The organism is Pseudomonas neuropathica (assembly GCF_051174785.1).
Taxonomy (GTDB): domain Bacteria; phylum Pseudomonadota; class Gammaproteobacteria; order Pseudomonadales; family Pseudomonadaceae; genus Aquipseudomonas; species Aquipseudomonas neuropathica_A.
This window is the reverse complement of sequence record NZ_CP195111.1, coordinates 5,908,814-6,024,156: the sequence shown is the minus strand read 5'-3', so window position 1 is coordinate 6,024,156 and position 115,343 is coordinate 5,908,814. Positions and strand designations below refer to the sequence as shown.

The following is a 115,343-nucleotide window of genomic DNA, read 5'->3' as shown; positions in this document are numbered from 1 at the left end:
GTCAACATGCCCGCCGCAATCACCGCCACCACGGCCGCAATCAACAACGCGCTGATAATCGCCATGCCCTGTTGCTTCGCCCCCTCAGGCGAGCGGCTGTTCATGGCCGGCCTTACAACTGCCAGGAACCGATATCGGCATTCACGCCGTCGCCGTCCGGCTGACCGTCGGCACCGAGGGAAAAGATGTCGATCTCGCCATTGGCGCCGGGGTTGAGGTACTGATAAGGACGCCCCCACGGATCGTTCGGCAAACGCTCCAGGTACGAGCGCCAATTGCTGTTCTTCGCATCCGCCGGCCGCTCCACCAACACCTTCAGGCCCTGGTTCATGCTCGGGTAAGTGCCGTGATCGAGGCGATACAACTTCAACGCCTGCATCAACCCACCAATATCCTGCTTCGCCGCCGTCGCCCGCGCCTGATCCGGCCGGTCGAGCACCTTGGGCACCACCATCGCCGCCAAAATCCCCAGAATCACCACGACCACCATGATCTCGATCAGGGTAAAACCCTGCTGACCACGCGGCGTGCGCATCGGTTGCTGAAGCGATTTGAAAGGTGCGATATCCATCTCGACATACCCTGGCTTGATTCGATTCGACGCGCAGTGTTGCAAGAAGATATGTCAGTGATGTTGAAAATCCTCGGGTGTTTTCGTCGTCAAGCCGTCAAGGACGCGGGTTAGCGTCGAGGGCTGGGTTTGGGTTTTGGGCGGTTTATGCGTGCGCGTTCGCGGGAAGACGGTTTCACGTTGATTGAGGTGCTGGTGGCGCTGGCGATTATTGCCGTGGCGATGTCGGCGGCTGTGCGCGTGGCCGGGTTGATGACGCAGAGTAGCGGGGTTTTAAGGGATCGGTCGGTGGCGATGATTGCGGCGCAGAGTCGGATGGCGGAGTTGCGGTTGGAAGGGAGGTTGCCGATGGGGATGAAGGCGCAGGAATGTGATCAGGGGCGGCTATTGCTGCGCTGTGAACAGGTGATCAGCGCAGCCGAAAATGGACGGTTGCTCAAGATTGGTATTCAGGTATTCGACCGCAACCAGGACGCTCCACCGTTGGCCAGGCTTGAGACTTTAATGTCCCGAACCGAAAGCCCCTCACCCTAGCCCTCCCGAAACGTCGGACCGCCCAGAGGTAGAGGGGACCGATTCGGGGATATTCGAGAGCTACACCGACTTGAACGTCTTTCATTGAATCCAAAATGGCCAAGCTCACAAAGCCAAATCGAAGATCCTTCACCAAAACCATAATCGCCAAGGCCTTTCACCAAACCCATAATCACCAAGGTCTTCCAGGTCGACGTACCCCGCAAGACACCTCGGTCGGCCCCCTCTCCCTCCGGGAGAGGGCTGGGGTGAGGGCCGCTTCTAATCACACAGCATCCAGAATCACCAAAGCCATAATCCCCAAGGTCTTTCACCAAAGCCATAATCACCAAGGTCTTCCAGGTCGACGTACCCCGCAAGACACCTCGGTCGGCCCCCTCTCCCTCCGGGAGAGGGCTGGGGTGAGGGCCGCTTCTAATCACACAGCATCCAGAATCACCAAAGCCATAATCCCCAAGGTCTTTCACCAAAGCCATAATCACCAAGGTCTTCCAGGTCGACGTACCCCGCAAGACACCTCGGTCGGCCCCCTCTCCCTCCGGGAGAGGGCTGGGGTGAGGGCCGCTTCTACTCGCAACCCCCAGAATCACCAAAGCCATAATCCCCAAGGCCCTTCACGAAAACCATAATCACCAAAATCTTCCAGGTCGACGTACCCCACAAGACACCTCGGTCGGCCCCCTCTCCGTCCGGGAGAGGGCTGGGGTGAGGGCCGCTTCTAATCGCAAGTCCCAAACCCGGCAACAGATTCGCCACGTTCTGCGCAATGGCCTGAACCAAAGCAACCAATCAATCAGCCCCATCCAAATCAACCAGCCCCACCACCGGAACCTGCCAAGCAGGCTTTTTCCCACTCTGGCCATCAAACACCCGGCGCGCCTCGCGAAAATCATCGACGTGCTCCACAACCCACGTCCAAATCGGCGACATACGAACCAACAACTCCATCCCCAACGCCGTCAGCTCATACTCGACATGGGGCGGCACTTGATCCAACTCCCGCCGTATCAGCAGACCATCGCGTTCCAGCGCACGCAGCGTCTTGGTCAACATGCGCTGAGTCACGCCGGTCATTTGCCTTTTGATCTCGGCATGACGCATCGTGCCGTACACACCCAGGGCGTGCAGGATGCCCAGTGACCAGCGGCTACCGGCGTGAGCCAGGACTTCCCGCCGCACGCCATCATCGTCTCGTCTTAGCGTCTGGCAGATCGCTTCTGCCTGGCTAAGGGCTTCCTCATCGGTCATGTGTCCCCCTGGTATCACGCGTGTGCCTTCTTCTGAGCGCTGCGCAATCGTGCCAGCATCGCCAAATCATACAGACGACGGATCTCAGGAGACATCATGACCCAAGCGACCCACCCTTCCCCACAATCCATTCTCGTACTCGGCGCCGGCGAACTCGGCCTGCCGGTGCTGCGCAATCTTGCGCGGGTAGCCAAGCGCTCGCCCGGCAGCACCATCAGCGTCCTGCTCAGGAATTCGACCATCAACACACAAGCCCCCGAGAAAAAGCGGGAAATCGATGAACTGCGCAGCCTGGGTATCCAGATGGTCGCTGCAGACCTGGTCAACGATTCCATCGATCAACTGGCCGAAGTGTTCGCAGCATTCGACACCGTCATAGGCTGCGCAGGCATGGTCGCGGGCCGGGAAACGCCGATGAAACTGGCGACAGCGGCGCTCAGGTCCGGCGTGAAGCGCTATTTCCCTTGGCAGTTTGGCGTCGATTTCGAAGTGATTGGCCGGGGCAGCCCGCAGGACTTGTTCGATGCGCAACTCGACGTGCGCGAGTTGCTCCGCGCCCAGGATAAAACCGAATGGGTGATCATCTCGACCGGCATGTTCACCAGTTTTCTGTTCGAGCCGGTCTTTGAGGTCGTCGATTTTGAGAACGACACCGTCAACGCCTTGGGCAGCCTGGACACCAGCGTGACGCTCACGACACCCGAGGACATCGGCAAGCTGACAGCGGACATCGTTTTCTTCGAACCGCGCTTTCGCAATGAGATCGTGTACCTGTCTGGCGACACGGTGACGTATGGGCAGGTGGCGAGCCTGCTTGAACGTGTGCTGGGGCGTCCGTTCAAGCGTAACGTCTGGACGGTTCCGTACCTGATGCAGGAACTGGAAAAAGACCCCACTCACCACATCAAAAAATACCGCGCCGTATTTGCTCAAGGCAGAGGCGTGTCGTGGCCGAAAGCGGGGACTTTCAACGAACAGCAGTCGATTCAGGTAACCACGGCTGAACAGTGGGCTCGGGACAACCTGGCAGTCGATTGACGCAAAGAAAGCCCCCCAATCGCAGGTCCTGATACGCGTACATCATCTCAACAGTTATCGCGGCTAAAGAGCCTGCGCACTCCCACCTTGGAACACGCTCAAAGGTGGGAGCGAGCCTGCTCGCGAAAGCGCCAGAATGAACACCCGATTAATCACCAAGTGATCCCGCCCCCCGCATCACTCCGGCAACTGCAAATTATCCAGCGCCCGATTCACCGCCAACTCCCCGAGCATGATCAACTGCGCAATCCCCGCCAGCGCCTGGCGCTGCGATGCCGGCAACAGGCTGGAGACGTTCTGGGCGATGGTTTTGGCCGAAGCGAGTGTTGCACTGGCATCGACCAGCAGTTCTTCGGTTTTGTTGTCCGCCGTCACGGCGTACATCCCACGGTTTTTACGTGGCGGCGGCGTGGAACCGGGTGGACAGAGGTAATGGTCGAGCGCGCGGTCGGCGGCTTCGTGGAGTTTTTTGGAGTCGATGGATTCGTAGGGAGACGTGCAGTTGGATTCGGGCGGGTTGGGTGTTGGTTTGATCATGGTAAAGCTCCTTGATGACTGGAGCCGCCACCGTTCGCGGTCAAACAAACAGGGTGGCAGCTGTACGCGGGTTGACCGACCGGACATCAAGGAATCCGGCACACCCGAAGGTGTCCCACGCACAGCCACCGCGACAGGATTTCAGACAATGCCTGAACACGTGCAGAACGCTGGCGCGCCTTGATATTGGGCGGACGGTCAAATCCGATCACTGATTCGTCAGCGACCGGACCACAATAGAACCCGCCCCCAAGGCGCACAAGCCGGCGGATTCTGGCGTAGCTGTAGGCAAAGGCGCAAGGATATGTAGCCTGGGAGAGTGTTTGGAGATGTCTTTTTAAACGTTGGTGTTTATCGAGACCTTACTGCGGCACCTCCCCCACTTAAACAAATCTGCCCCATGACCGGCAATTTTTCCCGCGCACAAAACGTAAACCCAGTCGGGGCGTAAAGGCATTGCGAGCGACTCGACAGAAGCCACTCACCAACAGTCAATCAAAGGACTGTAAGAAATGTTGAGCGCAACTTTTGCCTCAGGCATTCTGAGCGACGCAAATGTACATGAACGGTAGATTTTTGGCGGAACTGTTAAATGAAACTAAAAATATTAGCCATCAGCCTTTTATGTTGCGTCAGTTTATTTTCAAGCGCAGCAGACGTTCCTATCAAGAAGGGAATGCCATTTTCGAAAGCCCGAAAAGCTTTGATCAAAAATGGCTGGAAGCCGAATCCGTCCTACTCAGGTGAGTTCGGGGTTGAAAACGCCATCCAAAGAAAAGGCTTCAATGAAATCGAGTCTTGCACGGAAGGCGTCCGTTTCTGCAGCTTTAACTACATCAAGAACGGAGCTTGTTTAGGTGTAGGAACTGTCGGCGAAGAAGTCAAAGACATGAAAGTTTATTCCTGGAACTTCAAATGCCCTGAAAAGGATTGAAACCAGAAATCGACAACAAAGTGATAACGAAGGGGACTGATTCATTCTATGGAAATAAATCAGTCCCGTTTTTTTTGCTAGGCGTGATCGACAAGATCAAGGCCGGTGACATTCCGGGCGCGATGCCTAAAGCAGTAACAAGGTGGGCGGCGCTTCCCGAAGGTCCAGGCAGAAGAATCACTATCCTCCGCAACCTTACGCCGAGTATCCGGAGTTTTATCGACCTACAAATCTGCGGAGAAACTGTCCAATGAAGGCTTCAACCCTCGTACCTTTCGCAGTTTATTGCATTGGTATCAGCGCAGCGTTTACAAGTGGTAAGCGTCTGCTAATCACACCTTGCGACCTGGGGCTTTTAGCTGGCGCTACTCCTTGGATAAAAATCGTTCGGTGATCATCGCCACCGCCTTCGGCGGGGACGTTAGGGCCGTGTTTAATTAAATGGAGCGCTTTCCCACGCCTCATATTCGTGATCCAGTACAGATTGCCAGGTTGGTGGAGTCAGCCTAGAGATATCAATTTTTCTGGTTTCTATGGGATCGGCAACGCAATGGCGGTCCTTCGCGGCCGCGCGCCGATGGCGCACATTGCCCAGCTGTTTGTGATGGTGGCTGATCAGGAGCGGCATACGCTGAACGAAGTGCGTGGCTGGACTAGATCTCTGGCACCTGTCTGAACGGCTGTCACGTTGCGTCTGAAGACCTGCGTTCAAGTGAAGCTTCAATCCCACCACTGCTTTGACTGGGGTGGGTGAATCCAGCATCCAGGGCTATTGCAGTCGAAGAACTGTACGCTTACATTCTTTACATATTTTTGAATCGTTCGGTAAGCATTATGGCAATAATCTTGTTCGTTGTTATAGACGGATACAGCAATACTGTTGATGCTCGTCCCTTCCAGACTTTGCAAAATATGCAGGTCTTGCTCCCCCATTGCCCAGCCATAAATTGTCAGATTTATCCTTGGCATTCTCAATACTTCCCGGTACACCTTAGAAAGATAGCCGCTGTTGTTAATTGACCGAACCTTTTGATGATGGTTTCCCTCGCTGACAAATAGTGGTACGGACTCTTCCAGGCGCCAAATGTCTAGAATTTCCTGTAGGAGGGCCCTGCCGCCAGGGTTGATTTTATACTCCTGTCCGGCGAGGTCTCGATGCAATATAAGGTTTCCATGCGGATAGAACACTAGCGTGTTACTTTTCTCACCCAAGGATTGGCGATACTGTCTCCAGTTTTCCGCAAACAGACCATAGTGAAAGCAATCTTTAAATTTATGGGTGGACCACATATCAGACCCATACATCATCGCCCAATAAACTAGCAAGTCGTAGTTTAAAGAAAGAACAGTTTTGAATTCTTTAATGAAAGTATTCATGTACGGCAGATGTATGCCGACTTGCTCGTACGTAGGATGAATGTCACGCACTGCCTTAATCAACGACTCACGAACGCTCACATACGCGTCGTACGTGCGCGTATCCTGTATTGAAAGTGCTTTATTGACCTGTGCGGCCTGCCAGACCAGCCGAAGTACCAATTCGAAATCATCAGTTTGAAAGTAGTCGAATACAGTCTGTACGTCTTCATCTAAAAGAAAATTCTGACGAGCATGGTTGAAAAGGTTTCTGTACCCGAAATTTCCAGAAATTGCCATACTGGCGCCGTTACCTAGCAGTAACGAACCTCGACGATACTTGCTAGCAATTTCCTGCCATTGATGAATTTTGTAAGTCACTGACGATTACCTTCCTTGAGTGTGCGCTGAATAGCATACATCTCCGCAAAGGCACTACGCCATCATTATGCGTTTGGCCACAGGGCCCCTGCTGTGGTTGCTTGGGAGGGTGTTGGATCAATACGTCTACTGATCACCTGCCCGATTGCAGAGGAGCTCTCACCATCGGCAAAAAGCCTTTGCGCGGAAGGAGGCCAGGGCCATGTTCGTTGTTGGCTACGCATTGTACGATTGATTGTCGAGGTCTTTGATTAGGCCCTACCCAAGGCAGTTGGCCGCGAAACGAGCTGAGACTGTTGCAGCACTGTCATCCGCGTCTGATCGTCGAGGGAGGTCATCAGTGGGACTATTTTTGGGAAGGCGAGGAACGGTAAGGGGCCTGGCATTACAAAATGAATCGCGTTCGCCGCGCTTTTTGATTTAGACAGGGAGTAGAAAATGAAGCGCTACGGACTAGTAATCGGAAATGCAGCGTACGCAAGCGACCCTCTGGATAACACACTGAACGATGCACACGCAGTGCACGATGCCCTACTGGCTCGAGGCTTTGATGCGTTGTTGGTGTGCGATGCGACTGGGGAGCAAATGACCGACGCGGTCAAAGCTCTGAAAGAAAAGCTGGAGCCTGGAGATCTGTTTTTCTTCTTCTTTGCTGGCCATGCCTTTGAATATCTTGGGTATGGTTATCTTCTGCCCGTAGATATTCCCGAGTTTTCAGCGGGCGCCATAAGAATGTTCGCATACCCTGTTGAGGAGTTGCTCAGAGATACTCAGGAGTTGGATTTAACTAGGGTGATAGTGCTCGACGCATGCAGGATCGCATTCAACGACGATGATCATTCCGTTCAAGCCACCATCGAGTCTATCCATGAGGATCGTGCGAGAGTTGAAAAAAGCCAGCGTAATTTATTGCTAGCATATTCGACTAGTTACGGTGAAACAGCGTCTGATGGCCATAAAAACAACAGCCCGTTCGTAGAAACGTTTGCCCCCCTTTTGCTTGATCATCGCCTGAGTATTGAAGGGTTGTTCAAAGAGGTTGGTTGTCAAGTGATACGGAATACGAAAAATAGGCAGCGGCCTTGGTTTTACTCAAGTTTGGAGTCCGAACTGAAGTTATCTGATCTCCCATCATATCAACAGAGGCAGAGCTACTTCGCTCTCACGAAAGATAGCCTCAATGCACTTGCAGCATCGACTGATAAAAAACATCTGTTGTTGGTGGCTGACAGTTCAAGATTTTTTATCTTGGGCAGCCATGGGCCAGAAAAAACTTTTAATTGTAAGGAAGGGGTAGCTGTCGCCTGTGTTAGCAATAATGGATTAACTTATTTTCTTAACAAGAAAGGGCATTTGATTGTGCCGCACTTGAGTGGTCAAATTGATCTTGAGGCTATCGATCCAATTGGTATGGTCGTGAGTTTTGACGGAGAATTTCTGCTCGTCTATGGTCATCAGAGCTACGTTGTATTTCGTGTTGGGCCTGACGCGTGTAAGTGTATTTACGAAGCGCACGTCCCAAGTCAGTACTTCTACTGCGCTGCGTTTGTCGATGAGTCAGAAGTTTGGATTGGCGGTGAGGGCCGAGATATACACACAATTAAGCTGGACTGCTCTGAACCAGATTGCACAATCAGGACTCTGCCTTTTTGGGTGCAAGTGTATGCAATTACGCCGCTCGATGATCAGCGCGTGGTACTCGCCGGAACCGAGGGCCTTATCCATATGTTCCATAGAGGGGCGGGAGTAGCTGGTATGGTGATGAGTCTTGGTGCGAGCGTTCGTTTGCCTTCATCTAGACGTAGCAGCCTTATTAACTTAACTGACGACTTGTTAATAAATGACTTTCTGTTCTCGCCTAAAAGCATAGATTCTGACGATCTACACAGCCTACGCGAACACCTTCAGTCTAACATTCTGCTCTATGCTGTTTGCTCCGCTACCTTGCCCTTGTTGGCCATAGGCAGCTCTGAAGGTATTGTTACAATTATCGATATACGGAACTGGGATGCTTATCAACAGCTTGACGCTAGTGGTGGCAGAGAAACAGAGCTGACGGGTCTTGCCTTTACCGCCGACAACACTCTGGTGGTCGCTACTAAAGATCGGCACGTGCTGTTCTATGCGCCTGTAAATGAGGACTATTCTACCTCATTAGCTTATGTTGATTCGCTAGAATAAAGTGCAAAGCCTAACTGGTAACCTAAATACTTCTGGTCTGCTTTGCTGGTCGATTTCGCCGGGAGGGTTGTCGGGCAGTGCAGTTTAAGCAACTGGTGCGGGGGCAAGACTGTCCCTCACGCTCCCCCCAGCCCCAGCTGGTATCATTCGGCGAAGCCGGTTCGTACCTATGGCGAGCTGATACGGCAGCGCGCAGTGCTTATCCCGCGAATACCTGGCCAGTGGAACTTCCTCTGGTTCAGCCGACGAGCAGCCAGCCAGACCCCGAAGCCGTCATGCACCAGAACTTTCATGCGAGTGGCGCGACAGTTGGCGAAAAGATAGGCACAGTGCGACTTCGCCGCACCGAACACCGCGATCACTCTGACCAAAGCAGTCTCGGTACCTGCTCGCATGTCCATCGGCTCGGTGGCGAGCCAGATGGAGTCGATGCGGATCATCGCAGTAGATCTCGAAGAAAGGTCGCGCAGGCCGCAGCACTTTCCGTTGGCCAATTCACTTTGACGGTGCCACGCGGGTGCTGGATGAAAGCAGGTTGCAGCGCCGTATTTTGCTGCGTGTGTAACCGAATCCATTTGTGGACGAGGTTTGCGTTGAGTCCATGGCTGAGCGCGATGCTGGCAATCGAAGCGCCTGGCTGGGCACACTCTTGAATGACCTCGGCTTTGAAGGACTTGGAATAGGAACGGCGTGTTGGCTGCATGAAATACCCACTTAAGAGGCTAGAACTGGTGCCCACTTAAATTTAAGTGCACACCATGTCTTGGCTTTGCAGGGTTGGGTAGGTGACTTGGCCGGACGGGTACTACGAGTGGCTCACAGGCGTCACACGAAAAGCACGGGCCAGCAGGCATCGTCGTCGGTGAGCGTTTAGTGGCGGCCAGGGCCAAGCTAGTCAAACAAGGCTGGAAGCCGACGCGGATGCATACCACCGACGGCTATGAATACAGTGGGGTGGAGAAGGAGCTGGCTACGCGCAAGTTCTTCGAACTGGATACCGCTCGTTTGATAGCTCGCGCTGCATCTTGTACTACGCGAAGACAGAAACTTGCCTACGCGTCGATACCATTGGCGAGCAATTCAATGACATGACGGTGACGCGATGGACCCACGAATGTCCCGAGGCGCCCCAATAACCACCCGAAGACGACGCGGTAATAATCAACTGCTCCCACAAGTTTCAGCGTCGTACACAACATCTGCAATCAGCATAAAACCCTGTGGGAGCGAGCCTGCTCGCGAAGGCGCCAGAATGAACACCCGATCAATCACCAGGTGATCCCGACACCCGCATCACTCCGGCAATTGCAAATTATCCAACGCCCGATTCACCGCCAACTCCCCGAGCATGATCAACTGCGCAATCCCCGCCAGCGCATGGCGCTGCGATGCCGGCAATAGACTGGCAACGTTCTGCGCGAGGGTTTTGGCCGAAGCGAGTGTTTCACTGGCATCGACCAGCAGTTCTTCGGTTTTGTTGTCCGCCGTCACGGCGTACATCCCACGGTTTTTACGTGGGGGCGGCGTGGAACCGGGTGGACAGAGGTAATGGTCGAGCGCGCGGTCGGCGGCTTCGTGGAGTTTTTTTGAATCGATGGATTCGTAGGGGGAAACCGAGGCGGTTTCGGGCGGGTTGGGTGTTGGTTTGATCATGGTGAAGCTCCAAATTTATACCTGGTGGAACCACCAACACCTGTCGCTAAACAAGTAAGGGTGGCAGCTGTACGCGGGTTAGCGAACCGAGAGGTATAAGACCCGGCAGACCCGAAGGTCTCCCACGCACAGCCACCATATCGTCGTCGCAAACGTCTGCGACAAACTGGAGCGTCGTTGTACTTATACCTGGTCAGGTCGCTAAACCCGGTCGCTGGGTTGCCAGCGACACGTAGACGATAAAGACCAGGTACAAAGCGCACAAGCCGGCGGATTCTGGCGTAGCTGTAGGCAAAGGCGCAAGGGTGTGTAGCCTGAGAGAGTGTTTGGAGATGTCTTTTTAAACATTGGTGTTTATCGAGGACTCGTTGCGTCACTTCCCACAAAGTAGATCTGTCCCCTAATCCTTTTTTTTTCCAACGAATTGCTCGACAAGGATCCAATAAACGTTGTCCTCATTTCACGCCCTCCCGCCGCCAATTGCTGCATCCCACAGAGGTCTACACTTCACAACCCAAAGCTGCAGTTGGCGAGGGGCAATTCCGCGACCAGGCACAGTAGTGCGCCACAACCGCGATCAACTACCACCCAGGGTAAATAGATCAAAGGTTGGGGTAATTAGCCTCCTCTTCTGATTGGATTGCGTGCCAATCTGCCCACAGCTTTGCTTCTGCATCAAATAGCTCACGAGAGACCTTGCGCGGCCTGAACTCGACAATGTCTTGTGTATCAGTTGCAAATATGTAGCGGCTGGCGCCACTGATGATCGTCATCCGAATAAATGCTGCGTCGGAGAGGCTTAAGACAGTTCCTCGTTGTGGGGGGCGCTGGCCAACACAAGCGAATAGTAGATGCTTGGGACTAAGAGGAAGGAAGAGCCTCGTTCCTTGTACCCCCCAGCCGCCTTCGAGGCTCAGCCCCCCACTTGCTGATACTCCCAGCCTTGTGAATGGATTATCAGTGGTTGGCCACGTGACTCCAGGTGGGGCATGCAGGATGGTCCATCGATGAGATGGCATACGATGGATTGTGTTTTTGAGTATGTGTTCGAGCTGCCAAATCCAAAACTTCCGCCCGTTCAGTACCAATGCTTGGATACCTTCTGAGCCATCCTCATTTTTTACGCGATGGAGCTTTAGGGGCAATTTGCTAAACGGGTCCACAGTTGGCGCGGGTTCAAGTTTGATACCAGATGCCAACGCTGCTTCAACTTTGGCAAGCGACCCCTCCATCGACTCAGACAAAAGAGCCTCAAGTGTTTCGTTCTGGCGCCTCATAAAGCTCTGCATACCTGTAGGCTTCCTGATCGATTGTGCTACGGCGAAGCGGAACAAATTGCTCCAATCCTCAACGCTCAACTTTGTCTCATTAACTACCTTTGCTATCGACACCGACGCAGGCTGCTCAAAATCACGATCAAGCCATTGCTCAATCTCATCGCTGTCTTTGGAACCCGAGAAATAGGTATAAAGGTGCTGGTGTTTAGCGATACTTTTGGGGGAATGAGGTTTCCAATGTTCGCATTTCTCATGCGGCACTAGGAGTCTGTAAGTGAGGATTTTTCCATTGGTCGTCCACTGCCTAAGGTAGGCCTGAGGTACATAGTGGTTATCTTTTTTGATGCCTTCCATCGTGGAGTTTCATCCTCATTTATATGTCTTGGGATACCCCTACCCAAGGTTTTTGAGATATCCGTCCTAATGAACCACGCTGAAGTGATCAAGACCTCAGAGAAGTGACAGAGCATAGCCGTAGGCGCCAACTAGGGACAACGAAGGGATAGGTGCTCTGGTCACTAGGCTCAAAGTGCCGCATACGAAGAGCATTGACGATGAGCGTCAGCTATCGGCCAACAGCAGACACCTATGCATGTGCCCAGCATGCCGACTTCATGATCCCCCGCAGCCGGATGAGCCTCAAATGGGCTGAGGCTAAAACCCCAAATTACATCTATCTGTAAACGATGGTCCTGCCACGTACTTACTCGCCGAAGGCATTGAGCGTGACGAAGTTCAGCTATCACCAACCCCGGATCCAATGAGGGAAATCAAATCAATCATGGAAGAATACGAGTTGCTGAAACCGCCAGTCGGCGGCTTCGAAAGGGTTCACATTCAATGAAGATGCGGACACCCTCCAGTCCTGTCCACTCAAGCTCTCCTCGAAGTGAGCCTTCATTACGTAAGACTTAAGCTAACCGACGAATCTTCGTACCAGTTGATCTGGCAGCTGACAATGCCTCTTCACAATCTGAAGCCGGACATAATAGGACATGCTGGAAATGCCGGTTCCAGCATCAGAACGTAAAGTCGTGCACGGGTAACCCCAACGCGAAGGATTTTCCGGCTGCGGTCGTATGGTGGTGCATCACCCCGCCAGACCAAGGAGGAGCGAAAGTCTCTGGCGCCTTGCCTGATACTTTCTCGAACCAAGATCACCGCATCAAACTGCTTGCCCTTTGATTTGTGGATAGTCATGACATGTATGCCTCCAGTATCGTTCCCGTCAGCAAGCAATTGATCCTGCACCAGTGCGTTATCCAGACCCTGACGGGCTTTGGTGTAGGCACCAGTCGTCATCCACATCTCAGACAAGTTCGCACTGATTCGTTTGCCACGATTGAAAGCGATCAAATAGTCGAGGGCCCCCGCGATCTGTATGAACTCAGCAACGCCGGTCCGGTAGAGCAGTGTTTTGATCAGTATCCAATCCCTGCCGGGGTCACCGGTAAGTACAAGGTCAGCAGCACCATTGACTATTGCTTCAGCGCTCTTCGCGAGATTCGTCTTTGGGGGCTGACCTGCGGCAATTTTGGCACTCCACAACAAGTAGGTTGCTGCTTGCTTGAGCGCCGTAGCACTTCCATCCGCACGCCTGATTGAAGCAAGTAATTCGAGGCATGTTGCAATATCAGCTGCACGCCGCTCAGGAAGCTTGGGCTCGAGAAGGAACGCTGCCAATCTGGCGGAAAGCAGAACTGCGGCTTCGTCGAACAACACTTTATGGGGAATAGGTTTGCCCCCACCGTTCAACGCAGCTGAAATTTTGGCGACGCCGCTGCCGGTTGTTGCGAGGATGACCAAATTTTCCAATTTCAGACCATCAGCTTTAGCGCCATTGAAAAATCGTCCGAGCGCCACACGTATCCACTGAAGTGGTTCCTTTTTTGGATCGTATAGCATGCGGCCAACACCGGCGTATGGGACTTTTCGCGGCGTCTTCGCCAAGATGTCATTGCCGAACGCAGCGATGTCTGTGCCAGGACTGCGGTTATTGTCTGAGCCAAGATCTACAAAAACGGGAGCTAAAGCCTCTTTGATATTCTCGATTCGCTCCGGACCTACTCCTTCCAAGTGGTCAAAAATCTGCTGATCAAGATCAGCTAGGCAAATTATTTGGCAAAGGTCGGCTAGTTTCTCAATGCAGCCCCAAGCGGCATTCCCGGTGTCTTGAGCTTCATCAACAATGATCACAGGGTGAGTGTCTGCCACCAGCTCACGGAGCAACTGACACCGCTCGAGCAGTTCACTTGATTTCGGGGCAAACCAGTCAAAACAGATTCGCCCATCTTCCGCGAACAGCCGCTCCCGCTCAGTTTGCCACGCGAGCCACTCGGCCGTTCCCTGCTCTCCCTTCTTCGGCGCTTTCACACCACCGGACAAGGCCTTTTCATCTTGAGGCAGCAGTATTTTGAGCTTGCCCTTTGGTGAGCCAAGCAGGTAGCCGTGGCTTTTGAGCAATGTCCAGCAAAAAGAATGAAAGGTCTGAAGACTGAGCTGCGAACGTACTGTCTTATCAACCAGTAGACTCGACGCCTCAGCAACCCGAGCCACGGCTGCGCGAGAGAAACTGAGGAAGAGTATTGATTGCCCCGACTGCAACCCAGCAGCAATAATTTTCGTGGCTTTCTGGAGGGCGATGGTGGTTTTCCCGCTGCCTGGCCCTCCGACGATCAGGAGGTGGCCATTTTCGTCCAGAATCGCCTGGCGCCGCTCGCAGATGATCATACGGCGCCGACCAGATCATCCTCTTCCTCAGCCGCTCCATCACCAGGCCGTGCGGCAGAAGCAGGTTTTGGAAAGTCGTTATAAACACGCGTCAGGAAGTCTGTGATGCCCGGAGGTAGCTCATGCAGCGCACAAAGGTCCAGCAACCGTGCTGCATATCCATTACCCTTATTGCTCTTGAGCGCCTTGAGCATGTTGTCCTTAACTCCCTTGTCGTCAGGGCGCCCGGCAGGAATGCCAATATTCCCTTGATCACCAGAATCACGGAGCGCAGATAGGAATGTCCATTGGTGGTCAACCGGTGTCTGAGTTACCAGGAGCTGCTCGATGTTTGGATATGGAATCTCGTTCGGGAAGTCGAAGGCCTCAACAAACTTCTGATTTTCCTCGGCCTTGCGTGGCTTGTAGTCATAGAAAGCATACGTGCGTAGTCCAAGTGCTTTGAAGAAAGCACCGAAATTAGGTAACGAACCGTCGCCCTCGACCGGGAAAATTGTGATGCCTGCCAGGTCCAAAGCGAACAGATCCGGGTTGGCCTGCTCCATCTTCTCAGCGACTGCGGTCAGTGCACTGTGCTCAGTGATCCCCTCCGCAACAATCACTCCAGGCCCAAGCATCGCTTCAGCCAAACCACGGCGCGCATGGCGTTTGTACATCTTGCCTTTCAGCGTCGTGCCAGATGCTACTGTTGTCGACTCCACCGTCGCCTGGACATTACGCCGTAGGATGATGATCTGTGAGGGGTCGAATCGTTCGATTACATACGGCGAGTGCGAGGTAACAAAACACTGAGTCGTCTCCTCCAAGAGGTACTTCGCAATTCTGCGCTGCGTATGTGGAGGTAGTGCTATCTCAGGCTCCTCCATTGCGAAAATCACGTTATCCTTCTTCACCTCAGCGATGAAAGACAACAGGGCGAGCACAAGCGTGTTCAGTGTACCCGTCCCAACATGCTGGAATGGGACTGGCTTTTGATCCGCTGTGATGGAAATAAAGAACGACATCGTCTTGCGTAGGTGTTCTCTCGTCAGCTGCGATACGAATAGCTGAGTTGTCTTACCAGCTCCGCCTACGGAAATGTACTGGGCTAGTCTCTCTTCAATCGAGTCCAGTACTGGTCGAAGGTCAGCGGCATCCGAATCAATCGGGGGATCCAACTCCCGAAGCCGCTTTATGGACTTTTCCCATAGGCCCGTGCGTACGCCTTGCAACCGGAGAATTAGGTCAAGCAGAGAACCTCGCTCAAGACTGAGCGCGCGCGAGCCTGTGCGCAAGGTCCGGAGATAGAGGAAACCAAACAGCCGCTTTACTGTTTTCTTTACACGCTGAAGCTCGCCATCATCGAGACTGGGACTGTATGAAAAGAACGTGTCCGCCTCGAACTCATCCTCCTCCGAGTTGTAGAAGGCTTGGGTTTCAATTCGCAGGCACCGAATAACATCGGGAGGAGCGGCTGCATCTACCTCGCCAGCCTCCAGCAGGCGTTGCTCTTTGACATGCCACAGCTCCGTGTGAGCGGCGCAGATGCGCTCAACCTCGCCACTGAGATCTATCAGCATGACTTCGATCTTGATTTTTACGGGAGTGGCCCCGTTATCATCCAGGTACAGGGCGTTGTAAAAATCGAATTCTTGAACCGGGGGAAAGCGGGAAAGCCTGTCGGGACTTAGAACCAGATCCAAGGCCTCACAAATCGTACTCTTCCCGACGTTATTGCCCCCTACCAACAGGGTGTGCCCTTCAAAAGTGAGGTCAGCCGACTTCACACCACGAAAATTCTCAATCTTTAGATTGATAACGCGCATTTTCGCAAATCCCTGTGCTGGATGGACGCTTCAGCTTGGCTCATTCAGCCGATGCTGACTAGCCACAACTGTGGAAAAAAATGGTCATCATGAGATACGGGGCAATTCATACTGAAAGGCTCCCGAAGCAAGCTTCGATGGGGGAGCAAAGTGCCGTCCGTCGCGAACTAACGCTAATCCCCGCTAATCCCCGACAAAATCAGGGCTTCACCAACCTCGGCAACACCACCCCCTCCCCCAACCTCTCCACCCCCAACCTTACCCTCTCCCCACCCTGCTCAATCACCACCCCATCCCCCTCCACCGCCACCAACTTCACCCCAGGCCCAACCTTCTCCCCCTGCAAAAAACTCCTCGGCGGCCCATCGTTCAGACTCAGTATCGCCACCGCCCCCCGACTCCCCGCCATCACCCCGCTCACCTTGATGTCCATCGGTGCCGTTTGATTGGAAAACCACTGCAACGCCGGGCTATCACTGCGCGCCGCCAGCAACTGCGGGGCCGCTGCCGGGGTGTGTGATTCGGCTGAGGTCAGCAGCAGTGACGACCATGTCGCCACGCCGACCAGCGCGGCGAGCAGTGCGAGGGCCTGAACCATTTGGGGTGGGGAAAAGCGTGCAGTGAAGGTCATGGGTTGAATCTCCTTTTTTTCCCTGCTGTCAGCCTACGCGGCAATTCTCTCCGTTTTATTTCACACGCCTTACATGTTGGCCGTGCACGATGGCGCAGGACGCAAAGGAGCGCGCGCGATGAACAGGCAACAGGGTTTTACGCTGATCGAGTTGATGGTGGTGCTGGTGATCATCGGCATCGCCAGTGCGGCGATCAGCCTGAGTATCAAGCCCGATCCGTTGCAGTTGCTGCGCAAGGATGCCGAGCGTGTGGCGCAGTTGCTGCAGGTGGCGCAGGCGGAGGCGCGCGCGGATGGTCGGCCGATTGTGTGGGTGAGTGATGCCAAGGGGTTTCGGTTTAGTCGGCGCAGTGACAGTGGCAAGGGGTTTGATCATTTCGCGCAGGATCCGCAGTTGCAGCCGCGTGCCTGGCAAAGTCCGAAGATGGAGGTGCGGGTGGAGCCGAAACAGAGGGTTGTGCTGAACGCTGAGTGGATCAATCCGCCGCTGCAATTGACGTTGTCGGATGGGTTGAATCGCTTGAGTGTGCTGCGTGATGGCAGTGGAAGGATCAGCCTGCAATGAAGCGCCAGCAAGGGTTTACGTTGATTGAGGTGATGGTCGCGATTTTGTTGATGGCGGTGGTGAGTTTGATTGCCTGGCGGGGGCTGGACAGTGTGACGCGGGCGGACAGTCATTTGCAGGCGAGCAGTGAGCAGAGTGACGGTTTGTTGCGGGCGCTGAATCAGTTGCAGCGGGATGTGGAGATGCGGGCGGGGATTGAGTTGACCGAGCCGAAGAAGGTTGGCGTGGATGATGAGCCGCCGAGCGCCCCGCCCGCTCTGACTGTGCGCAGTAGCGACAGTAAGGGTTTTCGGCTGGACATTATTCGTACGGCGGCGGATCAGCCAGGGGCTTTGCAGCGGGTGCGGTGGTGGGTCAAGGGCGACACGTTGTATCGGGCGGTGGCTGAGGCGCGGAGTCGGTATCCGTTGCCGGCGCCAACGGCTGGGGTGGCAGTGTTGAACGAAGTCAGCGATGCGCAAGTACGCGTTTGGGAAATCGATAAAGGCTGGCGGCAACTGAGTGGTAATCGGCAGGAGGATCCGGCCGGGCTGGAAATCAGCCTGACCCGTCAGACGCCACAAGGCCCGGAAAAATACCGACAAGTGATCGGGCCACTGAACTGAATGGATAGGCTAATTCTCTCGTGCTGCCTCTCTGAGTCGTAGCAGATCGAGAATGGTGACAGCGCCGTATCGAACAGCTAACAGGCCTTCGGCTTCCCAGATTTTCAGCTGGCGGTTGACGCTCTGACGAGAAACACCCAATTGTTGGGCGATATGTTCCTGGTTGACCTTCAGGCATGGCGCGTCTTCGATACCTGAAGGTTTGATCAAGGAAAGGAGTCGGTTGGCCAACCTGACAGGCAGAGGATTGCGGATCGTGTTCCCCGCCCAATCGAGCGCCATTCGATATCTGCCACAGACCAGACGCGTAATGGCGAGCAGAACATCGGGTCGGCGTTCAATGATTTGCCAGAATGCGCTGGCAGGCAGCACTGCAATACGCGCTGGCGAGACGGCTGCAACGTCGTACTTTCTCGGTAAGCCATCCAGAAGTGGTACTTCTCCGAACCAGTCTCCCGCGACCAATTGCGTAAGAAAGAGTTGGTGTCCACTCGCGCCCAGGCTATCGACGCGCAAGGTGCCTTGAATCATACGAAACATGCCCATTGGTTTAGAGCCTTGAGGGAACAGTTCCTCTGACTTTACCAATGTCCTGATCCGCGAGGCCTCAAGCAAAATCGCGTCCACTTCTGGGGGCAGGGAAAAGGATGGGGCTATCACTTCAGCAGACAATTCGGACATTGCCAAAACCCGACAATCTTGGTTTGAGGGCTCGGATAGTATCAGACGCCTCTGGCCTGTAGACGACAGGCCTGTCTGGATCAGGAACGCAGAATGTACGTAGGTCACTTCGCCATCGGCCTGGCAATCAAGGCCCGCTATCCCAAGATCCCCGCGATACCGATCATGATGGGCGTCGGTTTTCTGGATCTGCTCGATGGGATTTTCATCATGCTTGGGTTCAATACCGTCACGGCAAATTTAAACAGCGGGCCGTACTTGTTCTTTGATCTGACCTTTATTGATTGGGATCACTCATTGCTGGCTGCGGTGTTCTGGTCAGCGATTTGGGGCCTGCTGTTCATCAAGCATCGACCGGTAGCCGTTGTGGCAGCGTTGGCGGCCTTCTCTCACTTCATCGCTGATTGGCCGATGCACAACAGCGATTTGGCACTGTATCCCCACTCGGTCGAGCATTACGGTTATGGCCTTTGGAGCAAGCTGGGGACTGTTTCCTGGATACTCGAAGGTGTTTTCTCAGCGGTGCTGGCGGCTTATGCATGGTGGCTCAGTGCGCGACGTGGTGTGAATTTGATTTGGCCTTGTGTGGTGCTGGGGGTTTTGTTCTTGCAGCTATCGCCGATCGCTTCGCCCATGAAGTTTGTTGCCACTCTTGAGGAGCCTCTGGCGCATATGCTTCACGGGGTTCTGGTCTCGTTGGGCTTTTTGATTCCAGGGCTGCTGATGTCGTGGCTTTTGGATAGAAGTGAGCGTACGGCGTCTCGTCTTGCATGACTCAACCGGCTGCTATCTGGACGGCTTGGCTGGACGCCGTAACAAGTTGACGGGCCTTTAGTACAGGAATGGAAATGTACTCGGTCATCCTGCAAAAAGAGCCAAGATCAAAAGATCGCAGCCTTCGGCAGCTCCTACATTGGGATTGGGTGAGGTCAGTTGGGGATTGGTTGGCTGTGAGGTCGTCATCGCGAGCAGGCTCACTCCTACAATTGGATTGGGGGTGGTCAGTTGGGGATTGGTTGGCTGGTAGGCCGTCTTCGCGAGCAGGCTCGCTCCCACCGTTTTAATGTGCGTACAACCCAAGCGGCAAAGCCGCCCCACTCAACAGGATGAGCGTTAGCTCGGCTGCAGCTCTTGATCTTGATCCACGGGCGACGTCGGAAGGCTGAGTGGAGGGATTCATCCGGGGGTGGGAGCGCAGCGACCGTTTGGCGCAGCCAAATGCATCGAGAGGAGGTGCAGCGAAGCAAACCGTAGGCGATGCGCCCGGATGGATCCCGGAGCGAAGGAACCCCGAGCCTCAGCGAGCGGGCCGTACGTAGGAGCAAGCGTTTTTTTGCTTACTTTTTTTAGGCGTTTGTAAAAAAAGTGAGTCGCCGTAAGGGCGAAACCCTAAGCAGCCGTTACCGCAGCAACGGATATGTACCCAGTCAAACTCACTAACTCAAAACGACGACGCCGCCGGGTAGTTCGGTGCATTTGACGCCATAGGCATCCCGAATCAGCAGTGCAACGCCAGCAAGTTGGTCGAGGCTGAATCGGGCCTGGACGCGGCGTTGGCCGAGCTCACGGTTGAGCAGCAGCAACATGCCGGGGCGGTAGCGGTTGATTTCGTCGATCATCTGGCTCAGCGTAGCGCCGTTAAACACCAGCACTTGTTGGCGCCAGTTCATCACGGCGGCCGTGTCGACACTCTGCACACTGCCAACCTGCCGCGCGTCATAGGTCACCTGCTGCCCCGGTTCAAGCCGCAAACTACGCCCCTCAACATCCACTTCAACCGCACCATCAAGACAAGTCACACACACCTGCTGATCGGTATTACGCAAATTGAACCGCGCCTGACTCGCACGCAACCACCCTCCCCCAGCCTGCATCGCCAACGGCAACCGCGCGGTCTGCACTTCAACCTCACCACTGACCAGCTCAAACCCCTGCACACCCTCAGACACTGCACGCTGATTGATCCGCGTCTGCGTGTTCAACTCCAGGCTCACACCCTGCGCCGGTTCAAAGCGACGCTGCTGGCCAACCTCAGTGATGTAGTCAGCGCCCAACCCTTCAAAACCACCAGGAATCGTCCCGCGCACCAGCAAAAACGCCGCCGACGCAGCAATCGCCCCACCGAGAAAAGCACGTCGACCAAACCCGCGCGGCGCCTGCATTTGCTCCACGGCCGGTTGCAGTTTCTGCCACAACCGCTTGGCCTCTTCGAACGCGCGGGCATGCTCGGCACTCTGCGCGCACCATTCGCGCAGGGCGCGGGCGTCGGCCACGGTGGCGCGGCCGGAGGTCAGCAAGACCAGCCAGTCGCGGGCTTCGCTGTGCAGATGGTCGGCCGCCGATGGCTCGGCAGGTGTCAGTCGAAAGATGTTCAAACGCGCAGATTCTCAACGAATTGATCGGGCACTATTCAGAAGACGGTTTTCCGGCCCCGCGACCGAACCGCTGAAACACTTTTCTTTCCAGTTTCGCGGCGCAGAAGCCCAACGCAGCTTTGATTTCCTTCTCGACCATGCGCGTGGAAATGCCGAAGCGCTGGGAAATTTCCAGGTGCGGCGCCTCTTCCAGACGCGCCGCGATGAAGATCTTCCGGCGCCGTGCGGGCAGCTCGTACAACGCACTGAGCAGTGACTGGATTTCCTTCTGCCCGCCCACTACTCGCGCCGGGTCGAGGGCTTCGTCGCCGATTTGCAGCAGCTCTTCGACTTCCTCGCCAGTGAGCAGGCGCGCATCGGCCTGGCGGCGGTCGGCGGCGATGTTCAGGGCCATGCGATAGAGGTAGGCATTCGGCCGCAGGACGTTCGGCGGCGTCTCCATGCGGTCGACCCGCAGGTAAGTTTCGTGCAGCACGTCGTTGGCCAGATCTTCCGAACCGAGGCGCCTGCGCAGGCGCACCCGAAAGTCCTCGTAGGACGTCAGGAACAGTTGGACCATCGAACCTTGTCCGGTGTCTTTCATCCCCCGGAAACTCCTTCCCATTTGGTGCATTCCATGCGTTTTCCTGACGACTCCGGTAACAACAGCAACGTGACCGGCTGACGCAAGGCGCTGGGCGTCGGCCGGTCGATTTTGAGGTTGCGAAAACTTTCCACCAGCGCGTTGTCGCGCCGTACATCACCGGTCGAAGTGACCAACCGGTTGTGCTGCACTAAGCCGTCGCGGCCAACCCAGACCTGCAACACCGCGCGATAACTGCCCGGCCGGGTCAGCGGCGAGCGGCACAGGTTGCGCTCGATCGCCGCTTGCACCGCTGTGGCGTAACTGCGGTTGACGGCGACGCTTTCCGGCGTCTGTTTTTGCGGCGGCGTCGGCACGTCTTCGACCTGCGCCACTTGCAATGTAAATGCATCGTCGCGGGCATACCGCGCCATCAACCCACTGCCGCCAAGCAATCGACGCAAGGCATCGGCGGCGGTGTATTCACCGTCCACCGCCAGCGAACGTCGACCGCGACTCAACTGACTGTCGACCAGCACCGCAACGCCGGTGGCGTGGCTGTACTGATCCAGCGCGTGCGCCAGATCCTGTGCCGGAATGTGCAGCGTCATGCGCAAGTCCGCCGGCACCGCGTCGGCCATGGCATGGCCCGCCGCACAGCCAAGCAGCCACCCCAGACACATCCGGCGCACAAGCCTCGTTGAACGCTGAAAACCGTCCGTGGAATTGCCTCGCTGCACGGCTGACGAATCCTTGCAAATCGTCATCCTGAGGGCTGTTTATGAATCTGGTGTGACGGGCGGTGCAAAAAAACCATCACGGGAATTGCGCACGGCTTGCACTAGACTCAAGCCATAGCGCGGCCCCCTTTCGGCCGGCCAGGAGGCGAGCATGAACACACTGTGGCGATTGAGCCTTGGCGGGCTGTTGTTGATGGCGCTGTCGAGCGCTTATGCCGAGCAACCATTGGGCTGTGTCGAGGTGACGGTCGGCGGTTACAAGGCACCGAATTACGACTGTTTGAGCCAGCAGATGGGCAACAATCCCGAAGGCGCTGCGGCGGCGGAGAAGAATCAGGAAGCGCTGAATGTGCCGGTGAACAAGCGGCCGCCGAATCAGGTTGGCCTCGCGACCCCGGCCGCAACCAGCACGCGGATGGGCAATACCTTTGGCACCTCGGTGAAACCGCAACGGCCGGCGAATTAAGGCAACGTCAAAATCAAAAGATCGCAGCCTTCGGCAGCTCCTACATGGGATTTCGATTGTTTCCCTGTAGGAGCTGCCGAAGGCTGCGATCTTTTGATCTTCAATCGCTAGGCGTTTGGCGGAAGCTCACCGCGAGGCGGTTCCAACTGTTGATGGTGGTCACGGCCATGGTCAGGTCAACCAGCTCTCCTTCGTCGAATTGCTCGCGCGCCTGCTCATAAACGTCATCAGGCACCCGGCTCTCCGCCAACAACGTCACCGCCTCGGCCCAGGCCAGCGCCGCACGCTCACGCGGGTTGAAGAAATTGCTGTCGCGCCACACCGCAATCGCATACAACCGCCGATCACTCTCCCCGGCCCGGCGCGCGTCCACCGAGTGCATGTCGGTGCAGAACGCGCAGCCGTTGAGTTGTGAGGCGCGGATCCGGATCAGTTGCAGTATCGGCTGTTCGATACTGAGGTTGGCGGTCAGCGCCTCCATGGCAATCATCGCTTTCATCGCTTTGGGCGAAGCGTTGTAGTAATCCAGGCGCGGGGACATGGGCAGGTCTCGGTAGACGGAGTGATGAGTTCACCGTATCCGCCGACAGCCATGCATTACAGCCCCAATTCCACGAAAAGTCGCCACACCACTCCCATCAGCCCCCTGCGCAGATCCCCTGTGGGAGCGAGCCTGCTCGCGAAGGCGTCAGGTCAGTCAGCCCATTTTTGAATGACACACCGCATTCGCGAGCAGGCTCGCTCCCACAAGAGAATGGGGCCAATTTCGGGTTTTTCGGGTAGGCAACTATTGCCCATCCCGCAACAGCGGTAATCTGGCGGGCACGCCAAACAGCCTCGGGAGCCTCGTCGGTATGGAACTTCACGTCGTGATCAACGGCCGCAAGGATCTCGCCGGTCAGTTGTATCAGCAGTTGCGCGGGGCCATTGAGTCCGGGCGCCTGTCCGCTGGCACGCAACTGCCGCCCAGCCGTCTGCTCGCCGAGCAACTGGGCATCTCGCGCAAGACTATTTCCGACACCTACGCACAACTGACCTACGAAAACTTCCTCACCGGGGTCATCGGCAAAGGCACTTACGTCAACGCACGCCCGGCGCAAATCCAGCGCAAGCAAAGCCACAGCGAACTGGCCAGTGCCGAAGTGATCGAGAGTTGGCGCGTTCTGCCGGTATTCTTGCGTCACCCGACACTGGAAGGCTCGCTGCGCTACGACTTCATCGGTGGCGCGACCAGCAAGGGCCAGTTCCCGCAGGATGACTGGCGCCGCTGCGTCGCCCATGCGATGCGCCAGATGAGTCAGTCCAAGGGTTTCTACAGCGTCGCCGAAGGCCTGCCGGCGCTGCGCAATGCGATTGCCCGGCACATCGCGTTTTCCCGCGGGATCAACTGTCAGGATGAAGACATCGTCGTGTGCAACGGCGCGCAGCAGGCGCTGGACCTGATCACCCGCGTGCTGATCCGCCCTGGCAGTCTGGTGGCGATGGAAGATCCCGGTTATCCGCCGGCGCGTCTGCTGTTCGGCACCCATGGCGCCGAGGTGGTCGGGATCCCGGTGGACGCCGAGGGCATTCAGGTCGAGCACATTCCCGATGGCACGCGCCTCATCTATGTCACGCCGTCACACCAGTTCCCACTGGGCATGTCGATGAGTCAGACGCGCCGTGAAGCCTTGCTGGCTCGCGCCCATGAGCTGGGCGCGATCATCATCGAGGACGACTATGACAGCGAATTCCGCTACGAAGGCCGGCCCACCGATTCGCTGTTCAGTCTCGACCAGCGCGGCATCGTCGCCTACGTCGGCACCTTCTCGAAAACCCTGCTGCCGGAGTTGCGCCTGGGTTATGCGATCCTGCCGCCGGCGATTCTCGAAGCAGTGATCCGCGCCAAACAACTCACCGATCTGCACGCCTCGACCCTGCCGCAATGGGCACTGGCCAAGTTCATCGCCGAGGGTTGTCTGCTCAAGCATATCCGCCGCTGTCATGCGATTTATGCGCAGCGCCGTGAGCGGATTCTGGCGCGCATGGCGGATGATTTGTCGCCATGGCTGGAGGCGGTACCGGCCAGCGCCGGGTTCCATATGGCAGTGTTCTGCAAGGTGCCCATCGACCTGCCGCTGGTGATCGAATTGGCGAAAAAAGTTGAAGTCGGGCTGTACTCGATCAATGGTTTTTATCATCAGCAAACGGCGAAGAACGGCCTGTACTTCGGCTTCGGCGCCATCGAAACGCTGGACATCGATATCGCTCTGGATCGCCTGCGTGACATCCTCGAACAGCTGACATGAGCCTTTGGTATAACGCATTTACTGCCGATTGGTTATTGGTGATTCACGACGGCAGGCCTATCCTGCACAGGCGTTATCCCTCAATGAGCAGGATTCGTCCGGCCTGATTCAGGAGTGTGAGCAATGTCCAACGAAGTGATCAATACGGTCCAGGTGCAGGCTGCCGCCGGCCGCTCGGATGAACTGGGCAGGCAACTGCAGAAGATCGTCGAAACCCTGCGCGAAACGCCGGGCTGCGATTCCTACATGGTCGACCGCTGCCCCGAGGACAGCCACCGCTGGACGGTCAGTGCCCGCTGGCAGTCGGAAGCGGCGATGCAGGCGCATTTCAACCGGCCCGAGGCGCAGGGGTTTATTGACCTGATCGATAGTCGATTGGCCAATAGCGTTGATTTCAATAGCTTCCCTATCGTCTGATCTGGCCCCTTCGCGAGCAAGCTCGCTCCCACAGGGTTATTGGTTGTTCACAAAATAGGTGAGCAACAGCAAAACCTGTGGGAGCGAGTTTGCTCGCGAAGGCGTAATACGCCACACCGATAACCTTTCTGACACGCCGGCAATTGGTCACCTGATCTTCCCGAATATTGGCCGTTTGAATGCACCGCCCTGCGGACTACTGTGATCAGCAACACCCCGAACATCACAGGTAACCCGCCATGAAAGCCCAGCCCTTCTTCGCCGCCGCCCTTGCCCTGAGCCTTTGCACCTCGGCCGCGTTCGCCCACGACCCCTCGGAAAAAGTCACCGTCCTCCAAGACCAGATGCTGAAAAACGCCCCCGGCAAAAAAGCCATGATGATCGAGGTGGATTACAAACCCGGCCAGTCCTCCATCGCCCATAAACACGATGGCACGGCGATGGCTTATGTGCTGGAAGGCGAAGTGATTTCCCAGGTGAAGGGCGAACAGGCAATCACCTACAAGAAGGGCCAGTTCTGGTACGAACCGGCCGGCTCCGAGCATCTGGTGTCGAAAAATGCCAGCCAGACCAAGCCTGCCAAGTTGCTGGTATTCATGGTGCTGGCCCCGGATGAACAAGTGCTGATCCCGCTGAAAAACTGATGGCTGTTTAATTAGCCATAAATAAAAAGGCTCAAATCGTTGATTTGGGCCTTTTTATTGCCCGCGGCAATTAACCGCGCCGGGTTACAGCAAATGAACCTAATCAACTGCTGTTAGCTCAGAAAATTGTCAGGTTGACGGGTTTAGTCTGAATTAACGGTCGTCATCCGCGACTTTTAAAACTTTTCGACTGATGTTGTTTCACGGGAGAAACACCATGAAACTTGCGTTCACCAGTGCACTGGCGATATCGGTTTTAGCTCTGTCAGCCTGTTCGGTACCCACCGCGCCTCAAGCAGTGTCCTCACTGGACACCCTGCTCCCCCATCCCACCGGCCGCAGCAGCGCCACGCAAGTGAAAAGCGGTCCCGGCGTGTCGCTCGGCGTAATCTACAGCCCAAGCACCCAGACCAACCGCGAATACCTGCGCGACTATCAGGCCAACGCCGGCACCGGTTTTGGCCAGAGCCTGCTGGTGCAGCCGATCCATGACGCTTACGTCGCCAGCTCGAAACCGGACATGGCGGTGGAATGGGTTAACGCCTCGCTGCAACGCCAGTTCGGCTCAGTGACGGTGTATCCGGACATGCAGAGCCTGCGAGCAGCTAAACCGGATGTGGTGGCGATCGTCGATACCCATAGCCAGTTGATCACCTCGCGCAGTTCCGACATCAAGGCCGACGTCAGTGCCGATTTCTACGATGCGCGGTTGAACTACATCGGTACCGCGAAAGGTTCGGATGCGCGGGAATTGACGCCGGTGTGGGCGGACTTCAAGCGGTCGGAAGAGATAGTGGCGGATATCAACCAGCAGCAGGATGTGCAAGTTCGGGCGCTGCAGAAGTTTGACCAGTCGCTCAACAATTTGGTCGCAAGGCCTGCGGATAAAGTGTCGATGCTGGATAGTAAACAAGGTCAGAAGTTGTATTGAATGTAAGGGCCCTTTCGCGAGCAGGCTCGCTCCCACATTTGGAATGCGTTCCCCCTGTGGGAGCGAGCTTGCTCGCGAAGGGGCCGCAACAGGCACCACAAAAACCCTCAGACATAAAAAAGCCCCGGCATCTCACGACACCGAGGCTTTTTCATTCAGCCACTACTTACGCCAGTTCAAGCTCGGCATTCGCAGCAACAGCAGGCACTACCGCTTGCCCACTCAACGCCAGATCCAGCAGTTCACGGTTGGCCACTGCATACATGGCGTAGTCCGTGCCGCTTGCCGCGCGGATTTCCACCAGCATGGCGCGCCAGCGCGAGATCATGCTTTCGTGCTGTTCCATCCACAGCGCCAGACGTGCTTCCACGTCCAGGGTGCCGTCGCCCTGTTGCAGGACGGAGATGGTGATCGCACGTTGCTGCCAGTCGACGTCATCACGGAATGCTTCACGGGCCAGAGCCTGCCAGTTGTTTTCAACCGGCAGCGCGCTGATCTGTTGCAGGTACCAGGTGATGTCCAGCGCACTGCCCACGGCGAAGTAAGCTTTCGCCACTTCGGCCGGGTTCTGGCCAGTCACGTCGGAAGCTTCGATGATCGGCAGCAAGGTGTACAGGTGCGAGGTGCCCGCAACCATACGCGCCAGCAATTCCGGCACACCGGCTTCGACGTAAGCCTGATAACGCGCCTGCCAGTTTTCACGGATTTCGCCGCTCAGCAGTTCGTCGAGTTTCAGGCCCAGCTCTTTCAGGTGCGGACCGAAGTGCGCGACGTCACGGGCAGCGTTCTGCTCGTTGCGGCGGGCACGCAGGAACCAGCGCGTAGCGCGACGGCCCAGACGCATCAGCTCGTCCATCAGCTCCAGTTGCACATCAGCGGAGACCTGATAGTCCAGCGCTTCGATCTGACGGAACCAGTGCGGGAGGTGGAAGATGTCGCGCACGATCACATAAGCGCCCGCCACGTTCGCCGGGCTCATGCCGGTCGACTCTTTGAGTCGTTGAACGAAGGTGATGCCCATGTGGTTGACCAGGTCGTTGGCGATCTGGGTGCTGACGATTTCGCGCTTCAGACGGTGACGACGCATGGCTTCGGAGAACTTGCTGACCAGGGTCGGCGGGAACGCCGTTTCCATGTCGCGGGTCAGGTAATCGTCGTCCGGAACCAGCGAGCCCAACAGCTGCTCTTTGAGGTCGATCTTGCTGTAGGAGATCAGCACCGAGAGCTCAGGACGGGTCAGACCGTGGCCTTCAGCAATACGCTCGGCCAGTTGCTCTTCGGTCGGCAGGAACTCGATGGCACGGTCCAGCTTGCCACGGCCTTCCAGATCGCCCATCAGACGCTTGTACTCAGCGATGCGCGCATAGGCACGGCGCGCCGCCAGGGACAGGGCCTGAGTCTGCTTGTAGTTGTTGCCCAGCACCAGATTACCGACTTCGTCGGTCATGCTCGCCAGCAACTGGTTGCGTTGCTTGTCGGTCATGTCACCGGCCTGAACCACTTCGTTCAGCAGGATCTTGATGTTCACTTCGTGGTCGGAGCAGTCCACGCCACCGGCGTTGTCGATGAAGTCGGTGTTGGAACCGCCGCCATTCAGACCGAACTCCACACGACCCAGTTGGGTCATGCCGAGGTTACCGCCCTCGCCCACGACTTTGCAGCGCAGTTCGTTACCGTTCACGCGCAGTGCATCGTTGGCCTTGTCGCCGACATCGGCGTGGCTTTCGGTGCTGGCCTTGACGTAAGTGCCGATACCGCCGTTCCACAGCAGATCCACCGGCGCCTTGAGCAAGGCGTTCAGCAGTTCGGTCGGGGTCAGCTTGTCAGCCTTGATGTCGAAGCGTTCCTGCATCTGCGGGGAGATCGCGATGCTCTTCGCGCTACGCGAGAAGATACCGCCACCTTCGGACATGATGCTGGTGTCGTAGTCGGTCCAGGCCGAACGCGGCAGGTCGAACATGCGCTGACGCTCGACGAAGCTGGTCGCCGGGTTCGGGTTCGGGTCGATGAAGATATGCATGTGGTTGAACGCGGCAACCAGTTGCAGCTTGTCGGACATCAACAGACCGTTACCGAACACGTCACCGGCCATGTCGCCGACGCCCACTACAGTGATGCTGTCTTCCTGAACATTGATGCCGCGCTCGCGGAAGTGACGTTGTACGCCAACCCACGCGCCTTTGGCGGTGATGCCCATTTTCTTGTGGTCGTAACCGGCCGAGCCACCGGACGCAAACGCGTCACCCAGCCAGAAGCCGTAGTCGATGGCGATGCCGTTGGCGATGTCGGAGAAGGTTGCAGTGCCCTTGTCCGCAGCCACTACCAGGTACGGGTCGTCATCGTCGTGGCGAACCACGTTCAATGGCGGTACCAGCGCGCCGTCTTTCAGGTTGTCGGTGATGTCCAACAGGCCCGAGATGAAGATGCGGTAGCAGGCGATGCCTTCGGCCGCGATCTCGTCACGGCTGCCGCCCAGTGGCAGGCGACGCGGCAGGAAGCCGCCCTTCGCACCCACTGGCACGATGACCGAGTTCTTCACTTGCTGGGCTTTTACCAGGCCGAGGACTTCGGTACGGAAGTCTTCTTCACGGTCGGACCAGCGCAGACCACCACGGGCGACGTTACCGAAGCGCAGGTGTACACCTTCAACGCGTGGCGAGTAAACGAAGATTTCGAACTTCGGCACTGGCTTCGGCAGTTCAGGGATCGCGTGCGGGTTGAACTTGAAGCTGAAGTACGACTTGTTCTGGCCGTTAGCGTCAGTCTGGTAGAAGTTGGTCCGCAGGGTCGCTTTGATCAGGTCGAGGTAACGACGCAGGATGCGGTCTTCGTTGAGCACCTGGACGTCGTCCAGTGCGGTCAGAATCGCTTGTTCCAGACGCAGTTGCTTGTCTTCCAGATCGTCGTCGCTGAGTTTGCGCGCCAGATAGAAGCGGGTCTTGAACAACCGGGTCAGCTCGCGAGCGATGTCGGTGTGGTTGTTCAGGGTGCTGGCGATGTAGCCCAGATCGAAGCCCAGACGAATCTGCTTCAGGTAACGCGCGTAAGCACGCAGCAGCGCGACGTCGCGCCATGGCAGGCCGGCGGTCAGCACCAGACGGTTGAACGCATCGTTCTCGGCGTCGCCACGAACGATGTGGACGAAGGCGTCCTGCAGGGTGTCGTTGAGTTGCTGGATGTCGAGGTCCAGGCCTTCAGCGGCGGTGAACGCGAAGTCATGAATCCAGAACTCGCGGCCATTGGTGTGACGCAGGCGGTACGGGAATTCACCCAATACGCGCAGGCCGAGGTTTTCCAGAATCGGCAGGACGTCGGACAGCGCCAGCGGGGTGTCAGCGTGATACAGCTTGCAATGCAGCTCGCGTTGGCCGGAGACCTGACCGAGCGGCTGATAGAAGCTCATTACCAGCGGATTTTTTTCGTTGAGGCTCAGCAAATGCTGCATGTCGACCACGGCCGAATGTGCAGCGAAACGCTCGCGGTAACCGGCCGGGAAGCCTTTCGGGAAGTCGGCCAACACGTTGGTGCCGTGGGCTTCGCCGAAGCTTTCGACGGTCAGTGCGGCGTAGTCGTCCTGCCAGCTGCGGCAAGCTTGAACGACTTCTTTTTCCAGCAGCACCGGATCGATGTCGAGACGGTTTTTCGGGTCGACACGCAGAATCAACTGCACGCGCGCCAGCACGGACTCGGAGAAGAATGTCCAGAATTCGCAATCGGAGGCCTTCAGGCGCTCCATCAGCACTTGCTGGATTTTCTGACGAACTTCGGTGGAATAGATGTCGCGCGGCACGTAGGCCAGGCAGTAGCAGAAACGACCGTACGGGTCTTTGCGCAGGAACACGCGGATCTTGTTGCGTTCCTGGATCTGCACGATCGACATCACAGTGGTGAACAGTTCGTCGACCGGGGTCTGGAACAGGTCATCACGCGGCAGTACTTCAAGCACCTGTGCCAGTTCCTTGCCCAGGTGAGCCTTGGACTGGAAGCCGGAGCGGGTTTCGATTTCTTCGACCTTGCGGCGGATGAACGGGATGACCCGCACGCTCTCGCCATACACCGAGGAGGTGTACAAGCCCATGAAACGGTGTTCCTTGATGACTTTGCCGTCGGCGTCGATTTCACGGATCGACACGTAGTCCGGGTAGGCCGGACGGTGTACACGGCTCGGGTGCGCAGCCTTGGCGAACGACAGCAGAGTCGGTTCGCGCAGGTAGGCCACAGCGTAGTCTTCGATGCGCAGGTCTTCGTAGGTCAGGCCGGTGCGCAGCAGTTTGGTCAGGCCGAGGAAGGAGTTCTGGTCGTACTCGATGTGGCCGCCATCGGCCTGATCGGTGACCACGAACTCTTCGTAGCCGAGGAAGGTGAAGTGGTTGCCCACCAGCCATTCCAGGAAGCTTTTGACTTCGTTCTTCTCGTCGGCATCGACGGCGAACGCGCTGTTGTCGAGTTTGGTGAGGATTTCCTGCACCTTGGCTTTCATCGGCTCGAAATCGGCGACCGCAACGCGGACTTCACCGAGAACCTGTTCCAGCTCTTTGCTCAGCACATTCAGTTCGGCCGCGTTGGCGCAACGGTCGATTTCCAGGTACATCAGCGATTCGTGCAGCACGCCTTCGCCGGTGCTGCCCTTCGGCAGGATTTCCAGCAACTCGCCCTTGCTGCCACGACGTACGCTGAGCACGGTGGTTTGCAGGGTGTGGATGCTGTAGCCGCGACGGTTCAGCTCGGTGCGGACCGAGTCGACCAGGAATGGCAGGTCATGGTGCAGGACTTCGACCGCGGTGTGGGTCGACTGCCAGCCATGACGCTCGTAATCAGGGTTGTAGACGCGCACTTGCGGTTGCGCGTGATCGAAGCGCTCAAGCAGGCGCCACGCAGAAAGAGTACAGCCAGCGAGGTCGGAGAGGCGACGTTGAGTCAGCTCGTCCAGGGAAATGATGCCGAAGAATTGTTCAGCGAACAGCGCCACTTGTGGCAGTGCCTGTTCACTGATGTGCTGCGCCAGTGCCGCTTGCAGTTGGTGCTGGAAGTCGGCTTTGCTGGCTGCGGTGAAGAACGCCATCTGTGGTACTCCGCTTAAGCTTGTTATTGATGGAAAGCGTCGCGTGCAACACCCCTTTCGGGGCTTGTGTCGCCCTGTTCCTGATTCTCGGGCAGAGGAAACAGGGGGACAGGTGGGTGAAGCTGGACGGGACACTCAGGTCACATTCACCTTCCATTGAATGAGCATCTGCAAAAGCGACTGCCGGTGCTGCCAACAATGCCTTTACGGGTGCTCATCCGTTGCGCAGCTTAAAGGGTGCGACAATGTGTCTGCTTGCGGTGCTGCGACATATTCGGTCATTGGCACGTAAACCGAGGGTTTGGCACCGGTAAACACTAGCAGTCGTGGCGGAAAATGCCGGGTTACATGCCCGTATTTACGGGACATCCGTACCAGGTGGAGACCTTTTGCCTCTACATATCCAGAAACGAAAACGCCCAAGGCCGCTCTATCGACCTTGAGCGTGGCATCGGGTTCAGCGCGAGCGGTTGACGCGGATCAGTCAGGCAACTCTTCGTAAGCCTTGAATTTGCTCACGGTGGCGCAGTCGTAACACATCATTTGCAGGGTCATCTTGTCCATGCTGGCGTCGATGTTGCTCGAGTCGCACTCGCGGCAGAAGAGCTGCAAGTGGCCGACCAGATCGCTGCCGAACGTTGCGCCGGAAAAGAATTGGGGCACCAGTTCATCGCGCCAGTACATACCCGGTGATTTGGAAAAACCGGCACCGCTGTCCTTGAGCACGACGTCATACAACAGCCGGTGCAAAGCCGATTGCGCTACCCGAGAGTCGCGGTAGGAGTTCTTGCGCCAGTTGCGCGTCAGGGCATCTTGCGCCGTGCCGAGCATGTTGCGCGGGATTGTATTGGAGGCGTGGTTGCGCCCCTTCGAATTGCCCGTGGCATAGAAGTGGGCGGCGCTTTTTACAGCCAAACGGGCGAAGTAGTAGAGCTGACTCACAGAGAAGTCCTGCAACAATTGCCCTACCACCGCTTCAGCGCGGGCTTCGGCGGTAAAGGCAAAACTCACTTCATTGGCCAGCACATGGATGTATTGAATCGACTCTTGTCGTGCGAGGGTAAAGATCAGTGCGTAGAGTTCGCTCTTCCACGCTGGCTGAACACTCCCGGACAAGTCCTGGTAGAGCATCAGATACAGACTGTCACGCGGGCTGCGCAATGCGCCGTCCAGCGCCACATTGGTCAGCCAGCGCACGGCTGAATAATCGGCAATGCTGCACCCATCAGTCCGATTAAAGGCCTTTATGTCAGAGTCGGTCGCAACCACCAACACGCCAGCCTCGTAAAGACTCTTCAGGATTTCCTCACTGGCTTCATCGGTGGGAGCCAGGCATTCGCTTCTGGAGGGTGCTTTCAGTGGTGCAATCGACTCCAAAGGGCTGCCATTGCCGTCTTCGAGCAAGGCCAATAACGCCAGTTTCTGCACGAACCCCAACGCGGCGTAAGGCACAGCAGGACACGGTGCGCCGTGGCGAATCTGCAGTTCGGCGCGATCACGCTGAGCCTGGGCTGCCAATTGTTGTTGGTGAGCCTTGAAACATTCCTTGCACGTACAAGGTGAGCGCCGTCCATAGAGACTGGCTGCAATATATCGATGCTCACACCGCACGCATTTAAACGGATCACGCAAGGAAATCGGCGTGCCTCTGGCGTGACGGCGAACCCACATCGGCAAATCGCAATACGGGCAAGTGAGATCCGGGCTGACAATCGGCGGCAGTACCTTGAGCAAACTGCGAACAGTCGCCGGAATCTGAAACTCGGTCATGAGTACGGCGGTTTTTTCTCCATCCAGATAACGTTGATAAATCAGCTCGATCTGTTCGTCGGACAAGTGCGCTATTTCTTCGGCGCGTTCGAAATACTGATGCATGTAAAAAGATCCTTTTTTCAGTTTTACATACGCACTCCTTTGCGTTCGAGCGGCGAAAATAATCGTATCCGCGTAGCGAAAACAAGCGTGCAAACAGAATTTCTCCGTGAAATTGCGTCACGATAAAAAATCCTACAACTGCGTCAGATATTTCATCGCAGACAATTAGAAAACAACGCAGGAATTTTCCTACCGCAGTTCTCCTATTGAAAAAACAAAAAACCAGCAAGCATCACTTACCAAAGCTCACAACCCGACAAGAATTGTCTCACACAATTAAAAGACCAGGCCCTACAGAATATTTCTGCCAGCAGCGCTAATAATATTAGACCGAACCACGGAACAGGTTCTTTATCAGGGAAAGGAGTCAGCACATGAGACAACTGGAACTTCCGACAACTGTATTTTATGGCGACGGCACATGGGAAATAATCAATCTGAACCCAGGCTCCATTCGCGGTGACATTCTAAATAACTATCCGCTTGGCAATCCAATGCATGGTTTTACACTGGCCATTGAAAGCGATTATCTCGCGCAAAAACAAAACCTTGAGCACAACTTGCAAATAGAGCTCAATCTGGCAGACAGCCGACAGCCGCCATTGATTGATGCAACCCCGCAAGCATGGCTCGACAGAGCAACCAACACCGTCAACGAGTTACTCTTTCAGAAGAATACGGCACTGCAACAAAAGCTGAGAGACGTGCAGACCTCTCGACAGCATGCAAAGTTGCAAGCGACTTATGATGCGATGCTGTTGAATGAGCAAATTTCCAGCCTTCAATCAAGACAAGCACAACTGTATGCCGAGATAGCCCGTCGACAGGCCGAGGCGCATGCGCAACAACAGGCTGCCGAAGCGGCGCGACGTGCTGAAGAAGCTCAGAGACTCGCGGCAGAACAAGTTCATTTGACCGCTCTGGCGGAAGCCAAACGTCTGGAGGACGAAAGAAACCGGATAGCGGCCGAAGCAGAAGCCAAACGCATTGATGAGTACAAACGCGCGGTGGCTTTCGTCGCCGACGCGAACAAATACATCCTTGAGAAATATGGCGCCAATCTGCACCAGGTAGTCATGGACCTGCAAAAGGATATTTCAGGGAAGAAGATCAGAAGCTATGCGGAGGCGATGCAGACTTTTGAGGCAGTGCGGACCAATCCCAATGCGCGGCTCAGTCCGCAGGATACGCGCGCGGTTGTGGACGCGCTCAATGCGCTGGATAAAGCGACCTATATGGACAGTGTCAACAAGCTTGCCAAGGGGTTTGGCGTGACCGGAAAAATCGTTCAGGCCCACTCCGTTGTCACGAAAGCGGCTATCGGTTTTCAAGATGGGGACTGGAAGCCTTTGATGCTGGAGCTTGAAAGCATCGCTGCCGGCATAGGGGCAGGTGCACTTGTGGCGACTGTTGTCGCGTTTCTCCCTGTGGCTACTGCCACCAGCGCACCTGTCATCGTAGCTGCTGGCTTGGTGATTGCAGTGGCAGCATTTTTACTGGACTCCACTAACGTGGAAAAAATCAACGCGATTATCCTCGAACAAATTGAAACCGCGTTACCCAGGTAACGAAAAAAGTTGTATCAAGGTTGGGTCGTCCACACCGACCCAATCTTGGCTATCTAACTTATTACAGCCGCGGCGGGCCAGAAATCCTTTATGACTGGAAAAGCATTCAACCCAACTTCATTCCTGTCGGCATTCGGGATTTTTTGCATTCCAATTTTCCTCATAAGTCTCTTACTGCCCGCGCACCCTCAAAACACACTGGACATTACCATCAATGCATTCATAGATAACCAGCTATTTGGCATGATCGGGTTCTGGTCATCTCTTTTCCCCTTCAGTTCAAAGGCAGCCGCAAATTACGTCGCCATATTCGGGCCATTGTTAGCCATCCGCTCAACCTATCAAGCCTTCACAACAGAGTTCGACCCCACACAATTTGACAAAGTGACACTCAAGCGATACCTGGCCATTCTCATTGGAGGCACACTTCTTTTCATACTTTATGTATGGGGTTTTTATCTGACTTCAAAAGACTTGGCAACAGCGACGGGAAAATACGGAGGACTCTTCGGGCTCAATGCAGTTTTCTTCTCTATTTTTTATTCAGCCATGTCGTTTTTTCTATACTTCTTGGTTCCGTTCATGCTGCATCGCTGCTTTTTCTATATTCCCTACCGTTTTATAAAAAAATGGTGGAGCAAAAAACAGAAATCCCGCAGCCAGGGCAGCAAAGTATTCGTTCAGCTGGCAAAATCAATTATTTGGCGCATCCGTCGCGCCCGTCCAACCAGGAATCCCCCCATGCAAATGACCACCGCCCTACTGATCGTCAACCCGTGCGATGACGAAGAAGACAACATGGCCATGCTCTGCTGCCACAGCGACAAGGGCGACATGTTTTTGATGAGTCGCTATCCGGACGAGGACGAGCTGGAGATCACGCTGGATGGCGAGCCTTCGACGCTCGACGGTGTGAAAGTCACATTGACTTCGAATCTGCTGAAGATCGAGATTGCGGCGGCGGATGCTGATGCATTGAACGGGGATGATGTGCTGGAGATCAGCTTTAACCCGGATATGGTGGATATGGATGAGGTGGTCGAGACTTTGAAGAGCATCCTTGATGGGACGGGTACCTTCATTAACAAAGTTTGATCGCGCCTGGGCTGGTCCCTTCGCGAGCAGGCTCGCTCCCACATTGACGGATGTACGCCGCTCAAAATGTGGGAGCGAGCCTGCTCGCGAAGAGGCCCGAAAGAACACTACCCTTCCCCGCAGCTACAAAAATCCAACAAATCCCCCAGTCATTTCCCGCACTTTGCGCAAAATGCCGTTAGTCGCCACCCCCCGCGATGGATTAAAGTAACGCCCCCAGCCCCGGCGTTATCCGAACGCCTGTGGCCACCCCTTTCCAGGAACAGTCACCGATGGAACATCGTGAAGCGCTGCTGGCGCTGCGAACCTTTCTTTCAACGCAGATTCTCGGCCAGGAAAAACTCATCGAGCGTTTGCTCATCGCCCTGCTCGCCGACGGCCACATGCTGGTCGAGGGCGCTCCGGGTCTGGCCAAGACCAAAGCGATCAAAGAGCTCGCCGAGGGCATCGAAGCCCAGTTCCATCGCATTCAGTTCACCCCTGACCTGCTGCCGGCCGACATCACTGGCACCGAGATCTATCGCCCGGAAACCGGCAGTTTCGTGTTCCAGCAAGGGCCGATCTTCCACAACCTGGTGCTGGCGGACGAAATCAACCGCGCCCCGGCCAAGGTGCAATCGGCGCTGCTCGAAGCCATGGCCGAACGTCAGGTCAGTGTCGGTCGCAGCACTTATGAACTGTCGCCGCTGTTTCTGGTGATGGCCACGCAAAACCCGATCGAGCAGGAAGGCACTTACCCGCTGCCGGAAGCGCAGCTCGACCGTTTCCTGATGCACGTGAAAATCGGTTTCCCGGACGCCGCCGTCGAACGCCGCATCCTCCAGCAGGCCCGCGGCGAAGCGTTGAACGGCGAAACCAAGCCCGAACGCCGCGTCAGCCAGCAGGCAATCTTCGCCGCGCGCAAGGAAATCCTCGGGCTGTACATGGCCGACGCCGTGGAGGAATACCTGGTGCAACTGGTCATGGCCACGCGCAACCCGGCCAAGTTCGATCCGGAAATGGCCGAGTGGATCGCCTACGGCGCCAGCCCGCGCGGTTCGATTGCCCTCGACCGCTGCGCCCGTGCTCACGCCTGGCTGGCCGGTCGCGACTTCGTTAGCCCGGAAGACATTCAGGCGGTGCTGTTCGATGTGTTGCGTCACCGCATCATTTTGTCGTTTGAAGCCGAAGCCGCCGGCATCGATCAGGATCGGGTGGTGCAGCGGATTCTCGACGTCGTAGCCGTCGCTTGACCCCCATGAACGCCTCTTTGCCGTCCGAACCGGGCATCCGCGTCAGCCTCGCCGAGCTGATCGAGATGCGTCACCGCGTGCGCGAGGTGCAGCTGTTTTCCACGCCGAGTCAGCGCAGCCCGCTGATCGGCCTGCATCACTCGAAATTCCGTGGCCGTGGCGTCGACTTCGATCAGGTGCGGGTCTATCAGGCCGGCGACGACGTGCGCACCATCGACTGGCGCGTGACCGCACGCACGCAAGAGCCGCACACCAAGCTGTTCCATGAAGAACGCGAACGGCCGATTTTCATCATGGTCGAGCAAAGTACGCGGCTGTTTTTCGGTTCCGGGCTGATGTTCAAATCGGTGCTGGCAGCGCAAGCGGCGGCGTTGATCGGTTGGGCCGCGCTCGGCCATAACGACCGCGTTGGCGGATTGGTGTTCGGCGACAACGAGCACTACGAAATCAAGCCGCGGCGCAGCAAACAGAGCCTGCTGCAATTGCTCAATCGTCTGGTCAAGGTCAATCAATCTCTGCACAGCGAACGTGAACCGGATCGCGATGCGTTCGGCGTGGCCCTGCGCCGTGCTCGCGAAGTGTTGCGCCCGGGCAGCTTGGCCATCGTGATCTGCGACGAACGTGCACTGTCCGACAGCGCCGAACAACAGCTCAGCCTCTTATCGCGTCATTGCGACCTGTTGATGTTGCCGATTTCCGATCCACTGGATCACGCCCTGCCCGCTGCCGGCCTGCTCAGGTTCGCGCAACGCGGTGCGCAACTGGAGCTCGACACCTTGAATTTCGAGCTGCGCCAGACCTATCGCGCCCAGGCCGAAGCACGCATCGCTCGCTGGGAATTGCTCGCGCAAAAGCTGCGGGTATTGCTGATGCCGCTGAGCACGCAAAGTGAAATGGTCGAGCAGATGCGCGAATTCCTCAATCCGCAGCGCCCGGGAAAAGGTCGATGAACGGCCTCGACCAACTGCAACCGCTGATCTCGCCGCCACCGATTGCCTTCTGGCCGCCGGCGCCGGGCTGGTGGCTGCTGCTTCTGTTATTGCCGTTGCTGGGTTTCGCCGTGTGGCGCCTGCGCCGCTTCATTCCGATGAAGAAACGCCCGATCGTGCGTGCCGAACAGCCGCTTGACCCGGTGCGCATCGCCGCCCTCGCCGAACTCGCACAAATGCCCAAACCCTACGACGGGGCCCCAGCCGGGGCCTGGCTGCAGCAACTCAACGGTCTGCTAAAACGCCTGTGCCGCAATCACTATCCCTACAGCCAGAGCCACACCCTCAACGGGCGTAAATGGCTGGCGTTCCTCGACAACCGCTGCCCGGCGGCGGGCCTGACGCGCTGGATGGTGCTGGTCGAAGGCGCCTACAAGCCGGAGTGCAAACTCGATGACAAAGCCATCGCCGGCCTGACCCAGGCTGTCGACACGTGGATTCGCAAACATGTTTGAGTTCGCCTGGCCATGGATCTTCGTGCTGCTGCCGCTGCCGTGGTTGATGCGTCTGGTGCTGCCAGTCGCCGACAGTGGCGAGCCCGCCCTGAAAGTCAGCTTCCTCGCCGATCTGGAAGGCCTCGCCCGCCGTCGCGCCCGCGCCAACCTGCCGGCGTGGCGTCAACAGGCGCCGTTCATGCTGTTGTGGCTGTTGCTGCTCACCGCCGCCGCGCGCCCGCAATGGCTCGGCGAACCTCTGCCGATTGCCGCCAGTGGGCGTGACCTGCTGGTGGCGGTGGACGTGTCCGGCTCGATGGACTTCCCCGATATGCAGTGGCAGGACGAAGAAGTCAGTCGCCTGACGCTGGTGCAACATCTGCTCGGTGATTTCCTCGAAAGTCGCGATGGCGACCGTGTCGGCCTGATCCTCTTCGGCAGCCAGGCTTATCTGCAAGCGCCGCTGACCTTTGACCGCCACACCGTGCGCGTCTGGCTCGACGAAGCGCGCATCGGCATCGCCGGCAAGAACACCGCCATCGGCGACGCCATCGGTCTGGCGCTGAAACGCCTGCGCATGCGTCCGGCGCAGAGCCGCGTGCTGATTCTGGTCACTGACGGTGCCAACAACGGCGGCGAAATCGACCCGCTGACGGCAGCAAAACTCGCTGCGAGCGAAGGCGTAAAAATCTATCCGATCGGGATTGGCGCCAATCCCGAAGACAGTGGTTCAACCGGCCTGCTCGGCGTCAATCCGAGTCTGGACCTCGACGAACCGGCGCTCAAAGCCATCGCTGAGGTCACCGGCGGTCAGTATTTCCGTGCCCATGATGGCAAGGAACTGCAAGCGATCAAGGACACTCTCGATCAGCTCGAACCGGTCACCCAGCAACCGACTCAGGCGCGCCCGGCGCAGGCTTTGTATCACTGGCCTTTGGCGCTGGCGCTGTGGTTGAGCCTGTTGCTGGTCGCCCGTGAGTTGTGGCCGGACAACCCGGTGCAACGCCTGTTCACCAAGGAGCTGTATCTGCAAAGTCCGTTGCCCGACTGGCGCGAGCGTCTCAAGCGCCTGCGTCTGCGGAGGCGTCGATGATCGCGCTCTGGCCACACTGGTTCCGTCCGTGGTGGTTGCTGTTGCTGCCGCTGCTCGGCTGGCTGATCTGGCAACTCTGGCACCGGCAGAAACGCGCCGGGCGCTGGCAGATGATCTTGCCACCGGCGTTTCATGCCACCCTGCTCAGTGGCGGCAATGGTCGCGACAGCAAACTGCCGTGGATCGCCCTCGCCGTGGCATGGCTGCTGACGGTTCTGGCGCTGCTTGGGCCGAGTTGGGAGCGCGTCGAACAGACCAGCCAGAAGCCCGCTGATCCCTTGGTGGTGGTGCTGGAACTGACCCCGGAAATGCTCGCTACCGACTCGCCACCGACGCGGCTCGAACAAGCACGGCGCAAGCTCTTCGATCTGTTGCAGGCACGCAGCGATGCGCAGACCGCGATCGTCGTCTACGCCGGCAGCGCACACACGCTGGTGCCGCTGTCGGATGACCTGGCCACCAGCCGCAATCTGCTCGATGCGCTCAAGCCTTCATTGATGCCGCAAAGCGGCCATCGCGCCGATCTGGCCGTGAGTAAAGCACTGGCCCTGCTGAAACAGGGCGCGCTCGGTCAGGGACGGATTTTGCTGATCGGCTCGTCATTGAACGAAGAAGAACGCCAAGGCATTCGCCGCGCCCTCAGCGGGCAATCGGCACAACTGTTGATGCTCGGCGTCGGCACCGCCGAAGGTGCGCCAATCGCTCAGGAGGACGGCAGTTTCCTCAAGGACGAGCAAGGCGCGATTCGCGTGCCGCAACTCGACAGTCCGGGCCTGAGCGCATTCCTCAACAGCGTCGGCGGCGAATACCACCCTGCCCGCCTCGACGAAGCAGATCTTGGTGCGCTCGGCCTGCTCAACGGCCCGCGCAGCCTGCGCGACGATGGCCAGACCGTGCGCCTGGATACTTGGGCCGATCAGGGTTACTGGCTGCTGTTGCCGCTGTTGTTGCTCGCCGCCTGCGCCGGGCGACGTGGTTGGTTGTTCTGCCTGCCGTTGCTGTTGTGCCTGCCACAGCCGAGTTACGCTTTTGACTTTGAGGATCTGTGGCTGCGCCCCGATCAACAGGGCCTGCACCTGCTCAAACAAAAGCGCCCGGCCGAAGCCGCGCAACATTTTGACGATCACCAATGGCAAGGGGTGGCGTTGTACGAGGCCGGCGACTACAGTGGCGCCGCCCAGCGCTTTGCCGAAGGCAGCGATGCCCGCGCCCACTACAATCGTGGCAACGCGCTGGCGAAAAGCGGTGAGCTGGAAGCGGCGATCGACGCCTATGAACAGGCACTGGAGCTGCAACCGGATTTGCGTCCGGCGCAGACCAACAAGGCGCTGGTGGAAAATCTGCTCAAGCAGAAAAACACACCGCCGCCCGCCGAGCCGGACACCCAGCCGAGCGAACAGCAAAGTCTGCCGGGCGACGAACCAGCGCCCGCGACCACGCCGCCGCCCGCCGTGAAAAGTGAAACCCAGAGCCCGTCGCAGCCTGTCGAGTCGGCCAGTGAACCGCCAACGACAACGCCGCCGCAGCCAGGCCCCAACGAAGTACCGGGCAGCGACGAGGAAGAACAAACGGACACCGTGCCGACGCTGCGCCCGAGTGAAGACAACCTCGAAGGCGAGCAGCGTCAGGCACTGGAACAATGGCTGGGCAAGATCCCGGATGATCCGGGCGAACTGCTGCGACGCAAATTCTGGTACGAACAGCAACAACATCAGGATCAGGAAAACACTCGATGACCCGCTTCACCGCTCTCTTGCTGCCCCTGCTGCTCTGCACGGCCACCGCCCAGGCGGCCGAGCTGACCGCCAGTGTGGATCGCAGTCGCCTGAACTCCGGCGAGACGGTCGAACTCACCCTCGAAACCAGCGACGTCACCCAGTTCGGCAAACCCGATCTGACCGCGCTGGAAGCGTTGTTCGAAGTGCGCGGTACGCGGCAAGTCAACCAGCTCAACACCCTCAATGGCGACAACCGCGCGACCACGCGCTGGATCATCACCCTGCTGCCGAAAGAGAACGGCAGCGTGGTCATCCCGCCGCTGCAACTGGGCGACGCACAGAGCCAGCCGATCACCGTGCAAGTGGTCGAAAGCGACACCCGCGAGAACAAGAACAGCCTTGATCCGGTGTTCATCGAGGCCAGCCTCGACCAGTCGAGCGTGTATGTGCAGGCGCAGGCGATCCTGACCCTGCGCATCTACCACTCGGTGTCGCTCTACGACGACAGCAGCCTGACGCCGCTGCAAATCGCCGATGCACGCATCGAGCAACTGGGCGACACGCGCACCTACGAAAAAGATCTCAACGGCGTGCGCCACGGCGTGATCGAAATGCGCTATGCGATCTACCCGCAGCACAGTGGTTTGCTGACCATCACGCCGCAAACGTTCAGCGCAACACTGGTCGATACGCAGCCGTCTCAGGACGCCAATGCGCAGGGGCCGAAACCGGGCAAGCTGATGCGCGTCAGTTCTGCGGAAATCCCCCTGACCGTCAAACCCAAACCCTTGACTTATCCGGTCGACGCGCCGTGGCTGCCCGCGCGCAGCCTGAGCCTCAGCGAAAGCTGGAACCCGGAACCGGAACACACCCAGGTGGGCGATTCCCTGACCCGCAGCCTGACGTTGAAAGTCGAAGGTCTGGCTGCCTCGCAACTGCCAGCGCTGCCCGCCACCGACGTCAACGGCCTGCGCCGCTACCCCGACCAACCGGTGCTGAGCAACCAAAGCACCGACCGGGGCATTGTTGGCAGCCGCGAAGAACGCGAAGCCCTGGTGCCGAGCCGCAGCGGCGCTATCGAATTGCCGACGGTGGACGTGGTCTGGTGGAACACCTTCGAAGATCATCTGGAACACAGCAGCCTGCCCGCGCGCACTCTGCAGGTAGCCAACAACCCGAGCCTGCAAGTCGACACCCCGGCCGGCACTCTGCAAGTGAGCGCCGTCGATAACGATGTGTTGTGGTGGTGGAAACTCAGCACCCTGATCCTCGCCTGCACCACCCTCCTCGGCTTCGGCCTGTGGTGGCGAGCGCGTTGGCAACCGGCGGTGCATCGCGCCGCCCAAACCGGCCCGAGCCCGCGCACGTTGATGGATGACATCAAGCGGGCGAGCCAGGCCAATGACCCGCAGGCGACGCGGCAGGCACTGGATGCCTGGGCGCGGCAGCAGCCGGAAACGCTGGCGGATATGGCAGCGCGGTTTGTGCCGTTGTCGGATGCGCTGGATGGGCTGAATGGTGCGCTGTACAGCGAGACGGGGCAGCATTGGCAGGGTGAGGATTTGTGGCGGGCGATCCGGACTATTCCGGCGGCGGAACGGGTGCAGGATCCGGTGGGTGACAGCGGGTTGCCGCCGCTTTATCCGAAGTGAACCCACGATCCCTCAACGAACACTTGAGGGATGTATCGGCAGGTCTGACTTGCAACAAGCTGACGCTCGCCTGCCGAAGGGCACGACGAAACTCCCCCTTCGGACTGGATAGACAGGCATCACTCTGGGTCTGTCTTGCTGCGCTGGTCAGATAAACGACAGGTGGCCAGAGCCACCCGTTCGTTACCCGGAACGCGGAAATGCGGCGTCCCCGATCAATACTTGAATTTCGTTTTCACTTGTTCGCCTTCGCGATAAGACAGGACAAAGGATGTCCATGGCTCGCCGCGAGCGTCTGCATTCTCATGTAACTTTTCTACAAGCGCATAGATTTTCGAATTATTGAAATCAGTTTCAGCGTCCCAGATTTCTGCGCCATTTCTTTCAACGGCGAGGTCGGCCTCCATGTAATTACCCCCCCACTCAACGCTATACCGAAAGGCGTCATAACCTTGAATAATTCCCGCTTCAACAAGTTTAAAAATCTCTTTGACGAGTTCGAAATCTTCAGTAATCACCCGCTTACCTCCGGAGTTTGATGGGCTTCATTTTTGAAAGTCACGGTTTTTGGTTTACCGTCAATGATGTACGTCAATATTAGCGAATCAGGTCGTATTGAGCCGGGATCAGCACGCTCAAACTTGACTGTCGTCGGCCCTACAGTGCGGGCAGGATCGTCCAGCGCCTCTCTGACCCTGTTTTCATAGAACACTTTGTAGGCCGAATTGTTGAAGTTCTTGTCCTGTGGGAAGAGATTATACTGATCGCAGGTTCCGCCCTGGCTGCATGCCTGAGCATGCCCGCCCACGTCGCTATCCCGCCCTTCTTTACCCGCCTCCGTCTGCCTTGAGTCCCGAGGCACCTTCTCTTTGGTCGGGGTGAACGTCAGCTCTTCCACCATACCCTTACTGTTGGTCGTAAACGTATTGCCATTATCCAGCTCATAACGGGTGTTGGGGCTTCTGGCAGCAGGATTGTTGAGCAGTTCATATTCATGACTGCCTTTGACGGACTTGGCAGTCTCGACTTTTACCACCGCCTCGACGTGGGGTTTCGCCCCGTCACCATGCACTGGCGAAACAGAAGGTTTGACCGTCGGCCCGTCTACCCATCCTTTGCCCGAAGTATCACCAAACTCATTTGCCCAGCCCGGGTGCTTGGGTTCAATCGGATCGGTAAGTTTTCCGCCGGTAGTGCCCTTGTTTCCTGCGACACTGAAGACCTTGCCAGTGACACTGCCTGCCATGTTGGCTGCGGTGCCCAAGGCGATGTTCAGCAGAGTGGTGGCGCCGCGTACATAGATGTCGCCCTGCTGCGTGCCCGCACCCAGCCCAAACATCTTTTTCAGGACGTTGTCGCTGGCTTCCAGGCGATCCTTGTCCACGCCACTGAGTTCACTGGCAATGCCTTTGGCAATAGCATCTTTGGCCGCGTCTATTTTGTCGCCAAACAATTTCGCGAGCAGAACATTTCCTGCAAGACCAAGGGCCATTTTTGCCGGCCCCATCGCAGCCTGAATGCTCAGACCCAGTAGCTGAGCTTGCTCCTTGGGCAGTATGTCCAAGTAGTGTTGCAGCCTTTCAGCCTCATACAGCAGCTTGCCGCCCGGGCTATCAATCGTCAGATCCTTAAGCCAGGTGAGCTTGTTTTTGTCCTCGTCATCACGGTAATGATGGGGATCCAGCCCCGTAGGATTTTTGTCATCCGAACCACACGTGCCTGAAGCGTCACAGGCTTGTTGCTGCTGGACAAATGCGGCAAACACTTTCGCGTACTTTTGGATGACTACGACATCCCCCGGTTCCAGATTATTGATATCTCCCGGCTTCCCGCCATTTCGAACCAGATTCTTCGCGATGTTCAGGGCCAGGTCGTCACCCAGGTCCTTGCGCGCTGTCGCTGGGACTTCATCCAGCGATACTCGCTGTGCCTGAAGATTGTTCCAGGCCTGACCCACTACGTTGACCGGTCCGGTAATCAGACTGAGCGCTGCCTCAAAGGATCCTTGCGTAGCGTCCGCGTAGTTCTCTATTTTTTCTGCCCAGGCCTTCAAGGTACCGGAAGGATCCGCTACGGCCTCAAGGGACGATTTGCTCACGTACAGATCGGTACGAGACTCCTTGTCCTTGGTAATTTCGTAGCCCTTGTCAACGTCGCGATTCAACCCGACAGTCGAATCCTTGCCAGTCCCGGCATCCTGGCGCACGACAATTTCACCGGCGCCGACGGTGCCTCGTACGATCTGTTCGCGATCCTTGTCGTACTTCCAGCCACTGACGCTCCAGCCGGCCTCGCCTTCTTTGCCTTTACCTGTCTGGCTGGCGTCCTGGGCACCAGTGCCTTTACCCGCTGTGTAACTGCCACCAACGTTCAGGTAGTAACCGTGCTCCTTGTCGCTACCGGCAATATCACTGAAGCCCAACGTGCCGGTGTCCAGTTTCAGATTGCCGTTGTCGGCAGCGATCAGTGCACCGTCCAGCTGAGTGTGATTCTCGGTGCGGATATCAACCTTGTTCTTGCCGGTGATAGTGGTTTGTTGTTCGATCCAGTTGGTCTTGCCCGTGGTCTGGCCGTAACCGACCGAACCACTGACACCGGCACCCGGACCAATCGTAGCGGTCACGCTGATATCGAATTCTTTGCCCTTAACCTTTCCGGTGTCGGCCACTGATGAGACATTGAGGTCACCCCCCACGCGACCATTCACCTCATCGCCGCGCAACGTGGCGCCGGCGATGTTGGTGTCCTTGCCGCTGGTAAAGCCCAGCCGGTCTCCGGCGTAGAGGTAAGCCTCTTGCTGGCGGTTGCCTTCGCGCTCCAGATCGCCTTTGCCCATGCTGACACTGGCGTAAACGCCAACACCTTCGGAACCAAACACCAGACCCACTTCGCCGCCACCGTTGTGCCGGTTGCTGTCGCTGCTGCTGTCGTTCTGCGCCGAGCGGACATTGAGATCGTTGAAGGCATTAAGCTCGATATCCCGGCGAGCAGTGACCTGAGTACCGATCAGATTCAGATCATGATCAGCTTGCAAGTTGACGTCCCGGCCTGCACCCAGTTGAGTCGGCGTAGAGGTGCCATGTGAGCCGTCTTCAGTGGCGATGCCATAGCTGCCACCAATGCCGATCTTGAAGCCGCCACTGGTGCCACCGTGAATGCCGCCCCAACTTTCGCGCTGCGTGCTGTCCTGGTTGACACTGCCCTTGGCCACATCGAACGTGACGTCACGACCGACGACATTGATGTCGCGTCCGGCGAGGAATTTCGCCCCTTTTACCGTTACGTCGTTCTTGGCATTAAGGTTCAGATCGTGACCGGCATTCAGCGTCGACGATCGGCTGCTCTGCTCGATGGTTTGCTGACTGCTGCTTTGCTTGCTGTTGCCGAACTTGACGTCTGCTGTCGGCCCGGAGAGGAACTGGCTGATGCCATCCACTGCCTTGAGGGTACTGGAGCCCTTGCTGACATTGTCCTCGCCCTTGCCCGCACCATTGACCGCGTCTTTCGTCTGGCCATAGTTGTGGTCGATGCGCACGCCCAGACCGTTGCGCTCGGTCTCGCGTTGCTGTTCTACCAACAGGGTTTCGCGGCCGGCATCGATGTTGATGTTACGCCCGGCAGTCAGGTCGATATCGTTACTGGCCTGCAGGTCCGAGCCAATCTGATTGATATCGCGCTTGGCGTTGACGGTCAGATCCTGCCCCGCATTGATCTGGCTGGCGGCACCGGTCTGCTGTTCACGTCGATTCTTTTCCTTGAGGCCATCGACACCGGCAAACAAACTCACGCCATTGTCATCGCTGGAAATGCCGATGCCTGTCTGTCTGGACTTCGACCATGCCTGCTCGGCACGGTCATTGGCTGCCGCCACGACATTAACGTCCCGGCCGGCGTCCATGCTGACATGACGTCCAGCGTCGATACCGCTGCCCACCACATTGATATCGCGCTCGGCACTGAGGATCGTGTCACGGCCGGCCGTGACCAGGCTGCCCACGCTGGTGTTACCTTCACCCAGCCGCCCTGCTTCTTTGGCCGAAGAAAGGGAAAGGAAGCCACCCGAGACCGAAAGACCGGTTTTCTTTTTATAGGCTTCGCTTCGGCTGTAGTCCGTGTCATTGGCCGAAATCAGATTGATGTCGCCGGTGTCATCCACCAGACCGGCACGGAACTCGACATCGTTGCCCGCTGTGGCAGTGCTGGCCTGCAACAGGAAGTCTTTACCTGAAGCGACGACGACGTCGTTGCCTGCTTGCAACTCGCTAGCGACCTGACTGGTGCTGGAGTTGACCGCACTTTTGCCACTTTTGGAGAGACCGAAGGAGCCCTTTTTAGTGGTCTTGCTGAAATCACTGTGTTCGTCAGTCGCCGAGAGCACCGAGATATCGTTCAACGCGCCCAGAACCAGATTGTTTCCGGCTTTCAACTGACTACCGATCACGGTGAGATCACGACCGCCGTCCAGAGAAACACCGCCCTTGTCCGTCTGGCTGGCGTTTACGGTCAGGTCGTGCCCGGCTTCCACAACCGAGGCCACATTGGTGCTGTCGTAAATTTCGCTCTCGGTGGTTTTGCGACGTCCGTGCGATCCCTTTTTCTTCTTGTAGTAATAGGATGAACTTTCATCCTCGGCAGAGGCGATGGCGATGTCCTGAACGGCTTTGAGGCTGACATCATCTTCGGCCTTGATCCGGCTGGCGATAATGCCCAGATCGTTACCTGCTTTCAGGGCAATGTCCCGGCCGGCGTTCAATACCGATGATTGTTGCGTGACGCTATGGGTTTCAGTTGCGCGCTTCTTGCTGCGCGAAACGTAATCACTCTCGTCGGCGGCCGAGGTGATGACAATGTCATGGCCGGCGTCGGCCTTGAGGTCGCGCTTGGCATCCAGTCGACTGGCCACAATCGCCACGTCACGATCAGCCGTAATCGACAAATCCCGCCCGGACGTCACTTCAGCGCCATGCTGCGTAATCGTCTGATTGAGGTAACTGCCGCCCCGTGCATCGGTGCTACGGTTCTGCACCGAGGTGATGTTCACATCGCGATCAGCATCGAGCGTCATGTCCCGACCGCTTTGCAGCACGCCGCCGATGTTGTTGATGTCTTGGCCGGACTTGATCGTCAGGTCGTTGGCTGCCTCGATCCGGGCAGCGTTATCGAGATAGTCGCGGTGGCTTGTATTACCGAACCGGCCGTAATCGACACTGGTCACATCACGCTGGTTGATCACGCTGCCGTTGGTGGCTGTCAGGCTGACATCCTTGCCCGAGATAATACCGCCGGACTTGTTGATGATGTCGTTGCCGGCCTTGAGCGTCAGACGTTCGCCGGCTTCGATCAGACCGGTGTTGGTGAGGTTGTTACCGGCTTCGGCCGACAGGTTGTTGGAGGCTCGCAGCGTGCCGGCGTTATCGAGGTTGCCGCCGGCAATGAGGGTTACGTCGCCGCCCTGAATCAACGCCCCGTTTGGCGCCAACCGGTTATTCGCCTGCGCCAGATACAGCACCGGCACCAGCACTTTTTCGCCGTTCACTTCGTGCTCTTCGAGCCAGACGATGTCGTGGGTCAGTGCCGCCACTTGTTGCGCGGTCAGGGTGACGCCCACCGACAGGTTGAGCTGATCCTTGCTGGCGATGGCATTGTTCATCAGGTACTTGAACATGCCTTCGTCAGAGGTCTGGCCATCAATGAAGCGTTGGCCGGTGCGGGCGACCACGGCCTGCTGCACCATGCGCTGCTCGAACAGACCATCGCCCAGACGTTTGGCGCTGGTGTCGGGGTCGTAACCGAGCTTGCCCAACAGATAGTCCGAGCTCATGAACTGCTTGAGGTTGGTCAGCACCGGGTTGGTTTCGATCAGGTATTTGTGCGGGTTAGAGCGCGCGCTGGTGTCGGGCAAGCCTTGTACGCGCGGTACGTCAAAGGAAGGGCTGCCACGGCCAGGCACCAGCACACCGACTGGACCGTCAGCTGCAGTTGCACCCACGTTGAACTGAGCCGTTCTGTCGTTGAGATTCAGCGACGCGGCATCACTCAATGCCAGATCGCGTTTTTTCATCGAGACCGGAGCGTCTTTGTCGATCTGGAAATCGGTCGCATGTCTGACCGGCATTCCGGTGGTATGTCCAGAGGATGCAGCCGTGATCGAGCCGATCGTCCAGTCTTTGATCGGCGAGATCGATTGTTCGCTGCCGTCCTTGCGGCTGAGTCGGAACAGACCGTTATCACCGGTTGGCAGGGTGAAGCCCGGCAAAGCCAGCGGGTTGACCTGTTGCTGGGCCAGGTCTGGAGGAAGCTGGGCGTTGATGCGAATGACCGGAATAGTCGCTCCGGCATTTACGCCGGTCTGCGGAGCATTCTTACCAACCGGGGCGAAGCTGGTATAGGCCTGCAAAGTACCGTTTTTGATGGTCGTTTTAGCATTGACCTCCACTGCCTGGCCGGCCTGGATGATCGCGGAGGCTCCACCTTTGCTTGTGTAGGTGATACCGCCACCGGGTACTAGCGCATATCCCAGCAGTTTCGCCGGAACTGGAACGTCCGGGCCTTGGCCGAAGAAAGGGTTGAGTGTTGTTTTTGTCTGATTGCCGCGGGGAATGGTGCCTAGCCCGCAACCCTGCCAATCCTGCCCGCCGCACGAATAGTAAGAATATTCATGCTCGTACTTGGAGTTTTTTTTCGCATAAGCCGTGACCAGACCGGTGACGTCATCAAATAGCAAATCGAAATCACGGTTTCTGGTTTCGTAGACTAGGGTCTTGGTATAGCTTCCGGATTCCAGCCCTGTGTTATCAAACGTGTCGACGTCGAGCTTGATATTTTTCCCCGCTGAGAACAGCGAAGCGAAGTTGGAAAAATTGCCGACGGTTGCGTTTACATTGCCGCCAACGGAGACAACAGCTTGCTCGCCACTGATGGTCGACTCTGACTCGTATTGTTCCTCGACGAAGAAATTCATCCACTTGCATTCGCCGCCAATGCACTGGTATGTGATATCACCGGAAACAAGCTTGTCCTGCCCCAGGACGCCTTCGGTCTTGTTACTGAAATTGCTGGCTGACAACGAAAAGTCACCGTCCACATTGATCGTCGCAGCCCGGTTGTTGACGGTGTTCGCCCGCCCGCCGTCCATGCCGGTAATGGTCAGATTGCCAAGGCTGTACACATTGCCGTTCTGGTTGGTGAAGTCATTGAGCAGAAGATTCATGTTGCTGCCGCTAAAGAGCAGGCCGCGCTCGTTCACCAGACTTGCAGTCCTGATCTTCAGGTTCTGCGCAGCACCCAACGTACCGGTATTGCTTACCGCACCGGCGTTGATCGTCAGCGTATTGTTGGACGTCAGTCGTCCGCCGGCATTGTTCAGCAACCCGCCAATGGTGAACGTGCCCTGCCCGCCACTGCCAATGCTCGAAACACTGGTCAGGCCCAGTTGCGCAGCATTGAAGGTCATATCGCCCAGACTGCTGACACGACCATTACCGCCGTAAGTGCCGCCCAGTTGAATGTCCATGCTGCCGTCACTGGCAATCAAACCCTCGTTGCTCCAGTTACCACCACGCCCCACCAGTTGATTCGAAGCGAGCAGCTGCCCGCTCGCGGTCTGCACAAAGTTGCCGACATTCACCGTCAACCGCCCGGCCTGAATCACGCTGCTGTTGGTCCAGCTGTCCGCGTTCAGCGTCAGGCCGCCACGGGTCACCAGCGAACCGCCGGCGTTCATCACGTTGGCGGTGGAGATGCCGAATTCACCGAGACCGACATGCGTTACTGAACCGCCGGCATTGAGGAAGCTGGGTGCGACGAGGGTGAAGTCGGTGTTGGCGGTTTCCACCAGACCGTTGCGGTTATCGAACTGGCTGCCGATCTGGAAATCGGTTTTGCCACTGGTGCCGAGCGCGCGCAGTTTGCCGCCCTGGTTGTCAAGATTGGCGGCGCGAATCGCCAGTGTGCCGGCGCTTTCGATCAGGCCGCTGCGGTTGCTGAGGTTGCCGTCGGCACCCAGCTCGATGCTGCTGCCGCTGATCTGGCCGTTGTTGTTGCTCATCAGGCCGGTGATGGTTTTCACCACGCCTTTGGCATAGATCCCGCCGCCGCTGTTGTCGAGGGTGTTGCCGCCGGCGTTGAGCAGGATGTTGCCGGTGTTGGCGGCGATCCGTCCGCCGTCGCTGTAGATACCGCCGAGCGCTTGCAGGTCGAGGCGGCTGCCTTCGATCTTGCCGCCCTGGCCGTTGCGCAACACGCCGCTCAGACGGGTTTGCAGCAAACCGTTAAGGCTTGAGAGCACCCCGCCACGGCTGTCGAGGCTGGCGGCGGTGAGGTTGAGATTGCCGTTCTGGGCAATTATTTTGCCGCCTTGGTTATCGATGGCACCGCTGCCGGTGTTGACGGTCAGCGCGGTCATGCTTTGCACCGCGCCTTTGGCGTTGTTCAGCGCGGCGGCAGTGATGGACACGCCGGCATCGCGGCTGGAGAGCAGGCCGTCGGCGTCGTTGCGCAACGTGCCGCCGGCGGTGAGGTCCAGTTGGCCGTTGGCCGAGACGGTACCGCGCTGACTGTTGTTCAGATCGCCGCTGGTGAGCAGGCTCAGCAGGGTCTGGCTGATCAACTGGCCGCCCTGGTTGTCGACGCTGGCAGCGCGTTTGATCAGCAGCGCAGCGCCGCTGCCGAGTGCGCCATTGACGTTGGTCAGGGCGCCGAGCAGATCGAGGGTGACGCTGTCGTCACCGACCAGACTGCCGCGGGTGTTGTTCAGTGGGCCGCCGGTGAAGGTCAGGGCTTTTTTCGCCATGACATTGCCGGTGCTGTTGTTCAGGCTGGCCGCGCGGATGTCGAGGGTGTCGCCGCTTTTGATCAGGCCACCCGATGCGTTGCTGATCGCGCCGCCGGTCATGGTCAAGGTTTGTTTGCCGTCACTGCTGACGGTGCCGGTGGTGTTGTCGAGACTGGCGGCCTTGATGGTCACCTCGCCGAGGCCACCGATGCCACCCTTGCTGTGGTTGAGCAGCGCGCCGCTGAGGTCGATATTGACGTTGCCGAGTTGGCTGGAGATCGCGCCTTCCAGGCTGTTGTCGAGGGTACCGCCGCTGAGGCTCACGCCTTTCCAGCCGGAAACCAGGCCGCCCTGGTTATTCAGATCGGCCGCAGTAATGGTCAGTTGATCGTTGCTGATCAGGTTGCCGCCACGGTTATCGAAGCGGTTGCCGGTGAGGCTGAAGCTGTTGACGCTGGAGATTTCGCCCTGCTGGTTATTCAGGTCACGCAGGGTGGCGATGCTCAGCACGCCTTTGCTGTTGATCACGCCGTTCTGGTTATTCAGATCGCGCAGATGAGCAATGCTCAACCCACCTTTGCTGCTGATCACACCGTCCTGGTTATTCAGATCCTGCGCGGTGGCACCCAGATCCATATTCAGGCCGGAAACGCCGACCAGCGTACCGCCCTGATTGTTCAGACCGGTGCTGTTGAGGGTCAGTTGTTGTGCGGCGCGGATGCTGCCTTTGTTGGTGTTTTTCAGCAGGCCATCGACAGTCACCTCGATGTCGCTGTCACTGAGCAACACGCCGCCGTCGCTGTTATCCAGACTCGCCGCGCGAACTTGCAACGCCGCAGCGGCAATCGTGCCTTTGATCGAGGTCAGTGCGTGGTCGAGGGTCAGGGTGAGTTTCTGGTTGCTCAGCAGTTGGCCGCCGCTGTTGTCCAGCGACTTGGCGATCAGTTCAAAAGCCTGGTCGCTGGAAATCTCGCCGCCACGGTTGTTCACGTCGGTGAGGTTTTTCAGTAGTAACTGATCCGGCGCGTTGATCACGCCGCCCTGGTTATTCAGCGCGCCGCCGTTCAGATCGACGCTGACAGTCCCGCCGCTGAACAGCTTGCCGCCCTGCTGATCGAGGCCTTGAACATTGGCGTTAAGCGAATTGCCGGCGCCGAGGCTGCCAGCGGTGTTGGTCACCTGAGCAGCACTGATCTCGACGTGGTCGTCAGCGTAAATGCTCGCCTGGCTATTGTTGAGTGCACCGGTGCTGATGTTCAGTTTGGTCTTGCTGCTGATCGCACCGTTTTGCTGGTTGTCGAGTGTGCTGCTGTTGAGCGTGAGATCGCTGTTGGTCAGCAGTTTGCCGCCCTGGTTGCTGACGGCGCCGTGCGTGTTGACGGTAAGCGCTTTGGCGCTGGAGACCGTGCCGCCATTGTTATTGAGACTTTGCGCGGTGATCGCCAAAGCGCCTTCGTTGACAAGGCTGCCCTGTGCGTTGTTCAGATCCCCGGAGAGATTGATCGCGAGGCCTTTCTGGCTGGTCAGGCGACCACTGTTTTCCAGCGTCTTGCCGGTCAGTGTCAGCCCGGTATCACCGGACAGCAGGCCTTTATTGCGGTTGATGACGTCATTGACGGTCAGCGCCAGATTGCCGCCGGCGAGCATGTAACCGCTGTCGCTGTTTTCGAGCCAAGCGCCGATCAGGCTGACATCGCTCTTGCTCGACAGCTCGCCACTACGGTTGTCGACGCGAGCGACGTTGAGCTTCAGCGCATTAGTCGAACCGATCAGGCCTTCCTGACGGTTATCCAGACTGGCGGCGGTAATCGTCATGCCGTTGTCGGCGATGACCACACCGTTGTGGTTATCGAACATGCCAGTTACGTTGAAATCGACATCACCGCGCACACGAATGTCGCCGCTGCTGTTGTTCAAACTATCGCTGCGACTGTCGAGGCTGGCGGAAGCGATCACACCTTTAACGTTGCTCAGCGCACGCTCGATGACGAGGGTGAGCTTTTCGTTGCTCAGCAGTTTGCCGCCGTCGTTGTTCAGGCTTTGTGCGTTGACGCTCCAGGCCTTGGCAGCGGAAATCTCGCCGGCGCTGTTGTTGACGTCCTTGAGGTTTTTCAGCAGCAACTGGCCCGGCGTATGGATATAGCCGCGCTGGTTATTGAGCAGACCGTTGTTCATGTCCAGGGTCAGGTCGCCGTTGCTGAACAGTTCGCCGCCGTCCTGCGCCAGCGAGGTCACCGAGACTTCGAGTTTCTGCTGACTGCCGAGGCTGCCGCCGGAGTTGTCCAGGTGTGCGGCGGTCAATAATAGTGAGCCATCGGTGGCGATACTGCCGCCCTGTCGGTTCTTCAACTCACCAGTAGTCAGGGTCGAATCAGCCTTGGCGCTGATGATGCCGTTGTCGCTGTTATCGAGGCTGCCACTTTTAAAGGTCAGGCCTTTTTGCGAAACGATCAGGCCGCCCTGACTCAGCACGGAACCGCTGGCGGTCAGCGCCATCGCTTCAAGGCTCGACAGTTTGCCCAGACGGTTGTCGAGGCTGCCGGCGCTGAGGGTCATCTGCCCTTCGCTGCTGATCAGGCCTTGCTGGTTGTCCATGGTTTCGTCGAAGGTCAGCCCGAGCTTGTTCTGGCTGACGATGCGCCCGCCAACGTTGCTCAGACCGATGCCGCTGAGGGTGCTCGCGCCTTTGCTGAAAATCAGGCCGTTGGTGGCGTTGATGATCTGCGCGACCTTCAGCGCCAGCGTGGTGTCGGACAGCACCTTGCCGCCGTCGCTGTTGTCCAGGCGCGCGCCGTTGATGTGCAAGTCAAGTTGGCTGGAGAGCGTGCTGGCGCGGTTGTCGATCTGCTCGACGTGGACGGTCAGGGTTTTGAGCGCGCCGACGAGGCTGTCCTGATGGCTGTTGAGGGTTTTGCCGGTCAACAGCAGATTGCCTTCGGCGACCAGTTCACCGTGCTCTTGAGTGAGGCTGTCGATGTTGGCGTCGATATCACCTTTGGCGGAGATCCGTCCGCCATCGTTGGTCACGGCTTTGGCTTTGAGGCTCAACACTCCGCTCGAGGTCAGCAGGCCGCCGTTGCTGTTGTTCAGCGTGTTGCCGTCGAAGCTCAGCGCCGTCTTGCTTTCGAGGCGGCCCTTGTCGCGGTTGTCCAGGTTGTCGATCAGCAGTTTGCCGGCCTGATCGGCGCGAATCGTCCCGCCACGGTTGTCAGCGTTGGCGCTGCTGACGGTCTGGGTGTCGAGGCTGGAAATCTTCCCGGCGCGGTTATCCAGGCGCGTGGCCTGCACGTCCATGGCGCCGTTGGCCTGAATCAGGCCCTTGTTCTGGTTGTTCAGTTGCTCGCTGATCCGCGTGGTCAGCGTGCCTTCGCTGGTCAACTGGCCTTGCTGGCTGTTGTCGAGCTGTTGCGCTTTTACCAGCAAGGTCTGTTTGGCGCCGATCTTGCCGGTGCGGTTGTTGATCGCGCCGAGGGCGCTGATGTCGAGCAGACGGCCGGCGCTCATCAGGCCGGCAACGTTGTCCAGCGAGGTGACGTTGAGAACCGCGTCGGTCTGGCTGCTGAGTTCGCCGTTGCTGTTGGTCAGTTGGCCGATGTTGGCGGTAAGAATGGCGTTGCTGGTGATCACGCCCTGGTTGTTCAGCACCTGTGCGGCGTTGAGGTTCAAGGTGCCATTGCTCTGCACCTTGCCGGCGTTGCGGTTGTCCAGCGTGCCGGCAGTGATGACGGCGGTTTGCCCGCTGAGCGTACCGCCCTGGTTGTTCAGGGTTTGCGCGGTGTTGACCGTCAGGTTGCGGCTGGCGGTGAGCGTTTTGCCGGTGTTATCGAGGTTTTGCGCGGTGAGGCTCAGATCACCGTTGGCGTTGCGACTCCCATCGGCGTTGACGCCGGCTTCAATGGCACCGGCGTTGGTCAGTTGGCCGCCGGCGCTGAGGGTGAGGCTGTCGCGGGCCGCGAGGGTCTGGCGGTTGCTCAGATTGCTCTGGGTTTGTACGTTGAGCGCGGTGCCGGCGTAAACCGGGCCGCGTGCATCAAGGCTCGCGGCTTTGACGTTGACCGCGCCGGTGGCCGAGGTATCGGCCAGACTCAGTTGGCCGTTGGCATCGAGCTGAATATCGCCGCCGCTGGCAATCAGCTTGCCGTCGAGTTTCACCCCGACCCCGGCCTCGGTGCCAACCAGTTTGATCGCCCCGGCGTACATGCCGCCCAGTGCCGAGGAGTCGATGGCCAGTTGCGGTTTGGCGCTGCCGTCATCGGCACGCGCTGTGGCACTCAGGGTTTGTGCGTTGACGTCGTTGCGACCGGCGACAATCGTCAGGTTCTGCGCCTGCAGTTGCGCGTTGATCTTTGCGCTGCGGGTGATGATTTCGAAACGATCGACGTTGGTCGCGTTGAGGCCCGCGCCCTCGATAGCAACGCTGCCCTGATCGACTTGAAAGCGATCCAGCCGACCGTTATCGAGCACTGGTTTGCCGGTAGTCAGCGTGACGCGCGGTGAGTTGATGAAACCGCAACCGTTGCAGGTAATGCCATAAGGGTTGGCGACGATGACCCGCGCCGACTGCCCCGCCACTTCGGTGTAGCCGCGCAACTGGCTCGGGTTGCCGCTGATGACTTCGTTGAGAATCGCCTGTGCCGAACCGCTGTTTTTCAGGTTCGGGTTGTCGATGATATGCCCGCCCAGCTGGGTGAGATTATTCTGCGTCGAGCCGTTGTTGAGGATCAGCCCCTGCGCACCGACGTTGTAATCGTGGAACTGGTTGTGCGACAGGCCGCTGGCATTGGGCGTGGCGATGTTGATGATCGGCACGCCATTGCCGGCGCGATCCAGCGAGGTATTGGGGTTAGCCACCACAATGCCGTCGGCTTGCGCCCACATCGGTTGCCAGAACATCACGTTGGCCAAAAGGAACGCCAGCCCGCGCTTGGGCATGCCGAGGAAAGACTCGCGGGTTTTCACGGCAGCGGCAGGCTGACGAGCGAGAAACGCGTATTGGCGAACGTCCATGTTGAAGATCTCTTTACAACGAGCAGTAAAAGTCGGATGACGGTGAGTGCGCGGTACTCCTGACAGTCACGAACCTTGCTGCAGATCGCAAAACGGCCCTTTCACCTGATAGTGGCGCACTAATATCACATTTGCGGCGCGATATTAGATGGCCACTATTTTGGCGTCAATTTTTGATTTACCCGAGAAATCGCTTCCGATGAGTGGTCTCAAGCAAACCATGACTCAGTGAGTCGTCGCTCACCCGCACAACAAGCCCTCCGGCCGCAATAATCTGTAAACTCTCCCCTCTTTCGCCGCCCTTCATTTCCTCGCGGCCATCACCTCTTTAAATGTTGCGGAGTCCACCTTGCGTCTGTTCCACACCTCCGACTGGCACCTTGGGCAAAACCTGCACGGCCAGGAGCGCGATTTCGAGCACGCCTGTTTTCTCGAGTGGCTGCTGCGCCAACTGCAACTGGCGCAGCCGGATGTACTGCTGATCGCCGGTGATATCTTTGACACGGTCAATCCGCCGGTCAAAGCCCAGGAACGCCTCTACGACTTCATCGTCAGCGCCCACGAGCAGCAGCCGTTGCTGACCATCGTGATGATTGCCGGCAACCATGATTCCGGCTCACGGATCGAGTTGCCCGCGCCGCTGATGCGCCGTTTGCGCACCCATGCGCTGGGTCGGGTGTTGTGGCTGGATGACGGACAACTGGATGCCGAACGCCTGCTGCTGCCGTTGCCGGATAAAACCGGCGAAGTCGCCGCGTGGTGCCTGGCGCTGCCGTTCCTGCGCCCGGCAGAGGTGACCGGCGCGCATCTGGGCGACAACTATTTGCGCGGTATCGGTCAGGTACACGAATGGCTGATCGAAGCCGCCAATGCCAAGCGCAAACCCGGTCAGGCGTTGATCGCCATCAGCCACGCGCACATGGCCGGCGGCTCCGTTTCAGAGGACTCCGAGCGCAGCCTGATCATCGGCAACGCCGAAGCCCTGCCCGCCAGCCTGTTCGGGCCGAGCATCAGTTACGTCGCCCTCGGCCATTTGCACAAGCCGCAGAAGGTCAACGGTGAAGAGCGCATCCGCTACAGCGGCTCGCCGATTCCGTTGTCGTTCTCGGAGATCGGCTATCAGCACCAGATCCTCGACGTCACGCTCGACGGCGAAACCCTGGTCAGCGTCGAGCCGAAACTGATCCCGCGCTCGGTCAATCTGCAACGCATCGGCCCGGCACCACTGGCCGAGATCCTGCTGCAACTGGCCGATCTGCCGAACATCGACCTGCTCGCCGAAACCCAGCGGCAACCGTGGCTGGAAGTGCGCGTAATCCTCGACGAGCCGCAGCCGGATCTGCGCCATCAAGTCGAAAGCGCTCTGCAAGGCAAAGCCGTGCGCTTGGTGCGTATCGCCGCTGAATACGCTGGCAATCGTGGTGCTGACGGCGTCGAAGATGGCACCGCGCTGATCGAACTCGACCAACTCACCCCGCAGGAATTGTTCAGCCGCGCCTGGCTCGACAACTACGGCAACGAGGTCGACGAACAGACGCTGAAGGACTTCGCCGAACTGCTGCAGGACGTACAACTGGAGGGCGAGCAGCCATGAAGATTCTCGCCATTCGTTTGAAGAACCTCGCCTCGCTGGCCGGGCCGTTCGAGATCGATTTCACCGCTGAGCCGTTGGCCAGCGCTGGCCTGTTTGCGATCACCGGCCCGACCGGCGCCGGTAAAAGTACCCTGCTCGACGCGCTGTGTCTGGCGTTGTTCGGCGCGGTGCCGCGTCTGAACAACACTGGCCGCGACGCCAAAGTCCCGGATGCCGACGGTGAAATCGCCACCGGCGACCCACGCACACTGCTGCGGCGCGGCACCGGTGAAGGTTATGCCGAAGTGGATTTCGTCGGCGTCGATGGCCGTCGCTACCGTGCGCGCTGGGAAGCCAATCGAGCCCGCGAGAAGGCCGGCGGCAAGCTGCAAGCCAGTCGTCAGAGCCTGCGCGATATCGATCAGGATCAACTGCTCGCCAGCCAGAAAGGCGAATACAAAACCCAACTGGAAGCCGCGCTCGGCCTGAACTTTGAACAGTTCACCCGCGCCGTACTGCTGGCCCAGAGTGAGTTCAGTGCGTTCCTTAAAGCCGATGACAACGACCGCAGCGAACTGCTGGAAAAACTCACCGACACCGCGCTGTATACCCGCCTCGGCCGCCGCGCCTTCGACAAGACCAAAGAGGCCCGCGAAGCGCACAAGCTGTTGCAGGATCAAGCCACCGGCGTGACCCCGTTGGCGCCCGAAGCCCGGGCCGAGCTGGACGAGCGCTTCAACGCCGCGCAACAGCAAATGAAGTTGCAGCAGGCCCAGCTCAAACAGCTTGAGCAGCAGCACGGCTGGCTCAAGGACTTGCGTGTATTGCAGGACGCGCAACAGGCCGCCACCGAGCAATTGCACAGTGCCCAGCAGCAATCGGAAAGTCTAACCGGCGAGCGGATGAAACTGACGCGACTGGAGCAACTCGGCCCACAACGGCACCAGTTCGCACGCAAAACCGAACTCGATGCCCTGCTGACGCCACTGGCCGCGCAAATCGCCGCGCACACGCAGCAACACGCCGAGCTGGCCGAGCGTCAAACGCAACTGGAGCACAACCTCGAGGCGGCGAAAGTCGCCCTGAGTGACGCGCAGCACCGGCAAAGCGAGAACGCGCCACTGTTGCGTCAGGCCTTTGAAGAACAAAGCACCCTCGCCCGCTTGGCCAGGGATGTTGCGCAAAGTGCCGAAGCCCGAGCCAACGCGCAGCAGGCTTGTACCGAAGGCCAGAACGCCATTCAAACCTTGCTGGAAAAACAGGCCCAAGTCGGCGAGCGCCTGCAACGTATCGCCGCCGAGCTTGAGCAGAGTGCTCATCTGGCGCCGCTGAGCGATGCGTGGAATGCCTACCGCGATCGCCTGCAACAGCTGATGCTGATCGGCAACCGCTTGAACAAAGGTCAGGCGGAACTGGCGAGCCTCGAAGAAAACGCCACCCGCAGCGCCGAAGAATTGACCACGCAAAAACAGCAACTTGAAGTGCTGTTCAAAGAGGCCGGCGCCGAACCGGATGCCGTCGCCGAGCAGATCGGTATCCTCGGCACGCTGCTGCAGGACAACCGCAAACAACTGCGCGCCTTCGAAGACCTGTCGCGCCTGTGGGCCACGCAACAGGATCTGGACAAGCGCAGCGCCGAGTTGCAACAGCGCCAGCTCAGCGCCCAGCAGGAACGCGAACGCCTGACGCAGGACGGCGTGAAAAGCAAAGCCGAGCTGACCGTCGCCGAGCAAACCCTCAACGTCACCCGCGAACTGCTTGAGCGCCAGCGGCTGGCGCGCAGTGCCAGTGTCGAGGAGTTGCGCGCGCAGTTGCAGGATGATCAACCGTGCCCGGTCTGCGGCAGCAACGAGCACCCGTATCACCAACCAGAAGCGCTGCTGCAAAGTCTTGGTCGCCATGATGAAAGCGAGCAGGCCAACGCCCAGCAGGTGGTCGATCAGCTCAAGGAAAAACTTGTCGAGCTGCGCGCCGAAGTCGGTGGCGTGATTGCTCAGCAGAAAGAACTGCTGCAACAGCAGGAACAACTGGCCGCCCAGCAGCAAGCGTTGGCGCCAAGCCTCGACGCGCATCCGCTGTCCGCGCAGTTGTTCAATCAGGATGCCGACAAGCGCGATGCCTGGCTCGCCCGGCAAAACGAGCAACTCAACCAGAGCATCACTCAGGACGAACAACGCCAGAGCGCCCTGCTGACCCTGCAACAGGACGCCGCGCGTCTGACCCAGCAATTGCGTCAGGCCGAAACCGCGCATCAGCAAGCCGCGCAGCACCTGAGCAATCAGCAGCGCGAACTCGGCAGTGACCGCCAGCGCCTTGATGAGGAACTGACAGCGTTCGCCACCCTGCTCCCCGCCGATACACTTGAAGCCTTGCGCGAGGAACCGGCGGCGACCTTCATGCAGCTCGACCGACAGATCGCCGAGCGTCTGGCGCAAGTCGATCAGCAGAAGGAAGAACTGACCGAGCAGCAACAGCGTCAGCAGACGCTGGAGAAAGAGCAGGATCGCCAGCAGACCCGCGTCCATCAAGCGCAAACGGCTGAGCAACAGTTCAATGCGCTGGCCGAACAGCAACAACTTTGCCAGGACAAACTTGCGCAGTTGCTGGGTGAACACGGCAGCGCCGAGCAGTGGCAGCAGCAACTGGAACAGGCTGTGGAGCAAGCGCGCTCTGCCGAAACTGGCACCGCTCAAGACCTGCAAAACGTACGCACGCAGCTTGTGCAGATCGCGGCGGAACTCAGGGCCCGGCAGGAGCGTTTGCAGGCGCTGCAAAGCGAGGAACAGGATCTGGCGAGCAAGATTGCCGACTGGCGCGCTCGTCATCCCGAGCTGGATGACGGCGGCCTCGAAGACTTGTTGCGGGTCGATGATGAGCAAGTCGCGCAATTGCGCCAGCGCTTGCAGCTCAATGAAAAAGCCATGGAACAAGCCAAGGTCTTGCTGCAGGAGCGTGATCGGTTGTTGCTCGATCATCAGTCGCAACACAACGGCAATCTTGATGCCGAGCAACTGGCCACCGCCCTGAGCGATTTGCAGAATCAGTTCAATGTCAGCGAGCAGCAATGCGCCGAACTGCGTGCCGAACAGGCTGAAGACCAGCGCCGGCAGAACGCCAATCAGGCGCTGGCGCAGCAGATTGCCTCGGCGTATGCCGAGTATCAACGCTGGGCGCGACTGAGTGCCTTGATCGGCTCGGCCACCGGCGACACCTTCCGCAAGATCGCCCAGGCCTACAACCTCGACCTGCTGGTGCACCACGCCAACGTGCAGTTGCGCCAACTGGTCAAACGCTATCGCCTCAAGCGCGGTGGCAGCATGCTTGGCCTGCTGGTGATGGACACCGAAATGGGCGATGAACTGCGTTCGGTGCACTCGTTGTCCGGCGGCGAGACGTTCCTGGTGTCGCTGGCACTGGCATTGGGCCTGGCGTCGATGGCGTCGAGCACGCTGAAAATCGAATCGTTGTTTATCGACGAAGGTTTTGGCAGCCTCGATCCGGAGTCGCTGCAACTGGCGATGGATGCTCTCGATGGCTTGCAGGCGCAGGGCCGCAAGGTCGCGGTGATTTCTCACGTACAGGAAATGCACGAACGGATTCCGGTTCAGATTCAGGTGCAGCGTCAAGGCAACGGTTTGAGCACCCTGGAGGTGAAATGAACACGCTGTACTCCTTCCGCCGCTGTCCGTACGCGATGCGGGCGCGGATGGCGTTGCGTTATTCGGGCGTGGCGGTGGACATCGTTGAAGTCAGCCTCAAGGCCAAGCCAGCGGAGATGCTGGCGATCTCGCCCAAGGGCACGGTGCCGGTGCTGAATGCGGATGGCCGGGTGATTGATGAGAGTCTGGAGATCATGCGCTGGGCGTTGGCGCAGCATGATCCGCAGAACTGGCTGCTTGAGGATGACGCGCGGATTGCCGAGCTGATCGAAGCGAATGATCAGGTGTTCAAGGTGCATTTGAATCGCTACAAATACGCCGAGCGTTATCCCGAGCAGCCGATGGAAGTTTATCGGGCAGAGGGGGCGTTGTTCTTGCAGAGGCTGGAAGAACTGCTGACTGATCGTGAGTACTTGCTGGCCGATCATCTCAGCCTGGCGGATGTGGCATTGCTGCCGTTTGTTCGGCAGTTTGCGCATGTTGATCGTGAGTGGTTTGCGCAGACGCCCTATGTTCGTTTACAGGCCTGGTTACAGCGTTTCCTCGAGTCCGAACTGTTCACCTCGATCATGAAGAAATAACCCTCACCTTCCTGCTTGATGATCGTTCCCACGCTCTGCGTGGGAATGCCTCAAGGGACGCTCTGCGTTCCAATCGGACGCGGAGCGTCCGGGCTGCATTCCCACGCGGAGCGTGGGAACGATCAGTCAGGCCAGCGCTTGGCACATGCCGAGGGCCATGCAATCTATCTCGAATGGCCCGAGAAAATCCGCCGAGACTTTTACCGGCGGATTGCCGGCCATCAGCCCTAGCGTATTTGCTCTCTCGATATTGTGCGCAATGTTGTGATTGGCCTCTATGGCCCGCGCCAGTGCGCCAACCGAGCCTTGGCCGATGCCCAATAATGAAGCGCCGTTGGTGAAGAACGCCAAACCGGCGATCACCCAGAGTCTGTAACCTTTCATACTCCGCCGACTCCCGCGAGTTCGGCCCGGTCGACCATCACGCTTTGCGAGCGGACTTCGAACTGGATGCCGGGGTGGGCGACTTCAATCGGGGCGTCGAAGGTGTGTTCCATCTGCGAGACGATGCTGACGACCAGCACCACGGCCAGGTAAAGACCGATGGCCAGATAGGCGCCGCGTTTGGCTGAATGAATGATTGCGCTGGCCATGGTGTTCTCCCGTGGGCATGTTTCGATGTCCACAGAATCGATCAAAAAAGCTGTGGCAACCACTCAGGGTTTTCCATAGTAAACATCAGCTTTGTTGATTATTTAGCCAGTCTATTTGCGTGTTTGAAGAAACCTATCGTGCTGCGAAAAACTCACGCACACGTGTAGGAGCTGCCGAAGGCTGCGATCTTTTGATTTTGCTTTTGCCGATCGTTCCCACGCTCTGCGTGGGCATGCAGCCCGTGACGCTCCGCGTCACTGGACGCAGAGCGTCCCTAGAGGCATTCCCACGCAGAGCGTGGGAACGATCAAACAAGATCAAAAGATCGCAGCCTTCGGCAGCTCCTACAGGGAGTTGTTCGAAGCGGGCATTTCAGTGTTGGACTTTGTGATCCAGGGCGGCGTAGAAGTTGGCGCTCTGTTGCAGGTATTTCTGGGTGTAGCTCTGGGTGTGGGATTTTTTGCTGTTGATTTCGACGTTGGCGCTGGCTGGCAGCACGACAGTGGCGGAGATGGCGGAAGCGGCGATAACGGAGAAGAGATTGAAGTTCATGGCGGTAACCCTCGTGTTCGGTTGGCTTGCTTGCCCGGTTGGGCCGTGGAGCAAACTTAACGCTCGAGGGTTGATCGCTTGAAATGCTTTGTAGCATTACCGGATATCAGCGCTATTAATACAACGAGACAGGCCCAGTAAACCGGGGCCTGTGGCTTATTGTCGCACTATGAACTTGAGGTCGCTGGGAGCGTCCATCGCCAGTTTCTGCACGGTTTTGCCGAGCAGACCGGTCTTGCCATCGCGCTCGACGACGACAATTTCGTTGCTCTTCTGGTTGGCGATCAGCAGGAATTTGCCACTCGGGTCGAGGCTGAATTCGCGCGGGTGATCACCGTCCACCGAGCGTTTTTGCAGCTCTTTGAGCTGACCGGTTGCCGGATCGATCGCGAACACCACCAGTTGATTGGCGGTGCCACGGTTGCTGACGTAGAGAAACTTGCCATCGGCCGAGGCATGCAGTGCCGCGCCGGCCTTGTCCGAGGTCGGTTGACCAGCGGCCAGATCGACCAGTTGCGTCTGGGTCAGCACGCCATCGTGGTAATCGAACACCGCAACCTGCGCGCTCATTTCCATGGTCAGCCAGGCGTGTTTGCCATCAGCGCTGAACAGCAGATGACGCGGGCCGCTGCCGGCCGGCAAGGGCACTGCGGCGGTCATCGCGGGTGTCAGCGGCAAGTCCGGGTTGGCCTTCGGATCGAACAGGTAGACGAAGACCTTGTCCGCGCCCAGATCGTTGGAGAACACGTAGCGGCCGTCCGGCGAAGAAACCGTCGAGTGCACGTGGTTGGAGGCCTGGCGCTCAAGGTTGATCCGGCTGGCCGGATGCGCGCTCATCTGCACGACAGGTTTGAGTTTGCCGTCGGCACCGACCGGCAATACCGCCAGCGTTCCACCCGGATCTTCCATCACCGAATAGTTGCTGACGAACAAGTGGCTAGCGTCAGCGCTGAGGCTCGAATGAGTCGGCTCGTTGCCCAGGCTCTGCACTTGATTGATCAGGGTCAGCGCGTGGGTTTTCGGATCGATCGAATAGCTGCTGACACGGCCGACCGGGTCTTTCTGGCCCGGGCCGTTTTCGTTAACCACGAACAGCCTGCGCTGGTCTTTGGACAGGGTCAGCCATGACGGGTTTTCACTCTTGACCACTTGCAGCGGCTTGGCGGCGATCTGGCCGGTAGCGCTGTCGAAGTTCATGCGGTAAATACCCTGGCTGGTGTTGGCGGTGTAGGAACCGACCAGCAATTGGAAGCTTTCTGCAGATGCAGTGGACAGGCCCATTGCACCGACGCTGCCGGCCATCAGCAGCGGCCAGAATTTACGCATTTTCATCAGTTTCGTCCTCGTTATTGCTGCTGCTGACTACGTCACCGTGGCAGACCAGGCAGTGTTCGCCGGTGGTTTTGGTATCGCTGGAAAAACCAACGATCAACCAGCTGTGCAGGTCTTCATCAAACGTTGCCGCTGCAACCTGCGCGGGAGAGAATTCCCAATGCTTGGACGCTCGGCCATCGATGCATTCGATGTGCAGGTTGTCGTCTTCGTCGAGGGCGAATTCGAAGGCATGCAGGCCGTCGATTTCGACCATGCCGCAGTGTTCGAGGACGTTGAGAAGGGTTTGGGCAGTCATGGCAAACAGTCTTTCTAGGGGGGAAAGGGCCAATGATAGCTCAATGTGATCCAGAGGCCTTATGGGAACCCTTGTGGGAGCGAGCCTGCTCGCGAATGCGGTGTGTCAGGCCATGAAAGGCTGACTGAAAGAATGCATTCGCGAGCAGGCTCGCTCCCACAGGGATGTTGGCTGTCAGTTACAACGCATCGCGGCTTGGCTTGCCATCGACGAGGCGCTGGATGCGCAATGGGTTGGCGTTTTTCAGCGGCTCTGGCAGCAAGCTGTCCGGGTAGTTCTGGAAGCACACCGGGCGCAGGAATCGGTCGATGGCCAGCGTCCCGACCGAAGTACCGCGGGCATCAGACGTTGCCGGATAAGGCCCGCCGTGCACCATCGAATCACACACTTCGACACCGGTCGGATAACCATTAAGCAGAATCCGCCCGACCTTCTGTTCCAGCAGCGGTGTCAGTTCAGCAAACTGTTCGAAGTCCGTCAGCTCACCAATGATCGTCGCGGTGAGTTGCCCGTGCAGGCCATGCAACGCCGCACTGAGTTGCGCCTGATCCGCCACTTCGACAATCACCGTGGTCGGGCCGAACACTTCTTCCTGCAACACTTCATCGCCATTGATCAACAGGCTCGCATCGGCCTTGAACAATTGCGGCTGCGCCTGATTGCCCTGCTGCGGATTGCCGGCCAGATGCTCGATGCCAGAATGCGCCAACAGCTTCTGCAAGCCTTTGCCGTAGCTGCCGAGGGTGCCAGCGTTGAGCATGGTTTGCGCCGGTTGATCGCCGATCAATCCGGCGACTTGCTGCACGAAAGCGCTGAACTGCGGCGAACGAATGCCGATCACCAGCCCGGGATTGGTACAGAACTGGCCACAGCCCTGCACCACCGAAGCCGTCAGGTCGCGAGCAACCGTTTCCGAGCGAGCCGCCAAGGCCTGCGGCAGGACGATCACCGGGTTGATACTCGACATCTCGGCAAACACCGGGATCGGTTGCGGGCGCGCAGCCGCCATGTCGCACAGCGCGCGACCGCCCTTAAGCGACCCGGTGAAGCCAACCGCCTGAATCGCCGGATGCTTGACCAGCCATTCACCGACGCCACCGCCGTAGATCATGTTGAACACGCCGGCCGGCATCGCGGTTTTTTCTGCGGCACGAATCAGCGCATCGGCAACCAGTTCTGCTGTCGCCATATGGCCGCTGTGGGCCTTGAACACCACCGGGCAACCGGCGGCCAGTGCCGACGCGGTGTCGCCGCCGGCAGTTGAAAATGCCAGTGGAAAGTTGCTTGCGCCGAACACCGCGACAGGGCCGAGGCCGATGCGGTACTGACGCAGATCCGGACGTGGCAACGGTTGGCGATCCGGCAGCGGTAAATCGATTCGCGCTCCATAGAAATCACCTCGACGCAGAACCTTGGCGAACAGGCGCATCTGCCCGCTGGTGCGTCCGCGCTCGCCTTGAATGCGTCCGGCCGGCAACGCGGTTTCGCGGCAGACCACGGCGACGAAGTCATCACCGAGGGCATCCAGTTCATCGGCAATCGCATCAAGGAACTGCGCGCGGCGTTCGGCGCTAAGGCTTCGATACGCCGGGTAAGCGGCAGCGGCGGCTTTGGCGGCGGCGTCGACTTCTTCGACGGTGGCCTGAATGAAATCGTGGGGCAGCTGTTCGCCCGTCGTGGCATCGACCGATTGCAGTTTGACGTTGCCAGCAGCGCTGCGCTGACCGCCGATGTAGTTGTGACCGAGAATCTGAGTCATGGGATCTCCTTAAAGGGTGCCGATGCTGTCCGGCGCAAAAGCGGCTGCGATCGGCACGATGCCGTTGACCAGCGGCGCGCCGAATTCGGCCTGGCTGATTTCGAACAGGTCGCCCGGTTGCGTGCGGATACCCTCGGCGAACGACAGGGTCGCGGTGCCGAAGAAGTGAATGTGCACGTCGCCCGGGCGCAGGAACTGACGGTATTTGAAGTGGTGGTATTCGAGGTTGGCGAGGCTGTGGCACATGTTCGCCTCACCACTGAGAAACTCGTTTTGCCAGAGCACTTCGCCGTCACGCAGGATGCGACTGGTGCCTGCCAGATGTTGAGGCAATTCACCGGTGCGAAGTTCCGGACCATAACTGCAACTGCGCAGTTTCGAGTGCGCCAGGTACAGGTAGTTTTTGCGCTCCATGACGTGATCGGAGAACTCGTTGCCGACCGCGAAACCGAGGCGATAAGGCTTGCCGTCGTGGCCGATCACATAGAGGCCGGCCATCTCCGGTTCTTCGCCGGCATCTTCGGCAAACGGCGGCACCGGGAAAGGTTGGCCGGGGCGAACGACGATGCTGCCATCGCCTTTGTAGAACCATTCCGGTTGCACGCCGGCCTGCCCCGCCGCCGGTTTGCCGCCCTCCACGCCCCATTTGAAGATGCGCATGGTATCGGTCATCGCCGCTTCATCACCGGCCTGCTGATGCATTTTGTCGCGGGCCGAAGCGCTGCCCAAATGGGTCAGACCGGTGCCGCTGACCAGCATGTGTGCCGGGTCCGGGTGATCGAGTGGCGGCAGGATGCGCAACTGGGACAGTAGCTCGGCGTAATCGTGGCTGATGCCGAGGCCGAGGGTTTGCACTTGCTGTTCCAGAGTGTTGCCGGCCTCGATGGCGGCCAGCGCCAGATCACGCACGCTGCGCGCGTCCTGGACTTCGCGCACCAGACCGTTGGCGACCACGCCGACGCGGCGTTCGCCGTTGCTTAATTCGAATTGAACCAGATGCATGATTTTCTCCTATTCCATCAAAAACGTCGCTGTCCCCTGTGGGAGCGAGCTTGCTCGCGAAAGCGGTGTATCAGTCACCAACAATGTTGAATGTGATGGCCTCTTCGCGAGCAAGCTCGCTCCCACAAGGGATTTGCATTGCTTCCAGAGTTCAGGTTCGGGTGGCACCACGGGCGCTGGCGGCGAACTGGTCAACCGGCAGAACGTGTTTGCGTTCCAGCACGCGGTAAACCACGCCGGTCAGGATCAAGCCGAACACCATCACTCCAGAGAGGAAATACAACCCCGAAGCCAAATTACCGGTGTATTCCTTCAACGCGCCAATCACGAACGGCCCGATATACCCGCCGAGATTCCCCACCGAATTAATCAACGCAATGCCCGCCGCCGCACTCGCGCCGGCAAAGAAGCGCCCCGGCAAGGTCCAGAACACCGCCGTGCAGGAAAACAACGCGAACGCCACCAGACACAATGCCGCCAGTTGCGCCACCGGCAACGACAACCAGGCACTGAGGAACAGGCCAATCGCGCCCAGCACATACAGAACAGCCAGATGGCCGTAGCGATCATTCAAGCGATCAGAACTGCGCGGCACGATCAGCAGCCCGATGATCCCGAAGATGTACGGCACCGACGAAACAAAACCGGTGACCAGATCACTGCCGCCAAACTGTTTGATCAGCGTCGGTAACCATAGACCGAGACCATAAATGCTCAACGTCACCGGCAGGTAAAACAGCGCCAACAGCAAAACGCGTTTGTCTTTCAGGGCATGCAACGGATTGCCGTGGCGGGTCTGGCCGTATTCCTGCAGATCTTTTTTCAGCTCGCCGGTCAGCCAATCCTTTTCCGCCTGATCCATCCAGTTCACTTGCTGCGGGCCGTCCGGCAACCAGCGCAGCACCGGCCAGGTCAGCAGGATCGCCGGGGTGCCAATGACGATAAACAGCCACTGCCAGCCGTGCAGACCGAGGACGCCGTCCATGCCGAGCAAACCGCCGGACACCGGACCGGTGATCATCATCGCGATCGGTTGGGAGAGGATGAACAGGCCGAGGATCTTGCCGCGATGGCGCACCGGGAACCATTGAGTGATGTAGTAGAGAACGCCGGGGAAGAAGCCCGCCTCGGCCGCGCCGAGCAGAAAGCGCATCACGTAGAAACTGTGCGGGCCCTGGACGAAGGCCATGCCGATGGTGATGGCGCCCCAGGTGATCATGATCCGCGCGAACCAGCGTCGTGCGCCGAAGCGTTCGAGCATCAGGTTGCTGGGGATTTCGAGGAGGAAGTAACCAATGAAGAACAGCCCGGCGCCGAGGCCGTAAGCCGCATCGCCAATGCCGATGTCGGCGCCCATGTGCAGCTTGGCGAAGCCGACGGCGGAGCGATCCACATAGGCGATCAGGTACAGCAGGATCAGGAAGGGAATCAGTTTCAGCGTAATGCGCCGTATCAGCCGCAGTTCCTGGCTCATGAGATCGGTCTCCGATTGTTGTTTTTATAGAACCTCGGGGGACGCCTCTCACGGTAAACCGTCAGGGCCATCCCTCCGTCGAAAACGACTATATAGTAATACTAATTCACCAACAACACTTCCAAACCTAGGATTTTGCGCTTAGATTAAGCCGTAGCTGGAACACTATAGTCATACAATAAGAGAATCGATCATGTCTGATAAGAAACCCACCCTGCGCTCCGCCCAATGGTTTGGCACGGCCGACAAGAACGGCTTCATGTACCGCAGCTGGATGAAGAATCAGGGCATCGCCGACCACCAGTTCCACGGCAAGCCGATCATCGGCATCTGCAACACCTGGTCGGAACTGACCCCGTGCAACGCGCACTTCCGCCAGATCGCGGAGCACGTCAAACGCGGGGTGATCGAGGCTGGCGGTTTTCCAGTGGAATTTCCGGTGTTCTCCAACGGAGAATCGAATCTGCGTCCGACCGCCATGCTCACCCGCAACCTGGCGAGCATGGACGTTGAAGAAGCGATACGCGGCAATCCGATCGACGGCGTGGTGCTGTTGACCGGTTGCGACAAAACCACCCCGGCGCTGTTGATGGGTGCAGCCAGTTGCGATGTACCGGCCATCGTTGTCACTGGCGGGCCGATGCTCAACGGCAAGCACAAGGGCAAGGACATCGGTTCCGGCACCGTGGTCTGGCAGCTCAGCGAGCAAGTAAAGGCCGGCACCATCACCATCGACGATTTCCTCGCGGCCGAGGGCGGCATGTCGCGTTCGGCGGGCACCTGCAACACCATGGGCACCGCATCGACCATGGCTTGCATGGCGGAAGCTCTCGGCACTTCGCTGCCACACAACGCGGCGATTCCGGCTGTCGATGCGCGGCGTTATGTGTTGGCGCACATGTCCGGCATGCGTGCGGTGGAGATGGTTCGCGAAGATTTGAAACTGTCGAAGATTCTGACCAAGGAAGCCTTCGAAAACGCTATCCGCGTGAACGCTGCCATCGGCGGTTCGACCAACGCGGTCATTCACTTGAAAGCCATCGCCGGACGCATCGGTGTCGAGCTGGATCTGGACGACTGGACGCGCATCGGTCGTGGCATGCCGACCATCGTCGACCTGCAACCGTCGGGGCGTTTTCTGATGGAAGAGTTTTATTACGCCGGTGGTTTGCCAGCGGTGCTGCGCCGTCTCGGTGAGGCCAATCTGATTCCGAATCCAAACGCACTGACGGTCAACGGCAAGTCGATCGGAGAGAACACCAAGGACGCGCCGATCTACGGTGAAGACGAGGTGATCCGCACGCTCGACAATCCGATTCGCGCCGATGGCGGGATTTGTGTGTTGCGCGGTAATTTGGCGCCGCTCGGCGCGGTGCTCAAGCCCTCCGCCGCAACCCCGGAACTGATGCAGCATCGCGGCCGCGCGGTGGTATTTGAAAACTTCGACATGTACAAAGCGCGGATCAACGATCCGGAGCTGGATGTCGATAAGGATTCGATTCTGGTGATGAAAAACTGCGGGCCGAAGGGTTATCCGGGCATGGCCGAAGTCGGCAACATGGGCTTACCGGCCAAACTGTTGGCCCAGGGTGTGACGGATATGGTGCGCATCTCTGATGCACGGATGAGCGGCACGGCGTACGGCACGGTGGTTTTGCACGTGGCACCGGAAGCGGCGGCCGGCGGGCCTTTGGCGACCGTGAAGGAAGGCGACTGGATCGAGCTGGATTGCGCCACCGGGCGTTTGCATCTGGACATTCCGGATGCCGAACTGGCGGCGCGCATGGCGGATCTGCAGCCCCCGCAGCAATTGCTGGTGGGCGGCTATCGTCAGTTGTACATCGACCATGTGCTGCAGGCGGATCAGGGCTGTGACTTCGACTTCCTGGTAGGTTGCCGAGGCGCTGAAGTCCCCCGCCACTCTCACTGATCACACAAATCCCTGTGGGAGCGAGCTTGCTCGCGAAGACGGCGGCACATTCAACTGTAATGTTGTTTGACCCAACGCTTTCGCGAGCAAGCTCGCTCCCACAGTTGTTCTTTACCCGCCTCAAGATTGCGCCGTGCCTGCTATGATGCGCGGCATCTCCATCGCTCAGGATCGCGCCGTTCCCCATGGATTACCGCAAACCCTCCGACCGCAAAAGCATGCACTCGCGCATCGTCCAGGAACTGGGCATGCAGATCGTCTCCGGACGCTTCAAGCCCGACGACAAACTGCCCGCCGAAGCCCTGCTCTGCGAGGAGTACGCGGTCAGCAGGCCGGTGCTGCGTGAAGCGACGCGGGTGCTGGTGGCCAAGGGGTTGGTGTACTCCAGACCGCGTGTCGGCACGGTGGTCAAGGCACGCCGCGAGTGGCACATGCTCGACCCGGACGTGCTGCATTGGTTGATGCAAAGCAGCCCGCAAAACGAATTCTTCAATGTGCTGACCAGTGTGCGCAGCATTATCGAACCGGCGGCTGCGGCCCTCGCCGCCCAGCATGCCACCGATGCCGAAATTGCCGGGATCGGTGAGGCTTACCAGCGCATGGAAGCCGCGCCGACACCGGAAGCGTTGTTACAGCCGGATCTGGATTTCCATAGCCGGATTGCCGATGCGACGCACAATGATTTGCTGGCGAACCTGTGCAATATGTTGTCGGTAGCTATTGCCGAGGCGTTGAAGCATTCGAATCAGCGGCCGAATCTGCATGAATTGGCGTTGCCGCGGCATAAGGCGATTTTGACGGCAATCGAGAATCGGGATGCGCTGGGTGCTCGGCATGCGACGTTGGTGCAGCTGGATGATGCGCGTAGTGCGCTCAGCGTCGTGCTCGGCACAGAACTCTCTTAAATTTTTAACCCTCTTGCCCTCACCCTAGCCCTCCCGAAACGTCGGACCGCCCAGAGGTAGAGGGGACCGACCGCGATGTCTTGCGTGGTACATCGACCTGAAAAACCGAGTCGATTATGGATTCACAGCAAATCGTTCAAGTCGGCGTAAATCTCCAATATCCCCCAATCAGTCCCCTCTCCCTCCGGGAGAGGGCTAGGGTGAGGGGCTCTTGATCTTGACCTTGATCTTCATCCAAAAAAAAGCCGCAACCCCTAAAGGTTGCGGCTTTGTCGTTTCAGCTTTTCAGATCAATGCGCAAACAGCGAATTGCCCTTCTGCCCCGCCAGTTTCTCCGGCTTGATCAGGAACTTCGCCAGTGCCGGCAGCAGCCACAGCGCACCGAACATGTTCCACAGCAGCATGAAGGTCAGCATCAGGCCCATGTCGGCCTGGAACTTGATCGCCGAGAAGATCCAGGTGCACACGCCGATCGCCAGGCACAGGCCGGTGAACAGCACCGCTTTACCGGTGGATTTCAGCGTCTGGTAATAGGCTTCCTGCAACGGCAGCCCGGCACGCAGGAAACTTTCCAGGCGGCTGTAGATATAGATGCCGTAGTCGACACCAATCCCCACACCCAGCGCCACCACTGGCAACGTTGCAACCTTCACGCCGATGCCCATGAACGCCATCAGCGCGTTGCCGAGTACCGAGGTCAGCACCAGCGGCAGGACGATGCACAAGGTCGCCGCCCACGAACGGAAGGTGATCATGCACATCACCGCCACGCAGATGTACACCAGAATCAGGATGGTCAGCTCAGCCTGTTTGATGACTTCGTTGGTGGCCGCTTCGATGCCGGCATTACCGGCGGCGAGGATGAACTCCAGACCGTCCTTGTTATTCTCCTGGGCAAACTCCTGCACCGCATGTACCGCCCGATCGAGGGTTTCGGCCTTGTGATCGTTGAGGAACACCAGCACTGGCGCCAGCGAGCAACTGTTGTTGTACAGGCCGTCGGCACGGGCAATCGAGTTGTTCAGCACGTCCGGGTTGCGCGACAGGGTTTCCCATTTCAGGTTGCCTTCGTTCATGCCCTTGATCATCTGCTTGGACACGGTCACCAGCGAGATCGCCGACTGCACGCCCTCGGTGTTCTGCATCTTCCACATCAACTGATCGATCGGCGCCATGGCTTCATAACGCGAGCAGCCTTCAGCCTTGGTCTTGACCATCACTACCAGTACGTCAGAGCTGGTGGAGTAATTGCTGATGATGAAGTTGTTGTCCTTGTTGTAGCGCGAGTCCGGACGCAGTTCCGGTGCGCCCTGGTCGAGGTCGCCGATTTTCAGGTTCTGGCTGTACCAGAGGCCGCCGCCGAAGGCGATCAGCGCCAGCAGCACCGAGATGCGTGCGACTTTCGGGTTGGCGAAGTTCGACAGCAGGCGCCAGAACGGATGTTCGCGGTTCGCGTCTTTCTTGCTCTTGGCGATCGCCCGTTTACTGATACCGACATAGGAAATGGCGACCGGCAGCAGAATCAGGTTGGTGAACACGATTACTGCCACGCCGATGGAGGCTCCGATCGCCAATTCGCGGATCACGCCGATGTCGATGATCAACAGGGTAATGAAACCCACCGCGTCCGCAAGAATCGCAATCATCCCCGGCAGGAACAGTTGCCGGAAGGTGCGGCGCGCTGCGGTCAGTGCGTTGTCGGCCTCGCTGGACTGCAGGGCAATACCGTTGATCTTCTGCACGCCGTGGGAAATACCGATGGCGAAGATCAGGAACGGCACCAGCATCGAATACGGATCGAGTCCGAAACCGAAGAAGTGCATCAAGCCGAGCTGCCAGACCACCGCCACCAGCGTCGTGCTCAATACGGCGATGGTGCTGCGTACGCAGTTGGTGAACCACAGCAGCAGAATCAGGGTGATGACGAACGCGATGCCGAAGAACAGCACGACCATCACCAGACCGTCGATCAGGTCGCCGACCTTTTTGGCGAAACCGACAATGTGGATTTTGACGTTGGGGTTCTGCGCTTCGAACTTGTTGCGGATCTTGTCTTCGAGTTCATGGGAGAACTTGCGGTAGTCCAGCGCGAGCAGCTTGCCTTGGTCTTCCGGATCCGGGTAGGACTCCAGCAGCGGGATGTCGACGATGCTCGACTTGAAGTCGTTGGCCACCAGACGCCCGACCTGACCGGACTTGAGCACGTTGTTACGCAACAGATCGAGGCTGTCCTGCGAGCCGTTGTAGCTCTGTGGAATCACTTCACCGCCGGCAAAACCCTCTTCGGTCACTTCGGTCCAGCGCACGCTCGGACTCCACAGCGATTTCAGGCCGGAGCGGTCGACGCCGGAGATGTAGAACACCTCGTCGTTGATCTGGCGCAGGGTCTCCATATACTCCTTGGAGAAGATGTCGCCGTCCTTGGCTTCCACCGAAATCCGCACGGTATTGCCGAGATTCGCCAGATCGTTGCGGTGCTCCATCATCTTCTCGATGAACGGATGCTTGAGCGGGATCATTTTTTCGAAACTGGTCGATGGCCGGATCAGCGTGGCCTGCCAGAACAGGAAAATGCTCACCACCAGACAGATCAGGATCACGGCCGGGCGGTTGTTGAAGATCAGGCGCTCAAGAAACGTCGCCTTGTCCTGCTGAGGAGTGATCAAGGAAGTCATAGCCCCGCCTTCTTGTTATTGATCTCGGCACCGTTCGGCAGCGTGGTGTGAACGCCACCCTGCCCGCTCAGAATCAGGTTGCCGTCGCCGGCAGCGGTGACCGATGACAGCGAAATGCGGTCCGGACGGTTGAACACACTGAAGGTCTCGCCATTGTCACTGCTGCTGATCACCGAGCCGCCGTTGCCGACGATGACGATCGAGCCGTCTTCGAGCAGGGTGGCGCCGGACAGGCCGAACTCCAGGGCACCGCGTGCAGCTTTCAATTCGACCTGTTCCCAGGTGTTGCCGAAATCCGTTGAGCGGAAGAGATTGCCGCGCAAGCCGTAGGCCAGCAGGGTTTGCGGTTGTGCCGTGCCGATCACGCCAAACAGCGAGCCTTCGTACGGGCCTTCGAGTTTTTCCCAGGTCTGGCCCTCGTCGGCGGAGCGGAACATGCTGCCCGACTCACCGACGATAAACAGCCCGGCGTCCTTCACCGCGGCGATGGCGTTGAGGTGGAATTGATCTTCGTTGTCGAGGCGGTCGCTGACGTCTTGCCAGTTCTTGCCGCCGTCGGTGGTTTCCAGCAGCGCGCCGTATGCGCCCACGGCAAGGCCGCTGTCGACGTCCTTGAACCAGACGTCGAGCAGCGGCGATTCACGCTTGAGGTCTTCGAATTGTTTGGTCCAGGTCAGACCGCCGTCTGCGCTGGCGAGGATTTGCGCGTCGTGCCCGACCGCCCAGCCGTGCTTGTCGTCGACAAAGTACACCGCGGTCAGCAGTTGCCGGCTCGGCACCTTGGCCTGTTTCCAGGTTTTGCCCTGGTCATCGGAATAGAGAATGTGCCCGCGATCGCCGACCGCGACCAGGCGTGCGCCAGCGTGGACGACATCGAGAATCAGGCTTTTCGCGGCTTTGGCGGATTCAGTGGCATAGACCACATCGGCCGGAGCCTCGGCGGCAATCACCGGTGCCGATAACGTGGCAAAGCCCAGCAGCGAGAGTGCTGTGGCCAGCAACGCGGTGTTGCGTAACGCCGGCAGGCGGCAACGACTCATAGACCTTCCCCTCTTTATTATTGTTAGGCCATCTGGCCTTCAAGGGCGCCGCAAGTGTGCTCCGCTGATGGCTGCTCAGGAGCATAGTCCTGAAACCCGCAATCCAGAGCCACTTCGGAAGCTGGCTCATCCTATCGGGCTTTCGAAACGTCTGACAATCGGCGCCACGTTATCTTTTGTTAACCGAAAGCCGCTCCCTGTAACAGATGAATTCCCCTGTGGGAGCGAGCTTGCTCGCGAAAGCGGTGCACCAGTCACCCAGTTTATTGGCTGACCCACCGCTTTCGCGAGCAGGCTCGCTCCCACAGGGTTTAGAGGTGGTCTTGGAATTTGTGGCTGTCAGTGAATGCAGCGCCATTCGCCGGATGTATGACGCAATTCTTGCGAGGGGGGACTTGCACGATCGGTATTATGGTATACCATCAGACGCACAGACACTCTCAATCCCCCAACGGAGCAGCTCATGAGTTTCGAAATTCGCAAGATCGTCAGCTATGTCGAAGAAACCTTCATCGAAGGCGGCAAGGCCACCGACAAGCCAGTGACCATGGTCGGCCTCGCCGTGGTGATGAAAAACCCATGGGTGGGCAACGGTTTCGTTGAAGACCTCAAGCCGCAGATCCGCGCCAACTGCTCCGACCTCGGTGCACTGATGGTTGAGCGTCTGGTCGGCATCATCGGCGGTGCCGAGAAAATCGAGGCCTACGGCAAAGCCGCTGTGGTCGGTGCCGATGGCGAGATCGAACACGCCTCCGCCGTGATCCACACCCTGCGCTTCGGCAACCACTACCGCGAAGCGGTCAACGCCAAGAGCTACCTGAGCTTCACCAACAAGCGCGGCGGTCCGGGCACCTCGATTCAGATCCCGATGATGCACAAGGACGACGAAGGTCAGCGTTCGCACTACATCACTCTGGAAATGCAGATCGAAGACGCGCCGCGTGCCGACGAAATCGTCGTCGTGCTGGGTTGCGCCGACGGTGGTCGCCTGCACCCGCGCATCGGCAACCGCTACATCGATCTGGAAGAACTGGCCGCCGAAAAAGCCCAGTAATCACAATAAAAAGGCACTGCAGGAGCGCTCCATGATTCGGCTCACCGCTGAACTCACCCCGGCTGGCACCAGTTACCTGGCGACCGGCCAAGGCCAGCCCGTGGTTTTGATCCACGGCGTGGGCCTGAACAAAGAAATGTGGGGCGGGCAGATTGTCGGCCTGTCCAGCCAGTACCAAGTGATCGCCTACGACATGCTTGGTCATGGCGCCAGCCCGCGACCGGCCAGCGGCACCGCCCTGCTCGGTTACGCCGATCAGTTGCTCGAGCTGCTCGATCACCTGAATCTGCCGCAGGCAGCGGTGATCGGTTTCTCCATGGGCGGTCTGGTCGCGCGGGCCTTTGCCCTGCATTACCCGGAGCGCCTGCAAAGCCTGGTGGTGTTGAACAGCGTGTTCAACCGCAGCGAAGAACAGCGTGCCGGCGTCATTGCCCGTACCGCGCAAGCGGCGGAACATGGCCCGGACGCCAATGCCGAAGCAGCGTTGTCACGCTGGTTCAGCCGCGAGTACCAGGCGGCCAACCCGGCGCAGATCGCCGCATTGCGCCAGACCCTCGCCAATAATGATCCACAGGGTTACCTGACCACCTACGAATTGTTCGCCACTCAAGACATGTACCGCGCCGACGACCTGGGCAGCATTCAGGCGCCGACGCTGATCGCCACGGGTGAACTCGATCCTGGTTCGACCCCGGAAATGGCCGAGCAACTGGCCCGGTGCATCCCCGGTGCGAAGGTTGCCGTGCTGCCTGAGCAACGGCATATGATGCCCGTAGAGTCGCCGCGTCTGGTCAACCAGACGCTGCTGGAATTTCTCCAATTCGCACACTCCCGACAAAACCATATAAAGGGGATCGTTGCATGACACTCGCACGCTTCCAGATGTGCATCGGCGGAGAATGGGTAGACGCCCTCTCCGGCAAGACCTTCGAAAGCCTCAACCCGGCAACCGCGCAAGCCTGGGCGGAATTGCCTGACGCTGATGAGGCCGACGTCGAACGCGCCGTGCAATCGGCACAGACTGCTTTCGACAGCCCGGCGTGGCGCGGCCTGACCGCCACCGCGCGCGGCAAATTGCTGCGCCGTCTCGGTGATTTGATCGCAGAAAACAAGGAGCAACTGGCGCAGCTGGAAAGCCGCGACAACGGCAAACTGATCCGCGAAACCCGTGGCCAGGTCAGCTATCTGCCGGAGTTCTTCCACTACACCGCAGGCCTCGCCGACAAGCTCGAAGGCGGCACGCTGCCGTTGGATAAGCCGGATCTGTTCGCCTACACCGTGCACGAAGCCATGGGCGTAGTCGCGGCGATCATTCCGTGGAACAGCCCGCTGTACCTGACCGCGATCAAACTCGCCCCGGCCCTCGCCGCCGGCAACACGATTGTGATCAAGCCGTCCGAGCACGCATCCGCAACGATTCTTGAACTGGCGCGCCTGGCCCTCGAAGCCGGGATTCCGCCGGGCGTGGTCAACGTCGTCACCGGTTACGGCCCAAGCACCGGCGCCGCCCTCACCCGCCATCCGTTGATCCGCAAAATCGCCTTCACCGGCGGCGCAGCCACGGCGCGGCATGTGGTGCGCAGCAGCGCCGAAAACTTCGCCAAGCTATCGCTGGAACTGGGCGGCAAGTCGCCGAACATCATCTTCGCCGACGCCGATCTGGACAGCGCGATCAACGGCGCGATTGCCGGGATCTACGCAGCGTCCGGACAGAGTTGCGTGTCCGGTTCCCGCCTGCTGGTGCAGGACGAAATCTACGACGAGTTCGTCAATCGTCTGGTCGAACGCGCCCAGCGCATCCGCATCGGCAACCCGCAGGAAGACAATAGCGAGATGGGCCCGATGGCGACCGCGCAGCAACTGGCGGTGGTCGAAGGTCTGGTCGCCGATGCCATCGCTGAAGGCGCGCGTTTGCGTACCGGCGGCAAGCGCCCAACCGATCTCGGTGAAGGCTGGTTCTACGAGCCGACGCTGTTCGAATGCGACCGCAATTCGATGAAGATCATGCAGGAAGAAGTCTTCGGTCCGGTCGCCTCGGTGATTCGCTTCAAAGACGAAGCCGAAGCGCTGGCCATCGCCAACGACTCGCAATTCGGCCTCGCCGCCGGCATCTGGACCCGCGACCTGGGCCGCGCCCATCGCCTGGCGCGCGATGTACGCTCGGGGATTATCTGGGTCAACACCTACCGCGCAGTGTCAGCAATGGCGCCGATCGGCGGCTTCAAGAACAGTGGCTATGGACGCGAAAGCGGCATCGATTCGGTGCTGGCCTACACCGAACTGAAAACGGTGTGGATCAACCTTTCTCAGGCACCAATGCCTGATCCGTTTGTGATGCGCTAGGAGTCCTGCGAAATGATCGAACCCGGCATTTACAAAGACGTCATGAGCTCGTTCCCGTCCGGCGTCACGGTGGTCACCACCCTCGACCCGGATGGCGGAATTGTCGGCATCACTGCCAGCGCCTTCAGCGCGCTGTCGATTGACCCGGCGCTGGTGCTGTTCTGCCCTAACTACGCTTCCGACACCTACCCGGTGCTGCGTGACAGCAAGAAGTTTGCGATCCATTTGCTGTCCGCTGACCAGACCGCTGAGGCCTATGCGTTTGCCGGTAAGGGCAAGGACAAGGCCAAGGACATCGAGTGGCATTTGAGCGATTTGGGTAACCCGATTCTGGCCAAGGCCACGGCGATCATCGAGTGCGAGTTGTGGCGTGAGTACGATGGTGGTGATCACGCGATTATCGTTGGCGCGGTGAAGAACCTGATCCTGCCCGAGCAACCGGTGACGCCGATGATTTACCACAAAGGCAAGCTCGGGCCGTTGCCAACACTGGCCTGAGACAACAATGCACAACTCTGTGGGAGCGAGCTTGCTCGCGAAGGCGTAGTGTCAGTCGACATCAATGTTGAACGTAATGACGCTTTCGCGAGCAAGCTCGCTCCCACAGGGGATGGTGTGGTGAGGAGGAATGATGAGTAACGAAAAATACGAAAAAGGCCTGAAAATCCGCACTCAGGTATTGGGCGAAGCCTACGTGCAGCGCTCAATCGAAAACGCCGACGACTTCACTCGCCCCTTGCAGGAAATGGTCACCGAATACTGCTGGGGCCATGTCTGGGGTCGCGAAGGTTTGTCGCTCAAGGAGCGCAGCATGATCAACCTGGCGATGATCTCGGCGCTCAACCGTCCGCACGAACTCAAGCTACATGTGCGTGGCGCCTTGCGTAACGGCCTGAGTCGTGAGCAAATACGCGAAATTCTGCTTCAGGTCGGCATTTATTGCGGCGTTCCGGCGGCCGTGGACAGTTTCCGGCTGGCCCGTGAAGCCTTTGCCGAAGCCGACGCCGAGGCCCCAGTCAACCCCTCGGCTGTTTAGATGCCCGTCTGGCATGGACAGCCAATTTAAAGAGCGGACCCCATGAAACGCCAGCCACTCGACGACAGCTTCAAGGTCAATCGCAACCCCGTTACCCTGCGCGAAATCGTGCTGGATAAACTGCGTAGCGCGATCATGAATTTCCAGCTCATGCCCGGTGATCGTCTGGTCGAACGCGATCTGTGCGATCGCCTCGGCGTGAGCCGTACGTCGGTGCGTGAAGCCTTGCGTCACCTGGAATCCGAAGGCCTGGTCGAGTTCGCCGATGCCAAAGGCCCGCGCGTGGCGATCATCACCCTCGCCGATGCCGTCGATATCTACGAGTTGCGTTGTGTGCTGGAAGGTTTGATCGTGCAGCTGTTCACCCTGCGCGCCAAGGCCAAGGACATCAAAGCCCTGGAAAAAGCCCTCGACGACAACCGCAAGGCGCTCAAGGACGGCGAGCTGCAACAGGTGATCGACTCGGTGCAGGGCTTCTACGACGTGCTGCTCGAAGGCTCGGGCAACCATGTGGCGGCAACTCAACTGCGTCAGTTGCAGGCGCGCATCAGCTACCTGCGTGCGACCTCGGTATCTCAGGAAAACCGTCGCGGCGCGAGTAACCACGAAATGGAAAAAATGGTCGAGGCGATCAAGAGCGGCGATCCGCTGGCGGCGCATCAGGCCTGTGTTGATCACGTTCGCGCTGCCGCTGCGGTAGCGCTCGACTATCTCAAGCGCAAGCAGGAAGAGACCGGCGCTACGCCACCGATCACCCTGCCCATCGCGCTGAAAGAACCGCGTATAGGTCACTGATATGTTCAGCCCGAGCTATTGCCCGAAATGCGGTGGCCCTGACCTCGGTCAGCAGATACCGCCGGGCGATACGCACGAGCGCCTGATGTGTCGCGGCTGCGGCTACATCCACTACGTCAATCCGAAGATCATCGCCGGCTGCATCATCGAGCAGGACGGCAAATACCTGTTGTGCCAACGGGCGATCCCACCACGCCCAGGCACCTGGACGTTGCCGGCCGGGTTCATGGAAAGCGGCGAGACCACCGAGCAAGCGGCGATCCGTGAAGTCTGGGAAGAAAGCGGCGTGCGCGCGGAAATCGTCTCGCCGTATTCGATTTTCAGCGTGCCGAAGATCAGCGAGGTGTACATCATCTTCCGTGCGATCGCACTGGAGATCACCGGGCAGTACGGCCCGGAAACCATGGATTACAAATTCTTCGCGCCTGAAGAGATTCCGTGGGAACAGATCTATTACCCGGCGATCCGGCAGATTCTTGAGCGCTATATCGAAGAGCGCCAGGCTGGGGTTTATGGGATCTACATGGGCAATGATGATAGCGGCAAGATCCACTTCATCCGCTGATCACCACTTCACCCCTGTGGGAGCGAGCCTGCTCGCGAATGCGGTCGAACATTCAACATGTGTACCGACTGACACGACGCCTTCGCGAGCAGGCTCGCTCCCACAGGGGTGAAGTGGTGTGGCTTAAACTGACGGCATACCTTCGACGATGATGATGTCTGCCTTCGCCCATTCTTCGCGATAACTTTTCGCTTCCTGATACGCCGCCGAGTGGTAGCACGCCACGGCTTTTTCGTAGCTCTCAAACTCGATCACTACGCTGCGTTGCGGCGTCTCGCGCCCTTCCATCGCCTCGCTGCGCCCGCCTCTGGCCAGAAACCTCGCGCCGAACGCGGCGAACGCCGCCGGCGCGCGCTGGGTGTATTGGCTGTAGTGATCGGCATCAGCTATATCCACGTGAGCAATCCAGTACGCCTTCATAGTGACCTCTTTGTTTATTTTGTATTATGGTATACCAATATATTTCCAACAAACCCTGAGAGTCCAGCATGGCCTTCAACAGCATTGAAGAAATCATCGAAGATTATCGTCTCGGCAAAATGGTCTTGCTGGTCGATGACGAAGACCGCGAAAACGAAGGCGACCTGCTGCTGGCCGCCGACCGTTGCACGCCCGAGGCGATCAGCTTCATGGCCCGTGAAGCGCGCGGGTTGATCTGCCTGACGTTGACCGACGAACATTGCCAGCGTTTGGGCCTGGAGCAAATGGTCCCGGCCAATGGCAGCGTGTTCAGCACCGCGTTTACCGTGTCGATTGAAGCGGCGGTTGGCGTGACCACCGGCATTTCCGCAGCTGATCGCGCCTGCACGGTTGCCGCCGCTGTCGCACCGAATGCCCGCGCCGAAGACCTGGTGCAGCCGGGCCACATTTTCCCCCTGCGCGCCAAGGAAGGTGGCGTGTTGACCCGCGCCGGTCACACCGAAGCCGGTTGCGACCTGGCACGTCTGGCCGGTTTCACCCCGGCCTCGGTGATCGTCGAGGTGATGAACGACGACGGCACCATGGCCCGCCGCCCGGATCTGGAAGTGTTTGCGCGCAAGCACGGGATCAAGATCGGCACCATCGCCGACCTGATCCACTATCGCCTGAGCACCGAACACACCATCGAACGGATTGGTGAGCGTGAGCTGCCGACGGTGCATGGCACCTTCCGTTTGATCACGTTTGAGGATCGCATCGAGGGCGGTGTGCACATGGCGATGGTCATGGGTGATTTGCGCCGTGAAGAACCGACGCTGGTGCGCGTGCATGTGATCGATCCGCTGCGCGATCTGGTCGGCGCCGAGTACAGCGGGCCGACCAACTGGACGCTGTGGGCGGCGTTGCAACGGGTTGCGGCTGAGGGTCATGGGGTTGTCGTGGTGTTGGCCAATCATGAATCGTCGCAGGCGTTGCTGGAACGGGTGCCGCAACTGACTCAGCCGCCACGGCAGTTCAGCCGCTCGCAATCGCGGATTTATTCGGAGGTGGGGACTGGGGCGCAGATTTTGCAGAATCTTGGGGTGGGCAAGCTGCGGCATCTCGGCCCGCCGCTCAAGTACGCTGGCCTGACCGGCTATGACCTGGAAGTGGTCGAGAGCATTCCGTTCACTGAATAAAGCTGCCCTCACCCCAGCCCTCTCCCAGAGGGAGAGGGAGCCTACCGAGGTGATTGCACGCTATACGCCGACCTGAGATTCCGAGCCGAACTCAGGTTTTGAACAGCCTCCGATCGGCCCCCTCTCCCGAAGGGAGAGGGCTGGGGTGAGGGGCTGGATCTAACATTCACAAAAACATCCAAGCCGAACGCATCAAATAACCGCCCGGCCAGATAACCGGTAAGGCAAAGTGCTTGCACAAAGCTTGGAATACCATAATATGATATTCCATAGACCGGACACTCCCACGGACGTCCATCTACTGCTCCCGACAGGCGGGCAACAACGCAAGCCCGCTCAAAAACACAACAATGAGGGCGTGAAAATGGTGTTGAACAAAGCTGCAACCGCGATCTTTTTTGCGGGACTGCTCAGCGTCACCGGCCAGGCTGCAATGGCTGCCGAAAGCGTGAACTTCGTCAGCTGGGGCGGAAGCACCCAGGATGCGCAGAAACAGGCCTGGGCCGATCCGTTCAGCAAGGCCAGCGGCATCACCGTCGTGCAGGACGGCCCGACCGACTACGGCAAACTCAAAGCCATGGTCGAGAGCGGCAACGTGCAGTGGGACGTGGTCGATGTCGAAGCCGATTTCGCCCTGCGCGCCGCCGCTGAAGGCCTGCTCGAACCCCTCGATTTCAAAGTCATCCAGCGCGACAAGATCGACCCGCGTTTCGTCAGCGATCACGGTGTCGGCTCGTTCTTCTTCTCCTTCGTCCTCGGCTACAACGAGGGCAAACTCGGCGCCAACAAGCCGCAGGACTGGAGCGCCCTATTCGACACCAAAACCTGGCCCGGCAAACGCGCCCTGTACAAATGGCCAAGCCCCGGCGTACTCGAACTGGCGCTGCTGGCCGACGGCGTAGCAGCTGACAAGCTCTACCCGCTGGATCTGGATCGCGCCTTCAAGAAACTCGACACCATCAAGAAAGACATCGTCTGGTGGGGCGGTGGCGCGCAGTCGCAGCAACTGCTGGCGTCCGGTGAAGCGAGCATGGGCCAGTTCTGGAACGGTCGCATTCACGCCCTGCAAGAAGACGGCGCGCCGGTCGGCGTGAGCTGGAAACAGAACCTGGTCATGGCCGACATTCTGGTGATTCCAAAAGGCTCGAAAAACAAGGATGCGGCGATGAAGTTTCTGGCCGCCGCCAGCAGCGCCAAAGGCCAGGCCGACTTCTCCAACCTGACCGCCTACGCCCCGGTCAACCTCGACAGTGTGGAGCGTCTGGATTCGACGCTGGCCCCCAACCTGCCGACTGCCTACGCTAAGGATCAGATCACTCTTGATTTCGCGTACTGGGCCAAAAACGGCCAGGCCATCGCGACACGGTGGAACGAATGGCTGGTCAAATGAAAATGGCGGCCACCGCGTCCCGTCCCTCCACTGCTACCGGGAGCGCCGCAAGCGCTGCCGGTTCGGCCCACGGAACACAGGCGGTTGCGATGCAGCAAGCCCCGTCCCTCAGACAACGCTGGCGCGGCGCCGGCAACCTCGCCCCGGCGCTGTTGTTCATCGGCCTGTTCTTTCTCGCGCCGTTGATTGGCCTGCTGTTGCGCGGCGTGCTCGAACCGACCCCAGGCCTCGGCAACTACGAACAACTGTTCGCCAACTCGGCGTATGCCCGAGTGCTGCTCAACACCTTTTCGGTGGCCGGGCTGGTGACGCTGTTCAGCCTGCTGCTGGGCTTTCCGCTGGCCTGGGCGATCACTCTGGTGCCACGCGGCTGGGGGCGCTGGATTCTCAACATCGTGCTGCTGTCGATGTGGACCAGCCTGCTCGCCCGCACCTATTCGTGGCTGGTGCTGCTGCAAGCCTCCGGTGTAATCAACAAGGCCTTGATGGCGATGGGCATCATCGATCAGCCGCTGGAAATGGTGCACAACCTCACCGGTGTGGTGATCGGCATGAGCTACATCATGATTCCGTTCATTGTGCTGCCGTTGCAGGCGACTATGCAGGCCATCGACCCGATGATCTTGCAGGCCGGTTCGATCTGCGGCGCCAGTCCGTGGACCAACTTCTTCCGGGTGTTCCTGCCGCTGTGCCGGCCGGGTCTGGCCTCCGGTGGCTTGATGGTGTTCGTCATGTCGCTCGGTTACTACGTCACCCCAGCGCTGCTCGGCGGGGCGCAGAACATGATGCTGCCGGAGTTCATCATTCAGCAGGTGCAATCGTTCCTCAACTGGGGCCTGGCCAGTGCCGGCGCCGCGTTGCTGATCGCGATCACGCTGGTGCTGTTCTACTTCTACCTGAAGCTTCAGCCGGAATCCCCGGTTGGCGCCAGTAACGCGAGGTAAGCCGACATGCTCCTGACTCCCAATGCGATGAGCCGCCGGATGCGCTTCGGCCTCTACGCCACCACCGGGCTGATCGGTCTGTTCCTGCTGTTGCCGATCGTGTTCATCGTGCTGCTGTCGTTCGGCTCTTCGCAGTGGCTGGTGTTCCCGCCACCGGGCTGGACGCTGAAATGGTACGGCCAGTTCTTCTCCAACCCGGACTGGATGAACGCCGCTGCGGCCAGCCTCAAAGTTGCCGTGCTGACCACAATCTGCGCCGTGGCCCTCGGTTTGCCGACTGCATTTGCGCTGGTGCGCGGGCGCTTTCCCGGGCGAGAAATGCTCTACGGCCTGTTCACCCTGCCGATGATCGTGCCGTTGGTGATCATCGCCGTGGCGGTGTACGCGCTGTTTCTCAAGCTCGGTTATACCGGGACCATGTTCGCTTTCGTGGTCAGCCATGTGATTGTCGCATTGCCGTTTACCATCATCTCGATCATCAACTCGCTGAAACTGTTCGATCAGTCGATTGAAGACGCCGCGGTGATTTGCGGTGCCTCGCGCCTGCAAGCGGTGTTCAAAGTGACGTTCCCGGCGATTCGTCCGGGCATGGTTGCCGGCGCCCTCTTCGCCTTCCTGGTTTCGTGGGACGAAGTGGTGCTCAGCGTGATGATGGCCAGCCCGACCCTGCAAACCCTTCCCGTGAAAATGTGGACCACCCTGCGCCAGGACCTGACACCGGTGATCGCCGTCGCTTCGACGCTGCTGATCGGCTTGTCGGTTTTGGTCATGGTCATCGCCGCCGCACTGCGCCGGCGCAACGAAATCAGCGCCTGAGCGCCAGGAGTACGACATGAGTGCCGTGATCAAAGACGCCTCCCAGCAGAACGACAAACCGCTGGTCAGCCTGCGCAACCTGAACAAGCACTACGGTGATTTTGCCGCCGTCGACAACATCTCGCTGGACATCAAGGACGGCGAATTCCTCACCTTCCTTGGCTCCAGCGGCTCAGGCAAAAGCACCACGCTATCGATGCTTGCCGGATTTGAAACGCCAAGCAGCGGCGAGATCCTCGTCAACGGTCAATCGCTGGTGAATGTACCGCCGCACAAGCGTGACATCGGCATGGTGTTCCAGCGCTATTCGTTGTTCCCGCATCTGTCGGTACGCGACAACATTGCCTTCCCCTTGGCGATTCGCAAACTGGCGGCGGCGGAACGCGACAAGCGTGTCGATGCCATGCTGAAACTGGTGCAGCTTGAGCAATTCGCTCATCGCCGCCCTTCGCAATTGTCTGGCGGCCAGCAGCAACGTGTCGCCATTGCGCGCGCGCTGGTCTATGAGCCGCGGATTTTGCTGATGGATGAACCGCTGGGGGCGCTGGATAAAAAACTGCGCGAGGACTTGCAGGATGAATTGCGCCAACTGCATCGTCGCTTGGGCATCACTATTGTTTACGTGACCCACGACCAGGAAGAAGCCATGCGTTTGTCGCAACGCATCGCGATTTTCAGTGACGGCAAGATTGTCGGTCTGGGCAGCGGGTATGACCTTTATCAGAATCCGCCGAATGCGTTTGTGGCGTCGTTTCTGGGCAACTCGAATTTCCTCAAGCTCAAGGCGCAGGGCAATGCGGCGGCGAGTTTTGAGGGGCAGTCGTTGTCGATTCGACTGACCGCTGGGTTGCATACGGATCAGGATGTGTTGCTGATGGTGCGGCCGGAAAAGGCACTGGCGTTGAGCGTGGCGCAGGCGATTAGCGAGCCGCTGCCGTCAGGTTGGAATGAGGTCTCAGCAAAAGTCGTGGAGGTGTTGTTTCTTGGTGAGAGCCAGACCTGCAGCGTGATCACTTCCGGCGGTACTTCGATGACGGTGAAGGCCTTGTCCGCCACCGGTATGCCGCTCAAGGCTGGCGATCCGGTGCAAGTGCGTTGGGCGACTGCTGATGCTTGCGTCTATACCGAATGGACTGAAAGCGACCTCAACAAAGCGGCCGGTGCTCACTGATAGCGTGTTGTCTGTGAGATTTACCCCCTCACCCCAGCCCTCTCCCCCAAGGGGGGCGAGGGGGAAAGGGAGCAGATCGGGGGCTTTTCAGGACCTGAGTTCGACTCAGGACTTTCAAGTCGATGTATAACGCCAAAACAACCCGGTCAGTCCCCTCTCCCTCCGGGAGAGGGCTAGGGTGAGGGAACCAGTCGACGCGGTTTCAGACAATAGCGCGGTAGCCTTCTATCTCATCCGGCCAGGCGGTGAGAATTTCAAACCCCGTCTCCGTCACCGCCACCATATGCTCCCACTGCGCCGACAATGAGCCGTCCTTGGTCAGCACGGTCCAGCCATCCGGCATGTTTTTCACATGACGCTTGCCGGCATTGAGCATCGGCTCCACGGTAAAAATCATCCCGGCCTTGAGCTTCATCCCCTGATCGGGAAAGCCGTAATGCAGAATCTGCGGCTCATCGTGATAGACCTTGCCGATCCCGTGCCCGCAGTACTCGCGCACCACGCTGAAGCCTTCCTTCTCCGCCAGGCTCTGGATCGCATGGCCGATATCACCCAACGTCGCGCCCGGTTTCACCACGCGGATGCCCGCGCACATCGCCTCGTAGGTGGTCTTGATCAGGTGCTGCGCTTCAGGCGTCGCCTCGCCGACCACGTACATACGGCTGGTGTCGCCGAACCAGCCATCCTTGATCACCGCGATGTCGAGGTTGACGATGTCACCATCTTTCAGCGGTGTGCCCGACGGAATCCCGTGGCAGACCACATCGTTGACCGACGCGCAGACGGTTTTCGGAAAACCGTGATAGCCAACGTTGGCCGGCACCGCTTTCTGCACGTTGACGATGTAGTCATTGCACAGCTGATCGAGCTGATCAGTGGTCACGCCGGCCTTGACGTGTGGCACCAGCATCGCCAGCACTTCAGCAGCGAGTTTGCCGGCAGCGCGCGATTGGGCGATGTCGGCCGGGGTGTTGATCTTGATCTGGTTTCTCATGCGCTGACGGCTTCCTGAGTCAGTTGTTGCAGATCCAGCCCGCCGTTCTGTTCGGCGCGGATCAGCAAGCGGCAAATGGCGCTGTGATCGAGGTTGGGGTGCAGTTCGGCGAGCATGCCGATGCGCATCCAGTGTTCAGCCTGCGCGTTGATCGAGCGGCTGAGCGCGTTGCTGGAGATGCGCAGGTTCTCGTGCATGTCCTCTGAAATCTTTACGATACCCATATATGAATCCGATACAATGTGTATATGGATCGTATATTAGCCAAGCCCCCACCAAAATTGCAAACACACAGGCTGATCGTTCCCACGCTCCGCGTAGGAATGCAGCCCGTGACGCTCCGCGTCACTCGACGCGGAGCGTCCCAACAGGCATTCCCACGCGGAGCGCGGGAACGATCAACAGCCAAATCGCGGGCAAAAAAAAGCTGCCAAAACTGGCAGCAAAAACTTTAAGAACACGCGATGTATTGGCCTCAGCATAGACGCCGGATAATGACAGTGTCATGACAGCCGCACATTCATTCAACCGCCCCGCCCCCCGTCATCAGGATGTCATCAAGATCACGGCAGAATCCTCGCAAACCGTCTTGAGCCTTGCGACGGACGTTCTGCAGGGATTCCCATGAAAGACGACGCCTCGCTGTTTGCTGCCATCGACCTGGGTTCGAATGCCTTTCGCCTGCTGATCGGCCAGTCGGTGCGCAGTCGAAAGGGCTTGCAGATTCAGGAAGTGAAAACCTTGCGCGAACCGGTGCGGCTTGCCGAAGGCTTTGATGGCGGTGCGCTGGATGCACTGGCACTGGATCGCGGCTGGCAGGCATTGGCGCGATTCGGCAAGAAGCTGCGCGGTTTCGAGGCTGGCCGAGTGCGTGCGGTGGCGACCAGTGCAGTGCGCGAGGCGGACAACGCGCAGCTGTTTCTGGCCAGTGCCGAGCGGCATCTGGGCTTTCCCATTGATGTCATCTGCGGCCATGAAGAGGCGCGACTGGTCTACGCCGGCGTGACCCATGCTTTGCCCAGCGCCGAAGACATGCGCTTGGTGGTCGATATCGGCGGCGGTTCCACCGAACTGATCCTCGGCCAAGGCTCACAACCGTTGCTCACCGAAAGCATCGCCATCGGCAGCGGCACTTTGAGCACGCGATTCTTTCGCGGCGGTGATGTGTCCGCCGGCGCGCTGCAGGAGGCCGAACGTTTCGCCATTCTGCAGTTTGAAAAAGTTGCCCGACGCTATCGTGCGCAGGGCTGGCAGCAAACCATTGGCTCCTCCGGCACCGCACGCATGCTGGCCAAAGTGCTCAAGGCCAATCGCCTCAACGACTTCGGCCAGGACGGCATCACCTACGGCGGCCTGCTGCGCCTGTCGTTACTTCTGCTGAAAGTGAACAACGTGCAACAGCTCAAGCTCGCCGGCCTGCAACCCCATCGCCAGAGCATTCTGCCTGGTGGGCTGGTGTTGATGCTGGCGGCGTTCAAAGTGTTCGGCATTGCGCAAATGCTGCCCTCCGAACCGGGCCTGCGTTTAGGCGTCTTGCACGGTTTGATGAGCCAGCACTGATTCTCGCCATGACAGATTCGTCTCCCCTTCAGCGGCGCGATCGACTACCATGCCGCCGCCGGTTTCCAAACGGGATTAATAGGGAATCCGAGGTGCTTGCACAGCATCGATCGGAACTGCCCCCGCAACTGTAGGTGCCGAGCCTGCTCCATAACTGCCACTGGGTGAACCCCGGGAAGGCCGGAGCCAGGCGATGACGCATCAGTCAGGAGACCTGCCGGCACAGTGACTGACTAACCGGCGGGGTGTCCGGGAAGGACATCGTGCCGTGTACTTCTTCTTTTGATGACCGGCCTTGCGCAGTTTCCCTGACCGCGTTCGATGGTGTGTTTCCGATCCGTACTCTCCCGCTCCCGTACGGTTCCCCTGGAGACTGCCCCATGCTGCTGCCCCGCATCGCCACCCTTATCACCGGCCTGAGCCTTTGCGCCATGGCGCAGGCGGCCCCGACGGCCTATCCGCTGACGATCGAAAACTGCGGCAGCACCCTGACCTTCCAGCACGCACCGAAGCGCACGGTGACCATCGGCCAGGCCGGCACGGAAATGCTCTACGCCATGGGCCTGGGTGACAAAGTCGTCGGCACTTCGCTGTGGTTCAACAACGTGCTGGATAAATACAAGGCGCAGAACGACAAGATCGAGCGTCTGGCCGATAACGAACCGAGTTTCGAATCGGTGATCGGCAAGCGCCCGGAACTGGTCGCCGTGGAGCTGGAATGGATGGTCGGCCCGCAAGGTGCGGTGGGCACTCGCGAGCAGTTTCATGAGCTGAAGATTCCGACCTATCTGCTGCCTTCCGATTGCGAAGCCAAGGACAACCTTGTCGGCGCGGATGGCACGCGACTGGCGCCGTTTCGCATCGAGACGATTTACAAAAGCGTGAGCCAACTGGCGCAGATCTTCGATGTGCAGGAGCGTGGTCAGCAACTCAACGATCAACTCAAGGCCAGCCTCGCCAAGTCGATTGTCACCGCCCAAGGCAAACAACTGAAGGACGCCAGCGCGCTGGTGTGGTTCTCCAGCGCACAAATGGACATCGAGCCGTTCGTGGCCGGGCACAAAGGCGTTCCCGATTTCATGCTCAACACCCTCGGCGTGCGCAACGTGGTGGAGTCGGATGAAGAGTGGCCAACGGTCGGCTGGGAAACCATCGCCAAAGCCAATCCGACGTTCCTTGTGATCGCGCGTATGGACCGCCGTCGCTTCCCCGCTGACGACTATGAAAAGAAACTCGCCTTTCTGCGCAGCGACCCGGTGACCCGCAACATGGACGCGGTGAAACACAACCGCATCATCATTCTTGACGCCATGGCCATGCAGGCCAGCCTGCGCATGTTCGATGGCATCGAGCAACTGGCCACCGCCCTCAACGGCTTTGACCTGTCGCAATGAGTGCCAGCCTGATCCGCACATTACTGGCCTTGGCGACATTGTTGATTGCAGTGATCGCCGGCGTGGCCATCGGTGAAACCTCGATTGATCCGGGCGTGGTCGTGCAAGTGCTGGCGAACAAATTGTGGGGCGCCGGGTACGCGCTGGATCCTATCGACGAAGGCATCGTCTGGAACTACCGCCTGACCCGCGCACTGGTCGCGGCCGCATGCGGTGCCGGTCTGGCGACGTGCGGAGTGATTTTGCAGTCGCTGCTGCGTAATCCACTGGCCGATCCGTATCTGCTGGGGATTTCTGCCGGGGCTTCGACCGGGGCGGTAATGGTGGCGCTGCTGGGTGTTGGCGCCGGGATCATCTCGTTGTCAGTCGGCGCATTTGCCGGCGCAGTCACGGCGTTCGTGCTGGTAATTGTGCTGGCGCGGGTCAGCGGTTCGGCCAGCGGCACCGGGCAGATCATTCTTGCGGGGATCGCCGGTTCGCAGTTATTCAATGCGCTGACGGCGTTTCTGATTACTCGCTCGGCCAGCTCCGAACAGGCACGCGGGATCATGTTCTGGCTGCTGGGCAATCTCGGTGGCGTGCGCTGGCCATCGGTGTGGCTGGCAGTGCCGGTTGCCGTGCTGGGACTGGTCGTGTGCCTATGGCATCGGCGGGCGCTGGATGCGTTTACCTTTGGCGCAGATTCGGCGGCGTCTCTCGGCATTCCGGTGCGGCGCGTGCAGATTCTGCTGATTGGCTGCGCGGCGCTGGTGACGGCGGTGATGGTGTCGATTGTCGGTTCGATCGGCTTTGTCGGGCTGGTGATTCCCCACGCCGCGCGTCTGTTGCTCGGCACCGGGCATGCACGCTTGTTGCCGGCCAGCGCATTGGGCGGCGCAGTGTTTCTGATTGCCGCCGATGTGTTGTCGCGCACGTTGATCAAGGGCCAGGTAATTCCGGTCGGGGTGATTACCGCACTGGTCGGGGCGCCGGTGTTCGCCTTGATTCTGGTTGGCCGCAGGTCCGCACGATGAACAGTGTTTTGAGTTGTTCTGGTCTGAGCTTCAAAGTGCGCGGCGCCGAGTTGCTCAACGGTGTGAGTCTTGAGGTTCAGCGCGGCGAGACGCTGGGCATCGTCGGACCGAATGGCTCGGGCAAATCCACCCTGTTGAAGTTGCTGGCGGGGTTGCGCGAACCGAGCGCCGGCGAGGTGCTGCTCGAAGGTCTTCGTCTCGGCAAAATGGCCCGGCGCAGCATTGCGCAGAAGCTGGCGGTGGTCGAACAACAAGCCGACACCGATGACGGCATTCGCGTGTTCGACGCTGTGGCGCTGGGGCGCACGCCTTGGCTGTCGGCGCTGCAACCGTGGTCGCAGGCAGACGACACGATCATCCAGCAAGCGCTCACCGATGTAGACGCCATGCACCTGCGCACGCGTCTTTGGCGCAGCCTGTCGGGCGGTGAGCGGCAGCGAGTGCATATCGCCCGGGCCCTGGCCCAGCGACCGCAAATCCTGTTGCTGGACGAACCGGCCAACCACCTCGACATTCAGCATCAATTGACCATTCTCAACGTGGTGCAGGCGTTGCCGGTGACCACGCTGATCGCCTTGCATGATCTCAATCAGGCGTTGAAGTGTGATCGTCTGGCGGTGCTGGAGCGCGGGCGGCTGGTGGCGTTGGGCGCGCCGCTGGAGGTGCTGACACCGCAGCGGTTACAGGAGACTTTCGGAGTCAAGGCGCACTACCTGACGGACCCGTTTGATGGGGCGCAGATTCTTCGATTCCATTCATGACGGCGTGCATATGTGTCGTCTGCCAAACCGGGTCAGCGTCGACGTCAATAATCTCGAAACCCTGCCGCTGCCAGAACGCGATGGCGCCCGGTAAAAACGGATGAGTGTGCAGATAAATCACCTCGACCCCGTCGGCGAGTGCCAGGTCTTTGAGTGATCGATACAGGGCGCCGGCCAGCCCTGAGCGGCGCTGCGATGGCAGGACAAACAGGCGGACGATTTCCACCACTTCAAGGTCCGGATAGGGCAAGTGCGGGAAACGTCGGTCGTAAGGGAGATAGCCGATTGAGGCGACAATCTGCCCTTCGTGACGAGCGATCAGAAAGCGCCCTGCCCCGTGAAGATAAACTTCGGCAAACCGCGCCAGATCATCGGGCATGCCAGCCGCGCTGAGCTTGGGCAAAAGCTCGGCACGGGCCTTTAAGACAAAATCCAGAACGTCAGGAATATCGGCGTCGGAAACAGCTTGGATAACGGGTTGATGTTTCATGTAGCGAGAGCGCCTGGACTGCGGCTGGCCACAGTAGCAACAACAGGTCCCGCGAAGCCATCCAATCTCATGACTTGCACAAAACCCTGTGGGAGCGAGCCTGCTCGCGAAGGCGGCAGATCATCCAACATTGATGTTGACTGACAGGACGCTTTCGCGAGCAGGCTCGCTCCCACAGGTTTTGTACTTCATCCAACCTGAGCGTTATGCCAGTTCTTTGCGCAGTTGGCGGGCGGCGGTGACCATGTGCACCAGCGCCGCTTCGGTCTCCGGCCAGCCACGGGTTTTCAAACCGCAATCCGGGTTGACCCACAGGCGTTCGGCCGGAATACGCTTGGCCGCCTTGCGCAGCAGATTTGCCATTTCCGACGCATCCGGGATGCGTGGCGAGTGGATGTCGTAGACGCCCGGGCCGATTTCGTTCGGATAAGCGAAGGCTTCGAAGGCACCCAGCAGCTCCATGTCCGACCGAGAAGTCTCGATGGTGATCACGTCGGCGTCCATCGCCGCGATGGACTCGATCACATCATTGAACTCGCTGTAGCACATGTGCGTGTGGATCTGCGTTTCGTCGCGCACACCCGAGGCACACAGACGGAACACCTCGGTCGCCCAATCCAGATAGTGCTGCCACTGCGCCTGACGCAACGGCAGACCTTCACGGAACGCCGCTTCGTCGATCTGCACGATCTTGATCCCGGCAGCTTCCAGATCGACCACTTCGTCGCGGATCGCCAGCGCCAGTTGCCGGGCCTGCACTTCGCGGCTCACGTCTTCACGGGGGAACGACCACATCAGCATGGTCACCGGGCCGGTCAGCATGCCTTTCATGACCTTGTCGGTCAGGCCTTGCGCGTAGCGGATCCACTCGACGGTCATGGCTTTCGGGCGGCTGAGGTCGCCGAAGATCACCGCCGGTTTGACGCAACGCGAACCGTAACTCTGCACCCAGCCACAGCGCGTGAACACATAGCCATCGAGTTGCTCGGCAAAGTACTCGACCATGTCGTTGCGCTCGGCTTCACCGTGCACCAGCACATCGAGGCCCAGACGTTCCTGGATCTCCACCGCGTGGCGGATTTCGCTGTGCATGGCTTCGGTGTATTCGGCTTCGGTCAGCCTGCCTTGTTTGAACGACTGACGAGCGAGACGGATCGATGCGGTTTGCGGGAACGAACCGATTGTCGTGGTCGGGAACAGCGGCAGATCGAGGCCGGCGCGCTGCTTGGCGATGCGCTGGGTAAACAGCGACTGACGCTGGCTGTCCTTGGCAGTGATTGCGGCCACACGGGCCTGAACAGCAGGATTGTGAATGCGCGGCGAAGCGGCACGCGCAGCCTGCACCAAACGGCTTTCGGTCAGGGCAAGCAGCACTTTCGGCGCTTCGGGCTCATTGACGGCATGCGCCAGAACCGCGACTTCTTCGCACTTCTGCACAGCGAAGGCCAGCCAGCTTTTCAATTCGGCATCAAGCTTGTCTTCACGGCCCAGATCTACCGGGCTGTGCAGCAGCGAGCAGGACGGCGCGACCCACAGACGCTCACCCAGACGCTCATGGGCATGGCGCAATGTCGCCAAGGCGTTCTCCAGATCGCAGCGCCAGACGTTACGGCCGTTGACCACGCCCAAAGACAACACTTTGTAAGCCGGCAGACGATCAAGAATGGTCGGGTACTGCTCCGGTGCGCGTACCAGATCAATGTGCAAACCATCGACGGGCAGGTTCGCCGCCAGACCGAGGTTCTCTTCCAGACCACCAAAGTAAGTCGCGAGGAGTTTCTTCAGCGGATCACGCTGGATCTGGTTGTAGGCACGCTCGAAAGCGTTCTTCCATTCCTGCGGCAAGTCGAGCACCAGAATCGGCTCGTCGATCTGCACCCACTCGACACCTTGAGCAGCAAGGCGTGCGAAGATCTGCCCATAAAGCGGCAGCAAGCGATCGAGCAACTCCAGTTTGTCGAACTCCGCACCTTTGGCCTTGCCCAGCCACAGATACGTCAGCGGACCGATGATCATCGGTTTGACGTTGTGACCGAGGGCGCGGGCTTCTTCGACCTCTTCGAACAATTGCTCCCAGCCCAGCTGAAACCGTTGATCAGCACTGAATTCCGGGACCAGATAGTGATAGTTGGTGTCGAACCACTTGGTCATTTCCTGTGCGTGCGCACCGCCGCAGCAACTATCGCTGACGCCACGGGCCATGCCGAACAGGGTCTGCAGACTGGCTTTGCCGTCATGCGGACGGAAACGCTCCGGGATCACACCGAACATCAGCGAGTGCGTCAGGACCTGGTCGTACCAGGCGAAATCGCCAACCGGGAGCAGCTCGATGCCGGCGTTCTTCTGCAAGTCCCAGTGGGCCTTGCGCAGCTCGCGACCGACTTCACGCAGACCGGCCTCGTTCAGTTCTCCTTTCCAGAACGCCTCTTGCGCTTTCTTCAGTTCGCGGTCGCGACCGATGCGCGGAAATCCAAGGGAATGGGCCAGTGCCATAACAAACAACTCCAATGTCTTGTTGATGGCGGCCATTGTCGGGATCGGGCGTTAGTGAGACAAACTCATTTTAATCTTGATCAACACAAGTTTCCCTCATGATCAAATAATCGCAATACTTCACCTGAAAACGCTGCAGAGTTGACAGCGCGGACGACGGTTGAGCGGTTTTTGCGGCAGGAAATTTCTCGTCAATTCAAGCTGTTCGTCGCCATGAAGACGCCCTTTGAAAACTCGATGACGCCTCTGTGTAAACGCCCCCGAACCCGCCCCGGCAAGTCTTTGATTTCGATCTATCGTTAGATCGAAATGGCTGAATTGGCGACCGACTAAAGGTTGCGACAGCTGATGTCTGAGCCTATGTTGCACGCGAGTCTTTTCCCCGCGATTGGAACGCGATCAACACCACCCAGAGGTGAAGAAATGTCAAAGGAATCACGCCCTGCCGTACTTGGGCTGATCGGCAATACTCCGCTTGTGCAAGTCACCCGCTTCGACACCGGGCCTTGCACGCTGTTTCTCAAACTCGAATCGCAGAACCCCGGGGGCTCGATCAAGGACCGCATCGGTCTGGCGATGATCGACGCCGCCGAGCGTGATGGTCGCCTGCAACCCGGCGGCACCATCGTCGAAGCCACCGCCGGCAACACCGGCCTGGGTCTGGCACTGGTTGGCCGCGCCAAAGGCTATCGCGTGGTGCTGGTGGTGCCGGACAAAATGTCCACCGAGAAAGTCCTGCACTTGAAGGCCATGGGCGCCGAGGTGCACATCACCCGCTCCGACGTCGGCAAGGGCCATCCCGAGTATTACCAGGATGTCGCCGCTCGTCTGGCGAAAGACATTCCCGGCGCGTTCTTCGCTGATCAGTTCAACAACCCGGCCAACCCTCTGGCCCATGAATGCAGCACCGCGCCGGAAATCTGGGCGCAGACCGAACATGACCTGGATGCCATCGTTGTCGGTGTCGGCTCGGCCGGCACGCTGACGGGCCTGAGCCGCTTCTTCAAACGCGTGCAGCCGGATCTGGAAATGGTCCTCGCCGATCCGGTCGGTTCGGTGATGGCCCAATACAGCCGCGACGGCTCGCTGCCGACGCCCGGCTCATGGGCGGTGGAAGGCATCGGCGAAGACTTCATTCCGTCGATCACCGACCTCTCCAGCGTGCGCCACGCCTATTCCATCAGCGACGAAGAAAGCTTCGATCACGCCCGCCAGTTACTCAAGGCCGAGGGTATTCTCGGCGGCTCGTCGACCGGCACCCTGCTCGCGGCGGCGCTGCGTTATTGCCGCGAACAGACCGAGCCGAAGCGCGTGGTGAGTTTTGTCTGCGACACCGGTACGCGCTATCTGTCGAAGGTCTACAACGACCAGTGGATGACCGACCAAGGCCTGTTGCAGCGCAAGGGTTACGGTGACCTGCGTGACCTCATCGCCCGGCGTTTCGAGGACGGCCGCGTAATCAGCGTCGGCCCTGACGACACCCTGCTGACCGCGTTCCAGCGCATGCGCCTGGCCGATGTCTCGCAATTGCCAGTGCTGGTGGAAGGCAAGCAACTGGTCGGCGTGATCGACGAGTCGGACATCCTCCTGCCGGTGCACGAAGATGCCGCCCGCTTCAGCCAATCGGTGTCCAGCGTGATGACCGACAAGCTGCAAACCCTTGCACCCGGTGCCAGCCTTTCTGAACTGGAAGCAGTGCTCAGCCGTGGCCTCGTCGCGATCATTGCCGATGCATCGGGCTTCCATGGCCTGATCACCCGCACCGACATGCTCAATCAATTACGGAGATCCCTCGCATGAGTCAGCACGACGACAATTCCCAAGGCTTCGCGACCCGGGTGATTCACGCCGGGCAGACGCCGGACCCGACCACCGGTGCGCTGATGCCGCCGATCTACGCCAACTCCACGTACCTGCAAGAGAGCCCCGGCGTACACAAGGGTTTCGATTACGGACGCTCGCACAACCCGACGCGTTTTGCCCTGGAACGTTGCGTGGCGGATCTTGAGGGCGGCACCCGTGCATTCGCGTTCGCTTCCGGTCTGGCGGCGATTTCGACCGTGCTGGAATTGCTCGATGCCGGCTCGCACATTGTCTCTGGCAATGACTTGTACGGCGGCACCTTCCGCCTGTTCGACAAGGTCCGTCAGCGCAGTGCCGGGCACCGTTTCAGCTTCGTTGATCTGGCCGATCTGTCGGCATTCGAAGCGTCGTTGCAGGACGACACGCGCATGGTCATGGTCGAGACGCCGACCAACCCGCTGCTGAGTCTGTCGGATCTGGCGGCCATTGCGCGCATCTGCCGGGCGCGCGGGATTATCTGTGTGGCCGACAACACCTTTGCCAGCCCGTATATCCAGCGGCCGCTGGAGCTGGGTTTCGACATCGTGCTGCACTCGACCACCAAATACCTCAACGGTCACTCCGACGTGATTGGCGGTATCGCCGTGGTTGGGCAAAACGAAGAACTGGCCGAGAAACTGGGCTTTTTGCAGAACGCGGTCGGCGCGATTGCCGGGCCGTTCGATGCATTCCTGACCTTGCGCGGGGTGAAAACCCTGGCACTGCGCATGGAGCGTCATTGCAGCAATGCGCTGGATCTGGCGCAGTGGCTGGAGCAGCAGCCGCAGGTCAAACGTGTCTACTACCCGGGGCTGACCTCGCATCCGCAGCATGAGTTGGCCAAGCGCCAGATGCGTGGTTTTGGCGGGATGATTTCCGTAGACCTGAACAGTGACCTCGACGGTGCGCGGCGTTTTCTCGAGAACGTGAAGATCTTCGCCCTGGCGGAAAGTCTCGGCGGCGTGGAGAGCCTGATCGAGCATCCGGCGATCATGACCCATGCGACCATTCCTGCTGAAACCCGCGCAAAACTGGGGATCGGCGATGGTCTGGTGCGTCTGTCGGTGGGCGTCGAAGACGTCGAAGACCTGCGCGCCGATCTGGCGCAGGCGCTCAAATCGATCTGACCTGGCAGGAACGACAAAGCCCGCACGAAGCGGGCTTTGGTGTTCGAGCAGGCGGCCAGTGCTGGTCTCTGGCTTACAAGGTTTATCGGGCTTCCCACAGTACCGGGCCAAATTGAAAAGGGTACGGCCTCGGCTGCTTCACACGGCATAAGGGCTGGATCTCAGCGCGGAGATCTTTCTAACCGTGTACCTTTCGGAGCGCGCCCCACGCCCCCTTGCTATCCGATTGCGCATCAGTCTGCGTCTTCGCCTACATCTTTGAGACTAGCAAAGGCTCACCCGAGGCGGGTCAGTGTTTTTAGACTGATTTGAGCTTTGCCCCAGTCGGGCAGGAAGAGAAGCGCCTAACGCCCGTCGATCACCCGCCATCCCGGCGCGCAATCGCGATCTATACTCAATCAGTTTGATCATGACTCTGTCGACACCCGCACGCCTGACGGTGTGCCCGTGCCTTTCGCCAACCAGACTGACCCCAGCCAAATGAGTCGTGGCGCTAGCCAATGCGCGACGGACGATGCCTTATCCCTTTGTGGCTGCCGGGGCGTGGAGAAAACTATGAAACACAAGCTGTTGTCAGGCGTGCTTCTGGCGGTCGTGGCGACCGTGGTGGTGCCTAATGTCTGGGCGGCGCAGCCGCAGGCGTTGGCGTCCGATGGATCGGATCATGTGGGTGCCGGAGCGGTTGCTTCGGATGGTGCTGATCATGTGGGTGCAGGCGCAGTGGCTTCCGACGGCGCTGATCACGTCGGTGCAGGCGCGGTGGCTTCTGATGGTGCTGATCATGTTGGTGCGGGGGCCGTAGCTTCTGATGGCGCTGATCATGTCGGTGCAGGCGCAGTCGCCTCTGATGGTGCCGATCATGTCGGTGCAGGCGCAGTCGCCTCTGATGGCGCCGATCATGTTGGTGCTGGCGCAGTCGCCTCTGATGGCGCCGATCATGTTGGTGCTGGCGCAGTCGCCTCTGATGGCGCCGATCATGTTGGTGCTGGCGCAGTCGCCTCTGATGGCGCCGATCATGTTGGTGCTGGCGCAGTCGCCTCTGATGGCGCCGATCATGTTGGTGCTGGCGCAGTCGCCTCTGACGGCGCCGATCATGTTGGTGCTGGCGCAGTCGCCTCTGATGGCGCCGATCATGTTGGTGCAGGTGCGCTGGCTTCTGATGGCGCCGATCGTACCGGCGTCAACCGGGTTGCCTATTCGCGTGTCGGCGTTGGTTCTGATCGCGTTGCCTCAGCATTGATGACTGGCAGCTATTCCGACCAGTTCAACAGTCCACAATAATCCTCCTTCGGCACAACAGGCGGTTTTAGCGAGCTGCCTGTTGAGCGCCGCACTAGCACATTTGTGCTAATCGACCGCCCTGCCACCTGGCGTTATATTCCCCCGCAACCCCCGATGTTCCTCAACGTTGCCTGTTCGCAGCGTGCGGGATCGTTGTGCCTGGAAATCAGAACAACACCAAGGAAGACACACCATGAAACTCCATACAAACCTCTGCAAGATCGCCGTGGTCGGCGCGATGCTACTCGGCGTGGCCGGCTGCCAGACCGTCAAACCCACTGAAGCGAGCATGAAAGAACGCGCGCAAACGGTGATCGGTAAACCGGTGTCGAAAATCGACAACATCCGCAACGACAGCACCCTCACCTATTACACCGCGTACACCCCGGCCGGGGAATACAACTGTGAATTGCCCAGCGGCGTAATTATCGCCGTGGCGAGCATGGGCATGATGTCGCCGCCGCTGTCGTGCCTGCCGAAAGGCGCTTCGCCAATCCCGCTGCAATAACTTCTCCGCCCGGTAAAGGACTCCGTTTACTCATGAAAATCTTGATCGCGACACTCACCCTCAGCGCCCTTTTCCTGACTGGCTGCGCCACACCAAAACAATGGGAAGCCACTGGTGGCAGCAAAAACGATGGCGTCGTCCAGGTCTCCTATGAACTGGGCCAATTCGAAAGCGGCCAGACCAGCGCCGAACAAGGCCTGACCGTCGCCGCCCAACGCTGCAAGACCTGGGGCTACAAAAACGCCGAGGTCACCGGCTCCGAGAAAAACATCTGCCGCACCATGGGGCAGTACAACTGCCTGCAAACCACCATCACCCAGGATTACCTGTGCAAACGCTAGACGCTTGACCCTGTAGGAGCTGCCGAGTGCAACGAGGCTGCGATCTTTTGATCTTGCTCTTCTCATCAACATAAAAAGATCGCAGCGTGCCGCAGCGCCTACAGACCCATGGACATCTACAAGGCATTTTCGGTGGGTTCGGGCTGGCGATCGCGCAGGGCTCGCAAGGTCGCGCGCAGTTCGGCCGGGCGCACCGGTTTGGACAAAATGGCAATCTGGCGGTCGTGCAACGCCGCCTGGATTCTTTCGACGTCATGCCCGGTGATGATCATCGCCGGCACCGCCCTGCCCCTTTGCCTGCGCACATGATCGATGCATTCGATCCCGGTAGCGTGGGTACCAAGGTCATAGTCAGCGACGATGATGTCGCAGTCGGTAACCAGATCCACAGCGGTCACCTCCGCCTGTACCACACAGCCCCAGCGCTCCAGCAACGCTGACGTCGCCAACAGCACATTGCGGTCGTCCTCCACCAGACACACTTTCAGCCCGGTCAGCAAACCGGCCTGTCGCGCGTCATCGCGGGTGACTGTTAACGAGGGCGGTGCGGCGATCGGCAATCCGCACAAGGTCACCGCCGTTCCGCGCCCAAGCTGCGAACGCAAAGCAACCCCGACACCGATCAACTCACCCAGACGCTTGACGATCGACAGCCCCAGCCCTACGCCTTCGACGTCTTTGTCACGGACTTGCCGCACCCGATAAAACTCCTCGAAGACCTTGGCCAGATGCTCTTCGGCGATACCGTTGCCGCGGTCACAAATCACCATGGCCAGCCCAGCTCCGCGCCGACGCACGCCGATCAAAACCGGCCGATGCGCACCGTATTTGAAGCAGTTGGAAAGCACGTTCTGCACCATGGTCGCGAGCAAGGCCGGATCGCTGCGCACCCAATAGTCACAGGGACGCAAGCGCAGCTCCACGCCCGCCCAACGTGCCGCTTCGGCGTTCTGACCAATCAGCTCTGCCAGCCATTCACCCAGATTGAAGGTTTGCAGTTTGGGCAGTACTCGCCCGTTGTCGAGGGTGTACAGATCGAGTATCGAGCGGAACAGCTGCGAGACGTTGAGCAACGAACGGTCGATGTTGTCGACCAGGCGTCGCTCCTCGTCGCCCAGGCGCGACTCCCGCAGACACGCAGTAAACAGACCGATGGAGTGAATCGGCTGGCGCAGATCATGACTGGCCTGGGCAAGAAAGCGCGACTTTTCCAGATTCGCCGCGACCGCCTCCTCAGAGGCCTTGCGCGTGCGCTCCAGCAACAAATGCGCATAAAACGGAATCACCGTGCTGGTGATCATCAGCATCAACACCATGAACGGTTGCGCCTGCCACACCGGTGTCAGCCGATAGACACACAGCAGCGACAGCAACGCCAGCGCCGTGGCAATCGCCAGATACCGCGAGCCATAGCGCATGCCGTTGCCAAGGTTGACCCAGACGATCACCGCGTACAGCGGCAACGCCGCCTCACCACCGACCACCAGCCCAAAGCAGGTGCCGGTGTAGTCGTGGATCATGGCGAAGATCCGCCGCGCCGGGTAATGCCCGGGCCAACGCACAATCGCTTGGCGCAGCACAATCGAGGCCAGCAGAAACAGGCCGATGTAAGTGACCACGGGCAAATAGGTATCGAAGCGCTGTCCTGGCAAAAAACCGAGGACGAGCATGTAAACCACGGCAATCGCGGCGATGATAATGCGCAGATTGGCCTGGTCCAGTTCGGTGTTTTTCTCGAACTTCACGGGAAACGTCCTTGTGCGGTATTCGTCAGATTCAGAAGCAGCCTACAGGCAACATTTGCACCCGGTGTTAAGGTGCAAGCCTTGAGTAACGCCTGACCCAGGGAGGGTCATGCCATGACATGCCGAATTATCATAGCCGACGATCACCCGCTGTTTCGCGAGGCAATGCTGCGCACGGTGCAGCGTCTGCTCCCCGCAGCCGTCATCGACGAAGCCGGCGACCTCGACACGGTGCTGACGCTGCTACTCTCGGGTGAAGAGCCCGACACGCTGATGCTTGATCTGCGTTTCCCCGGATTGACCTGCGTCAGCCAGCTCGCCGGGCTGCGCCAGCGCTTGCCGCGGACCACGCTGATCGTGGTGTCGATGGTGGATGATAAGGCGTTGATCAGCGAAGTCATGGCCGTCGGCGTTGACGGCTTTATCGGCAAGAACATCGCCCCGGACGAAATCGGTCAGGCGATTCTGGCGATTCGTGAAGGTGAGGTGCTGGTGAAGTTCGCGCCGTCAGGCCTGCTGCCGCTGGAAACCGGCACCGCCCTCACGCCCCGTCAGCAAGACGTGCTGCGCTTGATCGCCCAAGGCAAGACCAACAAGGAAATCGCCCGTGAACTGGATATTTCACCGTTTACGGTGCGGATTCATGTGTCCTCGTTGTTGCGCACGTTGAACGTGCCTTCACGGGCAGCTGCCGCCGTGAAATACACGGGAACTGTGTAGGAGCTGCCGCAGACTGCGATCGTTTGAGTTTGTATTCAAAAGATCGCAGTTGCGGCAGCTCCTACATGGGATGTCGGGTTACGGATCGACTTGCGCCATCAGCTCCGGCACAGATTCCGGGCGTTTCGCATAACGCTGGGCCAGCACCGCACACACCATCAATTGAATCTGATGGAACAGCATCAACGGCAGGATCAGCACGCCAATCGTGCTGCCGGCAAACAACACCTGTGCCATCGGCACACCAGTGGCCAGACTCTTTTTCGAGCCGCAGAACAAAATGGTGATGCGGTCTTCCTGGCTGAAGCCAAAGGCTTTGCCCAACAGCGTCGACGCCAGCAGTACCAGCGCCAGCAGGATGCAGCAGACCACTACCAGCCCGAGTAATTCGAACAGCGGAATCTGATGCCAGATGCCTTCGTTGACCGCCTCACTGAACGCGCCGTAAACCACCAACAGAATCGACCCCTGATCAACGAACTTCAGCCAGTTCTTGTTGCGCCCGACCCACGCGCCGATCCAGCGCCGGGCGATCTGCCCGGCAATGAATGGCAGCAGTAATTGCACGCTGATTTTCAGGATCGCATCAAGGGTTGAGCCGCCGTCACCGTGCACGTTGAGCAACAACGTCACCAACAGCGGCGTGAGAAAAATCCCGAACAGGCTCGATGCCGCCGCGCTGCAAATGGCCGCCGGAATATTGCCCCGCGCCAGCGAGGTGAAGGCAATTGCCGACTGCACCGTGGCCGGCAGCGCACACAGGTAGAGCATGCCCATGTACAGCTTGTCGCCGATCAGTGGTGACAGCAGCGGTTTCAGCGCCAGGCCCAGTAACGGGAAAAGGACAAACGTCAGGCCGAACACCAGCAAGTGCAGGCGCCAGTGACCGGCACCGGCGATGATCGATTCGCGGGACAGTTTGGCGCCGTGCAGGAAAAACAGCAGCGCGATGGCGATGTTGGTCAGCCAGCCGAACCCGACGGCGACCTGGCCGCTGGCCGGCAGGAAACTGGCCAGCAGCACAACGCCAATCAGCGTCAGAGTGAAGTTGTCAGGCAAAAAACGTGGGCGAGTCATGGTCGGTTCATCCGGGGGTTGCCAGGGCGTGCCGACGACTCTAACGTGGCTGCGGATTACCGACTAACGCCGAAGGGCCACGAGATGCCGCCTAAAGGACATGACAAAAGCGTGCGTCGCAGCATTCCCGGGCTACCCAGCCTGCCGCGCCCACTCTACGGGCGCACCGAATCGCTGCCCAATCGCGCCCTGACCCGGCGCCACAGCCACCCGTGGGTGCAGTTGTCCTACGCGATTCAGGGTGTGCTGGAAATCCAGACCAGCGCCGGCCGCTTTGTCGCCCCGCCGGAGCGCGCCGTGTGGATTCCAGCGGGCGTGCCGCATCGGGTATTCAGCTCGCCGCACACGGAAATGCGCAGCCTGTACATCGATTGCAGCGTTGCCGGGTGGGCGCTCGAGCGCTGTCATGTGCTCGGTGTCAGCGATCTGCTCAGGGAACTGATCCGCGCGTTCAGTCAGGTTCCGGTGGAGTACGACCAGAGCGGCCCGCATGGACGCCTCGCCCAAGTGATCCTCGATCAACTGGCCGAGGCGCCGCAGATCGACCTGATGCTGCCGCTGCCGCAAGACCCCCGCTTGAAGCAGATCTACCAGAGCCTTGAACAACACCCGGAACAGCAGACCACGCTGAGCCACTGGAGCGAGAAGTTCGGCGTCACCGAAAAGACCCTCACGCGCCTGTTTCTGCGCGACACTGGCCTGACCTTCCGCGCCTGGCGCCAGCGCTTGCGCCTGCTCGGCGCGCTGACACCGCTGGAAAAAGGTGAGCGCGTCACCGATGTTGCGCTGGCCTGTGGTTACGACTCGACGTCAGCTTTTATTGCGGCGTTTCGCCAACAGTTCGGGGAAACGCCGGGTGAGTTTTTTCGCTGATCAGCGATCCGCCAGTTCTTCCAGCAAATCCGCCGACGGCACGAAATACAGGCTGCCGGTAACCGCCGTGCTGAAATCCAGCAACTTGTCATAGTTACCCGGCGGCTTGCCGACAAACATGTTTTCCAGCATTTGTTCCATCGGCTCGGGCGAGCGCGCGTAACCGATGAAGAACGTGCCGAACTCCCCTGCCCCCGGCCGGCCGAAAGGCATGTTGTCTCGGAGGATCTTCACTTCCTCGCCGGCTGCGTTGGTGATGGTGGTCAGAGCGCTGTGCGAGTTGCTCGGTTTGACCGCGTCATCCAGTTCGATATCGGACAGCTTCGTGCGACCGATGACACGCTCCTGAGCTTCAACGCTCAAGCCGTTCCACGCGGTCATGTTGTGCAGGTATTTCTGCACCAGCACGTAACTGCCGCCGCTGAAGCCCGGGTCTTCGTCACCGACAATAGTGAAGTTGACCGCTTTGCGCCCGACCGGGTTTTCCGTGCCGTCGACGAAACCGATGATGCTGCGCATATCGAAATAGCGGAAACCCTGTACTTCGTCGACCACGGTCACCGCATCGCCGAGAACCGCCATGATTTGCGTGGCCAGTTCAAAACACAGGTCCATTTGATCGGCGCGAATGTGCAGCAGCAGATCACCGGGCGTTGCCGGAGCGTGCCGCCCTTCCCCGCCAAATTCGCGAAAACCGTGCAGCGACGCCGGGCGGGGATTGCCAAACAGACGATCCCAGGCGTTCGAGGAAAAACCGCAGATGCACGTCAGATTGCCTGTCGGTACGCGCTTGCCAACCGAACGCACCAGCCCGGCAACATCGCCGCACCAGTCTTTGACGGTTTGCGCGGCTTCAGCCCCGGCATTCAGCGTCGCGACGATGAAAATCGCGCTGCTGGTGATCGGACTGCACACCGCTTGAGGTTCGAGAATGTCGGTATTCATCGTTGAAAACATTGCTCCGTAAAAAGTGCCCGAGCTGTTAACGAGGGCGGATAGTTCGTTTTTATCGAACTGTTGCGCAGAAATAAACGATTTTTCTTTGCCGCAAAACCGTCGCTAGCATGGCCTCGTCTGACCCCAATTTAGAATAGACAGGGAGCGTGACATGCCTGCCACAAACATCAATATCGGCGAACCGTGGATGTGGGGCGCCTTCATCGTCTTCGTGCTGGCCATGCTTGCATTGGACCTGTTTGTATTCGGTGGGCGCAAGGCGCATCGGGTGTCAGTGCGCGAAGCCTTGTCCTGGGTCATCGCCTGGTGCTTGCTGGCACTGAGTTTCGCCGCCCTGCTCTGGTGGTATTTGCACGGCGCGTTCGGCGCTGACATTGCCCGGCAGAAAACCTTCGAATTCCTCACCGGTTATCTGATCGAGCAGTCACTGTCGATCGACAACATGTTCGTCTTTGTGATGATCTTCAGCTACTTCGCCGTGCCACCCGAGTTGCAGCGCCGAGTGCTGTTGTACGGCGTGCTCGGGGCGACCGTGATGCGCGCGGTGATGATTTTTGCCGGGGTGTGGCTGGTGTCGCAGTTCGAATGGCTGCTGTATGCGTTCGGCGTGTTCCTGATCTTCACCGGGATCAAGATGCTGGTGTTTGCCGACCACCAGCCGGATCTGGACAAGAATCCACTGCTGCGCTGGGTGCGCGGGCATATGCGCATCACCAGCAGCTTTCATGGCGAACGCTTTTTCGTCCTGCAGAACGGCGTGCGCTGGGCAACCCCGATGTTTCTGGTGCTGGTGCTGATCGAGGCCAGTGACCTGATGTTCGCGGTCGACAGCATCCCGGCGATCTTTGCGGTGACGACTGATCCGTTCATTGTGTTCACTTCGAACATCTTCGCGATCATGGGATTGCGCGCGTTGTATTTCCTGCTGGCGGACATGGCCGACCGCTTTCATTTGCTCAAGTATGGGCTGGCGATTGTGCTGGTGTTTATCGGCGGCAAAATGGTGTTGATGCCGTGGTTGCACATGCCGGTGGAGTGGTCGCTGGCGGTAGTGGGTGGGGTCATCCTGAGTTCGGTTTTGCTGAGTCTGGTGACCACCAGAGAGAGCGAACGCAGCACTGAATGACACCGCACAAAACCCTGTGGGAGCGAGCCTGCTCGCGAAGGCGTCGGACCAGTCAACATCGAAGTTGAATGACACTCCCCTTTCGCGAGCAGGCTCGCTCCCACATTTGGATTGCGGTGGTGGTTACTTATCGGACTTGATGCTGGTCCACACCCGTGTCCGCACACGCTCAAGCTTCTGCGGCAATGGCTGCACGACGTAGAGGTTTTTCAGTGCTTCAGGTGTTGGCGTCAGGTTCGGGTTGCCGGTGATTTCCTTGTTGATCAGCGCCAACGAGTCCTTGTTCGCATTCGGGTAACCGAGGAAGTCACTGATCGGTGCGATGACTTTCGGGTCGAGCAGGTTGTTGAGGAACTCATGCGCTTCCTCGACGTTTTTCGCGCTCTTCGGAATCGCGAAGGTGTCGAACCAGATCGGCGCGCCTTCCTTCGGCAAGCGCCAGTCGACCACTACGCCGTTTTTCGCCTCTTTGGCGCGATTGCCGAACTGGTAGAAGCTGCCGGAGTAACCGATGGCCACGCAGATGTCACCGTTGGCGATGTCGGTCATGTATTTGGCCGAGTTGAAATAGGTCACATACGGGCGAACCTTGAGCATCAACTCCTTGGCCTTTTCATAATCGCCGGGGTTCTGGCTGTTCGGATCGAGGCCCAGGTAATGCAGGGCCAGCGGCAGGATTTCCGTCGGCGAATCAAGCATCGCTACACCGCAGGATTTGAGCTTTTCCATGTTCTCCGGTTTGAACACCAGATCCCAGCTGTCCACCGGCGCGTTGTCGCCCAGTGCCGCTTTGACTTTGGCCGGGTTGAAGCCGATCAACACGGTGCCGACCATGTAGGGGACGCCGTACTGGTTGCCCGGATCGTTCTTGCCCAGCAGTTTCAACAGCTCCGGATCCTGGTGGCTCCAGTTCGGCAGTTTCGATTTATCCAGCTTCTGAAACACGCCAGCCTTGATCTGCGTTTCGAGGAACTGGTTCGACGGCACCACCAGGTCGTAGCCGGAGTTGCCGGTCAGCAGTTTGGCTTCCAGTGATTCGTTGGTGTCGAAGGTATCCCAGGTCACTTTGATGCCGCTTTTTGCGGCGAAATCCTTGGGCACGGACGGCAGGATGTAATCCGCCCAGTTGTACACGCGCAGTTCGCGTTGCTCAGCCTGAACGGCGCCGGCCAACAGCGACAGCCCACACACAGTGGCACCCAGAATGCGTTTCATCGTGACCATGGTTATTCCCCAAAAGGCAGCGTGAGTTCGATGGTTTTTATGTTCTGTACACGGCAGCGGCTGTAAAGGTAGCCAAGGGTAAAAAAAGGTTCAGCGTCTGGTTATGGTTTTGATTCTTGCTGACAGCGTAGACGGATCACAGTGGGGGATGGGCCAAAAGGGGATCGATGTGGCCAATTTGAATGACCGCCGGGATGCGGAAACAACAATGCCCGGCGAATGACCGGGCATTGTGCTGAAGCGGATCGGTTCAGTCGGTGTAACCCAACCGCGCCGCCCTGCTCTGCTGAGTCTGGCCGCGTGTCGCCAGGCAGTAATACAACGGCACGGTGACCACCAGGCCGACCAGCCAGGACAAGTCCGCGCCCTCAACCAGATTGGCATAAGGCCCGACGTACAGCGAAGTATTGGCAAATGGCAGTTGCACAATGATGCCGATGAAGTAGGCAATGATTGCGTGCAGGTTGAAGCGCCCGTAAACCCCGCCATCGGCGCGGAAGATCGAGGTGATGTCGTAGCAGCCGCGCTTGATCAGGTAGAAGTCGATCAGGTTGATCGACGCCCACGGCACCAGCACCAACAGCAGTGCCAGAATCAAACCGATGAACTCGGAAATGAAATCCGCCGACGCACCCAGTGCCACCACGCAGCAACCGGCCAGCACCACGCTCGAGAGCACGACGCGCACCTTGATGCTTGGTGTCCATTGGCTGGCAAATGTCTGGATCGAGGTGATGATCGACAGCACCGCGCCATACAGATTCAGCGCGTTGTGGCTGATGATATTGAGCAGGAACAGCACCATCAGAATCGGCCCCAGCCAACCGGTCGACTGCTTGACCGCGACCATCGCCTCAGTGCCTTCCGGGGTCGCCAGCACGGCGACCGCGCCAAAGCTGAACGACAGAATCGTGCCCAGCGTCGCGCCCAGATAGGTCGCCCAGAACGGCTTGGCAATGCCAATGTCCGCCGGAAGGTAACGCGAATAATCGGACACGTACGGCGAAAAGCTGATCTGCCAGATAATCCCCAGCGACACCGTCGCCAGCCAGCCGGACAGGTTGAAGCTGCCGCGAGTGAGAAAGTCCGCCGGCAAGTCATGGGCAAAGATATAAATGAACCCGGCCAGCAACGCGCTGCCCATCACCCAGGTACCGATGCGGTTCAGCGTGTGAATGAAGTTGTAGCCGATCACCCCGATCGCCGTGGCCGCCAGCGCACCGATCAGAATGCTCAGCGATGCCGGCACCGATGGCGCAATGCCGACGATGGATTTGCCGGCGAGCACGATGTTGGAAATGAAGAAACCGATGTAGATCAGCGCGGCGAAGAACACGATCAACAGCGCGCCATAACGCCCGAACTGGCCGCGACTCTGGACCATTTGCGGAATGCCCATGCGCGGGCCTTGCGCCGAGGCCAGCGCGATCACCACGCCGCCGATCATGTGCCCGAGCGCAATCGCCAGCAGCCCCCAGAGCAAATCGAGATGGAACACCTGAACCACCATGGCGCCGGTGACGATGGGCAGTGGCGCAATGTTGGTGCTGAACCAAAGGGTGAATAGGTCGCGGGCCTTCCCGTGGCGTTCCGCGAGTGGGACGTAGTCGACCGTATGGTTCTCGATCAACGGATCTTGCCGGGACATCTGGGACATATGCATGAACTCGAGTTTGTCTGTTCTTATCGTTGTATGAAGCCAAACCGGGGGGACTCTCTGGCCGCCCCTCAGATGCAGACCATATTATGGTATTCCAAACAATTCACAAGACTGATCCGTAGTTTACGACGCCAGCTGATACGCCATCCTCGCTGAAACCGTGGTCTGCAGACCACCCGAAAGCCCCGTAAATGCTGAGTTTCCGACGAACGCGGCACGTTTATCGGTTCAGCTTAAAAGCTCTTGCAAAGATTGAATACTGGTATACCATCAGACCAACAAACACATAAAAACAGCAGCACCACACCCGAGGACCGACCAATGATCGATGCCGCCATCTACAAACAAGTCATGGGCTCGTTCCCGTCCGGCGTAACTGTTATCACCACCCTGGACGATGACGGGCAGATCGTCGGCCTGACTGCCAGCGCGTTCAGCTCGCTGTCGATGGACCCGGCGCTGGTGCTGTTCTGCCCCAACTACAGCTCCGATTCCTACCCGGTGCTGATCAAGAACAAGCGCTTTGCCATCCACGTTCTGTCCGGCGGCCAGCAAAGCGAAGCCTACGCCTTCGCCCGCAAAGGCAAGGACAAGGCGCAAGGCATCGAGTGGACCTTGAGCGAACTGGGTAACCCGATCCTGGCCAACGCGACAGCTATCATCGAATGTGAGCTGTGGCGCGAATACGAAGGCGGCGACCACGCCATCATGGTCGGCGCGGTGAAGAACCTGATCGTCCCCGAGCAAATCGCCGGGCCGCTGGTGTACTGCCACGGCAAGATGGGCGCCCTGCCAGTCCTGGCCTGATCAAAACCTCCAGCCCTATGCAAATCAAATGTGGGAGCGAGCCTGCTCGCGAAAGCAGTGTTACAAGCGACGCAGCAAGCGACTGACACAGTGCGATCGCGAACCGCTCACTCCCGCCGATTTTTGTAGCCTCAACAACAAAAGATCCGAGGAAGCGTCATGAAATTTTCCCTGTTCATCCACATGGAACGCTGGGACGAAAGCGTCAGCCACCGCCAACTGTTCGAAGACCTCACCGAACTGACCCTGATGGCCGAAGCCGGCGGTTTCAGCACCGTGTGGATCGGCGAACACCACGCCATGGAATACACCATCTCGCCAAGCCCGATGCCACTGCTCGCCTACCTCGCCGCCAAGACCACCACCATCCACCTCGGCGCCGGCACTATCATCGCGCCGTTCTGGCACCCGTTGCGCGTCGCCGGTGAATGCGCGTTGCTCGACGTCATCAGCAACGGTCGCATGGAAGTCGGCCTGGCGCGTGGCGCTTATCAGGTTGAATTCGATCGCATGGCCGGCGGCATGCCTGCCTCCAGCGGTGGCCAGGCCTTGCGCGAAATGGTCCCGGTGGTCCGCGCCCTGTGGCAAGGCGACTACGCCCACGACGGCGACATCTGGAAATTCCCCACCTCCACCAGCGTGCCGAAACCGATCCAACAGCCGAACCCGCCAATGTGGATCGCCGCCCGCGACCCCGACTCGCACAACTTCGCCGTGGCCAACGGCTGCAATGTGATGGTTACGCCGCTGATGAAGGGCGACGAAGAAGTTCTCGATTTGAAGAACAAATTCCAGACCGCGCTGGATAACAACCCCGACGTGCCACGCCCGCAATTGATGGTGCTGCGTCACACCCACGTGCACACCGCTGATGACCCGGACGGTTGGAAAATTGGCGCAAAAGCGATCTCACGTTTCTATCGCACCTTCGATGCGTGGTTCGGCAACAAGCAAACCCCGGTCAATGGTTTCCTCGCGCCGAGCCCGGAAGAGAAGTTTGCTGGGCGTCCGGAGTTTGAACTGGAGAGCCTGCACAAGACGGCGATGATTGGTACGCCGGAAGAGATCATTCCGCGGATCAAGTACTACCAGGAACTGGGCGTGGATGAGTTCAGTTTCTGGTGTGACAACAGCTTGCCGCATGAGGAGAAGAAGAAATCGCTGGAGCTGTTTATCAAGCATGTGGTGCCGGCGTTTCGGTGAGATTTCTTCTGACGTCTCACTCATGAAAACGCCCGAATCTCTTCGGGCGTTTTTATTTTGGGTCCGTTCGGCAGAAGATAATTTTCAGCCATTGAGCCACGCCTACATTCCCCCCCGCCTAAAAATACTCATTAAAGGCATCAATGATTTTATCCAGAACCTCATGATTACCTTTCAAACTTTTAAACTCTTCGGAACTGATCAAATTACAGCGAAGGCATTCAGAGAACTCCCTATGGCTGCTACCAGCTGAATTCAAAGCTATTACGCCATATTCTTCGCACGCACTTTCAAATGCCAACCAATCACCATCCAGATTACCTATAACCATCGGATAATCGACAGTCCCTTTGAAAAAATCTCGAAAGCCTGCACTTAAATTCCCAATATCTTCCTCAACGTCCTGCCCATCTAAAAGGTAGCAGGCGCCACTATGCGGGTTACCAAACAGGAAAAATACTTTCGCTGAAAAGACCTGATAATTCAGGCAGCACAGTTCATTCAAAACATCAGCAAAGCTTAATAGCGGCCTTTCAAAAAAATAATATTCAAGCCCAACGTCGCTGAACACCATCGCGGGCAGATCTTTTTTAAAATCAATACGACTGGATAGCATTTTCGCTATCTGAATTGACTCCTCAGTATCAATTTTTGACAGGCCCATTTACTTACCCTTGAATCGGATTTTGACGATCGTTTTTTTAATTCCTGCTATATCCAATGATGCGGAAGGTTCTTTCGTCGACGTCGATTCCGGATAAAACCTGTAGGTTCTATCCCCCTTGGTCAGAATTGAAATTTTTCCGTCCTGCGAAAACGTCCTATCGTAACCATTGGCTTCCAGCATTTTTATCGCCTCTGCAGGAGAAGTGAAAGCATCGATTTGGCCTGAGCTATTTCGTGTCCATTTTGGCACGAACTCCACAGCAGTCGAAGAAGCTGGACTTCTTCCGATCAAAAGGATCCCTGCTGCCATCTGCAACTCAGTCATTAACGTCGCCCGCTCATGCAACGTCAATGGCTGTCCTGCCTGCTGATCCAACCAACTGGTATCTTTTGCCCACTGGTCTGCCAGCGCCATTTCGCCTGGTGTCAACCAACCTTCCGCCAGATTTTTTGCGAAGGCCATCTGTTTATCAGAGGTAAACAATGCCCCCCAACCATCGACGCCTTGCGATGGAACAGCTACCGCACCAGGATTGCCCGTAAGCAGGCCAGACATGTCGTACGCAACGTTCCTGCGAAGGAAATTCAGCAGATCCTTGGCGACCGGAGTATCCAGCGACACGGCACTGCTTTGGATCGCGTCAACACAAGCGCGACTTTTGCAATCATTGATCGCCATTGAACGTTTTGCCGACAGATCCTCGTATTTGGTGATGATGTCGCGGATCGTTTGCGCACTGCACCCGG

Annotated in this window: 95 protein-coding genes, 2 pseudogenes and 1 riboswitch (2 of these 98 running past the window's edge); of the genes and pseudogenes, 53 read left to right on the top strand and 44 right to left on the bottom strand. The window is 58.6% G+C overall.

The features are described from left to right. Both gspK and gspG read right to left on the bottom strand, forming a co-directional pair. On the bottom strand, positions 1–104 hold the start of the coding sequence (gene gspK, locus ACRRSD_RS27145) for a type II secretion system minor pseudopilin GspK (protein WP_435036341.1). 856 nt of this gene lie to the left of the window's left edge; only the first 104 of its 960 coding nucleotides appear in the window; it begins with the start codon at positions 102–104; the stop codon falls past the left edge of the window. 8 nt (positions 105–112) lie between these two features. Then, on the bottom strand, positions 113–571 hold the full coding sequence (gene gspG, locus ACRRSD_RS27140; RefSeq protein WP_038368790.1) for a type II secretion system major pseudopilin GspG: 459 nt from the start codon (positions 569–571) through the stop codon (positions 113–115). 147 nt (positions 572–718) lie between these two features. On the opposite strand from gspG, the gene gspI reads away from it, so the two are divergent. Next, on the top strand, positions 719–1,105 hold the full coding sequence (gspI, locus tag ACRRSD_RS27135) for a type II secretion system minor pseudopilin GspI (RefSeq protein WP_435036340.1): 387 nt from the start codon (positions 719–721) through the stop codon (positions 1,103–1,105). Between the two features lie 789 nt (positions 1,106–1,894). Here the strand turns inward: gspI and ACRRSD_RS27130 are convergent. After that, positions 1,895–2,353, bottom strand: a complete 459-nt coding sequence (locus ACRRSD_RS27130) for a winged helix-turn-helix transcriptional regulator (RefSeq protein ID WP_435036339.1) — start codon at positions 2,351–2,353, stop codon at positions 1,895–1,897. A gap of 96 nt (positions 2,354–2,449) precedes the next feature. On the opposite strand from ACRRSD_RS27130, the gene ACRRSD_RS27125 reads away from it, so the two are divergent. Then, positions 2,450–3,391, top strand: a complete 942-nt coding sequence (locus ACRRSD_RS27125; RefSeq protein ID WP_435036338.1) for an aromatic alcohol reductase — start codon at positions 2,450–2,452, stop codon at positions 3,389–3,391. Positions 3,392–3,568: 177 nt separating this feature from the next. Here the strand turns inward: ACRRSD_RS27125 and ACRRSD_RS27120 are convergent, their stop codons facing one another. Continuing rightward, positions 3,569–3,928, bottom strand: coding sequence for a DUF6124 family protein (locus ACRRSD_RS27120; RefSeq protein WP_038368778.1), 360 nt, complete (start codon positions 3,926–3,928; stop codon positions 3,569–3,571). Between the two features lie 592 nt (positions 3,929–4,520). Here ACRRSD_RS27120 and ACRRSD_RS27115 point away from each other — a divergent pair. Next, positions 4,521–4,862, top strand: coding sequence for a hypothetical protein (locus ACRRSD_RS27115; RefSeq protein WP_435036337.1), 342 nt, complete (start codon positions 4,521–4,523; stop codon positions 4,860–4,862). A 365-nt stretch (positions 4,863–5,227) separates the two neighbouring features. On the opposite strand, the pseudogene ACRRSD_RS27110 reads toward ACRRSD_RS27115, so the two are convergent. After that, positions 5,228–5,397 (bottom strand): annotated as a pseudogene (locus ACRRSD_RS27110) (AAA family ATPase); the annotation flags it as partial. A 185-nt stretch (positions 5,398–5,582) separates the two neighbouring features. Further along, positions 5,583–6,599: a DUF4917 family protein gene (locus tag ACRRSD_RS27105; protein ID WP_435036336.1), complete on the bottom strand. Its 1,017-nt coding sequence runs from the start codon at positions 6,597–6,599 to the stop codon at positions 5,583–5,585. Positions 6,600–7,037: 438 nt separating this feature from the next. On the opposite strand from ACRRSD_RS27105, the gene ACRRSD_RS27100 reads away from it, so the two are divergent. Next, positions 7,038–8,780 carry a caspase family protein gene (locus tag ACRRSD_RS27100; RefSeq protein WP_435036335.1) on the top strand — a complete coding sequence of 581 codons (1,743 nt, stop codon included), beginning with the start codon at positions 7,038–7,040 and terminating at the stop codon, positions 8,778–8,780. Between the two features lie 167 nt (positions 8,781–8,947). Here the strand turns inward: ACRRSD_RS27100 and tnpB are convergent, their stop codons facing one another. The 7 genes from tnpB to ACRRSD_RS27065 all read right to left on the bottom strand — a co-directional run bounded on the left by tnpB (position 8,948) and on the right by ACRRSD_RS27065 (position 16,876). Further along, positions 8,948–9,220, bottom strand: coding sequence for an IS66 family insertion sequence element accessory protein TnpB (gene tnpB, locus ACRRSD_RS27095; protein ID WP_435036334.1), 273 nt, complete (start codon positions 9,218–9,220; stop codon positions 8,948–8,950). Continuing rightward, a complete protein-coding gene (locus ACRRSD_RS27090) occupies positions 9,217–9,483 on the bottom strand; it encodes a transposase (protein ID WP_435036333.1) in 267 nt (88 codons plus the stop codon). Before ACRRSD_RS27090 ends, tnpB begins: the two co-directional genes overlap by 4 nt. A gap of 590 nt (positions 9,484–10,073) precedes the next feature. Continuing rightward, entirely contained in the window at positions 10,074–10,433 is a 360-nt protein-coding gene (locus tag ACRRSD_RS27085) for a DUF6124 family protein (RefSeq protein ID WP_435036332.1), read from the bottom strand. 602 nt (positions 10,434–11,035) lie between these two features. Next, the gene (locus ACRRSD_RS27080; RefSeq protein WP_435036331.1) at positions 11,036–12,064 is read right to left on the bottom strand and encodes a DUF4238 domain-containing protein; all 1,029 of its coding nucleotides are present in this window, start codon (positions 12,062–12,064) and stop codon (positions 11,036–11,038) included. Between the two features lie 612 nt (positions 12,065–12,676). Next, entirely contained in the window at positions 12,677–14,440 is a 1,764-nt protein-coding gene (locus ACRRSD_RS27075; RefSeq protein WP_435036330.1) for a UvrD-helicase domain-containing protein, read from the bottom strand. Further along, the gene (locus tag ACRRSD_RS27070; RefSeq protein ID WP_435036329.1) at positions 14,437–16,245 is read right to left on the bottom strand and encodes an ATP-dependent nuclease; all 1,809 of its coding nucleotides are present in this window, start codon (positions 16,243–16,245) and stop codon (positions 14,437–14,439) included. Before ACRRSD_RS27070 ends, ACRRSD_RS27075 begins: the two co-directional genes overlap by 4 nt. A gap of 199 nt (positions 16,246–16,444) precedes the next feature. Then, positions 16,445–16,876, bottom strand: a complete 432-nt coding sequence (locus tag ACRRSD_RS27065) for a type II secretion system protein N (protein WP_435036328.1) — start codon at positions 16,874–16,876, stop codon at positions 16,445–16,447. Positions 16,877–16,994: 118 nt separating this feature from the next. On the opposite strand from ACRRSD_RS27065, the gene gspH reads away from it, so the two are divergent. Next, the gene (gene gspH / locus ACRRSD_RS27060) at positions 16,995–17,441 is read left to right on the top strand and encodes a type II secretion system minor pseudopilin GspH (RefSeq protein WP_435036327.1); all 447 of its coding nucleotides are present in this window, start codon (positions 16,995–16,997) and stop codon (positions 17,439–17,441) included. After that, entirely contained in the window at positions 17,438–18,046 is a 609-nt protein-coding gene (locus ACRRSD_RS27055; protein WP_435036326.1) for a prepilin-type N-terminal cleavage/methylation domain-containing protein, read from the top strand. Before gspH ends, ACRRSD_RS27055 begins: the two co-directional genes overlap by 4 nt. Positions 18,047–18,055: 9 nt before the next feature. Here the strand turns inward: ACRRSD_RS27055 and ACRRSD_RS27050 are convergent, their stop codons facing one another. Next, positions 18,056–18,727: a Crp/Fnr family transcriptional regulator gene (locus ACRRSD_RS27050; protein WP_435036325.1), complete on the bottom strand. Its 672-nt coding sequence runs from the start codon at positions 18,725–18,727 to the stop codon at positions 18,056–18,058. Between the two features lie 93 nt (positions 18,728–18,820). Here ACRRSD_RS27050 and ACRRSD_RS27045 point away from each other — a divergent pair, with 93 nt between their 5' ends. After that, entirely contained in the window at positions 18,821–19,501 is a 681-nt protein-coding gene (locus tag ACRRSD_RS27045) for a hypothetical protein (RefSeq protein ID WP_435036324.1), read from the top strand. A 662-nt stretch (positions 19,502–20,163) separates the two neighbouring features. Here ACRRSD_RS27045 and ACRRSD_RS27040 read toward each other — a convergent pair. The 3 genes from ACRRSD_RS27040 to ACRRSD_RS27030 are packed head-to-tail and all read right to left on the bottom strand — an operon-like array spanning position 20,164 to position 22,347. Beyond that, positions 20,164–21,102, bottom strand: a complete 939-nt coding sequence (locus tag ACRRSD_RS27040; protein ID WP_435036323.1) for a FecR family protein — start codon at positions 21,100–21,102, stop codon at positions 20,164–20,166. Positions 21,103–21,133: 31 nt separating this feature from the next. After that, a complete protein-coding gene (locus ACRRSD_RS27035; RefSeq protein WP_007913935.1) occupies positions 21,134–21,685 on the bottom strand; it encodes an RNA polymerase sigma factor in 552 nt (183 codons plus the stop codon). Then, complete coding sequence (locus tag ACRRSD_RS27030) at positions 21,682–22,347, bottom strand: secretin and TonB N-terminal domain-containing protein (RefSeq protein WP_397483215.1); 666 nt, start codon at positions 22,345–22,347, stop codon at positions 21,682–21,684. Before ACRRSD_RS27030 ends, ACRRSD_RS27035 begins: the two co-directional genes overlap by 4 nt. A 208-nt stretch (positions 22,348–22,555) precedes the next feature. Here ACRRSD_RS27030 and ACRRSD_RS27025 point away from each other — a divergent pair, with 208 nt between their 5' ends. Continuing rightward, on the top strand, positions 22,556–22,870 hold the full coding sequence (locus tag ACRRSD_RS27025) for a hypothetical protein (RefSeq protein ID WP_008087988.1): 315 nt from the start codon (positions 22,556–22,558) through the stop codon (positions 22,868–22,870). Between the two features lie 100 nt (positions 22,871–22,970). On the opposite strand, the gene ACRRSD_RS27020 is transcribed toward ACRRSD_RS27025, so the two are convergent. After that, complete coding sequence (locus ACRRSD_RS27020) at positions 22,971–23,411, bottom strand: carboxymuconolactone decarboxylase family protein (protein ID WP_435036322.1); 441 nt, start codon at positions 23,409–23,411, stop codon at positions 22,971–22,973. A 313-nt stretch (positions 23,412–23,724) separates the two neighbouring features. Here ACRRSD_RS27020 and ACRRSD_RS27015 point away from each other — a divergent pair, with 313 nt between their 5' ends. The 4 genes from ACRRSD_RS27015 (at position 23,725) to ACRRSD_RS27000 (ending at position 27,150) form a co-directional block, all read left to right on the top strand. Beyond that, positions 23,725–25,158, top strand: a complete 1,434-nt coding sequence (locus ACRRSD_RS27015) for a PLP-dependent aminotransferase family protein (protein ID WP_435036321.1) — start codon at positions 23,725–23,727, stop codon at positions 25,156–25,158. 123 nt (positions 25,159–25,281) lie between these two features. Then, the gene (locus ACRRSD_RS27010; protein ID WP_435036320.1) at positions 25,282–25,575 is read left to right on the top strand and encodes a putative quinol monooxygenase; all 294 of its coding nucleotides are present in this window, start codon (positions 25,282–25,284) and stop codon (positions 25,573–25,575) included. Positions 25,576–25,814: 239 nt separating this feature from the next. Further along, the gene (locus ACRRSD_RS27005; RefSeq protein ID WP_435036319.1) at positions 25,815–26,219 is read left to right on the top strand and encodes a cupin domain-containing protein; all 405 of its coding nucleotides are present in this window, start codon (positions 25,815–25,817) and stop codon (positions 26,217–26,219) included. A gap of 217 nt (positions 26,220–26,436) precedes the next feature. After that, entirely contained in the window at positions 26,437–27,150 is a 714-nt protein-coding gene (locus ACRRSD_RS27000) for an ATPase (protein ID WP_435036318.1), read from the top strand. Positions 27,151–27,316: 166 nt separating this feature from the next. On the opposite strand, the gene ACRRSD_RS26995 is transcribed toward ACRRSD_RS27000, so the two are convergent. Both ACRRSD_RS26995 and ACRRSD_RS26990 read right to left on the bottom strand, forming a co-directional pair. Then, positions 27,317–32,212: an NAD-glutamate dehydrogenase gene (locus ACRRSD_RS26995; protein ID WP_435036317.1), complete on the bottom strand. Its 4,896-nt coding sequence runs from the start codon at positions 32,210–32,212 to the stop codon at positions 27,317–27,319. Positions 32,213–32,692: 480 nt separating this feature from the next. After that, the gene (locus ACRRSD_RS26990; RefSeq protein ID WP_435036316.1) at positions 32,693–34,087 is read right to left on the bottom strand and encodes a hypothetical protein; all 1,395 of its coding nucleotides are present in this window, start codon (positions 34,085–34,087) and stop codon (positions 32,693–32,695) included. Positions 34,088–34,461: 374 nt separating this feature from the next. On the opposite strand from ACRRSD_RS26990, the gene ACRRSD_RS26985 reads away from it, so the two are divergent. From ACRRSD_RS26985 to ACRRSD_RS26950, 8 genes are all read left to right on the top strand, one after another. Continuing rightward, positions 34,462–35,655 (top strand): colicin-like pore-forming protein, encoded by a 1,194-nt coding sequence (locus ACRRSD_RS26985; protein ID WP_435036315.1) that lies wholly within the window; start codon positions 34,462–34,464, stop codon positions 35,653–35,655. A 741-nt stretch (positions 35,656–36,396) separates the two neighbouring features. Continuing rightward, positions 36,397–36,750: a hypothetical protein gene (locus ACRRSD_RS26980; protein ID WP_435038551.1), complete on the top strand. Its 354-nt coding sequence runs from the start codon at positions 36,397–36,399 to the stop codon at positions 36,748–36,750. 272 nt (positions 36,751–37,022) lie between these two features. Then, positions 37,023–37,982, top strand: a complete 960-nt coding sequence (locus tag ACRRSD_RS26975; RefSeq protein WP_007913915.1) for an AAA family ATPase — start codon at positions 37,023–37,025, stop codon at positions 37,980–37,982. A 5-nt stretch (positions 37,983–37,987) separates the two neighbouring features. Beyond that, the gene (locus ACRRSD_RS26970; RefSeq protein ID WP_435036314.1) at positions 37,988–38,932 is read left to right on the top strand and encodes a DUF58 domain-containing protein; all 945 of its coding nucleotides are present in this window, start codon (positions 37,988–37,990) and stop codon (positions 38,930–38,932) included. Continuing rightward, positions 38,929–39,426, top strand: a complete 498-nt coding sequence (locus tag ACRRSD_RS26965) for a DUF4381 domain-containing protein (protein WP_435036313.1) — start codon at positions 38,929–38,931, stop codon at positions 39,424–39,426. Before ACRRSD_RS26970 ends, ACRRSD_RS26965 begins: the two co-directional genes overlap by 4 nt. Beyond that, complete coding sequence (locus tag ACRRSD_RS26960; protein ID WP_435036312.1) at positions 39,419–40,498, top strand: vWA domain-containing protein; 1,080 nt, start codon at positions 39,419–39,421, stop codon at positions 40,496–40,498. Before ACRRSD_RS26965 ends, ACRRSD_RS26960 begins: the two co-directional genes overlap by 8 nt. Next, positions 40,495–42,234: a tetratricopeptide repeat protein gene (locus ACRRSD_RS26955; RefSeq protein WP_435036311.1), complete on the top strand. Its 1,740-nt coding sequence runs from the start codon at positions 40,495–40,497 to the stop codon at positions 42,232–42,234. Before ACRRSD_RS26960 ends, ACRRSD_RS26955 begins: the two co-directional genes overlap by 4 nt. Further along, entirely contained in the window at positions 42,231–43,868 is a 1,638-nt protein-coding gene (locus ACRRSD_RS26950) for a BatD family protein (RefSeq protein ID WP_435036310.1), read from the top strand. The genes ACRRSD_RS26955 and ACRRSD_RS26950 overlap by 4 nt, the downstream gene beginning before the upstream one ends. Before the next feature lie 215 nt (positions 43,869–44,083). On the opposite strand, the gene ACRRSD_RS26945 is transcribed toward ACRRSD_RS26950, so the two are convergent. Beyond that, entirely contained in the window at positions 44,084–44,386 is a 303-nt protein-coding gene (locus ACRRSD_RS26945; RefSeq protein WP_322846910.1) for a hypothetical protein, read from the bottom strand. After that, on the bottom strand, positions 44,383–57,648 hold the full coding sequence (locus ACRRSD_RS26940) for a hemagglutinin repeat-containing protein (RefSeq protein ID WP_435036309.1): 13,266 nt from the start codon (positions 57,646–57,648) through the stop codon (positions 44,383–44,385). Before ACRRSD_RS26940 ends, ACRRSD_RS26945 begins: the two co-directional genes overlap by 4 nt. 349 nt (positions 57,649–57,997) lie before the next feature. Here ACRRSD_RS26940 and ACRRSD_RS26935 point away from each other — a divergent pair, with 349 nt between their 5' ends. The 3 genes from ACRRSD_RS26935 to ACRRSD_RS26925 are packed head-to-tail and all read left to right on the top strand — an operon-like array spanning position 57,998 to position 63,461. Beyond that, on the top strand, positions 57,998–59,242 hold the full coding sequence (locus tag ACRRSD_RS26935; protein ID WP_435036308.1) for an exonuclease SbcCD subunit D C-terminal domain-containing protein: 1,245 nt from the start codon (positions 57,998–58,000) through the stop codon (positions 59,240–59,242). After that, the gene (locus tag ACRRSD_RS26930; protein ID WP_435036307.1) at positions 59,239–62,880 is read left to right on the top strand and encodes an AAA family ATPase; all 3,642 of its coding nucleotides are present in this window, start codon (positions 59,239–59,241) and stop codon (positions 62,878–62,880) included. Before ACRRSD_RS26935 ends, ACRRSD_RS26930 begins: the two co-directional genes overlap by 4 nt. Beyond that, positions 62,877–63,461 carry a glutathione S-transferase gene (locus tag ACRRSD_RS26925; RefSeq protein WP_435036306.1) on the top strand — a complete coding sequence of 195 codons (585 nt, stop codon included), beginning with the start codon at positions 62,877–62,879 and terminating at the stop codon, positions 63,459–63,461. Before ACRRSD_RS26930 ends, ACRRSD_RS26925 begins: the two co-directional genes overlap by 4 nt. 126 nt (positions 63,462–63,587) lie before the next feature. On the opposite strand, the gene ACRRSD_RS26920 is transcribed toward ACRRSD_RS26925, so the two are convergent. From ACRRSD_RS26920 to ACRRSD_RS26885, 8 genes are all read right to left on the bottom strand, one after another. Continuing rightward, positions 63,588–63,845 carry a hypothetical protein gene (locus ACRRSD_RS26920; RefSeq protein ID WP_435036305.1) on the bottom strand — a complete coding sequence of 86 codons (258 nt, stop codon included), beginning with the start codon at positions 63,843–63,845 and terminating at the stop codon, positions 63,588–63,590. After that, on the bottom strand, positions 63,842–64,054 hold the full coding sequence (locus tag ACRRSD_RS26915; protein ID WP_435036304.1) for a hypothetical protein: 213 nt from the start codon (positions 64,052–64,054) through the stop codon (positions 63,842–63,844). Before ACRRSD_RS26915 ends, ACRRSD_RS26920 begins: the two co-directional genes overlap by 4 nt. 373 nt (positions 64,055–64,427) lie before the next feature. After that, complete coding sequence (locus tag ACRRSD_RS26910) at positions 64,428–64,607, bottom strand: hypothetical protein (protein ID WP_435036303.1); 180 nt, start codon at positions 64,605–64,607, stop codon at positions 64,428–64,430. Positions 64,608–64,763: 156 nt separating this feature from the next. Next, positions 64,764–65,939 (bottom strand): lactonase family protein, encoded by a 1,176-nt coding sequence (locus tag ACRRSD_RS26905; protein WP_435036302.1) that lies wholly within the window; start codon positions 65,937–65,939, stop codon positions 64,764–64,766. Next, positions 65,926–66,237, bottom strand: a complete 312-nt coding sequence (locus tag ACRRSD_RS26900; RefSeq protein ID WP_435036301.1) for a DUF5629 family protein — start codon at positions 66,235–66,237, stop codon at positions 65,926–65,928. Before ACRRSD_RS26900 ends, ACRRSD_RS26905 begins: the two co-directional genes overlap by 14 nt. Before the next feature lie 178 nt (positions 66,238–66,415). Beyond that, on the bottom strand, positions 66,416–67,996 hold the full coding sequence (locus ACRRSD_RS26895) for an aldehyde dehydrogenase (NADP(+)) (RefSeq protein WP_435036300.1): 1,581 nt from the start codon (positions 67,994–67,996) through the stop codon (positions 66,416–66,418). A 9-nt stretch (positions 67,997–68,005) separates the two neighbouring features. Beyond that, positions 68,006–68,998, bottom strand: a complete 993-nt coding sequence (araD1, locus tag ACRRSD_RS26890) for an AraD1 family protein (RefSeq protein WP_435036299.1) — start codon at positions 68,996–68,998, stop codon at positions 68,006–68,008. Between the two features lie 151 nt (positions 68,999–69,149). After that, positions 69,150–70,472, bottom strand: coding sequence for an MFS transporter (locus ACRRSD_RS26885; RefSeq protein ID WP_435036298.1), 1,323 nt, complete (start codon positions 70,470–70,472; stop codon positions 69,150–69,152). A 193-nt stretch (positions 70,473–70,665) separates the two neighbouring features. Here ACRRSD_RS26885 and ACRRSD_RS26880 point away from each other — a divergent pair, with 193 nt between their 5' ends. Next, on the top strand, positions 70,666–72,402 hold the full coding sequence (locus ACRRSD_RS26880) for an IlvD/Edd family dehydratase (protein WP_007917984.1): 1,737 nt from the start codon (positions 70,666–70,668) through the stop codon (positions 72,400–72,402). 185 nt (positions 72,403–72,587) lie between these two features. Beyond that, a complete protein-coding gene (locus ACRRSD_RS26875) occupies positions 72,588–73,307 on the top strand; it encodes a FadR/GntR family transcriptional regulator (RefSeq protein ID WP_435036297.1) in 720 nt (239 codons plus the stop codon). A 290-nt stretch (positions 73,308–73,597) separates the two neighbouring features. On the opposite strand, the gene ACRRSD_RS26870 is transcribed toward ACRRSD_RS26875, so the two are convergent. Then, the gene (locus ACRRSD_RS26870) at positions 73,598–75,982 is read right to left on the bottom strand and encodes an efflux RND transporter permease subunit (protein ID WP_102902171.1); all 2,385 of its coding nucleotides are present in this window, start codon (positions 75,980–75,982) and stop codon (positions 73,598–73,600) included. Beyond that, the gene (locus ACRRSD_RS26865) at positions 75,979–77,022 is read right to left on the bottom strand and encodes a WD40/YVTN/BNR-like repeat-containing protein (protein WP_435036296.1); all 1,044 of its coding nucleotides are present in this window, start codon (positions 77,020–77,022) and stop codon (positions 75,979–75,981) included. The genes ACRRSD_RS26870 and ACRRSD_RS26865 overlap by 4 nt, the downstream gene beginning before the upstream one ends. Positions 77,023–77,485: 463 nt before the next feature. On the opposite strand from ACRRSD_RS26865, the gene ACRRSD_RS26860 reads away from it, so the two are divergent. From ACRRSD_RS26860 to ACRRSD_RS26830, 7 genes are all read left to right on the top strand, one after another. After that, positions 77,486–78,076 (top strand): amino acid synthesis family protein, encoded by a 591-nt coding sequence (locus ACRRSD_RS26860; protein ID WP_007917992.1) that lies wholly within the window; start codon positions 77,486–77,488, stop codon positions 78,074–78,076. 31 nt (positions 78,077–78,107) lie between these two features. Next, positions 78,108–78,941 (top strand): alpha/beta fold hydrolase, encoded by an 834-nt coding sequence (locus ACRRSD_RS26855; RefSeq protein ID WP_435036295.1) that lies wholly within the window; start codon positions 78,108–78,110, stop codon positions 78,939–78,941. Continuing rightward, positions 78,938–80,419, top strand: coding sequence for an aldehyde dehydrogenase (locus tag ACRRSD_RS26850; RefSeq protein ID WP_008088056.1), 1,482 nt, complete (start codon positions 78,938–78,940; stop codon positions 80,417–80,419). The genes ACRRSD_RS26855 and ACRRSD_RS26850 overlap by 4 nt, the downstream gene beginning before the upstream one ends. 12 nt (positions 80,420–80,431) lie before the next feature. Continuing rightward, positions 80,432–80,917, top strand: coding sequence for a flavin reductase family protein (locus ACRRSD_RS26845; protein WP_435036294.1), 486 nt, complete (start codon positions 80,432–80,434; stop codon positions 80,915–80,917). 133 nt (positions 80,918–81,050) lie between these two features. Next, on the top strand, positions 81,051–81,455 hold the full coding sequence (locus tag ACRRSD_RS26840) for a carboxymuconolactone decarboxylase family protein (RefSeq protein WP_008088075.1): 405 nt from the start codon (positions 81,051–81,053) through the stop codon (positions 81,453–81,455). 42 nt (positions 81,456–81,497) lie between these two features. Continuing rightward, entirely contained in the window at positions 81,498–82,250 is a 753-nt protein-coding gene (locus ACRRSD_RS26835; RefSeq protein ID WP_099758791.1) for a GntR family transcriptional regulator, read from the top strand. Between the two features lies 1 nt (position 82,251). Then, on the top strand, positions 82,252–82,815 hold the full coding sequence (locus tag ACRRSD_RS26830; RefSeq protein ID WP_435036293.1) for an NUDIX hydrolase: 564 nt from the start codon (positions 82,252–82,254) through the stop codon (positions 82,813–82,815). 123 nt (positions 82,816–82,938) lie between these two features. Here ACRRSD_RS26830 and ACRRSD_RS26825 read toward each other — a convergent pair whose 3' ends face one another. Beyond that, entirely contained in the window at positions 82,939–83,235 is a 297-nt protein-coding gene (locus ACRRSD_RS26825; RefSeq protein WP_435036292.1) for a DUF1330 domain-containing protein, read from the bottom strand. A gap of 68 nt (positions 83,236–83,303) precedes the next feature. Between ACRRSD_RS26825 and ribBA the strand changes: the two genes are divergently transcribed. From ribBA to ACRRSD_RS26800, 5 genes are all read left to right on the top strand, one after another. Continuing rightward, on the top strand, positions 83,304–84,413 hold the full coding sequence (ribBA, locus tag ACRRSD_RS26820; protein ID WP_095050094.1) for a bifunctional 3,4-dihydroxy-2-butanone-4-phosphate synthase/GTP cyclohydrolase II: 1,110 nt from the start codon (positions 83,304–83,306) through the stop codon (positions 84,411–84,413). A 364-nt stretch (positions 84,414–84,777) separates the two neighbouring features. Then, positions 84,778–85,803: an ABC transporter substrate-binding protein gene (locus tag ACRRSD_RS26815; protein ID WP_064392978.1), complete on the top strand. Its 1,026-nt coding sequence runs from the start codon at positions 84,778–84,780 to the stop codon at positions 85,801–85,803. Continuing rightward, positions 85,800–86,747 carry an ABC transporter permease gene (locus ACRRSD_RS26810; protein ID WP_174244503.1) on the top strand — a complete coding sequence of 316 codons (948 nt, stop codon included), beginning with the start codon at positions 85,800–85,802 and terminating at the stop codon, positions 86,745–86,747. Before ACRRSD_RS26815 ends, ACRRSD_RS26810 begins: the two co-directional genes overlap by 4 nt. 6 nt (positions 86,748–86,753) lie before the next feature. Then, positions 86,754–87,563 (top strand): ABC transporter permease, encoded by an 810-nt coding sequence (locus ACRRSD_RS26805; protein ID WP_007918021.1) that lies wholly within the window; start codon positions 86,754–86,756, stop codon positions 87,561–87,563. Between the two features lie 16 nt (positions 87,564–87,579). Next, complete coding sequence (locus ACRRSD_RS26800; RefSeq protein WP_435036291.1) at positions 87,580–88,734, top strand: ABC transporter ATP-binding protein; 1,155 nt, start codon at positions 87,580–87,582, stop codon at positions 88,732–88,734. A 202-nt stretch (positions 88,735–88,936) separates the two neighbouring features. On the opposite strand, the gene map is transcribed toward ACRRSD_RS26800, so the two are convergent. Continuing rightward, a complete protein-coding gene (gene map / locus ACRRSD_RS26795) occupies positions 88,937–89,728 on the bottom strand; it encodes a type I methionyl aminopeptidase (protein ID WP_435036290.1) in 792 nt (263 codons plus the stop codon). Beyond that, on the bottom strand, positions 89,725–89,952 hold the full coding sequence (locus tag ACRRSD_RS26790; protein ID WP_007918027.1) for a ParD-like family protein: 228 nt from the start codon (positions 89,950–89,952) through the stop codon (positions 89,725–89,727). Before ACRRSD_RS26790 ends, map begins: the two co-directional genes overlap by 4 nt. A 400-nt stretch (positions 89,953–90,352) precedes the next feature. Here ACRRSD_RS26790 and ACRRSD_RS26785 point away from each other — a divergent pair, with 400 nt between their 5' ends. From ACRRSD_RS26785 to ACRRSD_RS26770, 4 genes are all read left to right on the top strand, one after another. Beyond that, a complete protein-coding gene (locus tag ACRRSD_RS26785) occupies positions 90,353–91,288 on the top strand; it encodes a Ppx/GppA phosphatase family protein (protein ID WP_435036289.1) in 936 nt (311 codons plus the stop codon). Between the two features lie 42 nt (positions 91,289–91,330). After that, positions 91,331–91,524: riboswitch (cobalamin riboswitch) on the top strand. Between the two features lie 144 nt (positions 91,525–91,668). Continuing rightward, positions 91,669–92,682 (top strand): ABC transporter substrate-binding protein, encoded by a 1,014-nt coding sequence (locus tag ACRRSD_RS26780; RefSeq protein WP_435036288.1) that lies wholly within the window; start codon positions 91,669–91,671, stop codon positions 92,680–92,682. A gap of 8 nt (positions 92,683–92,690) precedes the next feature. Next, complete coding sequence (locus ACRRSD_RS26775) at positions 92,691–93,695, top strand: FecCD family ABC transporter permease (protein ID WP_435038550.1); 1,005 nt, start codon at positions 92,691–92,693, stop codon at positions 93,693–93,695. Beyond that, a complete protein-coding gene (locus tag ACRRSD_RS26770; protein ID WP_435036287.1) occupies positions 93,692–94,456 on the top strand; it encodes an ABC transporter ATP-binding protein in 765 nt (254 codons plus the stop codon). Before ACRRSD_RS26775 ends, ACRRSD_RS26770 begins: the two co-directional genes overlap by 4 nt. Here ACRRSD_RS26770 and ACRRSD_RS26765 read toward each other — a convergent pair. Further along, on the bottom strand, positions 94,395–94,946 hold the full coding sequence (locus ACRRSD_RS26765) for a GNAT family N-acetyltransferase (protein ID WP_435036286.1): 552 nt from the start codon (positions 94,944–94,946) through the stop codon (positions 94,395–94,397). The two genes, ACRRSD_RS26770 and ACRRSD_RS26765, sit on opposite strands and share 62 nt — an antisense overlap. A gap of 204 nt (positions 94,947–95,150) precedes the next feature. Further along, entirely contained in the window at positions 95,151–97,439 is a 2,289-nt protein-coding gene (gene metE, locus ACRRSD_RS26760) for a 5-methyltetrahydropteroyltriglutamate--homocysteine S-methyltransferase (RefSeq protein ID WP_435038548.1), read from the bottom strand. A gap of 423 nt (positions 97,440–97,862) precedes the next feature. On the opposite strand from metE, the gene ACRRSD_RS26755 reads away from it, so the two are divergent. From ACRRSD_RS26755 to yecR, 6 genes are all read left to right on the top strand, one after another. Further along, positions 97,863–99,239 carry a pyridoxal-phosphate dependent enzyme gene (locus ACRRSD_RS26755; protein ID WP_127926881.1) on the top strand — a complete coding sequence of 459 codons (1,377 nt, stop codon included), beginning with the start codon at positions 97,863–97,865 and terminating at the stop codon, positions 99,237–99,239. Further along, positions 99,236–100,408 (top strand): cystathionine gamma-synthase, encoded by a 1,173-nt coding sequence (locus ACRRSD_RS26750; RefSeq protein ID WP_435036285.1) that lies wholly within the window; start codon positions 99,236–99,238, stop codon positions 100,406–100,408. Before ACRRSD_RS26755 ends, ACRRSD_RS26750 begins: the two co-directional genes overlap by 4 nt. A gap of 652 nt (positions 100,409–101,060) precedes the next feature. Further along, positions 101,061–101,210 carry a hypothetical protein gene (locus ACRRSD_RS26745; RefSeq protein WP_435036284.1) on the top strand — a complete coding sequence of 50 codons (150 nt, stop codon included), beginning with the start codon at positions 101,061–101,063 and terminating at the stop codon, positions 101,208–101,210. Between the two features lie 6 nt (positions 101,211–101,216). After that, positions 101,217–101,648 carry a hypothetical protein gene (locus ACRRSD_RS26740; RefSeq protein WP_435036283.1) on the top strand — a complete coding sequence of 144 codons (432 nt, stop codon included), beginning with the start codon at positions 101,217–101,219 and terminating at the stop codon, positions 101,646–101,648. A gap of 234 nt (positions 101,649–101,882) precedes the next feature. Next, positions 101,883–102,197: a hypothetical protein gene (locus ACRRSD_RS26735; protein WP_016987092.1), complete on the top strand. Its 315-nt coding sequence runs from the start codon at positions 101,883–101,885 to the stop codon at positions 102,195–102,197. 32 nt (positions 102,198–102,229) lie between these two features. Then, positions 102,230–102,538 (top strand): YecR family lipoprotein, encoded by a 309-nt coding sequence (yecR, locus tag ACRRSD_RS26730; protein ID WP_016987091.1) that lies wholly within the window; start codon positions 102,230–102,232, stop codon positions 102,536–102,538. A gap of 116 nt (positions 102,539–102,654) precedes the next feature. Here yecR and ACRRSD_RS26725 read toward each other — a convergent pair whose 3' ends face one another. Further along, positions 102,655–104,283 (bottom strand): ATP-binding response regulator, encoded by a 1,629-nt coding sequence (locus tag ACRRSD_RS26725; RefSeq protein WP_435036282.1) that lies wholly within the window; start codon positions 104,281–104,283, stop codon positions 102,655–102,657. A gap of 114 nt (positions 104,284–104,397) precedes the next feature. On the opposite strand from ACRRSD_RS26725, the gene ACRRSD_RS26720 reads away from it, so the two are divergent. Then, positions 104,398–105,003, top strand: a complete 606-nt coding sequence (locus ACRRSD_RS26720; protein WP_435036281.1) for a LuxR C-terminal-related transcriptional regulator — start codon at positions 104,398–104,400, stop codon at positions 105,001–105,003. Positions 105,004–105,081: 78 nt separating this feature from the next. On the opposite strand, the gene ACRRSD_RS26715 is transcribed toward ACRRSD_RS26720, so the two are convergent. Continuing rightward, positions 105,082–106,080 carry a bile acid:sodium symporter family protein gene (locus ACRRSD_RS26715; protein WP_435036280.1) on the bottom strand — a complete coding sequence of 333 codons (999 nt, stop codon included), beginning with the start codon at positions 106,078–106,080 and terminating at the stop codon, positions 105,082–105,084. An 84-nt stretch (positions 106,081–106,164) separates the two neighbouring features. On the opposite strand from ACRRSD_RS26715, the gene ACRRSD_RS26710 reads away from it, so the two are divergent. Further along, on the top strand, positions 106,165–106,953 hold the full coding sequence (locus tag ACRRSD_RS26710; protein WP_435036279.1) for an AraC family transcriptional regulator: 789 nt from the start codon (positions 106,165–106,167) through the stop codon (positions 106,951–106,953). On the opposite strand, the gene ACRRSD_RS26705 is transcribed toward ACRRSD_RS26710, so the two are convergent. After that, a complete protein-coding gene (locus ACRRSD_RS26705; protein ID WP_435036278.1) occupies positions 106,954–107,898 on the bottom strand; it encodes a Dyp-type peroxidase in 945 nt (314 codons plus the stop codon). Positions 107,899–108,061: 163 nt separating this feature from the next. Between ACRRSD_RS26705 and ACRRSD_RS26700 the strand changes: the two genes are divergently transcribed. Both ACRRSD_RS26700 and ACRRSD_RS26695 read left to right on the top strand, forming a co-directional pair. Continuing rightward, positions 108,062–109,036 carry a TerC family protein gene (locus ACRRSD_RS26700; protein WP_435036277.1) on the top strand — a complete coding sequence of 325 codons (975 nt, stop codon included), beginning with the start codon at positions 108,062–108,064 and terminating at the stop codon, positions 109,034–109,036. Next, a pseudogene (locus ACRRSD_RS26695) lies at positions 109,029–109,136 on the top strand (metal ABC transporter ATP-binding protein); the annotation flags it as partial. The gene ACRRSD_RS26700 and the pseudogene ACRRSD_RS26695, both read left to right, overlap by 8 nt. A gap of 23 nt (positions 109,137–109,159) precedes the next feature. On the opposite strand, the gene ACRRSD_RS26690 reads toward ACRRSD_RS26695, so the two are convergent. Both ACRRSD_RS26690 and ACRRSD_RS26685 read right to left on the bottom strand, forming a co-directional pair. Continuing rightward, complete coding sequence (locus ACRRSD_RS26690; protein ID WP_435036276.1) at positions 109,160–110,260, bottom strand: polyamine ABC transporter substrate-binding protein; 1,101 nt, start codon at positions 110,258–110,260, stop codon at positions 109,160–109,162. Between the two features lie 250 nt (positions 110,261–110,510). Then, positions 110,511–111,917, bottom strand: a complete 1,407-nt coding sequence (locus ACRRSD_RS26685) for a purine-cytosine permease family protein (protein WP_435036275.1) — start codon at positions 111,915–111,917, stop codon at positions 110,511–110,513. 324 nt (positions 111,918–112,241) lie between these two features. On the opposite strand from ACRRSD_RS26685, the gene ACRRSD_RS26680 reads away from it, so the two are divergent. Then, positions 112,242–112,727: a flavin reductase family protein gene (locus ACRRSD_RS26680; RefSeq protein WP_016987069.1), complete on the top strand. Its 486-nt coding sequence runs from the start codon at positions 112,242–112,244 to the stop codon at positions 112,725–112,727. Positions 112,728–112,886: 159 nt separating this feature from the next. Beyond that, positions 112,887–113,930: an LLM class flavin-dependent oxidoreductase gene (locus tag ACRRSD_RS26675; protein WP_435036274.1), complete on the top strand. Its 1,044-nt coding sequence runs from the start codon at positions 112,887–112,889 to the stop codon at positions 113,928–113,930. A 118-nt stretch (positions 113,931–114,048) separates the two neighbouring features. On the opposite strand, the gene ACRRSD_RS26670 is transcribed toward ACRRSD_RS26675, so the two are convergent. Together ACRRSD_RS26670 and ACRRSD_RS26665 are read right to left on the bottom strand one after the other, a co-directional pair. Then, positions 114,049–114,594, bottom strand: a complete 546-nt coding sequence (locus ACRRSD_RS26670; RefSeq protein WP_435036273.1) for a hypothetical protein — start codon at positions 114,592–114,594, stop codon at positions 114,049–114,051. Continuing rightward, positions 114,595–115,343 carry the 3' portion of a filamentous hemagglutinin N-terminal domain-containing protein gene (locus ACRRSD_RS26665; RefSeq protein WP_435036272.1) on the bottom strand. It continues 10,735 nt past the right edge of the window, so the window shows 749 of its 11,484 coding nt (coding positions 10,736–11,484); its start codon lies off the right edge, out of view; it ends in the stop codon at positions 114,595–114,597.

Excerpts from the sequence above, each read along its gene's own strand:
- gspG (WP_038368790.1), bottom strand. The coding sequence starts at position 571 with ATGGATATCGCACCTTTCAAATCGCTTCAGCAACCGATGCGCACGCCG.
- gspI (WP_435036340.1), top strand. The coding sequence starts at position 719 with ATGCGTGCGCGTTCGCGGGAAGACGGTTTCACGTTGATTGAGGTGCTG.
- ACRRSD_RS27130 (WP_435036339.1), bottom strand. The coding sequence starts at position 2,353 with ATGACCGATGAGGAAGCCCTTAGCCAGGCAGAAGCGATCTGCCAGACG.
- ACRRSD_RS27125 (WP_435036338.1), top strand. The coding sequence starts at position 2,450 with ATGACCCAAGCGACCCACCCTTCCCCACAATCCATTCTCGTACTCGGC.
- ACRRSD_RS27120 (WP_038368778.1), bottom strand. The coding sequence starts at position 3,928 with ATGATCAAACCAACACCCAACCCGCCCGAATCCAACTGCACGTCTCCC.
- ACRRSD_RS27115 (WP_435036337.1), top strand. The coding sequence starts at position 4,521 with ATGAAACTAAAAATATTAGCCATCAGCCTTTTATGTTGCGTCAGTTTA.
- ACRRSD_RS27100 (WP_435036335.1), top strand. The coding sequence starts at position 7,038 with ATGAAGCGCTACGGACTAGTAATCGGAAATGCAGCGTACGCAAGCGAC.
- tnpB (WP_435036334.1), bottom strand. The coding sequence starts at position 9,220 with ATGATCCGCATCGACTCCATCTGGCTCGCCACCGAGCCGATGGACATG.
- ACRRSD_RS27090 (WP_435036333.1), bottom strand. The coding sequence starts at position 9,483 with ATGCAGCCAACACGCCGTTCCTATTCCAAGTCCTTCAAAGCCGAGGTC.
- ACRRSD_RS27085 (WP_435036332.1), bottom strand. The coding sequence starts at position 10,433 with ATGATCAAACCAACACCCAACCCGCCCGAAACCGCCTCGGTTTCCCCC.
- ACRRSD_RS27080 (WP_435036331.1), bottom strand. The coding sequence starts at position 12,064 with ATGGAAGGCATCAAAAAAGATAACCACTATGTACCTCAGGCCTACCTT.
- ACRRSD_RS27075 (WP_435036330.1), bottom strand. The coding sequence starts at position 14,440 with ATGATCATCTGCGAGCGGCGCCAGGCGATTCTGGACGAAAATGGCCAC.
- ACRRSD_RS27070 (WP_435036329.1), bottom strand. The coding sequence starts at position 16,245 with ATGCGCGTTATCAATCTAAAGATTGAGAATTTTCGTGGTGTGAAGTCG.
- ACRRSD_RS27065 (WP_435036328.1), bottom strand. The coding sequence starts at position 16,876 with ATGACCTTCACTGCACGCTTTTCCCCACCCCAAATGGTTCAGGCCCTC.
- gspH (WP_435036327.1), top strand. The coding sequence starts at position 16,995 with ATGAACAGGCAACAGGGTTTTACGCTGATCGAGTTGATGGTGGTGCTG.
- ACRRSD_RS27055 (WP_435036326.1), top strand. The coding sequence starts at position 17,438 with ATGAAGCGCCAGCAAGGGTTTACGTTGATTGAGGTGATGGTCGCGATT.
- ACRRSD_RS27050 (WP_435036325.1), bottom strand. The coding sequence starts at position 18,727 with ATGTCCGAATTGTCTGCTGAAGTGATAGCCCCATCCTTTTCCCTGCCC.
- ACRRSD_RS27045 (WP_435036324.1), top strand. The coding sequence starts at position 18,821 with ATGTACGTAGGTCACTTCGCCATCGGCCTGGCAATCAAGGCCCGCTAT.
- ACRRSD_RS27035 (WP_007913935.1), bottom strand. The coding sequence starts at position 21,685 with ATGAAAGACACCGGACAAGGTTCGATGGTCCAACTGTTCCTGACGTCC.
- ACRRSD_RS27030 (WP_397483215.1), bottom strand. The coding sequence starts at position 22,347 with ATGTGTCTGGGGTGGCTGCTTGGCTGTGCGGCGGGCCATGCCATGGCC.
- ACRRSD_RS27025 (WP_008087988.1), top strand. The coding sequence starts at position 22,556 with ATGAACACACTGTGGCGATTGAGCCTTGGCGGGCTGTTGTTGATGGCG.
- ACRRSD_RS27020 (WP_435036322.1), bottom strand. The coding sequence starts at position 23,411 with ATGTCCCCGCGCCTGGATTACTACAACGCTTCGCCCAAAGCGATGAAA.
- ACRRSD_RS27015 (WP_435036321.1), top strand. The coding sequence starts at position 23,725 with ATGGAACTTCACGTCGTGATCAACGGCCGCAAGGATCTCGCCGGTCAG.
- ACRRSD_RS27010 (WP_435036320.1), top strand. The coding sequence starts at position 25,282 with ATGTCCAACGAAGTGATCAATACGGTCCAGGTGCAGGCTGCCGCCGGC.
- ACRRSD_RS27005 (WP_435036319.1), top strand. The coding sequence starts at position 25,815 with ATGAAAGCCCAGCCCTTCTTCGCCGCCGCCCTTGCCCTGAGCCTTTGC.
- ACRRSD_RS27000 (WP_435036318.1), top strand. The coding sequence starts at position 26,437 with ATGAAACTTGCGTTCACCAGTGCACTGGCGATATCGGTTTTAGCTCTG.
- ACRRSD_RS26995 (WP_435036317.1), bottom strand. The coding sequence starts at position 32,212 with ATGGCGTTCTTCACCGCAGCCAGCAAAGCCGACTTCCAGCACCAACTG.
- ACRRSD_RS26990 (WP_435036316.1), bottom strand. The coding sequence starts at position 34,087 with ATGCATCAGTATTTCGAACGCGCCGAAGAAATAGCGCACTTGTCCGAC.
- ACRRSD_RS26985 (WP_435036315.1), top strand. The coding sequence starts at position 34,462 with ATGAGACAACTGGAACTTCCGACAACTGTATTTTATGGCGACGGCACA.
- ACRRSD_RS26980 (WP_435038551.1), top strand. The coding sequence starts at position 36,397 with ATGCAAATGACCACCGCCCTACTGATCGTCAACCCGTGCGATGACGAA.
- ACRRSD_RS26975 (WP_007913915.1), top strand. The coding sequence starts at position 37,023 with ATGGAACATCGTGAAGCGCTGCTGGCGCTGCGAACCTTTCTTTCAACG.
- ACRRSD_RS26970 (WP_435036314.1), top strand. The coding sequence starts at position 37,988 with ATGAACGCCTCTTTGCCGTCCGAACCGGGCATCCGCGTCAGCCTCGCC.
- ACRRSD_RS26965 (WP_435036313.1), top strand. The coding sequence starts at position 38,929 with ATGAACGGCCTCGACCAACTGCAACCGCTGATCTCGCCGCCACCGATT.
- ACRRSD_RS26960 (WP_435036312.1), top strand. The coding sequence starts at position 39,419 with ATGTTTGAGTTCGCCTGGCCATGGATCTTCGTGCTGCTGCCGCTGCCG.
- ACRRSD_RS26955 (WP_435036311.1), top strand. The coding sequence starts at position 40,495 with ATGATCGCGCTCTGGCCACACTGGTTCCGTCCGTGGTGGTTGCTGTTG.
- ACRRSD_RS26950 (WP_435036310.1), top strand. The coding sequence starts at position 42,231 with ATGACCCGCTTCACCGCTCTCTTGCTGCCCCTGCTGCTCTGCACGGCC.
- ACRRSD_RS26940 (WP_435036309.1), bottom strand. The coding sequence starts at position 57,648 with ATGGACGTTCGCCAATACGCGTTTCTCGCTCGTCAGCCTGCCGCTGCC.
- ACRRSD_RS26930 (WP_435036307.1), top strand. The coding sequence starts at position 59,239 with ATGAAGATTCTCGCCATTCGTTTGAAGAACCTCGCCTCGCTGGCCGGG.
- ACRRSD_RS26925 (WP_435036306.1), top strand. The coding sequence starts at position 62,877 with ATGAACACGCTGTACTCCTTCCGCCGCTGTCCGTACGCGATGCGGGCG.
- ACRRSD_RS26920 (WP_435036305.1), bottom strand. The coding sequence starts at position 63,845 with ATGAAAGGTTACAGACTCTGGGTGATCGCCGGTTTGGCGTTCTTCACC.
- ACRRSD_RS26915 (WP_435036304.1), bottom strand. The coding sequence starts at position 64,054 with ATGGCCAGCGCAATCATTCATTCAGCCAAACGCGGCGCCTATCTGGCC.
- ACRRSD_RS26910 (WP_435036303.1), bottom strand. The coding sequence starts at position 64,607 with ATGAACTTCAATCTCTTCTCCGTTATCGCCGCTTCCGCCATCTCCGCC.
- ACRRSD_RS26905 (WP_435036302.1), bottom strand. The coding sequence starts at position 65,939 with ATGAAAATGCGTAAATTCTGGCCGCTGCTGATGGCCGGCAGCGTCGGT.
- ACRRSD_RS26900 (WP_435036301.1), bottom strand. The coding sequence starts at position 66,237 with ATGACTGCCCAAACCCTTCTCAACGTCCTCGAACACTGCGGCATGGTC.
- ACRRSD_RS26895 (WP_435036300.1), bottom strand. The coding sequence starts at position 67,996 with ATGACTCAGATTCTCGGTCACAACTACATCGGCGGTCAGCGCAGCGCT.
- araD1 (WP_435036299.1), bottom strand. The coding sequence starts at position 68,998 with ATGCATCTGGTTCAATTCGAATTAAGCAACGGCGAACGCCGCGTCGGC.
- ACRRSD_RS26885 (WP_435036298.1), bottom strand. The coding sequence starts at position 70,472 with ATGAGCCAGGAACTGCGGCTGATACGGCGCATTACGCTGAAACTGATT.
- ACRRSD_RS26880 (WP_007917984.1), top strand. The coding sequence starts at position 70,666 with ATGTCTGATAAGAAACCCACCCTGCGCTCCGCCCAATGGTTTGGCACG.
- ACRRSD_RS26875 (WP_435036297.1), top strand. The coding sequence starts at position 72,588 with ATGGATTACCGCAAACCCTCCGACCGCAAAAGCATGCACTCGCGCATC.
- ACRRSD_RS26870 (WP_102902171.1), bottom strand. The coding sequence starts at position 75,982 with ATGACTTCCTTGATCACTCCTCAGCAGGACAAGGCGACGTTTCTTGAG.
- ACRRSD_RS26865 (WP_435036296.1), bottom strand. The coding sequence starts at position 77,022 with ATGAGTCGTTGCCGCCTGCCGGCGTTACGCAACACCGCGTTGCTGGCC.
- ACRRSD_RS26860 (WP_007917992.1), top strand. The coding sequence starts at position 77,486 with ATGAGTTTCGAAATTCGCAAGATCGTCAGCTATGTCGAAGAAACCTTC.
- ACRRSD_RS26855 (WP_435036295.1), top strand. The coding sequence starts at position 78,108 with ATGATTCGGCTCACCGCTGAACTCACCCCGGCTGGCACCAGTTACCTG.
- ACRRSD_RS26850 (WP_008088056.1), top strand. The coding sequence starts at position 78,938 with ATGACACTCGCACGCTTCCAGATGTGCATCGGCGGAGAATGGGTAGAC.
- ACRRSD_RS26845 (WP_435036294.1), top strand. The coding sequence starts at position 80,432 with ATGATCGAACCCGGCATTTACAAAGACGTCATGAGCTCGTTCCCGTCC.
- ACRRSD_RS26840 (WP_008088075.1), top strand. The coding sequence starts at position 81,051 with ATGAGTAACGAAAAATACGAAAAAGGCCTGAAAATCCGCACTCAGGTA.
- ACRRSD_RS26835 (WP_099758791.1), top strand. The coding sequence starts at position 81,498 with ATGAAACGCCAGCCACTCGACGACAGCTTCAAGGTCAATCGCAACCCC.
- ACRRSD_RS26830 (WP_435036293.1), top strand. The coding sequence starts at position 82,252 with ATGTTCAGCCCGAGCTATTGCCCGAAATGCGGTGGCCCTGACCTCGGT.
- ACRRSD_RS26825 (WP_435036292.1), bottom strand. The coding sequence starts at position 83,235 with ATGAAGGCGTACTGGATTGCTCACGTGGATATAGCTGATGCCGATCAC.
- ribBA (WP_095050094.1), top strand. The coding sequence starts at position 83,304 with ATGGCCTTCAACAGCATTGAAGAAATCATCGAAGATTATCGTCTCGGC.
- ACRRSD_RS26815 (WP_064392978.1), top strand. The coding sequence starts at position 84,778 with ATGGTGTTGAACAAAGCTGCAACCGCGATCTTTTTTGCGGGACTGCTC.
- ACRRSD_RS26810 (WP_174244503.1), top strand. The coding sequence starts at position 85,800 with ATGAAAATGGCGGCCACCGCGTCCCGTCCCTCCACTGCTACCGGGAGC.
- ACRRSD_RS26805 (WP_007918021.1), top strand. The coding sequence starts at position 86,754 with ATGCTCCTGACTCCCAATGCGATGAGCCGCCGGATGCGCTTCGGCCTC.
- ACRRSD_RS26800 (WP_435036291.1), top strand. The coding sequence starts at position 87,580 with ATGAGTGCCGTGATCAAAGACGCCTCCCAGCAGAACGACAAACCGCTG.
- map (WP_435036290.1), bottom strand. The coding sequence starts at position 89,728 with ATGAGAAACCAGATCAAGATCAACACCCCGGCCGACATCGCCCAATCG.
- ACRRSD_RS26790 (WP_007918027.1), bottom strand. The coding sequence starts at position 89,952 with ATGGGTATCGTAAAGATTTCAGAGGACATGCACGAGAACCTGCGCATC.
- ACRRSD_RS26785 (WP_435036289.1), top strand. The coding sequence starts at position 90,353 with ATGAAAGACGACGCCTCGCTGTTTGCTGCCATCGACCTGGGTTCGAAT.
- ACRRSD_RS26780 (WP_435036288.1), top strand. The coding sequence starts at position 91,669 with ATGCTGCTGCCCCGCATCGCCACCCTTATCACCGGCCTGAGCCTTTGC.
- ACRRSD_RS26770 (WP_435036287.1), top strand. The coding sequence starts at position 93,692 with ATGAACAGTGTTTTGAGTTGTTCTGGTCTGAGCTTCAAAGTGCGCGGC.
- ACRRSD_RS26765 (WP_435036286.1), bottom strand. The coding sequence starts at position 94,946 with ATGAAACATCAACCCGTTATCCAAGCTGTTTCCGACGCCGATATTCCT.
- metE (WP_435038548.1), bottom strand. The coding sequence starts at position 97,439 with ATGGCACTGGCCCATTCCCTTGGATTTCCGCGCATCGGTCGCGACCGC.
- ACRRSD_RS26755 (WP_127926881.1), top strand. The coding sequence starts at position 97,863 with ATGTCAAAGGAATCACGCCCTGCCGTACTTGGGCTGATCGGCAATACT.
- ACRRSD_RS26750 (WP_435036285.1), top strand. The coding sequence starts at position 99,236 with ATGAGTCAGCACGACGACAATTCCCAAGGCTTCGCGACCCGGGTGATT.
- ACRRSD_RS26745 (WP_435036284.1), top strand. The coding sequence starts at position 101,061 with ATGGATCGGATCATGTGGGTGCCGGAGCGGTTGCTTCGGATGGTGCTG.
- ACRRSD_RS26740 (WP_435036283.1), top strand. The coding sequence starts at position 101,217 with ATGGCGCTGATCATGTCGGTGCAGGCGCAGTCGCCTCTGATGGTGCCG.
- ACRRSD_RS26735 (WP_016987092.1), top strand. The coding sequence starts at position 101,883 with ATGAAACTCCATACAAACCTCTGCAAGATCGCCGTGGTCGGCGCGATG.
- yecR (WP_016987091.1), top strand. The coding sequence starts at position 102,230 with ATGAAAATCTTGATCGCGACACTCACCCTCAGCGCCCTTTTCCTGACT.
- ACRRSD_RS26720 (WP_435036281.1), top strand. The coding sequence starts at position 104,398 with ATGACATGCCGAATTATCATAGCCGACGATCACCCGCTGTTTCGCGAG.
- ACRRSD_RS26715 (WP_435036280.1), bottom strand. The coding sequence starts at position 106,080 with ATGACTCGCCCACGTTTTTTGCCTGACAACTTCACTCTGACGCTGATT.
- ACRRSD_RS26710 (WP_435036279.1), top strand. The coding sequence starts at position 106,165 with ATGCCGCCTAAAGGACATGACAAAAGCGTGCGTCGCAGCATTCCCGGG.
- ACRRSD_RS26705 (WP_435036278.1), bottom strand. The coding sequence starts at position 107,898 with ATGAATACCGACATTCTCGAACCTCAAGCGGTGTGCAGTCCGATCACC.
- ACRRSD_RS26700 (WP_435036277.1), top strand. The coding sequence starts at position 108,062 with ATGCCTGCCACAAACATCAATATCGGCGAACCGTGGATGTGGGGCGCC.
- ACRRSD_RS26690 (WP_435036276.1), bottom strand. The coding sequence starts at position 110,260 with ATGGTCACGATGAAACGCATTCTGGGTGCCACTGTGTGTGGGCTGTCG.
- ACRRSD_RS26685 (WP_435036275.1), bottom strand. The coding sequence starts at position 111,917 with ATGTCCCAGATGTCCCGGCAAGATCCGTTGATCGAGAACCATACGGTC.
- ACRRSD_RS26680 (WP_016987069.1), top strand. The coding sequence starts at position 112,242 with ATGATCGATGCCGCCATCTACAAACAAGTCATGGGCTCGTTCCCGTCC.
- ACRRSD_RS26675 (WP_435036274.1), top strand. The coding sequence starts at position 112,887 with ATGAAATTTTCCCTGTTCATCCACATGGAACGCTGGGACGAAAGCGTC.
- ACRRSD_RS26670 (WP_435036273.1), bottom strand. The coding sequence starts at position 114,594 with ATGGGCCTGTCAAAAATTGATACTGAGGAGTCAATTCAGATAGCGAAA.